Genomic DNA, 97535 nt, shown 5'->3' with positions numbered 1-97535 from the left:
GTCACCGAACCAATGCCCTATATTTTTATCATGAATCGTTTATTCAACAACATTCCTATTGACAAGACGTAGAAAAAAGTCCGGGAAAATTTCCCAGACTTTTTTTACTCTAAATAGTTATCGCTGAAACTCGTGACAAAAATCCGTCATAATTGAATTGAGTCATAATCACGTTGTTTCTTCGGTAAAACGCGGCTACTCAAGAGCACTAACAACAACTCACCCAAAAGCATTGAGAATATGGCGCGATTGCTAGTGACGTTCACCGGCGCATGCAGTAAGTTAAGTGAATGTTGCAAATACGAGCGGCGTTCACTAGTGATGGTCCCATCCAACTGTGAAAAGTTTGCCAGCGCTGCATAATACGAAACCGATGTTCTCCCACGATTAATAATCGTGAGACGCAGTTTTGAGCCGACGGTCCGCGGATAAGTGAGTGTAACCGCTTGTGCGGGATTTCCTGTTCTGCGAGCTAACTCACGTGTACCATTTTTGAGAATGACCGTCACTTTCCCAGTCGTCGAGGTTGGGTAGATCCGAATCTGATTAGTAGCCATTTCAAAAGGAATTTGATTCGTAACTTTTTCAGCTGGTTTAATCAGTTGCGTGGTGCTGCTAGGTGCGTACGACCCATTTCGTTGAAAGTCCAGAATGTCCATCGTTGACTGCTGGTCTTTGCTGAACTGCAGCGTCACTGTAAGACAAAATAGTGTCCCAGCGACCGCTAATAAACTGACGACATTTCGTTGTCGTGGTTTCAAAGAAAGTCCCGGCCAAGTCGCCCAGCCCGTCACGCCTAAAATCATCAAAATCGGCAGGAGTGGCAATGCATATCTCGCCGCAACCTCCCATAAGCCAACATGGAAAAACGTCAATCCAAGGATCATTAGTGCAAACACCGTCACACTCAGCCGTTGCCCCCTACTGACAATCAACAAATAGATACTCCCAATTAGAAACATCAAATACCAGCATTGCGTGCTGAGCAATTGCCAAAAATGTAAAGATTGCTGGCGTTTTAAAAACCAACTCGGTGCTTTGATCCACTGAGCAACCTGACTAAGCGCATCAAAATCTCCCTTTGCAAAAAAGACGCCCATCTTATTGGTTAAATGTAGTCCGAAATCGATTGCATCCATTTGTTGAAGACGTGATTTAATCAACTTAGTCGCAACCGTTTGCTTGGCGGTCGCAGTCGGCGCTTGCTTAACGCTCATGAAGTCCTTAGTCGTATACTTACCAAAGGATTGTTGATTTAAGCCAAGTGCAATCCAACTCGTCACTGGCGTCGCCTGGTCTGGCGACTTTTGATACCCATTACGGGTTGCAATCCCGGACATTAACGACATCGACAGCATCAAAACCGCCAGACTACCGAATAGCCATTCAACCGCAAGTGACCATTTCACCTGACGCTGCCAGGCAGCGAACAAGGCGACAATTACCATCGCAATCCAAAAGACAATCATGTTGTTTTTCATGACCACTGCGAGTGCAATCAGAATCCAGCTCAGTACCAAGGCACTTCAGCGGCGCCAGCCCTTTGCGGCAGTGGCTGTCCAAGTTAATGCAATCACATTAATCGCAATTGGAAATACCAATGCATCCGTATAGGCTACCAAGCCATAGAAATAGAGTGGCAGACATAATAGCCAATTAACCCCGGTTAATATCCGCCTACTCAAAACATGAATTCTCCTCTCAAAACTATTCAGACACCCTTTTTCATTTTTCCCATGTACATTCAAATTAAGCAAAACAATTGCAATCACCCAGTAGTGGAGTATAACAAAGGTTTCTTCACTTCACACTTGTTTATTATTACAGTATTTATACTGAATATTGCTGAAAATCCGCCTAAGCTTTGAACTACCATCATTGATTCCTAATTTCAATTCATCCAACTGATTAAGAATCTTGCTCCACAGTGTCAGGTTACCTTTCCATTTCCTGACACAGCTCTTCTCATTAGTGACTAACTTGAGTATAATTAACTTGTTGTGTCAAAATAAATCAGATTTCACTTAATATAAATGAATTTCATCACGATGATCAACAATTTCAATCAAAAGATTTCGAGGGGAAGTCACCATGAAACAAACGAATTTAGCCATTGTCGTACCCTGTTATAACGAAGAAGCAGTTCTACCATCTTCTTCAAAAGTCCTACAAAAAATCATGCACGACATGATTGATAATGAACAAGTAAGTTCAGAAAGCAAAATATTATTCGTCAATGATGGTAGTAAAGACAAAACTTGGGAACTAATTAAAGATTTGGAAGCTGAAGATACCGTTTTTACTGGCTTGAAATTTAGTCGTAATTTTGGACACCAAAACGCCTTAATGGCTGGTATGAAAGTTGCAGGAGATTTTGCGGATGCTATCATTACTATTGACGCAGATTTACAAGACGATGAAAATCTTATTCCTAAAATGGTTGAGAGCTTCCAAAATGGACACGAAGTTGTCCTTGGTGTCAGAAATGACCGTTCTAGTGACTCTTCATTTAAACGCTGGACAGCTGAGACTTTCTACAAGATCATGCATCAGATTGGTGTGCAACTTGTTCCTGACCATGCCGACTTCCGTTTATTGGGTCAGCGTGCTGTCGCAACCCTAATGGAATATCAAGAGAGCAATCTGTTTCTACGCGGTATTATTCCTCAATTAGGCTACAGCTCTGAAAAACTCTACTATCAGCGTAAACCTCGTTTAGCTGGAGAAACTAAGTACCCATTAAAAAAGATGATTTCGTTCGCTTTGGACGGGATCACCTCGTTTTCAGTAGCCCCCATTAAAGCCATCATGTCTTTAGGTGTGGTAGTAATCGTGATTAGTTTAATTATGATGATTTATGCACTAGTTCGTTTCTTTACCGGAAACGTGACAAACGGGTGGGCCTCACTGATGACAAGCCTTTGGTTCTTGGGTGGTGTGCAGTTAGTTGGAATCAGTATTATCGGTGAATATATCGGTAAGATATATTCAGAAGTTAAACATCGTCCACGTTATATAATTGAAACCGAAGATTACAGTACTACACAATCTCATAAGGACAATAGTCAAAATTAATAATGAACTTAAAGGAGCATATCATGGATTCAAAGCACAATGCCGTTTTAAAAAACATATTTATTGGCACATTTATATTGGGATCATTTTTAATTTTAAGTTATTTTTTTGTTTGCCCTCTACTAGTTAAGGGATTTGTCTCATATGGTGATGACATTACATACCAGGTACAGCGAATTCTTGAGCTTAGTCATAATTTAAAACAGGGTATTTTCTTGCCATTTGTTTATACCTATTCATTCGGACAGGTAGCTTTTCCCTTGGGGATTTTTTATCCTGAAATAACATTAATCCCCTCGGCCCTACTTTTTAATATTTTCAATCATCAAGTTACTGGAATTTACGCAGGTATTGCTTTTTACGCATTGCTCACCATGATTTTTACTTATATTATCTTCAGAAAACTAAATCATTCTTGGGTTGTTTCATATATCGCAGCAATTTTATACACTTTTTCGGTCTATCACACGATTGATGCTTTTACCAGATTTGCAATGGGTGAATACATTGCCATGACATTCTTGCCAGTTGCTTTCTACGGCTTCTACGCGATTCTAAAAGGCAAAGTCAAAGAATGGCCGTATCTGGCATTTGGCTTGTCCTTCATCCTACTTTCACATGTTTTAAGCACCTTTATTGTGGTCTTAACCATGGCCGTTATCTGGCTACTAAGTTTTCTCTGGAAATCAAATCATTTTCAAAGTATTCGTTATTTGGCGATTGCAGGTATTGCTACCTTATTTAGTTCAGCAATATTTTGGGTGCCCTTCGTGGAACAACAATTATTTCAAAAATACAATCAACCTTCACCGATAAGCATGGAGAACTCATCAACTAACTTATCTGAATTATTGATTTCAGCAATCAATAATTCCATGTTACGTCCATACAGTATTGGATTGACAATGTTACTGACAATGATTTTTGGCGGTATCTTTTTTAGAAGACTAAACCAATTAGAAAAGTACAGTTACCTAATTGCCACATTCATTTTCGTTGGTTCCTCAGCTGTCTTTCCGTGGGTTGTCTTTCAAAAAACACCGATTTCAGTTATTCAGTATTCATTCAGATTGTTCATGATTTCTACATTATTTTTTACAGTAGTTGCAGCAGGACTTCTTAAACTCTTTATACAAAACAATACTATGACGTCTATAATGAAACAGCTATCACTCGTCTTTTTAGTACTCCTAATTCTCGGCAGTTGGTCTCAAAGCATGCAAAAGTTACGAATTAATCCTTTGCAAAACGTCGCAACAAAAATATTTACAAACAGTGGTCCACAATCAAAGAATCCAAATAATTCAACTTTTGTGGAACAATATACTCCGAGAAAAACCATGCCTCATTTCAAAGAACTAATTGATCATATCGCAATAATCAATCACAAAAAGGTCACCTTGACTAGAATTGTTGCCAAGCCAAGCAAACAAATCTATACTGAAAAATCAGTTATATACGCAAAAAAAGTTGATTTACCGGTTTCTTATTATAAAAATTTTGTTGCTTATCGAAATGGCAAACAAGTTTCTACAATTCGTAGTTCTCGTAATACTTTGCTAGTCAATTCCAAAACAACTGGTCCAATCACTGTCGCATATAAATACTCAGCCATTGATAAATTTAGTGTTCTTGTAAGTATCGCGTCTTGGATTGTTTTTCTTGTCTTTTTCTGCTCTCAGGGTTTCCAATACATGAAAAAGCGTTGGTCAAGTCAAACACCATCTTCAAAATGACAAATTGACATCGTAAACTGATAATTAAAATTAACGCAGCTAAATAGACACGAAATTACCGATATCGGCGATTTCGTGTCTATTTAGCTGCGTTGTACTATCGCTTTAAACAATTAGGTTATAGACTTAAATATCCCTAATAAAATTCATCATATAATAAAAAGACACCAATATTATTAACAGATTCTTATATATCTTTGTTTTCTTACAAGAGTCAAGTGCACTCATTCGGACACAATACAAAAACATTTGATTATACAATTAGTGTCAACAATCATGCATTCAAAGTGATTTGACTTTCTTTTTACAATTTAGCTTCTACTCTGCGTATCAAGCGATGCTGATTGAAACTTTGTAGTCCCAACAACAATAATACAATTATCCATACGATCAAAGCCAACATTCCAAAAACAGTGAACGTTTTACCTTGTCGGTATTTAATTATAAGTGTATTTTTCCCTTTTCTCTGTGAGACGATCAACGCACCAATATTACTATGCTGATAATGACTATCCCACTTTTTATTTCCGTTAAGAGTAATCTGTGACTTAGAATAGCTCACTATTGGAATCTGCTTTTTCCCATTTTTTTGTGCATTCCACGTAACCAACAAGCTACCATCGCTCAAGACTTTCTTTTGATAAGCATCTTTCTTCTGGACAACTTGGGCAATATAATCAAGGTATGCGTCACGCTTTTTGTTATATGTGAGATATTTTGCAGGTTGGTTTAAATAGTCTGTCGTTCCCTTACCCACTATTGCGAACCCCGCGCTCAAGTCAGGACCCTTAAATGCATTTCTAATATCTGTTGCAGATGTTCCTTTGGAAATGTAGATGTGTTCCATCCGTTGAATTGGCTGATTAGTATACCACTGTCTAATTTGAACATTCATACTCTTCAGATTTTGAATCATCAATATCGCTGCTCCAAGTACAAATAAAATAGTCGGCCAATTAAAGTGTCGATGCCAATCACTCTGAATATGATCGAACTGTTTTACAGCTTGTGTCAAATACCCAGCCATACCAGCTATCAATAATATTCCAACTATCGAGCCCAAACGTGCCGGAAATTGAAGCCAGCTTCGAATTGCTGGAATTCTAACAGCTAATTGTTCCCAAGGAAATAATTGTGACCCAATTATTAGAAAAGCAGCACCAACAAAGGTGTTAATATACACTGTCAACGGAAGTCCTTTGACAGTGAGCGCTACAAAAATCTGAATAATAAACAAGACTGAACAAACCACACCCAATGTAAACATATAACTATTGCCTAATGAAAGATTAAGTGAGCTTCCAGTCATATTAGGAAAACCAAAAGGTTGAATAATATGATTGCCAGTTGTGACGTTCAACATTGCAGCCCAAATATTTGCGGACATCAAAAATGCTAAAATAGCTGCAACTACCGTCTTAACAAGCATTGATAAACGATTCTTCGCGTTAATCATTCCAATAACAAAATAAGGAATTAATGCCAGAATGACAAGAAGTGCACTCAACATATGAACCTGTATAATTGCAGCCACACTGATCGCTAATAGCAACACATTAACAGGATGTTCATGGTCTGTAATCATTTGTATTCCCATCATTAAAACAAACGGCATGACCATCATACCCCATGCTGTAAATTCTTGACCAGTTAGCCATGCCGGAAGCCAACCGACATTCAAGTACATAATTGTGCCAATCGTAGCAAATAACTCGTTTGCACCACTTTTACGGGAAAACAAATACATCCCAGCACCGCTAATAATCAGCAATAATAGATCAGCTGCTAATTGAAACTTGAAAACGCTACCTGCAATCAACATCAGGAAGCCAAGTGCATAACTCCAAATTGGCCCATACACAGCATTGATAATTCTTCCAGACTGTGAAAAACCATAGTTAGATTGAAAATAGCTGAAATTCCAATGTTTGATTTGCATCGCATCTTCGTATATTCGATTGAAATGAAAGCTGGAGTCAACTCCTAAAATTGGCACTCTGGTAATAATTTGTGGCAGAATCATTAGAATTGAAATAGCAACAATAATCAAATACGGTCTGGTAATACGTAACCCCTTTTTTAACAATACCGAATACCCCCTCTACACCAAATTCTTTTTTATTTCTTCAAACCAAATAACTAAAAATCAAAATGCATTTCTAATTACATTTAGGTTTCACCTTCACTCCTTAACATTACTGCTACTACATTCTCACTTAATAAACGCTAAAACATGAAGACTAGAGATGCTCTCCAGTTTCCATGCCTTTTAGGACAATACTGAGCACGTTTAATATTATCAAACTACTATTAAACTATCAACATTGCATATACCAAAGCACCTAGTTTTAGCACACTTTACCGTTAAAAATCTCCGCGTTCTTTTAATCTTCCATATGGGCTGTTTTGTATTATGCCTTGGTATCCAGATGTAACAATACTGCTTTACGAATCGTGTCAACGACACCCGTAACACCATCAAGCGTTGCCTTATCATGACTAATGACCCATTCAATCAAGGTCATCTGGACACTCGTCCCCATTGACGCAATTAAATCGGTGGGTGCATCAGTCTGAAGCACTTGTTCTGCGATGAAATTTTGCCATTTTTTCAGTAACATTGTTCGAAAATTGGCCTGCAGATCGGCTTCCGGTTCATGAACCCCAAATAAGACTTGAACCGCCCATCGATTTTCGGCCATATCAGCCGAGAGTCCCGCAACTAAGTCGTCAATATCGCCAGCAATAATTTGGTCAAAGCGCATGTCAACGCGATTGGCAAAGATTGCGCTGTAGTGGGCAACCATTTGATCCAACAAATCGTACTTGTCCAAATAATGTGCATAAAAAGTTGATCGGCTGGTCAACGATGCCTCACAAATATCTGCGACCGTAATTTGCCGAAACCCCTTCATGGCAAGCAACTGGATGAAGGCAACCTGTAGGTCACGTTCTGTTTTAATTTTGCGCACATCTTGTGTCATGAATTTACTCCCCAAAAATTTAAGTTAGTTTCATCGTATCACAATCATTTTAAAAACCAATGTTGGATTTCGAACACTATAACCCCCAGATGTTCGAAAACGTACTTCTACCAGCATTTTGACGGTGTTCAAAGCAGCTAAAAAGCCTTAGTCTATAACTGTTGAAAGGAACAAAAGCTTTTCTTTCAAAACTTAATTGATTAGAGGTAGTTGATATGTTCACTTGGAGTTTTTGGATTTTAGCAATTTGGTTCGTCGTTAATGTGATTTGGATGTGGTTTGATTTGGATAACCAATCCTTGCAAAGAACATTTGCGTATATTAATGTTGTCGCAGTTATTTGGGGTTTCTGGGCCTTTTATGGCGCAACGCCAGTAGATTCATTGAGTGTTTGGTTCCAAGTTCTCAACTGGGTCAATGTTGTGCTAGCAGCCTTACAATTTTACTTTGGCTACCGTCAATCTTCACATCGTACCGCTTAAACTAAGTCAATGAACCACCTTTCCTAGTAAGTCGTAATAAGCCACCTGAGATTTCTCAAGATCTCAGATGGCTTTTTGCGTTGACAAACTAAAATTGCACGACGAACAGTCAAAAAAGTCAATGATCATCATTCACTTGATCTCTCACAGTAAGCTGCATAAACCAAGCTGGCTTCACCAGTATTTTTCCAGTCAATTGATTATAATTTGACTTAACCGCCGCGTATTTGATCAACGACTTGCCTTTGTTCGTCAAACTAATCGTGAGTGGCTTTGCTGTAGTGGGATAAGTTACGTACTGTAGCTGCCTTGGCGACCCACGTCCAACCACCAAAGTCCTTGTCCCAGCAGCCAATCGAAGTTGAACACGTCCAGATTCTGTCACTGGGCTGAGTCGCAGCTGATTACTCGGCTGATTGAGTGGCAACCGAATAATCACACGTTGCTTCGGCAAAATCGTCTGAGCCTCAAACTGATAGTACGACCCGTTACCTTGGCGCATGATCATCGTCGTTTGCAGTGCCTTGTTCATATTTACATGCCAAAGGTCCCAACCGCTGATTAAGATCCCGAAAACCAACGTCCACTTTAGCCGAAGTCGTGAATGCCTAGTAAGCCCAATTGGCAGTGATTCTGCCCATTGAACACATGCTAAAATCAACAAAACAGGTAACAGAGGTAACGCATATCGCGCCTCGACTTCCCACAAGCCAACGTGAAAAATAGTGAAGCCTAAAATAGTCAGCGCTAGCAAACCAAAATCGAGTTGCTGATTATTATGCTGACGCAGACTTCCAATACTGCCAATTAATAAACAGAGGTACCAAGATTGCATCACTATCCCCAGCCAAAACTGAATGACTTGCGTATTCGCGCGAAACCAACGTGGTGCCTTCAACCACTGTGTCGTTAATTTGAAGCTGTCAAAAGCGCCGTCGGCATAAAACACCCGCATCTTTTTACCCAAATGACTCAACAAACCGCCGATTTTTAATTGATCAAGGCGAGTGCTAATTAAACGACTTGCCCGCCGCTGCTTGGCGGTCGCAGTCGGTTGTTTTCGAATCACTTCAAAATCATGGTAATTATAACGGCCACTCGTTTGGGGATTCAGACTCATTGCGATCCAACTCGTTGCTGGCAGGGCTTGGTTGCTATTTCGATGATAACCCTGCCGGCTCGCGAGCTGCTGCATCCCGCCAAACACTAGGCCCAGTGTCACAATATTTCCCACCAACCAATACCAGCCCGTATGCGGACACAGTTGATACTGAAACATCGCCACTAGTGTGATCAATCCCGTTGCCACCCATAAGACGATTAGATTACTTTTAAGCGCTACCCCCAAGGCGAGTATGCTCCAAGTCAACATAGCAAGTTCCCAGCGGCGCCAACCAGTGTACGTTTTAAACTTGAGTCCCAAAGCTAACACATCAACGACCAGCGGCAAGACCCACGCATCAGTATAGTCAAACAAAGCGTACGCATAGAATGGCACACTTACCAACCAGCCTAACAACCAACCCAACGCACCGGGACGAAAACGTTGCCAGTGCCGTAAAATGACCAATCCCGCCAACAGACCAGTATCAATCCAAAGAAAACGCCCAATATTAAAGAACACCCACGGATTAGTTACACCCAATTGCAGTGCACCTTTGATGGCGACGGCAATCAACAACGTCAGATTCACATTATTCGGGTAGGTCTGAAAATAGTCTGCCCAGTGTTTCTGCCCTTGTGCGAGTGCGATTGCCTGATTTCGCACCCAAAATGCATCTGCTCGCCCGACATCCACAAATGAAAATGCCACAATTAATTGCGTCAGAACAATCAGTAGGCCAATCCCCCATAAACAACGGCGATAGGTTTTGACTGACCAGTGCGCCTGCCAACGTTTCAACCCAATCAAGCCGAAAAAAATAATTGGCGTGAGACTAATCACCAAAAACAGGGTCACCCACGATTGACCTGCCTGCACAGATTCCGGCCAAAATAGTGCCAGCACAGCTGCACCACTTAAAATAATGACTACTAGCCCATTTAAGGCCCCCAATACTCCTTTACCCATCAGACTGCTCATCCCCAAATAAGTTGTCGATATGCCATTCATTTCAAACACAACTATTGCCTAGCCGCTGGTTGAATTGTTTAATCATCATATTATAGTAATACCATTTCCAGCTTTAACAGCTGTTGCGCTCTAATCCATTTGCATATAAATAAAACTAACATTCGTCCTCACATCTTATTGTGATTCAAATTTTCGAACATCAACTGGACAAAAAAAGAAGTTGCTATTCACAACTTCATCTTTTCGGTCCCAGCAAAAATAGCTGAGTAAAAAATCGTTCTCTAGTTTACATAATTTTAATTTAAAGAAGTAAGTTCCCGCTATTGGTCCTCAGGACGATAACAGTGTTCGAATGTAAACTCGCCCGCTTCGTAACTAAACTTTAACACTGCACAATTGGTAAATTTGATTTCTTGCCGCTTGATCTCATCAATCGATAACCACCGACGAAGAAACATGAAATCGGCACCACCATGACTGACTGCCAAAACTTCCTGATGATCAGGCTGGTCCATGATCGTGCGCAGTGTCTTTACCATCCGTGCCTGAACCTGCAAATCTGATTCACCACCATAAGCTAAGAAGTAGTCACCATACGACTTTCTAATTGGATCTTGCTGTGGATTGAGACGCTCACTCTCACCCTCAAACAAGCCAAAGTCCCATTCCTTAAGTCCCTTTAAGCGCTCATAGGGTTGATCCGTGACTAACTCGAGGGTATCACTGGCACGTTCTTGGGTTGAACTATAGACGTGGTCAAATGTGACACCGTGTGCCTTAAAGTTTCGGCCGACCTGTTGCGCATCCGCAATTCCTTGAGCAGTCAAGGGTGAATCACATGCGCCTTGTATCTTATGCAATTGATTAAACAGCGTTTGACCATGCCGCATCAAATAAAGTGTCTTTGTCATTTCACTCACTCCAATTTAAAAAGTAACGTTCCAGCTAAATTATAGCGAAGATTGTAACCGCTGTCACCCAACGGGCAAAAACAGTCCACACAACCAACCGTCGTCGTGGACTGTTTTCAAATTTAAAAATCGGTACTCTCATTACCCGCATTTAAGGCAGTTAGGGCCTCTTTTAACGTTTCACCATGTGCAATTACGGTACCCGTAGCATGTCCAGGTTCACCAGTTACTTCGTCTTCATCATAAACTTGTAATTGATTATAAGGAAAAGTATTAGCTTGTACAAAAATCGTCTTTAACTTTGCCAAGTCTGGGTAATCGTACATTACCTTTTCCAACGGCTCACCGAGCTTAACGTGCAGCAAAAGCCGCGTCACACTAGACCCGCTGGCCTTACTGATCAACGCCATCGTTGCCAAACTCATGGGCTCAATTGTCGCCAAATGTAGCTCCTCATCGACGATTGTCAGTCGAACCGTATATAATCCCGGAACCCCAAAGGTTAAGACCCGTTGCTTAATTTCGGTACTTAAAGCATCGATCGCTTGATTCTCTGCTTTATCCTGAATTGGGAAAACTGATACCGAACCATGCACGCCCGGACGTAAATTATTTCCCGCGATAATCTCACTGATTCCAAAAATTGAGACTTCACTGCCGTCGGTAATCACTTCGACTGCCGGCGAATCATTCGTCTTAATTTGTTCACGTGGCAAACCATTATTAATTTGACTGACCTGATACCCCAGCTTGGTCAGTTGTTGTCCCAAGCGATAATCATGGTAAGTGGTGAAGATAATTGCGGGTTTTTCAATCGCCAAAATATTCAAGATATCGGAAACCTGTTTAGGCTCAATATACCGTTTAACCGCTAATTGTGGCGTCATGGCGACACTATTTGGATTCGCGTTAATTAAGATCGTCTGATAATCAGCCTTTTTTAAGTAAAACAAGAGTTGCGAAACCAAGTAGTCATTAGCATGATTCGTCCCAATTCGATTAGCGCCAGTACCAATCACAACCGCACGACGATCGGGCAATTTTGTACTTTCATTGTCAAACTCATAAGTTGAATAATAAGTATTGGTTTGCTCCGTAAATTCACCAGCCGTTGGCTCAACTTCCTTGAAAGTTGCCTGGATTTCATTCTCAATCGCAAAATGAGCGACTTTTTCAGGCGTAGACTGCCATGCAGCCGCGGCGTCTTCGTCCGTAAAACCAAAGTATTTTGCCCGACCAAGCGCGTGGACATCAAACGGATGATCACGTAAGGCTTTTTCGATCGCAATAATATGACTTAGTTTATAAAAGTAAAACGCATCAATTTTTGTCAGTTCTGCAAGTTCATCGATTTGATAACCCCGATTTAAAGCTTCCAACAATACCAGCATTCGACCGGCTTGGGGATGGATCAACCGTTGAATCAATTCACCTTCCGAATAACGTTGCGGCTGATTAGCAATCACATGATAACGAGATTCATCGGTTGCACGCAGCCCTTTCAACAATGCCTCTTCGGTTGAACGACCAATCCCAATCACAGAACCAGTTGATTCCATCACCGTATCCAATTGATGACTAACCTTTTTCAAAACATTGAATGGCCAAATCGGAATTCGACAGACAATATGATCTAGGACCGGCTCAATCAGGGCCGTTTGCTTACGATACGCCGCTGGCAACTTGATCTCTGCCAAGCTGAGATTAGCTAACAAATTCGCCACAATTGTTGCCAGCGGATAGCCAGTTGATCGAGCAGCTAACGCCATTGCCCGGTCAAAGTAAGGCGTCACCTTGATTACATAATAACTCTGCGTGGTCGGATCTAAGGCAAATTGCACATGGCAAGCACCGACAATGTGCAAAGCCTGCATAATTTTTAATGTCGCAGAACGAAATTGTTGATACTCCTGATCGGTAATGGTTTGCGTTGGTGCAAAAATGATTGAGTCAGCAGAGTGAATCCCCACCGGATCGAAGTTTTCCATGCCAGCAACTAATAAGGCCGTCCCTTTGTGATCACGAACACCGACAAATTCAATCTCTTTGTACCCGACAATACTTTGTTCAACGATGCATTGTTTCGTCGCCGACAACTTAAACCCTTGGGCCAATGCCCGTTGAAAATCTTCTTCATCTTCACATAATTGTCGACTGGCTTCGATTCGAGGGGCAACCGACTTCACAATGACTGGGAAACCAACTGAGTGAACCACTTGATCGGCTTCGGCTTGGTTGGCAACTACTTGTGAGGCAATTACCGGTTGCGACAGATCCTTCAATTGGTTGCTCATTAATGCGGGATTCACGACCAAATCGATCATTTCAGCATCCCATTGCAATAATTGTAATTGATTATTTTTCAAAACATTATTTCGAATTAACCCTTGAATCAAGTTCACGGCTTGAATACCACCCAATGATGGAATCAAGCCATCTGGTTGCTCCGTTTGAATAATTTTCGTTAACGACCCTACCGTCAAAGGTTCAATGTAAACTTTATCGGCAAAATTATTCTCGGCAGCAACCGAAAATGGGTTATTGTCGACGAGAATCACGGCGATACCCAACTTACGAATGGCACTACCAATTTGCGTCACCGCAGCATCGTGTTGGCCCTCACGACCAATATCATTGTGGCCCGCACCAATAATTAAAACTTTTGAAATTTGATTATTCACCAAACGGGCCCCCTTGCTTGTTGCATGGATTCTACAAATTCATCAAAAATATCACGTGTCTCAGTTGGACCCGGTGCACCATCTGGGAAAAACTGGACTGAAAAGGCCGGAAAATCACGATAACGTAACCCTTGGATCGTGCCATCGATAAGATCAACAAAGGTGGTAATCAACTTATTTCGATCGATGGTCTCGGGGTTGACAGCGTAACCTTGCCCTTGTGAAGCATAGACGATTTGATTCGTGATTACTTCACGAATTGGATGATTAGCGCCATGATGTTCCGGTGACAACTTCATAATTTGCGCCCCATTGGCCATTGCAAATAGTTCATGTCCCAGCCCAATCGCAAACAATGGAATCCGGTTCTGAATCTTTTGGATCATCGTTAACACGCTCTCTGGTAAATCTTGTGGTTTACCGGGGCCCGTAGATAGGACCACACCATCGGGATCCAAATTGATGATCTCTTCAGTCGTGGCCGTATATGGCAAAACCGTCACGTTGCAAGATCTTTTACTGAGTTCACGTAGAATTCCGTGTTTGAGCCCAAAATCAATCACAATCACATTTAGTCCAGTATCCGGGTTTGGATACGGTTTGGGAGTAGCAACGGCAGCCACTTGACGATTCGTCAAAACTGTCGCGCCTAACTGATCAAACGCATGCGCATCCGCGACATCCACAATACTGGCCTTCATCGGACCACTGGCTCGCAATTGTTTGGCGAGGTGTCTAGTATCAATATGACTGATTCCGGGGATATTTTGTTGTTTTAAATATTGATCTAGTGACCAACGGCGCTGACGATTCGTTGAAATACTGGCAACATCGCGTACTACCACGCCTTTAACTGTTGGTAAAATCGATTCATAACTATCATGATTAATACCGTAGCTACCAATGGTTGGCTGTGTAAATGCCACAATTTGATTATGATAGATTTGATTTGTAATAATTTCTTGATAACCTGTCATGCTCGTATTGAACACGATTTCGCCGGTAGAAACCGCTGGTGAGCCGAAGCCTTCACCTAGGTAGGCACTGCCGTCTTCAAGAATTAAGTAGCGGTCTGCCATGTCGATCCCTTCTCACTTTTGAATTAAGCTGCTAATTTATAATTTCAATACCATCATGGCCGTCAACCTCAGTGACAGAAACCTTTATGCGTTCCTGCAAAGCGGTTGGAATATTCTTACCAATGAAGTCGGCCCGAATCGGTAATTCCCGATGTCCGCGATCAACTAACACGGCCAATGAAATACTTTGTGGCCGCCCACCGCCCATTAAGGCATCCAAAGCGGCGCGAATCGTCCGCCCAGTGAACAACACATCATCAACGAGAATGACTCGTTTACCGGCAACTTCAAAATCCAATTGATAGTCCACGGGTGCCATAGCAATATTTAATGGCTGATCATCACGAAAGGCTGTGATGTCTAATTCACCCACTGGAATCGTCGCCGCTTCTAATTGTTGCAACCGTTCCGCAATCCGTTGGGCAATATAGACGCCACGGGTCTTAATGCCAACTAAAGCCACATCACGAATTCCTTTGTTCTGTTCAATAATCTCATAGGTAATTCGCGTCAATGCACGTTTCATAGCCATTGAATCAACAACTTCTTTTTGCATGATTGCCTCCCAAATTTTAGTCTTGCTTTTTGAGTTACTTGCCATTACAAAGAAAAAGACGGTCGGACATAGGCTGTCACGACCGTCGACGAAAGTTTATTGTTAACAGTAGTTTGCCTTTCAGTCTCTCTGGGCCGGATTAAAGGACTCTTATTACTGTTAGATTAATGATTCAGATCTGTTTTGTCAAGCTTTGCCAAGGTCGCCTTGAAAATTTCAGGCAGCGGTGCTTCGAAGGTCAATTGTTCGCCCGTAACGGGATGCTTAAAACCTAACAATCGCGCATGCAAAAATTGGCCATGACCCTTGATCGTCTTTTTTGGTCCATATAAAGGATCACCGACCAGTGGATGACCAATCGATTGTAAATGGACGCGAATTTGGTGGGTCCGACCGGTTTCTAAACGACAACTGATCAAGGTGTAATGCTGATATCGTTTTAACACCATGAAATGTGTGACCGCATGACGACCATTCTGAACGATAGCCTGTTTTTTACGATCCTTCGGTGAGCGGCCCAGCGGCGCATTAATTGTCCCGCTGGCCTCTTTGATGACGCCATGTACCAACGCAACGTATTCACGTCGATTGGTCTTAGCTTTTAGTTGCGCCGCCAGTGACTGATGGGCATGATCATTTTTGGCAACCATCAACAATCCAGACGTGTCTTTATCAATCCGGTGCACGATTCCAGGTCGAAATTCACCATTGATCGTCGACAGTGGGCTATGATACAGCAACGCATTTACTAGCGTTTGGTCAGGATGCCCCGGAGCCGGATGCACGACCATGCCCTGTGGCTTATTGACAACAATCACATCCGCATCTTCGTAAACAATATCCAATGGAATGTCTTCTGGCACTAATTCAGTTGTTTGAACCGTTTGTGCGGCCACGACAATCACGTCACCGGGCTTCACCTTGGTCTTACTTGCCACAATTTGACCATTCAGCGTAACTTGGTCGGTCTTAATTAGTTTATCCAATTGTGACCGTGTCCAAATCGTCTGAATACCAGCCAAAACCTTATCCAAGCGTCCGGTCTCATCAGTGATCGTAAATTGTTGTTCCGTTGTTGCTCCAGCCAAACCATCGACTCCTTTATAACTTACTTATCAAAACTATCATCACGTAAAACGGCAATCAAAATTAAAATCACGCCAACCGTTAAACAAGAATCCGCAAAATTAAAAATTGGAAAATTAATAAAATCTAATTGGAACATATCGACAACGTAGCCGATACGCAGGCGATCAATAAAATTGCCTAAAGTCCCAGCAATCATTAACACGATTCCAAATTCATACAAGCGATGGGTTCGTAGCCGCCATAATAAATAACCCATTACGGCTAAGGCGACAATTGAGATTAAATAGAAAAACCACAGCTTACCTTGTAAAATGCTCCAAGCTGCTCCATTATTATGTAAATTTGTTAATGACAACAAACCTGGTACCACTGTTTTTGTCGCCCCGAGTGCAATTTGGCGGACAACCACAGATTTAATTAGTTGATCGATCACGACCAAAATAAACATTAATGCCCAATAAATCCACATATTTTACCCTCACAATTCACTAAACTTGTTTAATTATACCAGACATCAGTAGCTTAGTAATCCAAGTGCCATAATTTGGTCAGTTAAAAAGGCCAACGTACAAGCAACCTCAGTCCCGGTTGCAAAAAATGGCCGGCACACAAATGTGTCGACCATTAAGACACTATTTAAAATAAGCCAGAGATTTTACCATCATCGGTAATATCCATATTTAATGCCGCTGGATGCTTAGGTAAGCCCGGCATGGTCAGCACATTACCCGTGAGCGCCACAATAAATCCGGCTCCTAACTTAGGAACGAATTCCCGAACCTTAATCGTAAAACCAGTTGGTGCACCCAATAATTTAGGATTGTCACTCAAAGAATATTGCGTTTTCGCCATACAAATTGGTAACTTGTCCCAACCATATTTTACGAATGATCGTAATTGCCGTTTTGCCTTACCAGAATACTCCACATTAGCGCCGCCGTATATTTTAGTGACAACTGCATTAACTTTGGCTTCAATTGAGTCACTTGCAGCATACAACGGCTTAAATTCACTCGCTTGATCTGCTAATTTCACGACCGTTTCAGCTAAATCAGTCGCACCATCACCACCTTGACCCCAAACATCCGCCAAGACAGCTTCAACGCCTAGATTGGCACAGTAAGCTTTGACAGCTTGAATCTCTGCGTCAGTATCTGCGGTGAATTCATTGATTGCCACAACAACTGGCACACCGTATTGCTGCATAGCACGAATGTGGTGACCTAAGTTGGCAGCTCCTTGGTTCAGCGCTTCTACGTTTTCAGTCCCCAAGTCAGCTAAAGCAACGCCACCGTGCATCTTCAAAGCGCGAATTGTGGCAACAATGACCACTGCATCTGGGGCTTGACCCACTGCTGGCACATTAATATCCATGAACTTTTCACCACCAAGATCGGCACCAAAACCGGCTTCAGTCACCGTATAGTCGGCCAAGTTCAACCCAGCTTGCGTTGCCAAAACACTATTACACCCGTGGGCAATATTAGCAAACGGCCCACCGTGTACCATCGCGGGGGTATGAGCCAACGTTTGAACCAAATTAGGCCGTAGTGCTTCTTTCAACAGTAAAGCAATGGCACCACCAACTTGTAAATCAGCAACGGTGACAGGTTCACGGTCATGAGTATAGCCAATCACAATCCGATTAATCCGTTTTTTCAAGTCAGCAATGTTTTCGGACAAACACAGAATTGCCATGAGTTCGCTGGCAACCGTAATATCAAAGCCATCTTCACGCGGTACACCAGAAGTTGGACCACCTAGTCCAATAACAATACGGCGTAGCGCGCGATCATTAATATCTAGGGTCCGTTTCCATTGAATCCGACGTTGATCAATTCCTAAGGCATTACCTTGTTGGATATGATTATCAATGAGCGCCGCGAGTGTATTATTTGCGGCCGTTAACGCATGCATGTCACCGGTAAAGTGCAAGTTAATATCTTCCATTGGAATCACTTGCGAATAACCGCCACCAGTGGCGCCACCCTTCATTCCCATTACTGGTCCAAGCGAAGGTTCGCGGAGCGCAATCATGGTTGATTTGCCAATTTTAGTCAACGCATCGCCCAAACCAATGGTCACGGTCGATTTTCCTTCACCAGCTGGTGTTGGGTTAATTGACGTCACCAAAATCAATTTCCGTTTAGTTGCTTTGCGTGGTAATGGCAATTTGACTTTGGCCTTGGCACTCCCATATTGGTCAATTTCAGCCGCTGATAAACCAGCTTTTGCTGCGATTTCCGTGATTGGTGCCGGTGTCACTTTTTGTGCGATTTCGATATCTTTCATTCAAAAATCCGCCCCTCTAATCAAGATAAGTTAATTATACCGGTTTTAGCGTCAAAAAACGACCAAATCAAAACATTAGTTTTGATTTGGTCGTAAAAGTTCGGTTATTCATTGTTTTGTGCTAAATTAATTAACTGATTCCGACTCTTCTTCGCCATCAGGAACCGATAGTCATTACCATCAATACGAACCTCGATACCACCTCTAACTGCGGTAATCGCTTCTAATTGATCACGTGGAATGACGAGCCACGACCGATTTAACACGGTACTAAAAATCATTAAGTTGCGATCCACCGTCACTCGTCGTAGGACAATCTGAATCCCGCTGACAAAAATGAACAGTGCCACAATCAGTAGCAACGGCCACTGAAACTTGAGTATTTCCAACCACCAAATCAAGCCGACCATCAAAATCAGGCAAGTCCATGACCAGACAATCAGACTCGAAGCTAGATTTGGTTGATATTTAAAGGTATGCTTAGAATTATTCACCAATCAAAATTCCTTTCACAATGGAGTGTACTTAAATGCAATTATATACCGATGCCGCTACCGAACCAAACACTGAACACAGTGCGGCCGGAATCCTCATTATCGATAACGGCCAACAACACCAACTCAAACAATCCTTACCAACTTGTGACAATCACACGGCAGAATTTTTGGCTGCGATTGCTGGCTTCAAACAACTACTCGATCAATACGGCCCCGCCCACACTATCTTCTTTTTCACGGATAGTAAAATTGTTGCCGAAAGTGTTAGCAAAGGCTACAGCAAGAGTTTCAATGTCGAACTACACACTTTATTACACTTACAAGATCAATTTCAAATCGTCGTCACGCAATGGCTGCCTGAAAGCCAGAACCACGGTGCCCATCAGTTGGCACAACAAGGCTTACATTTGACTGACTAGTCGGCATCTTCCAAATACGTTTCAATCGATAATTGATAACGATCCCAATCGGTCTGTTGGCCAGTTTGCACATAATCAGCCAATAGTTTGCCGATCATTGGCCCGGTGGTGAGCCCCGACGAACCTAGACCACTCGCAACCAGAATGTGTGGATTATCCGGTAATGGGCCAAAGAATGGTGCAAAGTCACGCGTGTAGGCACGCGTGCCGACCTTCACTTGACTAATCTGATCCGTGGTCAACCTGCTATCCAATTTGACACCACTGGCAAACAGATCTTGTTCAACCAGTTCAGAAGTTTGCAAATCATAACCCATCTCATCTTCATGAGTCGCTCCAACCACCAGTTTACTGCGTGTAAATGGGATAAAGTCTCGTTCGCCTTCTGGCATCAAGACTGGAACATCATCCCCCCACGATTCGGGCAACTGTAATTCAATCAGCTGCCCCTTCTGTGGCCGCACATCCGCCACGATTCCCATCGGTAGCAGCAGTGGTTTCAGCCACGCTCCCACTGCTAAAATCAACGTGTCATAGGCTTGCTGGCCATGTGGTGTCAGTAACTGACCTTGATCGCCTAGCGTAACTTTGCCCTTATGCCGGACCAAATTGCGTTGTTCCGCGTACTTCAGTAAATTATGGGCAAACTTATCACCATCGACACGGGCGCCGCCACTAATGAAAATTCCCGGTTCTGGATTAGTGAGTAAAGGAATCCGGTCCTGGACTTCAGCGGCCGTTAACTTTTCAACCGTTCCGATTTGTGGCGCTTGCTGGCGTCGTTCCAGCGCTAAGTCATATAGAGCGTCCAAATCCGCTGGTGCCTGCCGCGTCACAATTGTGCCCGCTTGTTGGTACACGGAATAACCCATCTGTGTGGCTTGCACGATTTCAGGATATAGTGCCGCACCAGCCTTAGCCAGCTCATACCAGCGCTTATTTCGCCGTTTAGATAACCACGGTGAGATGATTCCTGCTGAGTTCTTGGTTGCCTGACCAATTCCCTCATCATAAATCGTCACATTGAGCGTGGGGTCCGCACTTAGATAATAAGCGGTGACCGCGCCAACAATTCCACTACCAATAATCGTTACTTGTTTTTGCATCCTGACACCCTCCACAACCATTCTGAATTCTATTCTAGCATACGCCCATTTGATTGCGTTGGCGAACAATATCGGTTTGAGAGATTCTTTAGACTCTTGTTAAATAAGACCAACGCGACGCACAAAAAAAGCCAACCACCGCAGTCGTTGACTTTCCAATCTTAATAACGATTATTCAAAAATTTTAAACCGATCGGCATCTGCCATAAAGTCTTTATCACCAGCAGCGGCTTCAATCGATCCAAATGGCATTTCTCCACGGAGTCGCCAGTTGACTGGAATACCATAAGCTTTGGCAACCTGGTCATCAATTAAAGGATTGTAATGTTGCAAGTTCGCCCCAATGCCATTTTCAGCTAAAGCGGTCCAAACACTGTATTGTGCATTACCTTGTGCCTGTTCTGACCAGTCAGCAAAGTTTGCAGCATATAATGGAAAATCGGCTTCATGTTGCTTCACAACATCAGTATCCGTAAAATACAGGATCGTGCCATAAGCGGCTTTAAAGCCATTCAACTTTTCAACCGTTTTTTGAAAAGCAGCTTCGGTTGGCACCTCGGACTTTAAGCGATCCGCAGTCATATCCCACAGTTGGTCATGGTATTGATTGAATAAAATCACGGCCCGGGTCGTTTGATTATTGAACGCTGAAGGGGCATTTTTGATGGCAGTCTCAATTAATGTGGTCAAATCTGCATTTGATTGTTTGAGTGTCTTACCTAAGGCGTAAATTGTCCGCCGTTTTGCTTGTAGTTGAACGAATTGGTTTTCCATGAATGATTATCTTCCTCACTTGATTTAATAAGCTTAGTATATCACTTACTTTTAGTTAGTAAAGTATTTTAACTTCATGAATTAAAAAAACTACCGTCAATTCGTCGACGGTAGCTATTTGTTGCTCTATATTAAATTGTCCAGTGAAGTTCAGTCACCCTAAATCAAGTTGGCATTTAACAGTTATTGTCATAATCATCCCAACCAAACGCTGGAATACACATTATTATGAGCACTTTTTCATCATCAAACTAGGTTGATTCAACAGCATTTAAGACCACAGTCGTGCACTATTTCTGCGGCTGGAACTCTGTCACTACTGCTTTAATTAGCTTAATACTCTTCGAAAAATAACGTTGGGTCTTCAATTTCTGAATTTTGTTGTAAAATTGCTTTTCTAAAAACAACTTCATCTTGCTGGACGGCAACCCGATTTAATAAATCATCCGGCAAATTGTCCAAAAAATTTCTCAATTCTAGTGCAGTCAATTGCTTGTTTTTATCACTATCTAACTCGACAAACATCGTACGCTAATCCTCCATCCTCCAAAAATGCACGTCACCTAACTACGCTGATAAGTTTAACGCTACCACAAACATTGGACCTACAAATGTGACTTCCTAAAATGTCTTCACAATCAATGTCACTCCCCAAATTCAATCCAATGTGTTCCGGTGGTCAATTAGATAGTATACAGATAAAAAGACAAATTCGCGACCAGTCACACCAAAAAACATCAATACCGTTAACTGTAATTATCAGACCGATTATTCCGATTAAAACCCACTCGTATTCTTTGAGAATTGCCATGCTCACAGTGCTTAAGAAAATATCAAGGTTTACAAAACGTCTTAGTTTGGGCGATAATTAGTTTTACACTGAAATAGACGTGACACTATAACTTATTTTAAAGGACTTATGACTATGTCAATTATTTTCACCATCGCAACACTTGTTTTACTGATTGTTGGCTGTGGCCTCTTCTATCTAAATTGGCGACGACCGTATTTGCAACCCACCACCGCACCAAAAAATCTCACGGCTCAGTTCAAGTTGCAACGCCGTGCCCGTCAAACTGCCACCGCTGCCCATCCTGGCCTGAAAGGCTTATTCTTAACGAGCCAAATCAGTCTCTGGTTAGGAATCGTCCTCTGGTTGATTAGTAGCTACTTAGTAGAAACTAAACTAGATTTACTTGTTATCTCAACCGCCATTTCCTGGACCAGTGCCATTTTAATGGTCGCCGGCGCCGCACTATTGACGGTTTACCCACTGATTTGGTCAAGCGCCAGCTATCATTACTGGACAAATCAATCACTCACCAAACAGCCTTTCGTACTCAGCGATAAAAAAGCATTCCACAACTTCCAACGCCGTCAAATCTGGGGTACGGTTGCCATTGCCATTGCCGGGCTGCTCTTCTGGACCATCCGAATTCTAGCAATTGGCACTAATCCAACCATCTCCATTCAGGACTTAGTAATGGCACTAATTGCTGGCATTCCAGTTATTGCGCTAGTCGTTGGTTTAGTACAGTTACCCTATTTACATCAAAATCGCTATTTACAGATCACTAGTCCAGAAGTCCGGTTTGGACAACAACATTACCAAGCCACTAAAGCCTTGCTCCAACACCAACCAGCTTTGAAGACCAAAGTGATTACAGTCCACGTGATTCGAGGCATTGGTTACCTTCTCGGACTAATCTCAATTTGGATTCTGTTCCGAAATATTATTGCACCAGCCTTCGCAACTGATTTGACAGCCGTTTTCCCAGCTGCGATTGTGGCTTTGATCGGCTTATGCTGTGTTGAAAGCGTTGGCTTCTTCTGGCCACAACGAAATTATGACTACTTACGAGCATTAGATACGACCAACTTACCATTCAAAATTGCCGAGCCTGAAACGTTCCATCGCTTTAAAATGCATTTACGGACTTATCATGTGGCAGCGATTATTATTTGGCTTTCGATCTGGTTGGTCATTCTAGGTAGTTACTATTACCTCACTTTAATGGCTGTTTATAGCAGTTACGCTTACTAAACACGGAAGGGACAACGGCAAAATGCCGTTGTCCCTTTTATTTTCTGTTAAATAAGGTCTCAACAGTGGTCATTGTCAACCGCCTTTTTTAATCATCTGTTGCTGATAAACTTACGCCAACCGTCCTAACTCAGTGCATTTTATTGAAGTCCTCTTTCCGGCAATGTACAATTAGATAGCGTGATGAACACGGCCATGTAATTTCGGTCTAAACATCCCTGAACAATGATTGAGCCTTCAAATAATCACGGCGCCTTGAAAATAGCCCAATGACACTCAACATCAGTAGTGTGACTGGCAGCGCAACCTGATAAGGCTTGATGAATGCCCATGTGAGTTGTTTTTTAGTCTCAGACTTAATTGACTGAACAACCGGTTCAAGTTGTTGGTTGGTGTCAGCGACTTGCGCACGTACCGTTCGACTCACTTTTTCATGCAACTGGCTTTTCACAGTATTCGGCGCTTGTATCAGGTGTCGCTGTTTGAGTACCGCCTGATAATTATTCTCAATCAGCCGCTGCTCCTTGGCTGCGGTAATCGGTGGTTGCTCCGTCGTCACTGGTGTCTTTTCGGTAGCCAATTGGGTCTTAACTTGCAGCAGCGTATCGCGCTTGGCGGCGGTTGAGACTGATAGCACGGCCACATCACGTTGCGCTGTTTGCCAGATTTGTTTTTTAGCTGTAACTAGGTTTGCTGACAATGCAGAAACAAAAATTGCCACCGCCAGTGACGTGCCAATTTGGCGAAAGACTCCAATCACACTTTGTGAAGCTGTGAGAAGCTCCCCCGTAAAATCAGCAGCCGCTAACACCGTAATTGGACCAATGATGATGCCATAACCACCACCAATTAAAAGCGTAGCTATCATGACTTCCCAGTACCGGTTCGGATCCATGGAACTTAACTGCCAGTACCCACCAATCATTGCTAAAACACCCAAACCAATCACGAAACGTGGCCCAACCTTCGCTAATAAAAAACCACTGATAGGTGAACAACAGAAAATCATGACTGATGCGGGCGTGATCATCAACGCCGCCATTAACTCGGACTGATTTTGAATTTTAGTAAAAAAGCTAGGCATCAGCACTAGTAGCGCGACCAAAAATACCCCCGAAACAACCGTCATAATTGCCGCGCCATTGAATTGACGGTCTTTAAATAAGGCTAACGGTATCATTGGTTGTGCAACCGTCCGTTCAACGATGATAAATCCCAGCAAGGCTAGACCGCTCCCTAGAGACAGCCCAATAATTCTTGGACTTGTCCAGCCCCAGTCACTGCCTTTAACTAGCGCCAAGGTTAAACTCGCTAACGACAGCATGGCTAGACCGCTCCCAAAAATATCGAGCTTAGCATTGGCTGTGATAGGCTGATGCCAAGCTAATAAACGCCAACAGCCAATCAATGCCAGAATCACTAATGGGACATTAATCAAGAAAATCCCTCGCCAACCGAAAACCTGTGTCACCGCACCACCAATGGTTGGCCCCAACGCCGAAGCCAGGCCTTGCGTCACCCCAAGAATCGCAATCGCACTAGTCCGCCGAGCAATCGGCACTGCTTGAATGCCAATCGTCATGCTTGCTGGAAAAACAATCGCAGCCCCGATACTCTGAACACTACGACCAATAATGAGCCAAATCACACTGCTCGCAAATCCCGAACTAAATGAACCTAATAAGAAGAGTCCTAATCCTATAACATAAATTTTTGTTCGACCAAATAAATCGGCAATGCGACCAAGTGGAATCGTCAAGCTTGCAAATAAAATTGTATAACTATTCAACGCCCACGATAAGTGCGTCAAATCGGTTTTTAATCCAGTTTGTATCGCTGGTAACGCAATGTTCATGACGGTCGTATCAAGCATGCATAAAAAAATTCCTATTCCCATTGTTAGAATGATTTTTGTTGATTTTGCCATTTACCAAGACCTCCTTAATTAATACACGAAGTATAAGGGGGCATCACCTGGCCGTAAATAATTAGATTACAAAAGGAGCCTTTTTGTTAACTATGAGCCCACAAGAACGCAAACAACACCATCTAGCTGCCATCTATCGGGCGCTATTAAACTTAATGTCACGCAAACCACTTAGTTTAATTTCAATCACAGAGCTATGTCAGCAGGCCCAGGTCTCAAGAACCTACTTTTATCAAAATTTTGGTAACTTTGATAAAATCATTGTCGCCTTTCAGGAGCAATATATGTTGCGATACTTGCGCGGTCTTCCGAATACTTCGAAAGTCACTCTCGAACAATTAATGACCCATTACTTTGAGATTATTCAGCAAGACGCCACTAATAATCGCCTGCTCATACAAAATGGCAAAAGTTTGATTCTGGCAACCACTTTTCAAACGGTCTTCGCGACCTTGATTCATCAAAATCGTATCGCCACTCATAGTCAAATTCTGACCGCACCTTATTATTTAGAATTTTTCTCCGGCGCCGTGGTGAATCTAGCAATCTCCTGGCTACAGCGGGGCTTCCCCGAACCGCCAAGTTATTTAGCCCAACAAGTCACTCGCTTTGTTTAAAAAATGGCACACAGGCCGAAGTCTGTGTGCCATTTAAAGCAAATTCGTGGCGTGGCATCCTGAATTGCGCGCTACAATTAGCTGCTGTCTCATCATAGTTGTAGAAATTGTGGCATACAATAACCATTAAAATCAGTAATCTAGCTTAATCTTTTTCAAAGCTAAATCGTTGTTTCAATTTTGTTTCACTGGTTTGCAATAATTGTTCTGGATTAATTTCAAACTGACCACTGAGGATCAACACCTGGTCTAAAACGTCGGCCAATTCTTCTTCTAAATTCGCAGTCAAGGCTCGCTTAGCTGGAACTTGTTCTCCAGGATGATCTCGTCCAAGTTCAAGTGCCCGGATTGCTCGCGAAAGTTCACCTACTTCTTCGGTCAAAAAGTTCAATCGGATCAACGGTGAATATTGATCCCAATGCCGGCGGTGATAAAAGGCAACCAACCATGCCTGATGCGTGCTTAAATCCACAATAACGTCCCCCAAAAGTTTTTAATTACTGTAGGTAAAAGTATAGCACATTAAACGTAGGCAACTGTCTCAAAATTAACACATTTCATCGAAACGCTAAACTTTCATCCGACCAGCAATTTCAACATCATTTGTTCTAATCCGTTAATAAAGTCGCAAAGGAACCGTTCCAGATACTTTCATGATGTTGACGAATTTGTCCTGCAGTTAAGCCATTGGCATCATACGTCGTACTGTGCCCAGCCAAGGTTACCATTTTAAACCCCCGTGAATGTCCCACTCGAATCGCGGTGTCCACACAATACTCGGTCTGTAAACCGCAAACTTCCACCGTCTTAGCATCCAAGTGCTGTAAAACTTCGGTCAAACCGGTCTCATAAAAAGAATCCGAATGATATTTCAAAATGACACGATCCGACGGTTGCCGTTGTAACCCTGTTGCCAACTGCCAATCCCAACTGCCATAAGCTAGTTCGTCATCCGTGTGTTGCATAAAAATCACCGGTTGCTGTGCTTGGTGATAGGCAATCAGACGGTTGTTAATTCGTCTCAGAACTTCGGCAAAAGCCACCGTATCGCTTAGACCATTCTGCATATCAATCACCAATAATACTTCACTTAGTGTCATTAAAAAAATACCTCCTACCGTGTAATTGGGTGTAACAAGCAGTCCAAGAATTCAGTCGATTTTTATAATTGTATTATACAACAGATAGTTAAAACGCTTACATTAACTCAATTTGTGCCAATAACCTAGCAGCAAAATCACTCAATTCCTCATCGGTGTATCGAGCCAGTTTCACGCTTGACGCCTCACAATACGCCTCTAAAGCCGCTTCGATCAACGGATAAAATTGGCTTGGCAAATGTCGCAACCCCCATTGACCACCCTCAGCCTTTGATAAGATCAATCGATCACGTCGATAAGCAAGTACCTGGCAGAGATTTAAAATGGTGTACATCGGTTGTTTAACGATCTCCTGAGGGGCATTCGCCACATCAGCACAGATGCTCTGCCAATAATCTGCCGCAGGAACCGGTCCAAATACCACTGCAATTGGTGGCCCCGTTGCAATTGGTAGCCCCGTCAAGACTTGACCGGCTTTGGTTAAAATCATCAAATGTGCAGCGAGATCAGGATCTGTGCCGGTCATCGCCTTAATGTACCCCTGTGGATCTTGCAAATATTCTGAATAATGCATTTTTGAAAAATGAAAGTCAAACGGTAACGGTTAGCTAAACTGTTGGCAATCAGCCAATAATAAGACATGGAATTCCAACCCTTTCGCGGGTGCCAACGGCCACAAATCAGTAAGTGTCTTGGTCATTAGGGCTAGTTTCTCCGTCGGGCTCAGCGGCTGTATGACGACCACAATATAATCCAAATCACTCACTTGTTCGTTGTATGATCCTAACACATAGGAGCCATGGAGATAGATGCCAACCAAATTATCCGCCAAAATTCCGGTCAATTCGCTTTTTAACTTTTCAAGTAATACACTAGTTTTTTTAGGCACTTAGCTCATTCTTTCCAGCAAACCGCAGCTGGCGTTGCGAGAAGTTTTCACTACAAAAATACTACAAAGATTATGGCATACTTACGTAATGGTTAACAATGGACTCTAGGAGAAAAATTCGCACACCAAGTTCAATTACGACCGTCACATAAGCATTTCAGTTGTCATTTGTCATAATTTCTGGCACAGTTAACTTATAAAATAATAAAGCGAGATTATAATTATGGTTGAAATTTTGCAGCGAAAAATACAAGACGTGCCTATTCTAGAAGTTGTCAATGACGAGCTTAGGAACCAAGCTACTCCGCTGGTTGTTTTTTATCATGGCTGGCGTTCAGAAAAAGAACTGGTCCTAACCCAAGCGCGCAAGCTTGCGCAAAAAAAGGTTCGCGTGATTCTGCCGGATGCGATGAATCATGGGCTACGGCAACAACCAGTTAGTTCGTTACCTTCATTTACATTTTGGAACAGTATTCAGGGAAACTTGGCTGAATTTGACTTAATTCTGGATTTTTATCAACAACGACAACTGATTTTAAACCACCAAATCGGCGTTGGCGGCTATTCGATGGGTGGCATGACAACCGGAGCATTACTGACTCAGCATCCCGAAATTAAGGCGGCCACGATCATTATGGGGACACCTAATCTGAATGCGTATGCAAAACTAGTTCGAGAATCTGCAGCCAAATGGCACCGGTATTTACCGGCAGATATGGCAAACTTAACCAGCTGGATTGATCACTATGATTTAAACCTGCAACCACAGACGATTGCCCACCGACCGGTCTTATTCTGGCATGGCACTGAAGATGAACGAATTCCATATGCACAGTCACGCGATTTCTTTGACCGTATTCACGGCGAACCTTATGCGGATCAAGTCGCATTTATTACCGGTTACCAAGCTAAACACTTAGTTAAAGTGCCACTAATGATAAAAATCGCTAACTTTTTCGACTACTATCTGACGGACTAGCCCAGCATAAAAAAAGCTGTCACACGCCATCAAGCCTAAACTTGATTTCTGTGTGACAGCTTTTTTGAGTTATTGATTAATTAAGCTTCAGTCCGTGCCGGGCGAATGCGTTTGCCCCAATACTGGAAGTAATCCGTCCGTAACGCCCCGTTATAGAGCTTACGACGTTTGGTGGCTTTCTTACCGAAATAATCTTCAAACTCAAGATCACTGGTCAAAATGTACTTACTCCAACTAGGTAACTTGGCATAAACTTGACCCATCTGACGATACAAAATTCGAACCGTATCGCGATCACTCAACCGCTCCCCATAAGGTGGGTTGGCAATGATCACACCGTTGACCTTGTCCGTCGTAAAGTCTTTAACGGCAAGCTGTTTAAAGTTAATGTCATGTAAGACGCCGGCTTCTTGAGCATTCAAGCGCGCAATATCAATCATCTTACCATCAATATCATAACCGCTAATATCGAGTTCAATATCATTGTTGATCTTTGACTTAGCATCATCACGTAATTCTTGACTTAAACCAGCTGGCACCCAATCCCATTTTTCACAGGCAAAGGCGCGCTTGATCCCGGGAGCAATGTTACGCGCTAATAACGCGGCTTCAATTGGAATCGTCCCAGAACCACACACTGGATCAACAAATGGATTATCGGAATACCATTTAGCTAACATGACCAAAGCAGCCGCCATATTTTCCTTCAACGGTGCGCCACCTTTTTCAAGCCGGTAACCTCGTTTGAACAAACTACTCCCAGTCGTATCTAATGTCAACATGACCTTATCCTTGTTGATTGCGACTTCTAATGGGAACAAGGCCCCAGTTTCGGGTAAATGCCCATTACGATGATAAGTTGCGGCTAACTGGTTAACAATCGCTTTTTTGACGATTGACTGGACATCCGGCACACTATGCAACTTCGAATTGCGAGATTTTCCTTCTACCGGAAATTCTGCGTCCATCGGTAACAATTGATCCCAAGGTAAAGCCAAGGTCTTTTCAAACAGTTCATCGAAAGTATAGGCGTTGAATTCACCGACAATAATTTTAATTCGATCAGCGGTTCGTAACCAAATATTGGCGCGTAAAATATCTTCAATTGTGCCATTAAAACGGACCCGACCGTTTTCAACTTGCGTTTGGTAGCCTAAATCACGTAATTCGCGACCCACTAACGCTTCCATCCCACTGGCACATGTTGCGATTAATCTAAATTCTTGCATAGGTTCCTCCTGAATTGTTGTTCTTAATTAAAGTTTATCGTATTTTTTACTGGCCGGCAGTCGTTTTTCTTTTGACTGGTTGTCCTGGCTGCTTCCGAAACGTGCTCAGCCCAGCTGGGGACTCCGCTTGCTACGCTAAATGCCAACTGCGAACACCGCAGTTAACCTTTAGCTAGGCAATGCTCGAACCCAACCCGCTGGCCTTCACACTCTAGTTTAGCATATTTCCTGGTTCGGAAACTTTCCGTATAAAAAAACTAGGGCAAAAGCAAGCTTTTGTCCTAGTCTCCTGTCTAAATGTAAATTCCTGTAGGCCATGTTTTGTACCTAACTAAAGTACAGGTGTCTGTTAGTTAGGCGGCAATCATCTATCTCGAGATCACAAGGATCTCCCCCCACATTTAGTTCATTTACTTATGTGAAGCGCCCCTACCGTAGTTTGGGTTGCCCGCTCGAGGGGTTTACCGCGTTCCAACTTAGTCGTTTCCAACTTAGTATCGTCACTGTGGCACTTTTCAGGAATACTCGGGCATAGCTTGCACCTTAGCCGTTTTTTCCGCCGTAACCGATAAAATCGGTTCCCCAGCTTATTTTTTCACCGAGCACGAACACTACAAGCATCGCAGCTTGTGCGGGCATGGACCTTCCTCAGCCGACATAAGCCGACCGCGATTACCCAGAATTTACATTGAATCACTTTTATAGACGATGTGATTCGTTTTGATTATTATCTAATTGGGCACCAAAGACGTGGCGTTCCAAGTTAGATAACCGTTTCAGAATATCCATGTTCGTCACCGTACTAGTTGGTTGTGAAGATGGACTGGTTGCACCAACAGCGACTTGCTTCGTGAGTTCGTCGACTTTGGCCCGCAACCGTTCGTTTTCATCTGAAAGTTGTTGGTTATCTTTAGTAAATGACTCATAGTCCTTAATGACATTGTCCAAGAAACCATCCACATCAGCAGGATCATAACCCCGCATCTTTGGTTTGAATTCTTTTTGCAGGATGTCTTTGGGAGTAAAATTACGTTTAGCCATATTTAAAAACACCTCATTGTTATTCGCGCGACACCAAGATGGCATCCGCATTACTTAAAACATTGTAGCAGACTTTATTCAAAATTAAAACCATTATTCTGTTTTTCTGCATACTCATTGGCACTTTCTTGTAACCAATCAAAATCAATGACGGTCAATGGGTACGGATGTTCCTCATTAAACGACCGGATAATGTCGTAATCATACGACGGTTTTCCGAGGTTATCTGGATCATACACCAAAGCGGCCCCATCCGTATGCGTTAGCATGAATTCTTGATAATTTTTTAATTGTTGTGGATTTTCATAAGTTTGTTTACTAACTGCCGCGTGAAAGTCAACTTGTGCTAATAACGTTTGCAATTTAGCCTGATTGTTTTCATTCCAACGGCCGCCAAATTCAGCATATGGGAGCATCATGGCAACTTTTAATTCGGGATAAGTCTTTTTTAAGTCCAAGCCAACCTCAGCGCACCACTGTTCCACCCCAAGCTGACCGCCCGTAATTAGCCAGTCCATCCCGTCTTCAATTTGTTCAGTCAAATAACGGGTTAGTGCATATTTAATCACTTTTAATTTGTCATCTTGGTCACTAAAAACACTTAACTCATAACTTCGATAACCACTCATCCATAATCGACTCACAAAAATTTCTCCTTTTTCCCATCTATTAGGTCTTCAAACCGTCACAGTTATTTCACATTACGCTAGTTAATGGTAGAATATGAAATTATTAGGAGGTTGATAATGTGACGATTCGTTATCCAAACGGCAAAGCATATCGCCAACCCTCTCATTCTAAATCAAAGTCCACTAAGTTTGCCAACGTTAACTTCGGTGATCGGGGAATGAGCTTAGAAGCAGAGCTCAATAGCAGCAATACCTATTATTTGGAAAATGATATCGCAGTTATTCATAAAAAGCCAATCCCGATTCAAATTGTTAAGGTTGATTATCCAAACCGTAGTGCCGCAGTCATTCGTGAAGCCTATTTTCAACAAGCTTCAACAACCGACTACAACGGGGTTTATCGTGGGAGATATTTAGATTTTGAGGCCAAGGAAACTAAGAGTAAAACTGCCTTTCCCCTCAAAAACTTTCATGAGCATCAGATTGAACACATGCGTAAGTGTCTGGCTCAAGATGGCATTTGTTTTGTGATCATTCGTTTTGCGGTCTTAAATCGCTTATTTTTATTGACGGCGACCGACCTCTTCCACTATTGGGATCACCAAGCTGACGGTGGCCGAAAATCAATTCCACTCACGGATATTGAAAAATTAGCCACCGAGCTACACTATCACATCAATCCCCTCATTCCATACTTGGATGCAATTGATCCACTGATTGAGGGATAATTATCACCTAGTTAAAGGAGAACATCATGGCAGGTAACAATGATCAACATTCACGGGTCGCACGTAATCGAACCCAACCGAAACCACCGAAAAAACATTGGTTTCGCCGTATCATTCTAACCATCATTGCATTAATCGTTATCGGCGGCTTAGCTGGCGTTGGGTTGTTTTTTTACTACGCTCAAAGCTCGCCAAAAATTACTGAGAGTAATTTAAAGAGTGAAAATGCCACTCGAATTTACGATGCAAATGACAAATTAGTCGCCAATTTGGGGGCTAGCAATCGGGACTATGTTAGTTCAAACCATATTCCCACTGCGCTTAAAAGTGCGGTCGTTTCAATTGAAGACCGTCGCTTCTATCAACACAAAGGGGTCGATTATTACCGGATCCTAGGTGCGGCCTTAGGCAACTTAAAAGGCAGTTCGCTGGGAATGCAAGGTGGGAGTACCTTAACCATGCAACTCGTCAAGCTTTCCGTCTTCTCAACCAAAGACTCAGATCGAAACTTGAAGGTCAAAGCACAGGAAGCTTGGCTCGCCTTAAATGTCGAAAAACATTTTAGTAAATCACAAATCCTAGAATACTATATCAACAAAGTTTACATGGGTAATGGGATTTACGGCATGGGTACCGCGTCACACTACTACTATGGTAAGTCACTCGACAAATTGAGTCTCAGTCAAGTGGCTCTGCTAGCCGGTATGCCACAATCGCCAACCTACTATGATCCAATCCAATATCCAAAGTACGCGACTAGCCGCCGAAACTTGGTCTTACAAGCGATGTATGATAACAAAGTCATTACAAAGCAACAAGAAACTGATGCGATTAACGAAGATGTTAAAACGGATCTAGCATCGACCTCTGAACGGACCAGCATTATCGCCCAACAGAAACATACGGTGATTGATGCTTATTTGAAAGAAGTCATCACAGATTTGAAATCTAAGGGTTATGACCCCTACAAAGATGGCTTGAAAGTTTACACCAATTTGAATTCGAACGCTCAACAACGTTTGTATGACATCGCCAATACTGACAAGTACGTTTCCTATCCGAACGACACTGCCGAGAATCGCTTTCAATTAGGCGTTTCCGTTGTCGATTCGTACACGGGTAAAGTTTCTGCCATGGTTGGCGCGCGTAAAAATGACAACGTCACCTTTGGGACCAACCACGCGGTTCAACAAGATCGCTCAAATGCTTCCACAATGAAACCAATCTTAGATTACGGTCCAGCAATTGAGTACAAGAGTTGGCCAACTTATAAGACCGTCGCCGATACAAAGTATAAATATCCTGGTTCGAATACAGAAGTTCATGACTTTGATAACAATACGCTTGGCAACATGACTATGCGTCAAGCACTGGTCCAATCGCGGAATATTCCGGCGGTTAAAACCTTACAACAAGTCGGTCGGGCAAAAGCAGCCGCCTTTGCCAACGACCTCGGAATGGGCTTCACCGGCACAATTCCTTATGCATATGCAATTGGTGCCAACGTTTCTTCATTGCAAGTAGCTGGCGCTTATGCCGCGTTTGCGAATGGTGGGACATACCACAAGCCGTACTATATTAACAAGATAGTCACTCAGGATAACCGGACCACTAACTATAGCAGTAATGGCAAACGGGTCATGAAGAAATCAACTGCTTATATGGTTACCGACATGTTAAAAGACGTCATTAACAGTTCGACTGGGACCGCTCAGACCGCCAAAATCAGTGGTGTCTATCAAGCTGGTAAAACTGGGACAGATAATTATCCCAAGGATGCCAACAAACCAGCGAATGCAGAAATTGATTCCTGGATGGCTGGTTATACTAAGAATTACTCAGTCGCAGTTTGGACTGGTTATGACAAGCCTGGTGAAGCCGATGGGTATATCGACTCCTCGACTTCTAAGATTTCGCAAGTTATTTACCGTGAAATGATGACTTATCTGCAAGAACATTCACCAAATTCTGATTGGACTAAACCAAGTTCAGTTGGGACTGTTAAGAAAAACGGGATCGAAGAGTTGTATGTTGTCGGTCACATCTTCTCAGCATCAGAAGCAAACTCTGGGACTTCAGCCGCTTCTAGTTCATCATCTAGTGATTCCGCTAGTTCTTCAAGTTCATCATCTAGTGACTCGTCGAGTTCATCGTCAGACTCATCCAGTTCTGACTCATCTTCGTCGAGTTCTAGTTCGGAATCATCTTCAAGTAGCTCAGAATCTAGCAGTTCGAGTGAATCTTCAGCCCCAGCCGCTTCTAGTTCAACTGAGCAGCCCGCTGACAACAATCAAAATCAGTAGTCTTAGGCTAACAAAAATCGCTCAAATCGCAGTTATTTGCGATTTGAGCGATTTTTAATTTTCACAGCTAAAGATTGAAAGTATCAGTAACCGTCACATCTAAAGTAGGCTTGTCTAAATTCAGCGGGCCGTCAGTCAAAATCGGTGTGCCGTGGGCGACGGTCCCAGTCAAAGTACGACCTGACGCCTCAATTCCAAGCCGACAGAACACGTCTTTGAATTGCGCCGCTAAGCGTCAATAACTTCAAAGCCACTAATTAATTGGAGGTTGTTGCTGATAGCATCGGACGTGCAGGTGGCGTTTGACCGGCGCTTTTTGCCGGCCTTACACCACGTACAGTTCGGGAGATTTGCGTTTTTTGCAAAGCTTCCGGGCGAGGTTCAAGGCGTTCCTAAGGCTTGAGCCGGTCCCTCGTCCGCATGTTATCAGCAACAACCGGAAACGGCAGTATTCAACTAGTTTTCATCACCTAATGGTTGACAATAGTAGCGCAGCCAGGCAATTTTTACCTGTAGCCTTTAGTTTTAAAGCTAAATACCATCCAATCAATCTATTTAGACTGATCTTCACCAAGTTTAAATAATGGAATCTTAGGCCCGGCATTCGCGCCAGTTTGCCGTTGGGGTTTAGGAGCCGAATTCAGACGATTTTCAATTCCGCGCTGTTTATCCGCCTCGACTTGCGCCGCCGTGGTTAAATTGCGTTTATGCCAGTTCAGCAGAATACGATCCATATACGTCAGATTGTAGACCTGACGTAAGACTGCTTCACGTAACGCTAAGGCAATGATTTCTGGGGCATAATGATCTTCGTCAAACCATTTGCTGATACTTTCCATTTCCATCGGTGATAATGCCCGCCCAAATTCAGTCTCAATTGATTTAAATACCTTTTGCCGCGAGTTTTCCTGATCAGCAACTGCAGGCTCAACTTCTTTGTGCGCGGACTTTTTTATTGCTAACGCTAATTTTTCATAGAGCCCATCAAAATTATAGCGATCATGAATTTTTTGATCGGCAGCGGTTACTGATTCAATCGTCAGTAACTTTTTTGCTAACATTTCATGCAGGTGTTGAAAGACAGTATTGCTCGTCTCACCTAGACTCTGTGCGACCTGATTGGCATCTGGAAAGACTTCGCCCTGATCCATGAGTCGTTTAAATTGTAAATAAACGAGTAGTTCTGCGTTAGTCAGTCCAACTTCTCGATAATGTTGTAACAAAACGTTCGCAATGGTCGTTTGACCACCATTGATTAATGCTGCTGTTAATTGGTCCATGTGATCCTCCAATGCTAAACCAAGGGAGTGCACCGCTTGGGCGCACTCCCTTTCTAGTCACTCATATTTTACAATTTTGGTGCTGGTTGCTGCGCCATTTTGTGTTCAATAAACTGCTGAAGCCGTTGATAAGCTTTCCGCAATGAAACCATATCCGTGGCATAACTAATCCGAATGTGGCCTGGTAACCCGAATGCTTCACCGGGAACTAATCCCACGTGAGCTTCATTCAAGACTGCAGTGACGAACGCTGGTGCATCCGCGTAGCCAGTTAACCGTAACGTTTCAGTCACGTCTGGGAAGAGATAGAACGCCCCAGCTGGTTTGCCACCAGGCAATTTAAAACCAGGTAAGTTGGCAATCAACGGATATAGTTCGTTCAAACGTTGTTCAAAGCCTTGTCGCATGGTTTCAACAGAACTTTGGTCACCACTAAAGGCTTCAATCGCCGCATACTGTGAGACCGCCGCAGGGTTACTGGCCGCATGACCTAGTACAACTCCCATCTCAGCCATAATTTCCTTAGGACCAGCCGCATAACCAATTCGCCAACCAGTCATTGAATAGGCCTTCGAAACCCCATTAATCAGAACGACATGTGACATGTTATCATCGCCAAGTTCCAAAACTGACGTGAAATGATTACCGTTGTACAACAGCTTCTCGTAAATTTCATCCGCCACAATCAAAATATCATGTTGGACTGCCCAATTAACGATCGCGGTCAATTCTGCGCGGCTAAATACCAAGCCTGAAGGATTCTGTGGTGAATTTAAGACCAGCGCTTTCGTCTTTGGTGTTCGTTGTGCTTCCAAATCAGCCACGGTAAAACGTAACTGACGGTCAGTCCCGACTTCAACCGGCACACCACTCGCCAATTTAACTTGTTCAGAGTAGCTTACCCAATAAGGTACCGGTAAGAGCACCTCATCTTCTGGATTTAAAATGACTTGGAATAAGGTAAATAACGCCATTTTGGCCCCATCGGTAACCACAATTTGACTAGGATCAAAATGATAACCATGATCCACTTCAATTCGTTGGCTAATGGCCTTTTTTAATGCTGGTAAGCCGGTTGCTGGTGTATAAAAACTAGATTTCCCGTTATTAATGCTCTCAATCGCCGCTTGTTTGATGTTTTCGGGGGTTTGAAAATCTGGTTCACCGATGCCTAGATTAATCACATCAACGCCATCAGCAATCATTTGTTTGGCCTGCGCGCTAATCTTTAACGTCGCGGATGGCTGAATCTGCATAACTTTACGCGATAATTCCATGTACAACCGAGCTCCTTTTTATAGCTTAAATATTAATAATTGATTTTAACTGGCTGCCGTTCGAGTATTGTAAAACTTCATAACAGAGCGCTTTTTTCTGATTTAAATAAGTGATTTCCCAAACAACCTCGCCATCATATTTGCCTAACGTGGCTTTGATAACTTTCCGAGGATTCCGTTTGGCCCAGACCGTCTTCAAGGCCTTCGTCCGCGTGATCCCAGCGGATTGTTTGACTACCGTCGTTTGATGCGATTTGTTCGTATTGATTAAAGCATAGACGGGAACATTTTTGCTTGAGGTTCCAGTTACCACGTAGTAACTCTCGGTCCCGTTATACTGAGAAAAAGCTGTGGTTGTCTTCAACTTGGCTTTGCTCGTGGCGAGACTATAAGCATTCTTCTGTGCGGTATGCATTGGTCGCTGCGCAACCCATAAGGTTCCATAGGCTGCAACAATGACCGCTAAAATAACGATTAAAATAATCATAATCAAGCGTTCTGGTCGCCGTCTGCGTTGCACTCTCATATTTTTTTACCGATCCTTTCAAAAAAACAATAGCCCCATTATAGCAAATTCCATTCAGTCCGGAACGCTTTCATTCAGACTTTTGGAAAAACTTTTGTAATTCCGTCGCAATTTCTGCCACGGAACCATTCACTGGTGGCATCGACTTAGGCAAGGCCTTCAAAATTGTCTGACCGTAACGTTTCGTGACAAGCCGATCATCCAAAATAACCGCCGCGCCCGTATCCTGATCCGTTCGAATTAGTCGGCCAAGTCCCTGACGTAGTTTTAAGGCCGCCTTTGGCAAAGCTTCATTATAAAACGGATTGAGCTTGGCCTGCCGCAACTGTTGATAGCGCGCTTTCGTCGTCGTTTGGTCCGGAGAGTCAAATGGCAACTGAGTCACGATCAAAAGTTCCAATTGTTCCTGTGGTAAGTCAATCCCTTCCCAGAAACTGGCCGCCCCCAGCAAAATGGCTTGATTGCCCTGGACAAATCGCCGTAGCAACTTCTCTCGACTCCCATTTACACCTTGCGCGAGCAATTCACGGTCAGCACTGAGGCCCGTTTGGTGCAAGCTATAAAAGACAGCCTCAATCAGGTTTAAGGAATTAAACAAGATCAACGTCTGTTTAGGTGCTGCCGTGACGATGTCGTGAATGGCACGGGTCAAATAAGCCACTCGTTGCTTGCCACTCGGCTCTTCGGCAGCAGTTGCATCCGTCGCAATCAGCAAACGAGACTGCTTGGCCAGATCAAATGGTGTTGATAAGCGATGATGCACCGTCATCTGTGGATCCAAATCCAATTGACTGTAAACATACTGAGACTTTCCAGTGGCAAACAGCGTAGCCCCGGTGAATAATGGGGCTGCAAAGTAAGGATACAATTGTGACGCAAAGTACCCCTTCGTCTCAATCAAGCTACCGGATAGTGTCAAACTACCACGATCGTGCCACTGATTGAGACTGAGCCAGAACACCCGTTGTTCCCGAGTAGCTGGAATCAACCAGGTCTGGAGTAAGTCGTAGGCTTGACGCAACTGTTGCATTCGATTGAAAAAGTCATCCAACACATGTTGTTCTGGTGGTAAGACTTCGGCCTGATCATGTTGATATTGCTCATTCAATTGTTTAAATTGTAAAAAGCAATTTTCAATGGCAGTCTGCAATTGGCGCACCAGGCCGTTATTTTCAGCAAAAAAGCTCGTGATCTCTTCCGTGGTAATCGCAATTTCAATAGGTTGACTGCCGCCCTTTTGGTGTGGCACAAAGGTCCGCGCCAGAGCTGCTTGCAGCTGCTGAAAATGTAAATCAGTATCATTTAATGAATTATCTAATAATTTTAAGCGATAATCGGCTTGCGGTTGTTCCGCAAAAAGTGCCCGCAAGTTCAAACCGTGATCTTGATCGATTCGGCTGGTCAAACTGTGGCACGCCGCCATGTAATGATTAAAGTCAAAACGTTGCCGTGACTCATGTAAGACACCATCAGCTAAATGCTGTGCTTCGTCAAGAACAAGCAATGGCTGCTGTTGGCGACTGCCTAATTGGGCCACATGTTGAATCAAGTAGGCGTGATTAGTAATGATAAACGTTGCTTGCGCCGTCAACTGATCGCGAAAGCGCAGAAAGTCATCTTTAAAGAATGGGTCGTCGGCTTTCAATGACGCCACACCATGATGCGCGATTTCACTAAAGTAAGGTGCTTGATAAGTCGTGAGGTGCAACTCATCCAAGTCTCCCGTCGTCGTGGTGGTCAACCAAACTAACACCCGTAATTTTAAGAGCTGGGTTTGCTTGGAATGTTCATGCAAGGCCAACCCGCGCGCAAACCGATCCAAGTCAACGTAATGTTGATTACCTTTAATGACCACGGCCGTTACTGGCTCTGGTAATAAGGTATTCAGTAACTGGACCCCCTGATCCAGCAACTGTGTTTGCAAGACAGTGGTAGCAGTACTGACAATGACTTGGCGATCTTCCTGTGCTAAATAAGCTAACGGTAATAAATAGCCAAGCGTTTTCCCGGTCCCAGTGGGGGCTTCAATCATCAACGGCTCAATTGCAGTTGTGGCTTGCGTATAATGCCTATAAATTTGGTTCATCATCCGGGCCTGTTGTGGCCGATATGTCAGATCTTCCCCAAATAACTGCATCTTTTGGGCTTTGGTCAGTGGATAACGTTGCTTTTGTCGACCAACTGCCTGCTGCGGGATAGACTTCTTCCGCAAAGCTAAACCATTGCGAATCATCAACTCTTTTGGTAACCGTCCTGGCTGTTTCCTACCTTGTTGCAAGGCATAGGCAAACAGTTCCGCCGTTTCACGTGGTAGTTCTGGTGTTAATTGCACCATCTGCTGCAACGTAATCAATGGTAAGTGTGCCAAACGTTTTTGCAGGAAAATGAACAAATGCGCTGTCGCAACCGCGTCACTATCCGCAGCATGCGGATGATCGTGTTCAATGTTCAGAAGACTGCTCAAGTCACGAAGTCGAAAACTTGGCGCCGTTGGTAGTAAAATCTGACTCAACGAGACCGTATCCACCGCTTGAATCGGCAGTTCTGGATAGCCCACACGTTGGAGTTCCGCATTGATGAACGGTAAGTCAAAATTAACATTATGTGCCACAAAAACAGTGCCTTGTAAGAGACTGTAGATCGTCCCTGCTAAGTCATCAAATGGTGGTGCTTTACGAACTCGTGCATTACTAATCCCCGTCAAATTTTCAATGACGGGTGGCACGATCGTCAACGGATTCACATCCGCGGCGAATCGATTAATTATTTTATTGTTTTTAACGAACGCACAGCCAATCTGGATGATACGATCGCCATCCTTAACACTAGTACCGGTGGTTTCAATGTCCACAACGGCGTAGGTCGTGTTTGGTTTCATGGTTATTGCCCCAAATCAGTGATTAAGATTTAAAACAGCAGTTCAAAATAGGACCACTACCGTTTTTTAGATTCGACTTAAATTATAGCATAGCGCTCCCAACAATTACGCACACAAGGCCAATCGAATGGGCCAACAAAATTCGGCGCCTAAATCAACCTAGCAATAACCGTGAGAACCGGTTGTAACCATTGAGGTACCGCCAGAAAAGTCGCCCAATTTCGTTCTCAATGGCAACGAGTCAGTAAATTTCAGCAAATTACCACTAATCTTTTATTATTTTTTAATTTTATCACAGGAAAGCAGGCTTGCCTACCAGCCTCAACTCAAAAATAGCCCCGTTTCTGTTCCTCTGACTCATCACTAAATTCACCCAGTTTGACATAAAGTGACTTGAATCGTGAGTCAGCCACGTAGAAACATGGCAAAAGCCGCAATTATACGGTATTATTATCCTATTATTATTCCATTTAGAAAGGCAGCGACACGATTGAAAAATCTAGCTACCGGCACTAGTCATGCCAAAATTATTCTAATTGGCGAGCACGGCGTGGTTTATGGTCAACCCGCAATTGCGCTCCCAATTTCAACGATCCAAATGCAAGCCGTCATTCATCGCCAAAGCGATGGTGACCAAACCGTCAAAAGCCGTTACTTTAATGGTGATTTCAATACGATGAGCGCTAACTTAGGCGGTATCCAAGCCTTAATCAAGACACTACTCACTCGTTTTGACGCACCAGATCAAGGCTTTGACATTCACATTACCAGTGACATTCCCTCTGAACGTGGGATGGGCTCTTCTGCCGCAGCGGCGGTGGCCGTCACGCGGGCTTTTTATGATTTCTTTGAACAACCATTGCCCCATCAAGTCTTACTTAAGACCGCCAATATCGCAGAAAGTTACACCCATGGTCAGCCCAGTGGCCTAGATGTCGCAACCACTAGTGCCAAGGCGCCTGTCTGGTTCATTAAAGGTCGCGAAAATTATACGATCCCAGTTAAGTTGCCAGGTTACCTCGTTATCGCGGATACCGGTATCAAGAGTCAAACCAAGGTCGCTGTCGCAACCGTCCGTAATTTATTGATGGTTGAAGGTGAAACGATTCAAACACGCATCGATGATCTGGGTCGCCTGACTCGGCAGACCCGAGCTGCGTTAGCCGATGGACAGCTGACCGCGCTGGCAACCGCTTTAAATGGCGCTCAAGATGATTTACGTTCACTCGGTGTCAGTCACCCAGCCTTAGAACAACTACTCGCAGTCGCCCGCCAAAATGGCGCGATTGCGGCGAAGCTGACCGGCAGTGGTCAAGGCGGTTGTATGATTGCCGTTGCGCCAGAAGAAACCATTGCCAACACACTATCGCAAAAGCTTTCGGCTGCAGGAGCGACCGCGACCTGGGTCGAGCCACTCAGCCCTACGGATTAACTTTGGAGGAACCATGTCAAAAACGATTATCGCTAAAGCACATACAAATATTGCCCTCGTTAAATACTGGGGTAAAAAAGACGCACAATTGATGTTGCCACAAAATGGGAGCATCTCGTTAACCTTAGACCATTTCTATACTAAAACGAGTGTCACCTTTGATGCTAGTCTCAATGAAGATCAGGTCGACTTCAATGGTCAACACTTGACGCCCAAGCAGGCTACCCGAATCAGTCACTTTTTAGATCTTGTTCGGACTAAAAGTGGTGAAACTGCGCGTGCCAGTGTCAAAACTAGCAATCATGTGCCAACTTCAGCTGGTCTGGCCTCCTCGGCTTCCGGTTTTGCGGCTTTGGCCGCTGCCGGTAGTCGGGCAGCCGGGCTAGACCTATCTTTGACTGACTTAAGTCGCCTTGCACGCCGCGGGTCTGGTTCGGCGACGCGTTCGATTTTTGGTGGCTTCGTTGAATGGCATGCTGGACATGATGACATTAGTTCTTATGCTGAACCCATCCAAGATCCCGTAGATTGGGACATTCAAATGATTGCGGTCGTACTTCAAGCCAGCAAAAAGCCCATCAGTTCCACAGCTGGTATGCAGCGTGTCGTGGATACGTCACCCTACTACCCGGCTTGGGTCAAAACGGCTAATGCTGATTTAGTCGCGATGCGCACAGCTATTGCCAATCATGATCTAACAAGTGTGGGCCAAATCGCTGAAACGAATGCGATGCGCATGCATGCGCTTAATTTAAGTGCTCAACCAGCCTTCAATTATTTTACCGCGGACACCCTAACCGCAATTAATGCGGTGCAGGACTTGCGTGCCCATGGGATTAACTGTTATTATACTTTGGATGCGGGTCCTAACGTGAAAATTATTTGCGCAAGTGCTGACACTGCTGCCATTACTGGGGCATTGTCCCAACACTTTGCGGCGGATCAATTAATCGTGGCACAGCCCGGACCCGGTATTTCGATTTCTGAAGCTTAACTTTAAATGATTATATCGACTGGTAAGTGGTTTGCCGCTTTACCATGAAAGGACATGATGGCATGATTACGGTGAAAGCACCTGGAAAACTTTACATTGCGGGGGAATACGCAGTCGTTGAGTATGGCTTTCCAGCCATTATCGTGGCGTTGAACCAATTTGTAACGGCGACGATTTCACCAAGCGATACTTACGGTAGTATCGTTTCAAAACAGTATCAAGAAAATTCAATCTTCTGGCGTCGTCAGGGAGATGAGATGGTGTTTGACAATCGAGACAACCCATTTCATTACATCCTTTCCGCCATTAGCTTAACTGAAAATTATGCGCATGAACTCGGCCGCAACTTAGGTGTATACCATCTTGGTATTAACAGTGAACTTGATAGCGCCGACGGCAAAAAGTACGGTCTGGGGTCTTCTGCAGCCGTCACCGTCGCAACGGTCAAGGCACTCTGTCAATTTTACAAACTACCAATGGATAAGCCTAAATTATTCAAACTAGCCGCCATCGCCCACCTGTCCGTGCAAGGTAACGGTTCACTAGGTGACATTGCGGCCAGCGTTTATGGAGGTTGGATCGCTTATCATTCATTTGACCGCGACTGGCTCCAGACACGGCTCCAGACGTCACGACTCACCGATTTACTAGCAATGGATTGGCCAGATTTAAAAATCGACTTGTTAACGCCGCCTCACGATTTACGTTTGATGATCGGTTGGACCGGTTCACCCGCCTCCACTTCACACTTAGTGGACAAAGTTGCGCTAGTCAAGGCGAAACAACGTGGTGAATACCAGACTTTTTTACAAGCAAGTAAAGCTTGTTTAAAACGGATGATTGCTGGCTTTGAAGCTGGTAACTTATCAACCATTCAAACTGAATTGCGACAAAATCGAACCTTATTGCAGACACTTGGCGACTTTAGTCACGTGACGATTGAGACCCCAATTTTGAAAAAAATGATTACCATCGCTGAAAATGCTGGCGCCGCTGCGAAAACTTCCGGTGCTGGCGGTGGCGATTGTGGCATCGTGTTAATCGATCGTAGCGTCAATCCACAACAACTCTTAAAAGACTGGGCCAGTGAAGGCATTGAGCGCTTGAATCTTAGCGTTCATACTGTTGCTGATAACCCCGTTGCGTAATATCAAATAAACGCGTGTGACAGCCTAAGTTGTCGCACGCGTTTTACCAAAATCAAGGCTATTGGAGGTGGCAGCATGCCACAAAATAAACAATCTCATCGGAAAGACGAACACGTTTCACTTGCAGAGAAGTACTTCCATGCGACTGATTCCAGTGACTTTGACCAAGTTCGGATTCGTCATGATGCCTTGCCTGAGACCACAGTCGCTGAAATTTCCACCGCTACCACGATTGGGCCTTGGCACTGGTCATCACCGCTATATATTGAGGCCATGACTGGTGGCTCGAGCCAAACTGGCAAGTTGAATACCCGGCTCGGAAAGATAGCAGCAGCCTGCAAATTGCCCATAGCAACTGGTTCTCAAAGTGTCGCCCTGAAGGATGAAAAACTGGCTGAAACCTTTAGTACTGTGCGGACTCATAATCCCGATGGCCTCGTTTTTGGCAATTTGAGCGCGAGCCATTCGTTAAAGGATGCTCAGGCCGCAATTGACATGCTAGCGGCTGACGCGCTGGAAGTGCATCTGAATGCCGTACAAGAAATCGTCATGCCAGAGGGTGATCGAGATTTTCACTGGCGCGATAATATTCAACAACTAGTTGCAAAATTAGACCGCCCTGTCATTGTTAAGGAAGTTGGTTTTGGGATTTCCAGACCAACCATGCAACAACTATACGCTGCGGGTGTCCGCTATTTGGATCTAGGTGGCCATGGTGGTACCAATTTCGCCGACATTGAAAATCGGCGGCGTCCGCTACAGGAAATGAGTTACCTGAGTTCATTTGGCCTATCCACCGTTGAATCACTGCTTGCCGTTCAAAACCATCCAGCTGACTTAACAATCTTCGCTGCCGGTGGTATTCGCCAACCGTTGGACGTTCTCAAAGCCTTAATGCTAGGTGCAGATGCTGTGGGTGTGGCTGGCGTGATTTTGCACGCCCTCTTACACCACAGTGACGAAGAAGTCATCGCCATGCTAAATAGTTGGCAATACCAATTACGGTTACTAATGGCGTTAGTCGGTGCCAGGAAGATTTCAGATTTGGCTAAAATGACCGATAAATTAATCTACTCACCACAATTAATCGCCTATCAACAAACACTTGTCTAATACAAAAAGTGCTAACTCAATTGATCATTGGGTCGGCACTTTATTTTTTACTAACTACGATTGGCGACAGACACAACAACCTATTTTGAACAAATTGCTGCTAATCTGGGTTCAACTGTAATCTCAAATTCATTGCTAACTGACTAAATGTCATTTGTCCACGCTAGCAGTCTCCCATCAGCTGCCATTATTATTGATGGTCGTCATGATGTTGACGCTGTTTTTGATTGAGCCAAACAATCACTGCAGTCAATCCAATTGTATACAAAATCGTTAAAACTAGCGACCAACGCCCAAAGAGCAATATTATTTCAATCAAACCGGCAATGCCCAGTGCAAGCCGTCCATTTCTGTTCAACATTCACCCTTGCTCGCTTTCTCTTGATAAATAAACCTAACGAAATTTAGCATACCAGTAATGACATCATTCAGAACAATTTTTACCAACTTATAACCAAATTTTAGAAAATTAGCTTGCACCTATCCAATTTGGTCATTATCCTAACCAAGCGCAAGCTGATCCCAATTGCACAGCCGACGTTCATAATAATCATAAACGATTGGGAGGTATCGCTAATGTTAATCTGCCAAAACTGTGGTAAAGTACTCCAAAAATGGGATAAGGCTTACTTCTTGTTGGAAATTCCACCACATGGTCTGACCGAAATCAACGCATTCTTAAACCATAACGCCGTACCATATTGTGTTGATTGTATTGAGGTCCAACGGGCTAAGACAACCACAAATAAGCGTGTTTAGGCTTGAAGGCTGGCTTAAACATGCTTATTTTTACTACTTACAATTGTGTATTTTCGTCAGTTGCTAAGAAACGCAACCCTTTTGGAAAGAAATTTTTCACAGTCCGACCAACGACCTTGCCAAAGCCAACTGGTAATCCGGCACAAGTCAGCACCGTAAAACCAGACTTTCCAGTAGTTGCCAACTGGAAAGTCTCCCCGTGCACGTAATGCTCCCATTGCTGATGATCGATTGCCAAAGATGGCAAAGCTAAATCGGCACTGGCTAGTGCCAAGGCGTAACTTGGTTCAAAACGATTCTTTTTAAATGTGCCCAATTGAATCCCAGCGCGGAAAATTTTAAGGTGCCGCGTGACTGGCATCATTGCTGGCACACCATATAGTTGGTCGCCATGCGCCTGCAACGCCCAAGCAGGTAAATCGGTTAAATTTGCCTGCTTGGCATACCGCTCCCATAATTGGCGTTGTTCCGGCTTCAACTCATCACGAACGAGTCGCGGTTCCTTCGGCTCAACTGAACCACGATAGACTAATTTGGCAATGAAGTGACCTTCACCGCGCATTAAATGTGGAAATAGTCGTGCCGCCTTTGCTAACTCTGGATTGCCGTCGGCCCATTCTGGCTTTGCGTCAACCATGCCAGCCACCTTTTCAATGGGCTCAAGCTCAAATTCAGGATAAGTTTGTAGTAACCAAGCAATTATCTGCTCGTCTTCTTCGGGTGCAAAGGTACAAGTTGAGTAGATCAAATGTCCGCCCGGCCGTAACATTTTGACTGTTTCCATCAAAATTTCACGTTGCCGAGTCGCACATTCAGCTGGGTACGCCGGTGTCCAATATTGCATGGCATCAGGGTCCTTACGAAACATCCCTTCACCAGAACAGGGGGCGTCAACTAAAATGCGGTCAAAAAAACCTGGTAGTGCTTTGGACAAGTGGGCCGGCGTTTCATTCGTAATGACCGTATTCCGGGCACCATACCGCTCAACGTTATCACCGAGCGCAGTGACTCGCTTGGGATTAATTTCATTCGTGACTAATAGGCCAGTCTGTTGCAAATAGCTCAACAAATGCGTCGTTTTCCCACCAGGGGCTGCACACAAGTCTAGCACGCGCTCGTTAAGTGCTGGCTTGGCCACTTCACCCACAGTCATGGCGCTTGGTTCCTGACTGTAGACCGCCCCGGCCAGATGCTCGAGGGCGTTACCATTAACTTTGCCATAGTAGCCAATTGGACTATAAGAAATTGGCATCGTCATCTTGGCTTTCATGGCGGGGGTGACTGGTTTCATCGGATTGACCCGGAACCCTTTTTCCACTGGCTCATCAAATGCGGCAAAAAAAGCCGGTGCGGTGTCACCCAATAATTTTTGATATTTAGTGATAAATTCTGCTGGTAGGTTCAACCCAAATTCCTCCTATAACGAAATTCTTCCTCAACTAGATTAACACATTTTAGTAACACGGCCAGCATCAGAATTCGCTTTCTTTCAGAAAATATGCTAAATTAAATGCACTTAAGCTAATTCTGAAAACTGAGGTGACTTTTTGCAATGACGCGTAAATTAATTGCTTTAGATTTAGACGGTACCACTTTGAATGCCGATTCTAAGTTAAATGACCCAACCATCCAAACTATGCAACGTCTGCAAGCTGCTGGGCACATTGTTAGTATCATCACCGGTCGCTCTTATCAGGGCTCTCAGGCGATCTATGATGATTTGCAGTTACAGAGTCCCATGATTAATTTCAATGGCTCACTGGGGCATTTACCCCATCAAAACTGGTCATCGGAATACCAGTTCACCCTCAATAAAGCCATCGTATTGGCACTTGTCAAATACCGCGAGCAATTGGGAATCAATGAGATTATTGCCGAAAATAAAAATAGTACCATGACTGCTGGTCAGGACTTAATTGCTGGGAAATTCTTTCCGCAAATCGCCAACAGTCCCCGACTAACGCCAGAAACACTAACCCGTAACCCAAACTCATTAGTGTTATTAGTGCAATTAGATAAGCGTTCTGCCATTATCAATTGGATCAATGACCACTTTGGCGATTCAGTGGACGTTGGCGTCTGGGGCGGACCAAACGCTATTTTAGAAGTCACCTCAAAAGGTGTCCATAAAGCCAAGGGGATGGCCTACTTAGCAGATTATTTTCACATCTCGCGTAACAATATCATTGCCTTTGGTGACGAACATAACGACTTAGAAATGCTTCAATATGCCGGTTTGGGAGTTGCCATGGCCAATGGTACCGCCGCAATTAAAGCGGCGGCGGACGACATCACACCTTACGACAACGACCAAAACGGCGTTGCTAGGTATCTTAATCAATATTTTGACCTTGCAGAATAACTCTAATACCAATTAAGGCGGCTGGGAAACTAATCCCAACCGCCTTTTTTTATTTTTGTAAATGTTTAGCACGGTACCAGCAGTAGCTGCCAATAACCCCACTTGAAACCAGTAACACTAAGCTCAACTGATTAATCTGATTGGCATGACCATCATGAGTGGTTGCTAGTGACAACATGGCGCCAGTCCGGCTATCAAATAGTTCCGCTTTAACCGAATGTGGCTGGGTCATAACCGGCGTCGTACTGGCCTGTACCTGCCAGCCAAACTGACCAAAGCTGAACAATACGCTCATTGTCAAAACAATCAGCCAACGCCACTTGCGACCATTCGCCCTTAACCCGGTTAACCAGACCAAAACTTGTTGATGACTTTTCATATCCCTCGCCCCTTAGTGACTGCTTTTAAGCCTAACTTTAGCGTAATTGACTGAAAATACATACAACCAAGTTTTATTTGGAAGACTGACAAACACCGACATTATTTTGATGAATGCCTGCTGTCATTTTGCCGTTTAACCTCTGCTTGCAACTGATCCACTTGCTTCGTTAAACGATCAATTTTGGTCAGCAGCAACGTCAGATCCGGCTGTTCTTTCTGCGTTTCATGACTTATTGCTTGGCTAGTTTGGGTCGTAAAGAAGTCCGTAATCGTACTCGTCAGCAACCCAATAAAGCCAATGCCGCCAAACATCAGTGCTGCGGCGATAATTTTACCAACTGGCGTGTGCGGCGTTTCATCGCCATACCCGACCGTTGTCGCGGTGGTCACCGCCCACCATAATGAATTCGATAAACTTTGATGTTCAAACACTGAGAATAACAAGGCGCTCAAAACAATGATGGCAATGCTGATTGAAAACAAATAAATAAATCCCGTACTATAAACAAAGCGGTGAAAATCATGCGTCCATTTGCCATCAATCCCGAACCGCCAAAAAAGATGGTGGTATTGAATCATCCGTGCCAACCGTCCCAAACGGAAAAGCGCGAAAACCGGATGCATTGGGATGATTCCCATTAAATCAAACGCCGCGTGAATCAAGAAAGCCTTACGATCTTTCGCCATTGCTAAACGGATAAAATAATCGACGGCAAATAACGCTAGCAAAACATTTGCGATTCGCATCTCGGTCTGCCAGTCACCGATGTGAAATATCATCAACAAGACATTTACCACCGACCACAGTGTCAAACCAGTGACTACCAGGTGGTAGGTCATCATGACTGATTTTTGTTGCTTCCCCATGCAATCAGACTCCTAAATCATAAGTTAGTTAATAATATAGGCTACTCTGGTAAATTTAACTAGTCACAGCAATTGAAGCTTAGGACTTTGTTAAGAAAACAGCCTATGCTAGATCAATACCGTGCGCATACAAATGTTGGTACAAGGCAATTTCCGCCGGTGTGTCTCGACTACTTAAAAAGGTGACCGTTTGTTGGTGGCGATCTGGTCGTAACAGATCAGCCTGTTGTAGCGTCTGTTTCAAATTTGCAGCAATCCCACGATAACCGTCATAAAAAGTCGTTGCCGGGGCAAATTTTTCACGAATTAGACCTTCAATGAACGGATAGTGCGTACATCCCAGCACAACCCCATCAATCGGCTGATCACTTACCGGTGTAAGCAAAGTCGTTAAAAGCTTACGAATAGCTGGTAGTTGGGCTTCACCGCCCTCGATTAAATCGGCTAGTCCTGGACAAGGCAAGGACTGAATCATGGCTCGGTCACTAAAACGATTGCGTTGTGCCAAATACTTTGGCCGGCTAAGCGTTAGCGGCGTCGCCATGACCAAAATGTGCTTTTTACCAGCATCGACGGCTTCTTTTAAGGCTGGTTCAATCCCCAAAATTGGCAATTCTGGATAAGCAACCACCAGCGCCGGTTTCGCTGCCGAAGTAGCCGTATTACAGGCAATCACAATTGCTTTAACAGCGTGGGCCCGTAACTGTTCAACAACCTGCGTTGACAAGCTGGTAACAGTTGCAGCCGATTTTTCACCATAAGGCGCATTCTTAGAATCACCATAAAAAATAAAATCTTCTTGCGGTAAAGCCTTGGTTAGGGTTCGTAACGTACTAATCCCACCAACACCTGAATCAAAAACACCAATGGGTGCGTCATACTTTTCCATCAAAATCCCTCTCAATCACAACTGGTCTCAATAAAAAGACGAGAAATTTGCATTCTCGTCAAAAAAACTGCTAATTCACTTCAGTTTTGGTCACCAATGGCACATCTAAACGTGTGAGATCCGCATAGGTTTCGCGTTGCACGACCATTTGACTATGGCCGTCTTCGCAAAAGATTACGGCCGGTCGTGGATTACGATTATAGTTGCTGGCCATGGAATAACCGTACGCGCCAGTGTCCAACACGGCTAGTACATCACCAGGCTTGGTCGCTGGTAACTTTTGATCCCAGATCAACATGTCACCAGACTCACAATATTTTCCGGCAATCGAAGCCACCTGTTCACTCGGCAAGGTGGGATCCTTAGCCAATACCGCTTCATACTTGGCTTCATACAAGGCTGGCCGAATATTATCGCCCATGCCGCCATCGACGGCCAAATACTTGCGAATCCCCGGAATCTCTTTGGAAGCGCCTAACGTATATAACGTCATCCCAGCAGTTGCGACCAGTGAGCGCCCCGGTTCAATCCAAATCTCGAGCATCGGCACCTGCTTAGCCTGTGTTTGAGCAATCGTTTCTTTAATAATTGCGTCCACAAATTCAGTTGGCAATAAGGGTTGGTCTTCCGAGGTATACTTCACACCGAATCCCCCGCCAACATTGATGATCTGTGGGTAAAAGCCCAAATCCTTTTGCCAACGGGCAAATAAGGTCACTAATTTATCCACAATCATCTTAAAGCCGTCAAGTTCAAAAATCTGCGACCCGATGTGACAGTGAACACCGACTAAATCTAAGTACGGCGCTGCTTGAGCTTGTTTGACTGCGTCATCAGCTTGCCCACTATTCAAGTCAAAACCAAACTTTGAATCTTCTTGGCCCGTTGAAATATACTCATGCGTATGTGCTGAGATTCCTGGCGCTACTCGGAGCATAATCGTCGTTAATTGTTCCCGTTCGGCAGCCAAATCTGCTAATAATTTTAACTCATAAAAATTATCAACAATAATACAGCCAACACCATAATCCAATGCCATCGTCAGTTCTGCCAACGACTTATTGTTGCCGTGGAAAGAAACCTGCTGCATTGGAAAACCGGCTTGCTTCGCAGTATATAACTCACCACCAGAAACGACATCGCAATGAATGCCTTCTTCTGCAATGACTTGATACATTGCAACTGCCGCAAAGGCTTTGCTGGCATAACTTATTTGATATTTGACCTGATTTGCTTCAAATACTTGCTTAAAAGCATTAATTTCGGCGCGGATTTCACCCGTGTCATAAACATATAAAGGTGTTTGATATTTTTTAGCTAACGCCAAAGTATCGACCCCGCCGACCATTAAATGCTGTTCCGCATTCAAGTCTGCGGCTGTAATTTGTTCGTTCACGATCTAACCTCACTTTTCAGACAACTTGCCAACTTTCAAAAAAACCGGCCGTGAATTCCGGGCCGGTTCAGACGAGGGCACTTATTTAGCTTCCTCGTCGCTCTTTAAAATACCGCCAACACTATAGCGATCTTTTTGCATTTCACTTAAGATAACGTGGATATGTTCGGCCGGTGCGCCAGTATTTTTGCTGACGGCATCGGTAACATCCTTCACCAAACCTTTAAGTTGTGCTTGTGAACGACCGGCAATTAAATCAATGTGTACGATTGGCATCGTTGTCACGCTCCTCTGATAGTCTTTGATTGAATCTAATCATATCTTAACTTTCTAATTTTGTAAACTCTTGCGTTGTTCAGCCTGTTGCCGCTCATTCATAAATAACCCGGACGTATCGACCGTGTTTAAAATATTGATGAAGGCATGCTGATCAGTCTGTTGGACTGCCGCCTGCAAAGCATACAATTCATAACGGCTTAAAACCACCATTAAAGTGGCATTTGGTTTACCGGAATAGCCACCATGGGAATCAGTAATCGTTACCCCGCGAAGAATCGCTGTTTGAATCGCTTTCGATACGGCCTCTGCCTGGGTCGTCACAATCATCGCGGTAAGTTTCTGATGTCGCGTATGAATCAGGTCAACTAACCGTGTCGACGCGTAAATTGAGATAATCGTGAACAGCGCGTTTTCCCAACTAAATAGCAGTCCAGAAATGATAATAATGGCAAAATTGGTTAGAAACATCAAACTGCCGACCGTTCGACCAGTAGCCCGTTCTAGTACCAGCACGATGATGTCAAACCCACCCGTGGAAAAGCCATAACGCATCGTGATTCCAATCCCAACGCCGGTTAAGACACCGCCAAACAACGCGCCTAATAATGGATTGTGGGCAACGTTTATCACTGGCATAACCACCGCCGCCGCGGAAGTCAAAAAGGCCGTGGCAAAGCTCATAATCGTGAAACGGTGCCCTAATTTAAACCAGCCGAGCAATGCAATGGGTGTATTAAATAACAGAATGTAATACCCGGTATTGATATGTAGCCCCAACGGTTTCCCAGCCGAATATAAAATCTGGGCAATCCCATTGACCCCACCGCTAAAGGTGTTCGCCGGAATCAAAAATTCATTTAACGCAAATGCTGAAACGACCGCGGAAGCAAGCATGATCACTAATTGCCAAAGAAAAGCTAGTCGCGGATTTGTAATATGTGACATTCTCAAACCTTCTTTACAGTTTTCTCGCTGCACTTATTATAGCGAAAAAGCCCCATTTATACAGTTAAATGATAGAATAAGTTTAGTGAAATTTTGAGAAATACGATAGAAAGAAGGTTTTTTATGCTGACGCATCAGTTTAATCCATACTCAGCTTGTACCAGTATCTTAATCGGTAAAAACGCGACCGCCGATGGCTCAACCATGATTGGCCGTAATGAAGATTCTAAGGCCGCTTGGGCCAAGAAATTCGTCGTGCATCCGCACACGGAATTCGATGCCCCACAAACTTTTAAATCCAACGACCAAGATCATCCATTTACAATGACGTTACCCAAGAGCCGTGCCAAATACACCGCGACCCCGGAATGGACGCCCAAATATGGCTTATTTGAAGAAGATGGGATCAACGAACATGGTGTTGCCATGAGTGCTACTGAAAGTGCTTATTGCAATGTCCGTGTCTTAGCCGCTGATCCTTACGTGCAAGACGGGATTGGTGAAGAAGCCATGGTTACCGTCACCTTGCCTTATATTGCTTCTGCACGTGAAGGCGTAGAACGGTTGGGCAAAATTATCGAAACCCACGGTACTTATGAAACCAACGGGATTCTATTCAGTGATGCTGATGAAGTTTGGTACATGGAGACCGGCGCTGGGCATTATTGGGTGGCCCAACGAATTCCAGATGACGCCTATGCCGTTGTTGCCAATCAGCTGGCCATTCAGGAAGTCGACTATTCCGACCACGAAAACTTTTTATACGCTAAGGGAATTCGCGATTTTGTCGTTGACAATCAATTGGCTTCCATGGCAAATGGACTCAACTTCCGTGACGTTTTTGGCACAGCCGATTTGTCCGACCAACATTACAACACACCTCGCGTTTGGTATGGCCAAAAATACTTCACGCCGGAAATCGAACAAGATCCAGAATCATTCAACTTGCCATTCGTGCAACGAGCTAACCGCTTAATTCATATTGATGAAGCCCAACATTACTTGGCCTCACACTATGAAGGCACGCCGTTTGATCCTGTCGGCAGTGGGACTGACGCCGAAAAACACACGTATCGACCAATCAGTTTGGCTAAAACGCAAGAATCACACGTCCTACAAATTCGGCCCGACCTGCCTGCCGGATCGCGTGGGATTCATTGGTTAGCAATGGGAGTCGCCGCCGAAAGTGTATACGTGCCATTTTACGCCAACGTCGACACCACCCCCGCCGCCTATCAACTGGCCACTGAAAAATACGATGACCAGTCAGCCTATTGGATTTTTAAACTTGCTGGCGTCTTAGTCGATGCTCACTACCATGACCTGCACGTGTTGCTCAATGACGTTCAGAAAGAGACCATGATCAAACTCGGTCACCATCTGATTAAGACGGATCAGACAATAGCAAACACGCCGACAGCTCAATTATCGGCAGTGCTAACAAAGGCTAACGAAGCCGCGGCTAAAATCGCATTGACAGCAATGCAAGATTTGTCAGCTGACTTAATCACCAAAAGCACTGATTTTTCACCATTAAATTATGACACCGATTTAAACCTATAAGTTAACAAAAGCCACTAACCAAATTGTCTCGGTTAGTGGCTTTTGTATTTAAATCGTCCACGGAAATTCTAAACTAATCTGTTGGTTGAAATGTTCTTGCCGCTTAAGTTTCGCCATCCGTTCAGCCTGACGTGTCGCATAGCCTTCGCAAACAAAGCGATACTCTGCACTATCTGGAACAATTGTTGGCAGTTGAATATCACGTTCCATCACGACAAAAGATGAAAAACACGTTAGACCTAAGAAGCGTTCACCTGTTTTCAAGTGTTCACCGATAATTTTCGTAAAGACTTCAATTGACCGATGACCAACACCCGAAACATACGACTCCGTGCACATCGAATCTTGCAATCGAAACGGCAGAATAAAGTTGACTTGATCAACTGACGCCGTAACGGTTTCAATCCGCGCCACACGGGACGCGGGAATCGAAGAATTGTCATCAATAGCTGCAAGAATTTTACCGCCAAATACCGTATCATGTTCGTTTAAATCTGATGAAAAGACACGGTGATTGCTGACGGATAATGTTTGTGAAACTTTAATGGTTTCCATAAGGCACCTCGACACTTGTCATTAATAACTTTATTATACTAGAGAATTAATCACTTGAGCATCTAAGAACTTATTTTTCTATACCAACTAGGCCTAGTTAAATCATTTTAAGCTTGTAAATAGGGAAAATTTCCATCCAGTAATTGTCCATTTACAACCCAATTTTTAGCAATAACATCGCCATTCTCTGAAAGGGTCAACGCAAAAATGCCGCCATTTTGAGCTCCTGAACGGCTCCCAGCATCAATAAGGTAACGTGGCACATCTTGTTCATCAGCTTGCATTTTAATCAAGCCATAACCATCATCTTGAATGGTCTGAACAGGTGTATGGCCTGTAATCATGACTTTCTTCGTTAAATTGTGATGCCACTGTGTAGCTTGATCAAAATAGTAGTCATCACGAATCCACAGCAAATCATCACGCACTTGCTGATCAAGTGGATAGGTCCAGTCAATCCCTGCATGCATCGCCATCATTGCCTGATTCTCCCAAGTCAACGGTAACTGAGTGAGAAATTTGGTATACCGAGACAGCGGTTCCTGATTTAAGGCGTCCGCAATAACCGTCAAATTGCTCGAATGAATCCCTAATTGATGCCAAGTCCGAGCACCACCATTCAGGCGCCAATTCTGGTAGATCAGATCATCACCATAAGCCGTTTGTAACCAAAAATCATCATGATTTCCTAATAAGGCAATATCACCATACTTGTTTACACGAGTCATGATTATGTCAAGCACCGCTAAAGGTTCCAGCGTATCAGAGTGGTTGCTGCCATTTCGCGACCCGCGGCCATCAATATAGTCACCTAAAAAGACTAATCGACTATTTTGAATCGATTTGGCCTGTAATAAAACCTTTAAATCATCCGCCGCTGAATGGATATCACCGATAAATGTGTATTGCATCTAGTGCCCCCTGCTGTTCACATTTTTTAATTCACTGCCACTATTTTAAAATGCATTGTTTGATATATCACAACATAGTTGGCTCCTCATTTAAAATAAATTCACCAAAAGCTGCTACTGTGCCATGAAATCGGTGAACGTAGTCCATGAGATAAAAAGTACTGGTCTCTTCTGGATTGTTGACCTGATTCGTTGTATCCAAAAGATAGATTGGCTTTTTCAAAGCAGCGGCAATACCGAATTCAATATTTGCACCTTTACCACCTGGAAAAACAAACACCAGAAAGTCACATGCCACGACTGCTTGAAACTCCTGAATGGCAATGTCGTGTAAAAATTGTAGGTTAGTTGTCGCTTGAAGCGTGGTCCAATCAAAAGTTCTTTCATATCCCTTTGCCATCAAATCTTCTGAAAGGCTATTAATTAGCGTTATTTTTCTGAAAGAGCCGGCAATGTAAAACCGTTTGGCTTTAGGCATCATTTAACCTCCTATGTTAATCGTTTCTATCCCATTTTTTGATTCCAAAACATTCCTACGAGAATCAACTTAACACCGATAACAATTGCTCCAATACAAAATCTGGATTTGACCACTGCAAATAATGATTGCCTGGTGCAGCCGTAATATTCCCCAGTCTTACAAATGGTGACGTTAAATATTCTGAATAACGCTTATCGGTTACTAACGTCAAAATTAATTGTGAGTAAGTAGCCTGTTCTAAAGTTTTCATACGTTCAATCAAAGTCGAAACTTGTTGTGCTTCAGTTAAAACACTTTGACTAGCATAGGCTTTTTGTAACACACTGGCATTCCATTGACGCACGGCTAATGAATTGTTGGGATTAACATCGGCCATCATCATTGTGGTCGTTAATTTTCCCTGAACTTGTTGGCGTTTTAAATTGGGGTACTGATCGATCAATGGCTGTACCTCATCAAATAACTTCTTTCCAATTTCAGCATAGGTTGGTTCCAACAGGACTAGCGCTTTGACTAATTCTGGATAGCTATTCGCTAATAACAATGCGTAAGCACCGCTTAAACTATGTGCTAACACAATCACGTGATCAATCTTTTCAGCCTGCAAAACTGAAACTAAATTAGCTAAAATATGGTCTGCCGTTCGTGTCATTTGGTCTTGAATGCTCAAACCAGTGCCAATCGTATCAATTGCTAAAAATCCAATTTCTCGTGGTAACTGATCCAGAATGTTTTTGAAAATACCATAACAACTATCCCAACCAAATCCGGGGAGACATAAAATCGTCGATGCTTTCCCACTGGCCGGATGGCTCTCATAAGTAATCATACCTAGCTCAGTCTTAATTGATTTTTGCATATGAGCCTCCTACTTATTAGCTATACAACGCCCAACATACTTAAACTCCTTTCAACGATAAGTTAAAGAATCGCGGATACAAAACCACAATCAGCACGAATAGGATGCCGCTCACTAAAAAGACACTGCCGGCCGCCACGTGGTCAAACGACCAACTGGCAATGATGATCCCAATTGGCATCAAAACTTGCACTGTCGTTCTCATAATATTGAAAACTCGTCCTGTAGCTCATTTGGAATTCGTTCCGTCATCCATACTAGTACAGGCGTATCGAACACTGCCAACACCATTCCCATAATCAGATTAAAACTAATGATAGAAAAGATCAGTTTTTAGGGTGAATTGTTTTATAATCGTAGTCTCATAATCTGTCATTATAGTTCGGTTGTCAACCTCAGAATGTTGGTCACCTCACTTAACAACCGTTGTTGGATACAAGTTTCCAATAAAGTAATTCATATTGAAGATGACTATGATATGATACATTATATTAAGATTAAAATAAAATGATAAAAGGCCTTTTAAATGATTACTTACTCCAATCGAAAACAATTAACTGCAGCGCAATTAGCCGTACTCTTTACTAATTCTGGCATCCATCGGCCAACGACCGATTTACCCCGCTTACAGCGGATGTTGGACCAGGCAGATTGTCTCTGGACTGCCTGGGACGGCCAACACTTGGTGGGCGTCGCAAGGGCGTTAACGGATTTCAGCTATGCCTGTTACCTATCTGACTTGGCTGTCGCTCAAGACTATCAGCATCAAGGAATTGGTCGCGAATTGGTTCGACAACTTAAAGTGGAAATTGGCCCAGATGTTTCTTTAGTTTTGTTAGCAGCCCCCGCTGCTATGACATATTATCCCAAGCTAGAATTTGAGCACATTGATAATGCTTTCTTGCAACGACGACGGCCATTCTAAAATACCCATTTAACAGCAGTCTCAATAAAATAAGCACAATCAGAAATCTACCGTTTTCTGATTGTGCTTATTTTACATAATTTTTAGCAATTAATTTCAATAGTCATTTTAAGTTGTGTAAACAATTTAAACACCAAATTTAGTCTTTAATGCGTCCGTTAATACCTTCGAAACATTTAATTTCTGCTTTTTTGCCATATCATTTAGATACTCTGGGATCGTGACATTTTTTCGAACAGTACGTGAAAATTCTTGGCGAAAAGCACTTAAATCAGTCGTGATATAAACCAACTTTTCATCACTGCCTAGGGACGACGGATCAACCTCTGTAGCTTGGGGATACTCCGTTTGATCTTCCAATAAGTTTCCAATCAAGTCTCCACTCATCTGTACAGCATCAACGGTATCATTTCCCTGAGTAAACCCACCCTTTAGGTCTGGAATACGCGCAAAAATGTAATCACCATCTTGACTAAAAATAGCCGGATAAATAACAATATCTTTTTTCACAGTTTGCCCCTTTGAACTTAAATGATTGTCAGGAAAAGCATTCTCGATGCCAAATAAACAATCAATTTTCTAAATTTGCTGCTCGTAAAATCGCCGTTTCTAATCCTTTGCCAATTCCTTCGCATGAATGGGAACCATAACTGTCACTTTAGTGCTCGGGTTAAACATTTTAAGATGTGAAGATCCGTTTTGTGATTTTTCAATAAAGCCATTCTCTTTGAGCAATTTTACGATTTGCCGGGGCTTCATCGGCATCTAAATCACCTCTATAGTCGTCTTGTTTTAAAGATACATATTTAGTGTGTATAAATCAAGTGTAATGTTCTAGTTATTAGCGTTTGCATTTATTGACTCATTTGACGTTTTAAAAGGTTAGTATCCAAATCCAGAATCGTCTTCACAACACTAGCTCAGCCACTTATTATGTTTAGCCCCAAGTCAATTATGGACGCCAAGCTTGCTAAATATTGCCGATAAATAATTACGCACCGTACCGGCAGATAAATAGAATTCACTCACGATTGCCTTTGTTGGCAGGCCTTGATCAGCCACTTTCAACGCGGATAGTTCACGTTCCGTTAGTGGAAAGCTTTAAAAGTACCAGCAAATCAAGTGACCACCTCACTTAATTTACTGGCACTTTTAATAATATTAGAAAATATAGTCCTTCATACGCAACATCATTTGTTAGGAAACCTGTCAAAACAAGAATGAATGATTCATTCTAAAACTGAACGATGCTATACTCGCCTCATTCCATGGAGGCGATTGAATGGATTTACACGAAAAGTTAATACGCGTTATCACAAGCGCTAAGATTTTATTTATTGTGCCGGGCTATGCTGAAACTAAGATGACCGACATCGCCACACACGCTAATCTAGCTGTTGGAACGCTATACAGTTTGTTTCGCAGTAAAGACGATCTACTACAGTTTGTGTTTGCCACCACCCTGGACTCAACAGTCATCGATCATGTACAAGCTTTACCCGTGGCACCACTTTCCGATGATGAGCTAGTCACACACACTGCTGAAATTTACCAACAGGCTAATGACAAGTTACACACGCTGATAAAAGATTATCCAACCGATGCACGATTTTCGGCCATGTTAGACTATCTGTTTACTAATTTTCATGAATACGGTGCCTACTTTTTAATTCTCGAACGTAACCCACAAATGAGTCCAGCCCTATTACAATTATATAAACGCTATCGACAACAACTATACACGGACATTGCCCAATTATTAGCTGCTTTAGTCAGTTCCGGTGAAGTCCGTTATCTCAGCCACCCAGAAAATGACGCACTGCTGATTATTGATCAAGTTTTCTGGTGGTCTGCCCACAAACAATACGACTCCTTTGACCATCAGACTAATCATTATGATCAGCAAGAAATGGAAAAGTGCGTCATTCAGCAACTAACGACTAGTTATACCTGAAACGGCTAGTTAAACCTTTGAAAATACGGTCAACGTGCCGTTTTTTCTTTAAGTCGGCTGACAAATGAATCGTTCATTATAAAAGTATGGGGGCATCAATGATGTTTTTAGATGAATGGAAATACATTTTTCGTACCAAAGGACTGTTACGAATTATTCTCGGAATTTTACTGATTCCAACCTTTTACGCAGTCATCTTTCTCGCCTCGTTATGGAATCCTTATAGTAATGTGAAACATCTACCCGTCGGTATCATTAACGACGACGTAACGGTTGTCAAGCACCAGACTAGCTATTCACTCGGTCAAAAACTAACGACTCGCCTAACTCAAACTAATACTGCCGATTTCCAAGCACTCAGTCAGCCCCGCGCTAATCACGACCTAAAAAATGGAAAACTTTATATGGTCATTACAATTCCAAAAAGTTTTTCCAAACAAGCGACCGAATTAGGGCAACATCATTTTAAAAATATTGACTTAAATTATCACACTAATGCAGGCCTCAGTTTTATTGCAATGAAAATGTCGACAACAATTGCTGAAAGTGTCCAAAAATCCGTCAACCAGCAGCTCACCACCGCTTACTTGCAAGTCATGAACAAGACACTCGCAACTACCGGGCGGAAATTAACCACTGCCAACCAAGCCCTAACGCAAACCAATACCGGCTTAGCCCAAACAGCCACAAGTGAAACACAACTTGCAACCGCAGATCAAACGCTAAGTAACCGTGAAACCAAGCTTCAAAATGGCCTCACACAATTATCCAGTGGAACGTCGAAATTAATTACTGGACTCGAACAAATCGCACAAAACAATCAGCAGCTTGCACAAATACTAACAACATTAACTCAAAAGTCTGCAAACACGGACACCACACAATCTGATTTGACACAAAAAGCTGAAAGACTACTGACTGCCAACACAGTAATTGCCAAACAAGCAATCACTGGTAACAATCAAGATCTGACGGCCATTCAGTCTCTTAATCAAGACATGTCAAAGTTAAGTATGGGGGCTGCAAGTCTGACTGGAGATACGACTAAATTAGCTCAAAGTACCGGATTGATCCACCAAGCCAATGTTAAAATTGCCACCGGGCTTAAAACTGGTGGCCATCAACTAATCGCCACTAGTCAAAACACGCCTCACCAGATAAATAGTATCGTCACACCAGTCAAGCTTACTCACACGGACACCACGCACGTTAAAAATAATGGGACCGGGATGACACCATACCTGATGTCCGTGGCCTTATTTGTCGGTTGTATTACCTTTAATATTATTTATGACATGTTTACACCCCATCGCCGCCCCAAAAATGCTTTTGATTGGTGGGGTGAAAAGATTCCTTTCTTCTTCACGTTTACGTTAGCGGCCGCGACTATCATGTTCTTAATGTTACTGTTCATTAACCAGCTCACACCGTTACAACCCATTAAAACGTGGCTATTCACTATCCTCACTATGTGGGCTTTTGGGAGCATCGTAACATTCTTCAATTTGATTATGGGAAAAACCGGTGCTTGGTTCATGCTTATCTTTATGATCATCCAATTAGGCGGTTCAGCCGGGACTTATCCTATTCAATTGTCCAATCACTTTTTCCAAGTCATTCACCCTTACTTGCCAATGAGTATTTCAATCAATGCTTTTAGAAGTACCCTTTCGATTGGCAACAGTATCCTATCCGAGACAATTATTTTCGGTACCGTGATTCTCATTTTTAACCTGCTAATGTTGATCACTTTTTCGTTAAATATGAAAAAAGTAGCGTCTTTCTCGTATGAGAACTAAAAGCTTATCATCGTATTTCGGGCCTAATTCAAAAAAACTGGTATTGATGGTTTTCACATTAACACCAGTTTTTTTATGACAGTATGTCGAAAAAATCAGCTTAAATATTTGGTGTCGCTCACCAATTATTATTGTGATAGCGTTACAATTACTTTGACAAAAAGGAAGCGTTATCTATGAAAATTGCAGTTATTCAGGCAACCACACAGCTCAACAAAAACGACTTGTTGTTCCAAGCTACCCAACAAGCTGCTGGAGCTGAGAATGAGGTGATTAACTTTGGTGTTTTTGAACACAATCCAAAGTTATCCTACGTTCAAGTCTCACTATTAGTTGGCCTATTACTCAATACTAAAACCGTTGACTATGTCATTACTGGTTGTAGTTCCGGCAATGGAATGGCAATTGCCTGCAATAGTTTGCCCAATGTCATTTGTGGTTATTTGCCCACACCTAGTGATGCCTACTTATTTGGCCGCATCAATCACGGCAACTGTGTCTCACTACCGCTTGGGTTAAACTTCGGTTGGGCGGGTGAATTAAATCTCAAATTTACGTTGGAAAAGCTCTTTGATGGTCCAATGAATACTGGCTATCCGCGGGCAGCTTCTGAACGTAAAGAACATGACGCACTGATGTTGCAAAATATTACGCGGTTGACTCACACTAATCTAATCGACACAATTAACCAAATTGATTCTGACTTTATGGCGCCAATTTATCAAAAATATGATGTCTTCGACTATATCTTCAAAAATGGCAAAGATAGACAACTAGTGATACAACTAAAAACAATCATGACAACTTGTAATTAACGAGACTTTTCCATTAAAAAAGCATCGACTCGGAATTTAAAAAATTCAAGTCGATGCTTTTGTATCAGTAGCTAGTAAAAATGACATTCCCTAGCTCAGCCATTTATTATGCTTAGCCACACTAATTGCCTCAAGTCGATTATGCACGCCAAGTTTGCTAAATATTGCCGATAAATAATTACGCACCGTACCGGCAGATAAATAGAGTTCACTCGCGATTGCCTTCGTTGGCATGCCTTGATCAGCCACTTTCAACACGGCCAATTCACGTTCCGTTAAGGGATTTTGGTCGGCAGATAACATATTGACTACTAATTCCGGCGCATAAAGCGTCTGTCCAAGCATCACTTTTCGAATCGCCGCAATTAGATCATCACTTGGACTATCCTTCAACAAATACCCCGCGACCTGGGCCTTAACTGCTCGATCAAAGTAAGCCTTTTGCGCGAATGTCGTCAAAATAATGACCTTGGTCGTGAGGTAACCATTTTGAATCCGGTCGGCGACGTCCAAACCAGATAAACCGGGCATTTCAATATCCAAAATTGCGACTTGGGGTTGTAATTGTTGCAACTCGTCCCATGCAGTTTGCCCATCACCTGCCGAACCGACGACATGCAAATCGTCTTCTAGCTTTAATAACTGTGTCAAAGCAGAGTTCAGCATACTCTGATCTTCCGCCAAATAAGTTGTGATCATTGCTACGCCTCCTCTTTAGGTAATGTTAAAACTAATCTGGTTCCCCGACCTGCTTGTTTAATTTCAAACGTACCATGTGCCTCTAATAAACGGGCTCGCATGCCTGTGATGCCATTCGCACCAGCACGTTCTAATGAACCGCCTCGGCCATTATCTTGAACCACAACTTGATACTGTGCGCTCGTTTCACTAAAGTCCAACTGGACCTGATGGGCATGCGCATGCCGAATCACATTGGTCAGTGCCTCGACCAGTGTCGCTGCGAACACCCCTTGAACCGTTGTCGGCCACTGAATCGCTTGCTTTTCACCAGTAGTCACCAACCAAACATTGGCCGCCAAAAGATTCCGATTTTGCTCAAGTAAAACCTCACTAATCGACTTCTGGTGCAAGTCATTCACAATCGAGCGGACTAATTGTAAATTTTCCCGACTGGTCCGTGCAATATCGTCAAGTTCAGGGCCAACCTTCTCTGGTACTTTGATCAGCAACTTCTTGGCCAGCTCTGTTTTCAACGTAATCATCGAAAAGCTTTGACCAAGTGTATCGTGCAAGTCACGCGCAATCCGTTCACGTTCATCACGTTGGACAACCGACTGCAACCGCCGATTGGTTTGACGAAGTTGCCGCTGTCGAATAATCGACCGAGAAAACGTGTAGGCCATTAATGGTGATAAGAGTGGGAACACTAATCCCATAATTTCAACGTTATGCCAACTAGGATTCGATTGATAGACTTCAATCACACTAGTTAAAATAAACCCATAGTAAGCTGTCAAGAACCAATAAAAATACTTTTTAGGATGTTGCGCCAAAATAAATGAAACTTGCCAACCTGGAAAAATAATCAAGTAATTATTTCCCCCAAAAACTGAGAACGCCCCAGTGATGAGTAACTCCAGCGGAATTGTCACCGGTCGCCAAGTCTCTTTTTCGACAACTAAAATATACAGGATTAAGAAAACGACCAATAAACTCAGCCAAAACCAGGCTTGGATCGTTTTGGCCGGTAAATAAATAGCGACTGAATAGGGCAAATAACCAAGCCAAATATAACTATTCCATTCAAGATTCTTAACGCGAACCAGCCACCTAGGCTTTGACAACCCCATCACCCCGTTTAAGTAATTGGCGGGTTTCCAAAATCACGAGCACTAACAAGACCCCGATCCAAGCGCTCACGCCAATTATGTTAGTTGTTTTAAGTGTAGCATGAGTCGCCACCGCACCCAACCAATTGTTTACAAAATAAGTTGGCATTAACTTACCGATTGGTTGTAGCCAACTTGGTAGCATTGACATCGGCCACCATAGCCCGCTAACAATCGCCATCGGAAATGTAATGAGGTTACTAACGATACTTAACGTTTCTGGCCGGTTGAGAAATGAAATTGCGACACCCATCAACAACGTTGGAATTTGACCAATTAACGCTACCCCTGCCACCGCTAACCATTGTCCAAGCGTTAAGCTGACATGGTTGACAACGACTGCGAGCATTCCTAACACCACGATTGCAATACCATTCATCACCATGCTCCAGAATCCCACCGACAAATAGTACGGTTGCACTCCCAATGGCGTCAGTTGATACCATTGGAGTAGCCCTTTTTCACGATCATGCATTAAGATTAAGGCAATCCCGAATAACGCGTTAATCGTGCCACTATAAACAATCATGCTTGCCATATACTGCAAACTAAAACTCACTGGGACCGTGCCTGACACCATCACTTTGGTAAATAGTAAGTAGAAACCGGCGGGCATTAAGATTGAGAAAAATTGAAATGAAAAATTCCGTAAAATCAGCCGCCGACCATCGAACTTTAATTGTGCTAAAAATGGTTTCATAACTAGGCCTCCTTGGTTAAGTGGACAAAAATAGTGGCTAATGATTCTCGATTGATCGTCACTTGCCGCAATTGTGATAAATACGGGACTAGTGCTTGCAAGGTTCGATCACCATCTGTGCTAGTAATTTGGACAACTTGATTGACTTGCGACACTGCCGTCACCCCGCCCAATGCCTCAAAAGTTGTCAAAGCGAGTGACGTTTGAAAACTAATCTCGACCTGTTGATATTGTTGCTGCAACTCGGCCAACGTTCCTTGAAAAATAAAGCGACCATCTTGAAGTAACAAGATCCGATCAGCGACTTGTTCAATTTCGGGTAAATAGTGGCTCGTAATAATCACCGTTTTGCCTAGTTCTTTTAGCGCCTTGACGCGTGCCCAAAAGGCTTGCTGGGCATTGGTGTCCATTCCCACTGTTGGTTCGTCCAAAAATAATAGCTTCGGATTGCCAATTAGTGCCAACGCAAAGGTGACGCGCCGTAACTGACCACCTGATAAAGTTGTTAATTGTCGTTGTGCTAGCTCAGTCAATGCTAAATCGGCCATCAATTGCTTCGGTTGTAATGCTGTCGGGTAATGCGTTGCTGCCATGGTTAACAGTTCCACTACCGTGATCCCGCGAATCGGCAAATCGCCTTGTAACATTGAGCCAATATTTCGCTTGGCTAACGGTCCCCCGGGTACCTGATCAAACAAGGTTAAATGACCACTTTTCTTCGCCCGTACCCCCAGCAACAAGTTCAAAAGTGTCGTTTTTCCAGCCCCATTTTTCCCAATTAGGCCAATAATTTCACCAGGATTAATGGTTAAATTAATATCTTTTAAAATGGCCTGCTCGCCATAACTAAAACTCACATGTTCTGCCTGAATAATTGGTTGCATCTCTTCATCCCCCTTTGAATAGTATTAGCATAGCAGGAGGGCTAGGTTGGCGGTAGGTCACTTTGTCATGAGTTTTAGATGACAAATGTCATGTTTTAATTACTGTGGCTATTCTTTGAAGTTGGTTGACGGTTTGATGGTAAATAACCCAATGACTTATTTATGAGTAGTCGAAAAAAGATGGCCCGGTTACCTAGTCATAGGCACTGAATCATCCATCATCTGTATATGAACTTACAGGTTTCAGAATTAGCTGGCATGATTGAGCCACCTAAACAACTTCAATAGTGCTTATCTGTGATTCGCCATAATATTGGAAACCAATAGAAATTTCATCTTCCCCAACATCTTCTGAATCGTTCCAGTCCAATGCCAATCCTTCAACAACTTGTCCATCTTTAAGAACCAGCCTGACGTTTTTCCCAACGTATAACCATAACTTCATTTCATCAATCTTCTTTCGTTGAAGCATAATTTTAAAAACATTTTATCTAAAAGAAAGTTAATAATATACAGTAAAGTCCCAGCCAGCTGAGGCCTTACTTTACAAAAATAGACATGAATTACTTCACCCTTGGATAATTAAAGTTCCTAAACTCAAACATGCAGAAATTTGTCATGTCCATATTTACTATACAATAATAATACTACCGACAGTCATCATTTTTTTCATTACTTTTCAAAATCACACAGTTTTGGATTAGTTGTTAAAAACAGTAACTGGTCTGAACGAGCGATTCAAAATAATGAAAAAAGTGCTTGATACCATTTTTGAAAAATCAAAAAAAGTATTACCAAGCAACCTGACTCCAGTTTCTTGGTAATACTCAATAAATCTGAAAACACTAATATTTGATTCTGCAGGCCTTTTGTATCTAAAAATGTGGTCTATTTGGGTACTTGTAATTTTTATTTTGGATCTTTTAAATTTGCTGGATTATCAGCAAAATCTTCAGTTTCAGGATTTAACATTGGTAAACCAAGTTCCTTTGCACGTCTGTACATACCGATACGATTTGACATTGTCATAGCCTTATCAGCGCCTTGAATCAACTGTTCTTTAGTCCAATGACTAAAATCGATTGGGTTGTTTTCTTCTTGCTCAATCATCCGCTCAATAAAGTTTTTTTTCACTTCTCGGCCTCCATGAATTCAAGCGTTAGTTCCACTTGTTTTTTTTCGTTTTGCCGTGCAGATATAATTCTGTAATTCTGACCACGAGGCAGAATCATTTCACTTTCCGCAAAGTTATCCGTAATGAGAACATGCGACCCTTTCTGGACTTTTATGACTACTTTTACAGCGTAATTCTTAAAAATATCCTTTGAGCTCATGCTTGTGGACACAAAACCATTATCATAATGTAGCGTCTATAAACGCTGACACATAAACGTTTCTACTCCACCTTAGAAGTATTAACAATCGGTTGTGTCCCACGCTCGGATATGATGGTCACCATCATATTATTTATCAGTTGGAGCTTTTTATCATCTGACAGCTGCATCCCAGTGTCTTTCTCAAGTCGTTTAATCGTCTCTTCGGTAATAGAAACCGCCCCTTCAACAATCACCTTCCGTGCAGATAAGATTGCAGAAGATTGTTGCCGTTGTAACATTGCACTGGCAATTTCAGTCGCATACGCCAAATGAGTCAAACGGGTCTCCACAATTTCGACCCCAGCAACATTCAAACGGTCCTGTAACTCTTCGGTCAAACGATCCGAGACTTCGGTTGGATTACTTCGCAGCGTCACCTTTTCATCATCTTCAGCCGTATCGTAAGGATATTCTGATGCCACATGACGAACCGCCGATTCACTTTGAATTTCAACAAATTGTTCGTAATCATCAACGGCAAATAGCGCCATACTAGTATCGACAACTTTAAAAACAATTACCGCCGCAATTTCAACGGGATTCCCACGCAGGTCATTTACCTTTAAAATTGCACTGTTAAAGTTTCGTACTCGCAATGAGATCGCAGACTTATTTGTCAGTGGCACCGTCATAAATAAGCCAGAATCGCGAATCGTGCCGATGTATTTCCCAAAAAAGGTCAGCACACGGGCTTCATTTGGCCCCACAATGGTCAGTGAACTGGCGGCAAAACCAGCCACAATAATCAATACGCCACCCAATAACACGCTGACAATATGATCTCCAACACTACCTTGCCAAATCAGCCAACCACCAAAAATCACAAATAGAATGGCTAAAACAAGCCCCAGATAACCATTAATATGAAATACTTCTTTTTCCTTCATAATTGAATCCCTCCGTTACTGCTAGTATACCCGTCAAACTAGTGAAGAGCTATTCACGATTAGTATTATAGTCTCCGTACCTCTCACATCGTACTTGAATGCCAGCTTGCACTGCTAGTTTAACTAACCAAATTGATTATTGATCAAAAAAAGTCGCGAATTTAGAAAGTAGCTTCCTAATCCGCGACATCATTATTTTAATTTAACTCACCAGTTGATTTTTAACCGGCACCGGTAAGTGCTTAACGTTTTTAACCGGTTCATAATTTGTGACACCATAACGGGCATTGACCGTCACTTTCACAATCTTACTACGTGTAAATGGTGCCGGCGCCACAGCATCCGTTTTAAACTTAATCTGCCGCTTCGCACCATGTCGATTAATTCCCATCCCTAAATAAGTATGCCCAGTACTCGTCACCCCAGTTGGTAAGCTCACGTTAAACGAATTCAGTGCTTTCCCGTTTTGCACATAATAGGTTTCACCGCCGTAGCGATAGACCATCCACCAGATATTCAACCCTAGGACTACAATCAACAACATGATTTCCACTGCGCCAATCAACCACTCACGCCTCTGTTTGGTCACTTTCCGCCACTCCATCTCTCTGTTTAATTACTTTGAGTATAGATAATGCGTTACCGGGAAACAAGTGATAAAACGAAACAAATATATTCATAAACAGCTCCGACTGCGCAACACCTATTTTCGACGATGACCAAGCCAAACGACTAGATAACCAATTGCGGTTAATCCAATGCTCACCGCCAACCAGATCATCATTGACGCTGCCAGATCTGGATCAAGATTTAACAAGATTTTCAATTATGCCCGGCCTCCTGCAATGAGTATTATCGTCTCATACAAAATAAATTTAACCTTGATTGTATCATAGCATTATTTGATTGAATGTTAACCAAAGTGAACAAAAAAATCGATCACTGAAATTAATCAGTAACCGATTCTTGGACTTAATCCGTGACCTAAGCCACCTGATCAAGTTTAAATTGCTTGGATTTAGCCGCGACGACGTTCTGGGATCCGAGCAGCCTTACCATGTAAGTCGCGTAAGTAGTACAACTTAGCACGACGGACACGACCTTGACGTACAACATCAATAGCTGCAACACGAGGTGTGTGTAATGGGAAAGTCCGTTCAACACCGACACCATTACTGATCTTACGAACAGTATAGGTTTCGCTGATACCTGAACCGTGGCGTTTGATAACGACACCTTCAAATAATTGGATCCGTTCACGCGTGCCTTCAACAACACGGGCGTGAATACGAACAGTATCTCCAGGGCGGAAATCAGGGATATCCGTACGGAGTTGGTCATTGGTGATCTTTTCGATCAATTGGTTTTGACGCATAGTTTTGTTTCTTCCTTTCGCCGATATTCGTGACAACTTTGGTCAGCGGAATGTCGTTAATGGGCATGATAGCCAATAAATAGATTAACATAATCCCTGCGTTCGTGCAAGGTTTCTTTACAACTCACTGGCATCGGCTTGAATATCTGCCAACATCTGGCGGGCTTTGCCACTGAGCTTCAGCTGCTTCAACATATCTGGCCGTCGTTCATAGGTCCGTTTTAAAGCCTGTTCTAAGCGCCAGTCATCGATTTTACCATGATCGCCGCTCAGTAAGATGTCGGGCACTTTCATCCCGCGAAAGTCAGCTGGACGCGTATATTGTGGATATTCTAACAGGCCACTGGAGAATGAATCTCCCGGCGCCGACTCGGAATTACCCAAAACACCCGGAATCAGCCGCACTGTTGCATCAATCATAACCATCGCGCCTAATTCACCACCGGTTAAGACATAATCCCCTAAGGAGACCTCATCCGTCACCAGCGAACGAATTCGCTCGTCATAGCCTTCATAATGGCCACAGATAAACGTTAAATGGTCTTCCTTGGCAAAGTCCTCGGCGACCGTTTGATTGAACTGATAGCCAGCAGGGTCAAGCAAGATGACCCGTCCCTTTGATGGATGCTTGGTCTGCACATCTGCGAGGGCGTCAAAAATCGGTTGTGGTTGCAATAACATCCCCGCGCCGCCCCCATAAGGGTAATCATCAACATGATTATGCTTATCGGTCGTGTAGTCCCGAAAGTCTGTGACACCAACCTCAATCAAATCATTTTCGACAGCATTACCGATCATCGATTCATGGAGTGGCCCATCAAACATGTGCGGAAATAAGCTTAAAATATCGATCCGCATTAGTCGATCAACCCCTCCATCAATTCAACGGTAACTGTTCCGGCATCCAGGTCCACTTTTTTGATGACTTGTGGAATTTTTGGCAACAGCACATCAGCTTGCCCATGATCGCGTTGAACGACCCAAACATCATTGGCACCGGGTGACAAGATTTCTTTAACCTTACCAACCGTTTCGCCATCAATAGTCACAACTTTTAGCCCAATGATTTGATGATAATAATATTCACCAGCTGGTAAGTCCTGTAACGCTTCTGCCGCGACCTTTAACGTCCAGCCTTTATACTTTTCAACATCATTAATGTTGTCGAACCCTTTAAATGTCAGGAAAAAGAGCCCTTTTTGTTCACGTGCCTTATCAATCGTCACGGTAATACCACCGGTCGTGTCCGCCACGTCCTTAAACAGCACCAACTTAGCGCCTTTAACAAAACGTTTTTCAGGGAAATCAGTGATAACGACGACTTTGACTTCACCACGAATCCCGTGGGTATTAACTAAGGTCCCTACTCGAAAATAATCCATATGACCCTCCTTAAAATTGAGTATTATTTTTGTAATAAAAAAGCTCTCGAACAAAACATTACTGCTTCGCTCAAGAGTTTTTTTTCTGTCCATCTTCGATCGTAAGACGAACTCGTTTAGGTCCTGAAACTCGGACACTATACACAATCGTCCGAATTGCCGAGGCAACGCGTCCTTGTCGACCAATAATCCGACCGATATCCTCAGGATTAACGGTTAAGTTATATTCTAAGTAACGATTAGTTTCTTTGAAATCAATCGCAATATCTGCTGGATATTGAACCAACGGTGTGACGACCGTTTTGATTAAAGCTTTAATATCTGCCATGATCTATTACCGCTTTATTATTTAGTGAACTTAGCTTCATGATACTTCTTCATGATACCGGCTTTTGATAAGATATTCTTAACCGTATCTGAAGGTTGTGCACCATTGTTCAACCAACCGAGGATATCTTCCTCTTCAAGTTTAACTTGGGCTGGTTCTGTAAGTGGGTTGTATGTGCCGACTTGGGCGATAAAACGACCATCACGTGGTGAACGTGAATCAGCGACAACAATCCGGTAAAATGGATTTTTCTTTGAACCCATCCGCTTTAGACGAATCTTGACTGACATTTAAACACCTCCCGAATTCTTTAACAGGTAATAATATACCAGTAAATCAATAGCTTGTAAAGGTTTTTTTCTTGACAGGCTAAAAATAGTTTCAAATTAACGTTTACGACGCCGCATTGCCTTGGCTAAACGCTTCTTTTTATTTTTCTGTGTGGTGCGAACCATGCGCTTCATGGCCATTTGTTGCATCTTGCCACCAAAACCGCCACCACCACCGGCGCCGCCCATCAACCCTTCCATACCGGAAAAATTACCTTTGGACATTTGGTTCATCATCTTTTTAGTTTGATTGAACTGTTTGATCATCCGATTAACTTCATGAATCGGCCGACCAGAACCAGCAGCAATTCGTCGACGACGAGAAGGATTCAAAACATCTGGATCTTGTTTTTCCTGTGGCGTCATTGAATAAACGATCGCACGAATATGGGCAATATCTTTGGGATCCATATTGAAGTTCTTCATCGCAGGATTGTTCGCCATCCCAGGAATCATCTTCATAATATCTTCCATGTTACCCATTTTGTCGACTTGGTCGAGTTGATCGATGAAATCGTTGAAGTCGAAAGAGTTTTCCTGAATCTTACGGTTCATCTGTTCGGCTTCTTTTTCGTCATACTGTTGTTGCGCCTTTTCAATCAACGTCAACATGTCACCCATGCCTAAGATCCGATCGGCCATACGATCAGGATGGAAGACATCCAGGTCAGTCATCTTTTCACCTTGACCAACAAACTTGATTGGTTTACCTGTGACGGCCCGAATTGATAACGCGGCCCCACCACGGGTATCCCCATCTAATTTGGTTAAAACAACTCCGGTGACATCCAATTTCTGGTCGAAACCTTCCGCAGTATTCACGGCATTTTGACCAGTCATGGCATCGATAACTAACAAGATTTCGTCAGGATGGACTAAATCTTTAATATTAGCCAATTCTGTCATTAATTGTTCATCGATTTGTAAACGACCGGCCGTATCAATAAAGACATAATCATTATGATTAGCTTCGGCTTCGACCATCCCTTGACGAACGATTTCGACAGGATCAACATCCGTGCCCATTTCAAAAACGGGTACATCAATCTGTTGTCCGACCTGTTGCAATTGTTGAATTGCGGCTGGCCGGTAAACATCGGCCGCAATCATTAATGGTCGGGCGTTCTGTTCATTTTTAAGCTTTAAAGCTAATTTCCCAACCGTGGTCGTTTTCCCGGCCCCTTGAAGCCCAGCCATCATGATGACTGTTGGAATCTTGGCTGACTTATTTAATGGAACCGCGGTTTCACCCATCGTCTTCGTTAATTCTTCGTTAACGATCTTGACAATTTGTTGTGCTGGGTTCAATCCTTCAAGAACTTTCGCCCCCAAAGCACGATCCCGTACTGTTTTGACGAAATCTTTGACGACGGTAAAGTTAACGTCGGCTTCGAGTAATGCCAAGCGAATTTCACGCATGGTGTCTCGTAAGTCACTTTCGGAAACTTTTCCTTTCCGTCGGAGATTGGTCATTGCTTTTTGTAAACGTTCTGTTAGGCCTTCAAATGCCATCAGTGTTCACCTAACCTTCATTTTTATTCTGAGTCAGCTTCTAAGTTGACTAGTTGTTGAATCATCTTAATTAACGTTGCATCACCATGATAGTGTTGCTTAATATACGCAGAAATTGCGTCAACCTCGTGATTACGTTCAACAAATGCTTGATACAAATGCAATTTAGTCTCGTAACCTTCGAGAATCTTTTCTGTGCGCTTGATATTATCGTATACCGCTTGGCGCGAGACCGAAAATTCTTCGGCAATCTCCCCTAAAGAATAATCATCACCGTAATACAGCTGAATATAAGATTTTTGCTTATTCGTCAGCAGTGGTTCGTAGAATTCAAATAAAGAGTTAATGCGGTAATTTTTTTCAATTTCCATGGGACGCTCCTTTGAGTACAAAATAACTAATTGCACACTAACTTAGATTACCGATTTTTCCTTGAAACGTCAACTCTCAGCCGCTAGTTTCAGACAAAAAATGAGAACGCTCTTTCGTTACCCGAAAAACCGTTCTCAAGTTGATTAACCGGCAATCACATCTTTGAATAGCCCATAAACAAAGTCATTCGCGTTAAATGGCCGTAAATCAGTCACTTTTTCGCCAAGACCAACATACTTTACGGCTAAATGGAGCTCGTTACGGATTGCCAACACAATCCCCCCACGCGCTGTCCCATCTAGCTTCGTTAAGACGATGCCAGTCACTGCCGTCGATTGTTTAAATAATTTAGCTTGATTCAAAGCGTTTTGACCAGTTGTCGCATCTAGGACCAACAAGACCTCTTGTGGCGCACTTGGAATCTCGCGGGTGATGATCCGTTTGATTTTTTCCAGTTCGTTCATCAAGTTGACCTTATTTTGTAAACGGCCAGCCGTATCAACGAATAAAATATCATAATCCTCTGCTTTAGCCTTCTTAACGGCGTCAAAACAAACCGAAGCGGGATCACTCTTTTCGGGACCCGCAACGACATCAACACCGTCACGTTCACCCCAAACTTGGAGTTGTTGAATCGCGCCAGCACGGAACGTATCACATGCCGCTAATAAGACCTTCTTGCCTTGTTGCTTATACATATTCGCCATTTTACCAATGGTCGTTGTTTTACCAGCCCCATTGACGCCGACAAAGAGAATGACGGTTGGACCAGATTTGGCTAAATGAATACTGTTATCTTCACCACGACCGGCTTCACCGTACATATCAACAAGTTTTTCGACGATGACACTAGAGATTTCTTTTTTACTCTTCGCATTTTTGAGTTTAACTTCATCACGCAACTCATCACTAATGCGCATTGCAGTTTCGTAACCAACGTCAGATTCAATCAAGGTGTCTTCCAATTCATCAAAGAAACCTTCATCCACGTGACGGAAATTAGCTAGGAAGGCATTGATACGATCACCAAAGGTCTTCCGTGACTTCTTCAACCCTTCATCATAACGTTCCGCTTCTGTCGGTTCAGCCGTATCCGTTGTCTCTTCGGCTTCAGTGGCTTCACTCTCAACTGTCGCATCAGCATCAGCTGATTCAGCGGGCGTGCTTTCTGGAGCCTGACTGCTAACTACTTCTGCCACGGGCGCAACCGAAGTCGCTTCGGACTCAGCAGACTGCGCCACAGACACCGGTGCACTTGACTCAGCTACGGTGCTAGTTGGTGCCGTGCTAGCCGTCATGACTGGGGCTTCGGAAGTGACTGGGGCTTCACTGGTCACTGCTGCAACTTTGCTGTCAGTCGACACGGTCGACGGCGTGGACTCAGCAGCACTCGTCCCCACTTCCGCCTGACTGGCAGTGCTGTCACTAGCGGCACTAGCAGCTGAGTTTGCTTGTGAGTCGTCAGATTCTGGTAAACTAAATGCCTGTTTTAGGCGACTAAATAATCCCATATTATGATTGCTCCTTTAGCTTATTTTTCGGTATCGGCACTGGCTTTTAAATCATCCAATGAAACCGAGACCATCTTTGAGACCCCGGATTCTTCCATCGTCACGCCATACAATACATTCGCATGCATCATCGTCCCTTTACGGTGAGTGATAATGACAAATTGGGTTCCGGTCTGAAAGTCTTGTAAATATTGGCTAAAACGATCCACATTCGCATCATCTAAGGCAGCCTCAGCTTCATCCAAAATACTAAATGGTACCGGCCGTACCGCTAAGATGGCAAATAACAGTGTAATTGCAGTTAATGCGCGTTCACCGCCGGACAACAAACTTAACCGTTGGAACTTTTTGCCAGGTGGCTGGGCCATAATATCGACCCCACTGGTCAACAGGTGTTCCGGATCGGTCAAAATCAATTCAGCTTTCCCGCCACCAAACATCTGCCCGAAGATGGCACTAAATTCCTTGGCCACTTGATCAAAGGCGTTCTTGAAACGGGTCACGACGGTCTCATCTAAATCGGCCATCGTTTGCAGCAAATCAGCCTTGGACTGCGTTAAATCAGCCACTTGCTCGCTCAAAAAATCGTAACGTTTGGATAACTCATCAAAGGCGTCGATTGCACCTAAGTTGACGGTTCCAATCTCATCAAGACCACGTTTCAATAATTTGAGTTGCTCAGTAATTTCTGGCAACGTTAAGTCACTCAGATCGGCTTGCGCCGCTTCAATCGTTAGACTGTACTTTTCGCCTAAATCAGCGGTGGCATGGTCCACTTCGCCGGTTAACTTCGTTTGACTCAACTCAAGTCGCCGGAAATCATCCGTTGCAGCGGCCAACAATTGCTGCGTCCGGGTCTGTTGCGTCGTTAAGTCGTCTAAAGCATCATTCGCGGTCGCCAGTTTTGACTGGACCTCAGCCTGCTTTGCGACCACGTCGGCTTGCGCGGCCTGAGCCTTGGCCAAAATGGCCGTCCGCTCTTGACCCGACAGTTGTTCATTTGTCAGTGCCTGTTGAACTGTCTCTAGCTCTTCAGCAGCCTGCTGTTGAGTAGCTTGTTGCGTACTTAACTGTTGGTCACACTGTTCAAGTTGTTGCTTAACTTGTTTGCAACGTTCCTGCAATGTCACCAAGGTTTCGCGTTGCGTCTGCAACTGACCGGCTTGTGTTTGCTGGTAGACCGTATAATCCTGCTGCTGTTGCTTAATTATCTCAATTTGTTCTAAATAATCTGCAAGTTTGGCTTGATTCTCAGCCGTTGCCTGTTGATTATGGGCAACCTGATCATCATAACTACTATCTTCATCGGCTCGCTGTGAACGTTCATAATCTAACGCCTTTACCTGCCGCGTTAGTTGCGTTAATTCCCGCTGTGCAGCTTGCAAATTAGCTTGAACTTGGTTGGCTTGATCTTTTAACTCACTCAACTTTTGCTGACTAGCTTCACCAGCCGTGGTTAAGGTCGCATTTTCAAGTTTAGTCGCTTGCAGTTGTTTCTCACTGGCGGTCAGCGCAAGCGTCATCTTTTCTAAATCAGCGGCCAATTGGTCGGTTCGTTGACGCTGTTGCAGCACACCGCGATCGCCGTGCATCGTGGCACCACCTGTGATCGCACCGCTTGCAGCAATCGTTTCACCATCGACGGTCACCAGCTTACAGTGAAAACGACGGGTCCGCGAAATTGCCATCGCGTGTTCAAGCGTGTCGACGATTACCGTTGTGCCTAACAAATAGCGTTTAATGGCAACATAGGGCTGTGCACAGGTCACTAACTCACTCGCGACACCCAGAACACCCGTTTGTTGCTGAATCGCTTGAGCCGTCGCTACCGGCAATTGGCGACCGTCAATTCGTTCAACCGGTAAAAAAGTCGCGCGACCCGCATGATTTTTCGTCAGGAAGCCCACAACGGCCTTGGCCGTCTGTTGCGTGTCACACACAATGTTCTGAACCTGCCCACCAAGGGCCACTTCAACGGCTTTCGTATAGTTAGCAGGAATTGTTAACAACTCAGAAACCGCCCCAGCAACACCTGGAAACTGTTGTCGATGCTCTAACGCTGCTCGGACACCAGCAAAAAAGCTAGTATAACGTTCTTGTGCGGATTGTAAGGTTTCTAATTGCGACTTGGCCTTTTCCCGCATCCCTAACGCCGCATAGTAATTTTGTTGTTGCGTTTCATACTGTTCGGCACCTGCGCGATACGCTGCCCGCTGTTGAGCTAAGTCTTGCGTTTGCGCATGGACCTGATTTTCAATCATACTCAACCGATGATTTTGCTCATCAACCGCTGTTTTAGCAGCAGCGAGTTGTGATTGTGCCGTCGTCAAGTTACGAGTCGTTGCATCGGTACGAGAGTCCGCCTGTTGATGCTGTTTGACCAGATTTTTGGCTTCATTATTTAGTGAGGCTTCCGTCTGTTTTTCACTCACATAAGCAGCCCGAACTTTTTCCAATTGATCGGCCAATTGTTTTCGACCAGCCTCACTAGTTGCGGTGGTTAATTTCGACACACTGGTTTGCAGTTCTTTGACCTGACTTTGTTGGCTCGCTAACTGTTTCGTTAACTGCGCCTTCTGTGAAGTCAAGTCACCAACTGCTACCTTGGCAGCAGTTAACGCTGCGGTCAAACGGTCTTGCGTTGCTTGTTGGTTTTGCCGCCGCTCCGCATCAATGCCTTGACGTCCCTGAGTGTTTTCAATGGTTTTCGTTAACTCAAGATTTTGAGCCGCAAGTTCATCTTTAGCTTTTAACTGCGCTGCCTGGTCACTTTTCAGTTGATTGACCTGCGTCGCAACAGCATCCGCCTGAACCTGATACTTTTGGACGAGCGCTTTAGCTTGGCTCAATTGTTGATTAACCTTGACCAATTGATCGTGCGCAATCGTTACTTTTTTAACCAAGCGAGACCGATCTAAATAATCATACTTCTGTTTCTGATCTTGATAATCGTGTGCTAAGCTGGCTTGCTGTTCCAACGGGCCACGTTGTTGGTCTAATTCAGCGATAATATCGGTTATCCGATTTAAATTATCCGTCGTATCCGCCAACCGTGTTTCGGTCGTCTGCTTATCTTTTTTGTACTTCAAAACGCCGGCAACATCTTCAATGATGCTCCGTCGTTCCTCCGGTTTTGCGTTAAAAACGGCTTCGACCCGACCTTGAGAAATCACTGAAAACGAGTCCTTACCCAGACCCGTATCAATCGTTAAAGTCGTGATATCCTTCAAACGGCAAGCTTGATTATTGATCAAATACTCGCTGTCACCATTGCGGAATAGCTTCCGCGTAATGCTGACTTCCGCATAGTCTAGGGGCAAAAAGTGATCACTGTTATCAAACGTGATCGTCACTTTTGCCATGTTCAGTCGCTTACGATGAGCCGAGCCAGCAAAGATCACATCTGTCATCTTCGTGCCCCGCAAACTCTTCACGGCTTGTTCACCTAAGACCCAGCGAATCGCTTCAATGATATTACTCTTACCGCTCCCATTTGGGCCGACAATGCCAGTCATTCCGGCTTGAAAATCAATTTTTGTTTTATCGGCAAAGGACTTAAAGCCGCTGATTTCTAATGATTTAAGTTGCATTCGACACAAACTTCCTGTAATTATTAATTGTTACTTGTTCTAAAACGAGCTTTGATCAGTGGCAACCAGAAGTGGGCAACTAATTTTTTACCCTTCGGATTTTGGTTACTTTCTAAAGGTTGAAAGTCTCAAAAACATCTGTCGCAGTATCAGTAACTGTTACGTTTAAAGTAGACTCGTCCAAATTCAACGCTCCGTCAGTCAGAATCGGTGTGCCGTGGGGGACGGTGCCAGCCAAGGTACGGTCTGACACCTCAATTCAAAGCCGACAAAACACGTCTTTGAATTGCCCCGCAAGACTAGTCAGCCAAAAACGCCGACTCATCTTGCCGACACCGCACACTGATTCTGACTGACTCCGCTAAGCAATAAATAACTGATTAGCTGGAGGCTGTTGCTGATTGCATCGGACGTGTAAGTGGCGTTTGACCGGCGCTTTTTGCCGGCCTTACACCACGGACGGTCTGGGAGATTTGCGATTTTGGCAAAGCTTCCAGACGAGGTTCAAGACGTTTTTTAGGCTTGAACCGGTCCCTCGTCCGTATGTTATCAGTAACAACCGGAATGTCTGATTATTGACGTAGTGGCACAGACCGGCAACTTTCAACTCTCAACCTTTAGTTACTTTGTTGTAATTTCGTGTAAGCCTGACGGGCTGCACTTTGTTCGGCTTCCTTTTTAGAATGCCCACGGCCTTCACCAATTTGACGACCATTGGCCGAAACGGCAATTTCATAGGACCGTTCATTGGCTGGACCATCTTGTTCAACTAACTCGTAGTCAATCTCAACATCGCCAGCTTGTTGTAAATATTCTTGTAAGGTTGTCTTATAATCGAAAACCCCGTCAAAGCGCCCTTCATCCAGTTTTGGAAAGATCACTTTGTGGACGAATGCCAGGACTGGTTCACGGCCTTGGTCCAAATACAAAGCGCCGACAAAGGATTCAAAAATGTCACATAATAATGAGTCCCGTTCCCAAGCTTTAGCTTTCTGTTCACCTTTACCTAAACGAATATACTGGGGAAAATCACACTCACGCGCGAAACTGGCAAAGCTATCTTCACAAACCATTGCCGCTCGCAGGCGAGTCAACTTGCCTTGGGGCATGTCTTTATAACGCTTGTATAAATACTCAGAAACCGCTAATTCTAAGACGGCATCCCCCAAAAATTCGACTCGTTCATAATACTTTAACTTTTGATCTTGGTGTTCATTAACATATGACGCTTGCGTGAACGCTTCAGCCAATAAATCTGGATTCTTAAACACAATCCCAAAACGTTCCTGTAACATTGCTGCTAATTCAGTTATCATTGCTTACATCCTTTCTATTCGTTAAACCCGATACGTGGAACTATTATACTATGATTGGTCATTTAATAACAATTTTTTGTTAATAGCGGTCATGATTCCGTCAACCAGTCACACTGACTGTAACTAAAAAGCAGGCCCGAATTGGCCTGCTTTTTAGTATAATGCCTCAGATCGGCATCCTATTTGGCTTGACGCGCTGCGATATAATCAACAACTTCGCCAACCGTATTTAATTTTTCAGCATCTTCATCAGAAATTTCGCTGCCAAAGGTGTCTTCAAGTTCCAAGACAAATTCAACGAAATCGATTGAATCAGCATCTAAATCTTGTTCCAAATTTATTTCATTGGTTACGGTACTTTGATCAACTTCAAAACGGTCGGCAATAATGGCCGCAATTTTGTTGAAAATTTCTTCTTTTGTCATGCAAATATCCCTCACTAACTTGAATTCACTAAAGTATTTTAATCGTTTTCGACGGACTTGTCTACACTTGCCTGTTGATTTGCTTGCTGATTCGCATAGTAAGCCGCGACACCGGGCACAATATCCGTTGCCACCATCTGACGGATCTGGCGAATTGTGTTCACGATTGTCGTGGCTTTACTAGATCCGTGGGCCTTGACGACTGGCGCTTTCAAGCCAAGCAAAACAGCCCCACCATACTGTGAATAGTCCATTTGTGAACGAATTTGATTAAACCCATTTTTGAGCAATAAGCCACCCAATTTACCGCTAACACCCGTATTGTAAACCGCATCTTTAACCAAGCCCAACATCGAGCGGGCGGTACCTTCAATACTCTTTAAAACCGCATTCCCGGTAAACCCATCAGTCACGACAACATCCGCGACACCGTTTAATAAGTCCCGTGATTCAACGTTCCCAATAAAATTAATATCAGCGGTCTGCTGCAACAACTCAAAGGCAGCTTTGTGTACCTTATTACCCTTGTCATCTTCCGTCCCATTATTCAATAAAGCCACTCGAGGCGATTGGGCTTTCATCATCCGCTCAGCATAATAGGTCCCTAACACGGCATATTGTTGCAAATTAACTGGTTTGCTATCAGCATTGGCCCCAATATCCATCATGACAAAATTTGACTGCTTAGCATTACGAACAACTGGTAGTGCTGTCACTAAGCCAGGACGATCAATCCCCTTGATCCGTCCAACAATAAATAAACCGGCCGCTAAAACTGCGCCAGAATTCCCAGCTGAAAAAAAGGCATCTGCTTGACCTTCTTTGACTGCGGTTGCCGCCATCACGATTGATGAATTTTTCTTACGCCGGACCGCGCGAACGGGTTCATCTTCCATTGTAATCACTTCATCCGCATTAATTACTTGAATACGATCCCGATTTTTAAGGTGTTGATTGATGACCTCACGTTTGCCGTAAAGTAAGAATACTGTATCTTCAAATAAATCACGAGCTTGTTCGACCCCTTCAATCACTGCTTCCGGGGCATAATCGCCGCCCATCGCATCAATCGCAATTTTGACCATGTTTATCACCATTTCCTCTCGAGTTCAGCTAGTCTAACGTGCCGACTGCTGCTAATTTTCCTTTTAAATAACGTGCTAATGCTTGATTTTCCGGTTGTTGTTCCCAAGCCGGCGTCGCCACAATTGCATGCGCATCTTGCTGTGCGACTTGTAAAACGTTCAAATCCGCAATTGGATCTCCCACCTTGAAAGATGGCATCCCTGATTGTTTCACACCCAGAACTTCCCCAGAGCCACGCAGCTCCAGATCTTTTTGCGCCAACACAAAACCGTTAGTCGTTTCAGTCATGATCTGCATGCGTTCAATCCCCTGCTGATTTTTAGGATCGGCCACTAAAATACAGTATGAGGCCTTTTTACCCCGACCGACTCGGCCACGTAATTGATGCAACTGTGCCAATCCAAAACGATCCGCATCATAAATCATCATGACGGTCGCATTTTTAACATCGACACCCACTTCAATCACAGTGGTTGAAACTAACAGTTGCGTCTTGCCAGCCTTAAAATCAGCCATGACCGCTTCTTTTTCATCAGGCTTCATACGACCATGCAACAAGCCAACCGTATAATCTGGCGCAAAGTAGTCCTGTAAGTTCTCCGACAACGCTTCGGCATTCTTAACGTCAAGCGTTTCCGACTCCTCAATCAGCGGCGTCACCACATAAACTTGTGACCCAGCAGCCAATTGTTTGCGGACAAAATCCAAGGCATTGTTAGCTTGATTACTTCGAACCCATGTCGTCTGAATTGGCTGACGACCAGCCGGCAGTTCGTCAATCTCAGAGACGTCCATTTCACCGTACGCTGTGATTGCCAATGTTCTTGGAATTGGCGTGGCAGTCATCGCTAATGCGTCGGGTTGACCACCTTTTTGACGAAAAGCGGCTCGTTGATTGACCCCAAAGCGATGTTGCTCATCTGTAATAACCAAGCCCAAGTTAGCATAGTTGACGCCATCTTGAATCAAGGCATGTGTCCCAATCAGCAAATTAATTTCACCAGCCGCCAGTGCAGCCAAAAGCGTCTTACGAGCAGCGGGTTTGGTGGAACCGGTCAACAAGGCGACATTCACGGGTGTCTTCGCAAAGACTTTCGCCAGATTGTTCGCATGTTGCTCGGCTAAAATTTCTGTGGGCGCCATTAATGCCGCTTGGTAGCCAGCTGTAATCGCAGCGTACATCACAATTGCCGCCACGATAGTCTTCCCAGAGCCAACATCCCCTTGCAACAACCGATTCATATGCTTCGATGATTTTAAATCTAAACAGATTTCATTGACGACCCGTTTTTGCGCCTGCGTCAATTCAAACGGTAATGTTTTGATAAAGGCTTTCAGCAATTCATTGTCATAGTGAATGGCAATGCCATCCGTGTCATGGTCAGAACGCTTCAAAACTTGCATCTGCATCTGAAACACTAAAAATTCCTCATAGGTTGCTGAGCGGCGAGCAGCCGCCGAAGCTTCCTGACTGATAGGAAAATGCATGTCGTGAATCATTTGTTGCCGCGGCAACAGTCGATATTTAGCACTTAGAGGTGCTGGAACGACATCCACGATCACGTCCTCATACGCTTCATAGGCTTGTTTAACCAGCTTCTGAATGGTTCCCTGTTTAATTGCCTTGCTGGCCGGATAAATCGAGCCAAACGCTTCTTCAGCGTTGTTAGGATTGATAATCTTCATCCCGGTAATGCTGCTACGCTTAGCATCCCATTTGCCATAAACGGCCATTGGCTGTCCTGTTTCAATCTGTTTCATCAGATAAGGCTGATTGAAAAAGGTCACCATATACACATCGTGATCGATCAACAACCGGAAATTAAGTCGATTCTTTTTACGGCCAAAGCGGGCTAACACTGGCTCGGACGCGACCGTCCCTTTCAATGTCACCTTTTCTTGATCCGCAATTTCATTAATATCTTTGACCTGGAGATCGTCATAACGAAAGGGGTAATAAGTTAACAGGTCCGCCACTGTATTAATACCGAGTTCAGCCAGCGCTTTTTGCCGCGCCGGTCCAACGCCGGCTAACAACCCCACCGGATCCGTTAATGCTTTGGTCATCCTAAAAATCCCCTTTCAACTGAATTTCTCTTAATTATACCAAACTATTAGTCGAAAAATCTAAAAACGGGCCGTAGACTTTGACGTCTGGACCCGTTTAAACAGCTTTAATTATTATTCAACTGACACTAAGAATGGATAAACTGGTTGGTCACCTTCGTGAATTTCGATTTCAAGTTCATCATCGAGTTCCTGAATAGCAGTCGATAACTTATCAGCGTCTGCCTTGGTGGCATCGGCACCATAAATAATCGTGACCAATTCACTATCTTCATCCAACATGTGTTTGACCATATCGATCGTCGCGGTTTCCCGACTAGGGTCAGTAACCACGATATCGCCATCAACTAAGCCCATGTAGTCATCTTTACGGATTGCCATGCCGTTAATGGTTGTATCACGCACCGCATGCGTGACTTGACCACTAACGACCGTATCCAAAGTGTCTTCCATTTCAGCTTGGTTATCGGCAAGTTCAGCTTCTGGATTAAAGGCTAACATTGCTGTCATCCCTTGTGAAACCGTTTTGCTGTGCACAATTTCAACCGGAATATCAGCCACATCAGCAGCTTGTTCAGCGGCCAAGAAAATATTCTTGTTGTTCGGTAAAACCAAAGCCTTGTCCGCACCACTAGCATTAACCGCTTTAACAATGTCGGCCGTGCTTGGATTCATCGTTTGACCACCGGCAATAATATCCGTCACCCCTAAGCCCTTAAACAACTTGCCAATTCCGTCACCAGAAGCAACTGAAATGATGGCATAGCCATGCATGTCAGGTTTAGGTTGCCCAACTGGTTCAGCAACCGGCGCAGCAGCTTCGGCTTCATGATCATGTTCCATAATGGTTTCTTGTTGTAGCCGCATGTTATCGACTTTAACCTTAATTAAAGCCCCAAAACGTTGGCCCCAAGTCATGACATCGCCGGGATGTTCCGTATGGACATGTACTTTGACAATTTCGTCATCATTGATGACCAATAAAGAATCACCTAATTTTGCCAAATAATCATAGAAGGTATCGTAATCGAAGTCATGATCAACTAACTTACCATCACCGATCCGCACCATAATTTCAGTACAGTAACCATACTTAATATCGTTAGGATCCAATTGACCTTGGACACTCTGATGATGCGCAGCGTCGATCATGGAGTCCATTTCCGCATCATCGGGTATATAGTCTTGTGATTCGTCAATCTTGCCACTCAGAGAGTCGCTGAATGCTTCTAAGACAAAAGTCAACCCTTGACCACCAGAATCAACCACGCCAACTTGCTTCAAGACTGGCAAGAGGTCTGGCGTTGACTTCAAAGCGGCTTCGGCAGCATCCACGATGGCCACCATGACCTCACAAATATCATCGGTCGTTTTGACAGCTTCTTTACCAGCACCAGCAGCTTTGCGGATAACGGTCAGAATCGTTCCTTCAGTCGGCTTCATAACTGCCTTATAGGCCGTCTGAGCCCCTGCAGCGAAAGCTTGTGCTAAATCATCCGCAGTTAAAACATCTTTACCAGCAACATTTTTCGAAAAGCCCCGAAAAATTTGCGATAAAATAACGCCGGAATTACCACGAGCACCCATTAATAGCCCCTTGGCTAAAGCAGACGCTAAATCGCCAACTTGTGTGCTGGTCTCATCCCGTTCATACTTGGCCCCACTGGCCATGGATAAACTCATATTAGTCCCAGTATCCCCATCGGGAACCGGAAAAACGTTCAAAGAATTAATGAATTCGGCACGTTGGTTCAACTTTTGTGAAGCAGCTTGCACCATTTTGCCAAACTCAAGATTAGTTATCTTGGTGATTTTCAATTTCAAAATTCCTCCTTGGCTCACACCAATATCGATTAGTCGTTCATTACCCGAACACCTTGGACAATGACGTTGACCGAATTGGCCGCAACGCCAAGCATATTTTGTAAGTTATATTTGACCTTGGCTTGGACATTTCGTGAGACTTCTGAGATTTTAGTCCCATAGCTCACGATAATATTAACTTCGATGGCCACGCCATTATCTTCCTGCCGTACCACGACGCCACGTGCAAAGTTTTCGCGGCGTAAAATTTCATTTAAATTATCACGAATTTGATTACGACTAGCCATGCCGACAACCCCGTAGTTATCCGTAGCGGCACCGCCAACTACTGTCGCAATCACATCATTATCGATGTCGATTGTTCCAAATTGCGTTTTGATTTTGACAGCCATGAAAATAGCCTCCTTGTTTTAACGCGCTCATTTACGATAGTTTATCATAGCACAACCCTTCATGAAAGAAAAATTACACGACTGTCTTTCAGGAAGCCCGAATTAACGGAATTTAGCAGTAAAGTAAAATTACTTGATAGAAATGTATTGCAACCTTTATTAATCTATGATAAATTATTCTAGTGAATGATAAAGCATCGACCTTTTATCAATGATTACCGAAGGAGGCAGATCAACATGGCAAAAGACTTCGTTACAGGCAAGCGGACGCACTTTGGTAACTCGCGTTCTCACGCTTTGAACCACAGCCGCCGCAGCTGGAAAGCTAACTTGCAAAAAGTTCGCATTTTAGTTGATGGTAAACCAAAGAAGGTTTGGGTTTCAGCTCGGACTTTGAAATCAGGTAAAGTAACGCGCGTTTAGCGCAGCAAACCGTCACCGCATTTTTTTGCGAGTGGCGTTTTTTGTTGCCCTTTTCGGCAACTTTCGAGTGGTGAATTTTATAAAGTTTATAATCTGGCAAGCCTTTTTCGAAGTGCTTGTCATTTTTCTGATTTTAAACTAAGGGTTGAAAGTTATAAGTTAAAAGTTGCCGCTTCCGGTTGTTGCCGATAACATGCGGACGAGGGACCGGTTCAAGCCTCAGGAACGTCTTGAGCCTCGCTCGAAAGCTTTGCCAAAACCGCAAATCTCCCGGACCGTCCGTGGTGTAAGGCCGGCACAAGAAACGCCGGTCTAACGCCACCTGCACGTCCGATGCTATCAGCAACAACCTCCAGCTAATCAGTAGTTCTTTTTTGGATAAAAACGTTACTTACGCTAAGCGGAGTCAATCAAAATCGATGTGCAGTGTCGGCAAGATGAGTCAGCGTTCTTGGCTGACCAATCTCGCGGGGCAATTCAAAGACGTGTTTTATCGGCTTGGAATTGAGGCGTCAGACCGCACCTTGGCTGGCGCCGTTCCCCACAGCACACCGGTTTTGACTGACGGAGCGCTAAATTTAGACAAGGCTACTTTAGACGTAAATGTTACTAGTACTGTGACGTTTTTTGAGTCTTTCAATCTTTAGTCAATTATCAAAAGGTCGAGACCCTTGGATGTTCCAAGTTGTCTCGACCTTTTAATTTAACAATACTTAGTCTGCATCACAGCTCTGAATCACGGCTAATACGCCGGTATCGAAACTGAAATGTCCCTTTTCACCAACAAACTCATTGCTTGCCCAAGAAATTGGATACTCATTTGTCGCACCAGTCAACGGATACTTTTCATCCGCCAAGGTTAACTTCATGGGCATTAACGGGACAAACGCCAAATAAGTTTTATCTGGTTCTTTAGAAATTGTATAGTCGCCCGGTAAAAAATAACGAATCGTATTCTGACGGTCAATTAAGGTAATTTTGGGTGCCCATGCTCGAAAGAATGGCTCGAGTACTAGCCAAAGATTCGCTAATAAATGATCAATCCGACCGCCAGTTGCCCCATAAATGTGTAGTTCATCAGGCTGTAACTGTTCAAAAATTGATTTGACTGCTAGTTGGGTATCCGTATGATCTTGGTCCGGTTTAACAATCACCGACCCGTCAATCGCTGCCTTCACCGTTTGTAATTCTGTACGGTTGATGGAATCAAAATCCCCAACGACCATCACTGGCTGTATCCCCAATTTGACCAAACGGAGCGCACCCCGATCAGCGCCGACCCACGGCCCAGGAATCTGAGCTAGGTTTGCGGGCCAATTCGCCGTCGGTCCCCCGACCAACAAATTCACAATGGTCATTAGTTCGTCGCCACCTTCAAGTCCTGAATCCGTTGTGCCGGATCAGCACTCCCATAAACATAAGAGCCGGCCACTGCAACAGTTGCGCCGGCATCATAGACCAACTTAACCGTCTGGCCATTAATCCCACCGTCAACCTCGATATCGAACTGATAGCCATGTTGCTGTTTTAATTGTGCCAACGCTTGAATTTTTTCAATCATCGGTGCTAGGAAATGTTGACCACCAAAACCGGGGTTAACCGTCATAATCAATACCTGGTCAACGAGTGGCAACACCGATTCAATCATGCTTAAGGGTGTCCCAGGGTTAACCACGACTTCGGCTTTTGCCCCAGCCTGCTTAATCAGTTGTAAGACATGATAAATATGCCGCGTACTTTCAACATGTACGCCAATTAAGTCTGCCCCAGCTTGGGCAAACTGTTCGACAAACCGCTCTGGTTCCACAATCATCAAATGGCAGTCCAAGGTCAACGAGGTGATTGGCCGGATTGCGGCCACCGTGCTCATCCCAAACGATAAATTGGGGACAAATTGACCGTCCATGACGTCGATATGCAACGCATCCGCACCGGCTTTTTCCACTAGTTCAACGTCTGGTTGTAGATTTGCAAAATTCGCACTTAAAATTGAAGGCGCAACTTTAATCATCAGCTTCACTCACTTTTTCTTATTATAAATAACTTTTTTATTCTTAATCGTTTCATAGAATTGCAAATAATTGTCATAACGACTTTGCAGGATTGTCCCAGCAGCTAATGCAGCCTTAACCGCACACTTGGGTTCATTGATATGCACGCAACCACGATACTTACAATCCGCACTTAACTGCACAAATTCTGGAAAATAATGAGTTAAATCTGTTGCCGGAATATCAAACACTTCATAGGACGAAAAACCTGGGGTATCCGCAACTAACCCATCCGCAATTTCAATCAAGCTTACTTTACGCGTCGTATGTTTCCCACGATTTAACGCTTGTGAGATCTCACCAGTCGCCAAATCTAAGCCAGGTTGCAAGTGATTCAACAACGTCGACTTGCCAGCCCCGGTTTGACCCATCACGACAGCAACATGGCCAGCCAACGCCGATTTAACCGCTGTCAACGCAGCTGGATCAAAGGCGGCCCGTTCGATAATGACTTGATAACCAATGGCCTGGTATGCCTCAGCTAACTTTTGACGCTCGGCAAATTCGGTCTCGCTTAACAAGTCAGTCTTGGCCATATAAATAACCGATTGAATCCCAGCGACTTCCAGCGCAACCAACTGCCGGTCCAACAGATTCGTTGAAAATTCCTGCGTCGTTGTTGCCGTAACCACGATTGCCAAATCAACATTTGCAACGGGTGGTCGGACAAGTTCTGTCTGCCGTGCTAAGAGTTTTAAGATATAGCCCTCCTGCTGCGTTGGTGCATCAAAGGCCACCTGATCGCCGACTAATGGCGTCAAGCCGCGTTTGCGAAAATTACCCCGTGCACGGGTTCGATAGAGTTGCCCATCCGCGTAGACATCGTAAAAACCACTCAAAGATTGCCGAATTTGTCCTGTTTTCAAACTTGCACCACCTTATTTTTTGTTTTGGGTCGATCCACTTTAACTCTCACTGGGTCTATTGTACCAAAAAAAGAGTTCAGGTTTGGACCTAAACTCTTTATTTTTAATTGGACGCATCTTTATTCGTAATTTTGTTTTTCTCTGCGATGGTGACACCATTGCGCACGATCCGATATTTACCCGTTTGCGATCCTGTCAATTGGAAAGGCAAGCTGACCCGAGTGTTATCGGTAATCGTAATCTCACGGTATAAGCTCCCAATCACATGACTGTCGTCTTCCAAGTAAATTTTCACATCATTGGCCGTGGCTGTCGCCGTATTCAGCGATTGATAAGGAATTTTCACCTTAACTTTAAAGCTTTCTGCCAAATCGGCATTGGCAGGTTGCGACCCTTTAGACATATTGACCGTCACCGTTGAACCAGCCCGAACCGACGCGCCGCCTTCTGGATCTTGGTCATACGAATACCCCGCTTTCTGATCATCAGAGTATCCTTGCTTAAACGTCACGTTAATACGATTAGCCGTGGCATAATTCACAATATCTGATTGACTTTCGCCCGTCAGATCTCGCAAGGCCACGTAGCGGCTACCAGCACTCACGGTAAACGTCACCGTGGTATTGGTTGGCAAGACCGAACTCCCTGCAACAACATCTTGGCTAACAATCTGGCCTGCCGCGACATCAGAAGTACTGAACCGTTGTTTGACCTTAAAACCAACCGACGAAAGTGTAGATTTAACATCTGCATAATTTTCGTTCACATAGTTGCCAAAGTTAACCTTTTTTTCGCCATTACTAATGGTGAGACTAATGCGCGACCGTTGTTGAACCGACTGCTTACTACCAGGCGTGCTTTTAATAATTTCATTTTTAGCGACTTCATTACTCTTCGCATGCTTGATCGTGCCAACTGACAATTGCCGTTTCGCCAACACTTTGGTTGCTTGAGCTTGCGTCATTCCTGTTAATTTCGGTACCGTAGTCATCTGAGGTCGACTCAATTCAAGCCCGACAACAATCGCGACAATTAGCAAAATCGCAATCGACCCATATAAGATGATGCGCCGACGAATCGGATGACGTTTAGACCAGGACCGCTTTGGCAGCGGTGCCTCGTTTTTCACCTCATCGGTCGGTTTTGATTGCTGATGGGGCGTTTTCGGCGTTGGCTGCCGGTCTTTCTTAGCAGCGTCAGCACGCCGGTTGGCTGCAATGGCGGCTGCAATATCAGCACTCGGCATGATTTTAGTTTCATCATTGCCTAAGTCTGCTGGTTCAAACCGTTTTTCACCAACCCGGGATTCCGACAGGGTCGTCAACAGATCACTCGCCATATCCGCAACCGTGGCATAACGGTCCCGTGGATCCTTAGCCGTTGCCCGGAGCACAACATTTTCTAAGGCTTGAGGAATCGCCGCATCAAACTCGCGAACCGAAGGAATTTCATTTTGAAAGTGTTTTAGCGCAATCGAAACCGCAGTTTCACCCTTGAAGGGAACCGAACCAGTCAGCATTTCATATAAGATGATTCCTAATGAATAAATATCTGACTGCTTCGTTGCCATACTACCACGTGCCTGTTCAGGTGACAGATAATGCACGGAGCCTAGAATTGTATTGGTCTGCGTCATCGTATGTTCCGATAACGCGACCGCAATGCCAAAGTCCGTAATTTTGGCATTACCCTGTTCATCGATTAAAATGTTTTGCGGTTTGAGATCCCGATGAATAATGTTGTGCGCATGCGCGGTTGCCACCGCACTTAATATCTGTTCCATGATGTCAATCACTTGCTGGAGTGGTAACGGGAAATGTGCCTTAATATAGTTCTTAAGGTCCATTCCTTTCACGTACTCCATGACCAAGTACTGCATCCCATTTTCTTCGCCGACATCATATAGACTCACAATGTGTGGGTGGACCAATTCTGTGGTTGCCAACGCCTCACGCTGGAATCGTTTGATGGTCTTAGGATCATCACGTAAATCCAAGCGTAGCAATTTGACCGCCACATCACGATCCAATATTAAGTCATGCGCCAAGTAAACATTCGCCATCCCACCTTCACCTAAGGACCGGATAATTCGATACCGTCCGCTAAGTGTGTAGTTAGGTGTCATTTACTGGCCACCTCACCGTCAACGACCACGATCAAGGCGGTAATATTATCCGCCCCACCAGCCGTATTTGCTAGTTTAATCAAGGTCTCACATTTTTCAGTGGCCGTTTGATCGTCACTTTGTAAAACAGTGGTCAGTTGTTCATCCGTCACCATATTGGTCAAGCCGTCCGAACACAATAGAAGTTGATCATCAGGCTGCATTTGGTAGAGATTCGTATCAATATCGGCATCCGGTGAAATTCCTAACGTCCGCGTAATAATGTTTTTTTGTGGATGTTGACGCGCTTGTTCCGCGGAAATTTCACCCCGCTTGACTAGTTCATTCACCAAGGAATGATCTTCAGTCAATTGTTGTAACTCACCGTTGCGGAACAGGTAGCCCCGACTATCGCCGATATTAGCCATCAAAAATTCATCATTAAAAATCAAGGCAGCCACCATTGTGGTCCCCATGCCATTTAAATCTGAAAATTCGCGCGCTTTTTCAATAATATGTTGATTTTCATCTTGAACTTCAGCAGCTAGCCATTTAACGGCAGCAGTTGGTTGATCAAAAGTCGTATTCTCGAATCGGTAGCCCATGTGAGACACTGCCATCTCTGAAGCCACGTCGCCACCTTGGTGACCACCAATCCCATCTGCAACAATGGCAAACTGAACGCCTGCTTTATTTTTAAAAACCCCGACATAATCTTCATTTTCTTCGCGTTGTTGGCCGATATCAGACCGATATGCAAAATTCACGGTTCACCACTCCACTGTTATTTTTTTCGTAAACAAGCAATGAAAAAGCCATCTGAAAGGTAATCGTCTGGATAGATCGACAAAGTGTCACTCTCCCGGTCCGCTTTTAAGCCCAGCTCAGTTGGTGTCTTGATCAAGTCAAAATCAGGATGAGCCGCTAAAAATTGCGCAATCACGTCCTGATTTTCTTGTTTTAGAATCGTACAAGTGCTATACGTCATGATACCACCTTTTTTTAAGGTTGGTGCGACGGCGTCTAAAATCTCAAGTTGGATTCGTTGCAAGTTTAAACTATCTGAAAGTTGTTTTTCGTAACGGATTTCAGGCTTCCGGCGAATGAGTCCTAAACCGGAACAAGGGGCATCTACTAAGATCCGGTCAAAGTGCTCATCCTTAAATTCTGTGCCGACTTTACGGGCATCCAATTCGGTTGCTGCCACTCGATCGGCCACGTGCATCCGCGCGGCATTTTCGCCAATCAACTTCACTTTGTTCGCATGAATATCTAAGGCAATGACTTCCCCACCAACATCTGAGTCTAAAGCCGCAGCAATCTGCGTGGTCTTACCGCCAGGCGCTGCACAGGCATCCAAGACGCGATCACCCGGTTGTGGATCTAAGGCTGGGACGACCAATTGCGCACTTTCATCTTGAATCGTAAACATCCCATACTTCATGGCATCCGTCGTGATGGCTTGCCCGTCCGTAATGATCAAACCAATCGGTGAAATTTCGCTAAAGTCAACGGTCAGATCCTCATTAGTCAATGCCGCCGTCACGTCCTCGACATCAGAAACGGCCGTATTAACTCGTAAGGATTGCTTAGCTGGCTGATTTAAAGAAGCAATAATTTGTTGCATCTTGTCGGCACCCAACTGATCACGCAATTCATTAATCAACCAAACTGGCATGCTATATGTGATACTCAAGCGTTCATCAGGATCAGTAATGGCGTCAAAGTCTGGCAAACCACTGCGATCCATTTCATGTAAGACCCCCGTCACAAAGCGGCGAATCCCAGGATGACCTTTAACTTTAGCAATTTCAATCGTTTCGTTAAAGACGGCCCGTTTAGGAATTTTATCCAAGTATTGCCATTGATATAACGCCGTCAACAGTAATTCGTTCACCCAGGGATCTAATTGATGCGGATGACGAACGAATGGTTTCAGCCAATATTCCAATGTCAAACGATGTTGAATCACACCGTAGACGATATTCGTCAACAAATTAATATCACGCCGATCCAGTATGTGTTGATTGATCAACTGATTTAATTGTAGATTTGAATAGGCACCATTTTTAATTTTGGCTAAGGCCGAGACGGCTAACCAACGGGGACTGTTTCCAACTTCGCTCATTTTGTAATGACCTGCTCTCCAGTATTGAATTTATCAGCTGCACCATTCAGAAAATCTGTAATGGTCATCTTAGGCTTACCAGCTGGTTGAATCGTATTGACTGCTAACGCGGTTTGCTGACCAGCTGCCAGCACTAATTCATGTTTCGTTTTACGAACAACTTGTCCCGGCGCCTGAGTAACCGTTTCGTCCAACGGCGTCACATCCCAGAACTTCGTCCGCTTGCCATCTAAAATCGCATAGGCAATTGGTGCTGGGCGGAGTCCACGGACTTTGTCATCAATTTGCGTCGCAGTTTGGTCAAAGTCCAGTTGTTCTTCTTCTGGTTTAATCGTTGGTGAAAAAGTCACTTGGTCTTCCGGCTGTGGTGTTGCTTGGATTTCGCCGGCAATCAACTTAGGCAGCGTCTCAAGCAACAAATCCCGTCCAAGGACACTCAACTTTTCAAACATCGTACCGGTGTCATCTTGGCCAGTAATTGGAATTGCGCGTTGTGCCAGCATATCGCCGGCATCCATCTTTTTGACCATATAAATGATCGTAATCCCGGTTTCCTTTTCGCCATTAATGATCGAATATTGAACCGGTGCACCACCACGATACTTCGGTAAGAGTGACCCATGCACGTTCACGGCGCCAATCTTGGCCGCCTTTAATAATTTGGTTGGTAAAAATTGACCAAATGCTGCGGTCACGATTAAATCGGGCTGTAAATCGATCACTTGCTGCATTTCCGGACTGCCACCAATTTTTTCTGGCTGCAAGACCAAAATATCGTGAGCGACAGCGACTTGTTTGACTGGCGAGGCCGTCAAAATATGCTTACGACCCACTTTGCGATCCGGTTGTGTCACGACGGCTAACACGTCATAGTTGTGTTCAATTAAACTGCTTAAAATGGGCGCCGAAAATTGGGGCGTCCCCATAAAAACGATCGATGTCATTCCTAAATTCCTCCAATAAGTTACATAAAATGCAACGGTTCCACGTCAATACCAATTTGTAAGCCTTGGCGTTGCTGGACCTGTGTCTCTTGTAATAAGGTCGTTAACGTGTTTTCTAGATTTGGTTCTTGTTTATATTTAATGACAATTTGATAATAATACCGCCGGTTCACGCGGGCAATTGGCTTGGGTGTTGGTCCTAAAATAATCGTGTTTGGCGTCAAACGTGGCTTTAACCATTGTAACAGTTGATACATCCGTTTGGCAGCCACCGCTTCATCTAAATCACTGGCCGTAATTTGCACTGTAAAGTAATACGGCGGATAGCCACCTTGATGACGCATCTGCATTTCATACTTGAAAAAACCTTCATAATCATGATGCTTGGCAAAACGAATCGCATAATGGTCCGGATTAAAGGTCTGAATATACACGTGACCAGTCTTCTCGGCCCGACCTGCGCGACCACTGACTTGCGTGAGCAGTTGGAAAGTCCGCTCACTCGCTCGAAAATCGGGTAATCCTAACGCCGTGTCGGCATTCAACACGCCGACCAGTGTGACATTTGGAAAATCGAGCCCCTTGGCAATCATTTGCGTGCCAATCAAAATATCTGCTTCACCACTACCGAATTGCGTTAATAGCTTGGCATGGGCACCCTTTTTACGGGTCGTATCATTATCCATCCGAATAATACGCGCATCCGGCATCAAATTTTGCAATTCTTCTTCAACTTTTTCTGTCCCAGTGCCGTAGTAGCGAATTTGACGGCTATGACAGTTCGGGCAGACCCGTGGAATGGCTTCTTCATGACCACAGTAGTGACACTTCATCGTATGCGTATCCATATGTAACGTCAATGAGATATCACAATTTGGACATTTCAGCACGAAACCACAGTCTCGACAGAGCACGAAGGATGAATAACCACGCCGATTTAACATTAACACACTTTGTTCATGACGATCTAACCGGTCTTGTAACGCAACCAATAACGCCCGTGAAAAATTACTCTCGGCGTGTTGCTGCATTTCCTGCTTCATGTCAATAATCGAAACTGCTGGTAACGGCCGATGATTAACCCGATCCGCCAAGACTAACCGCTGATAGACGCCTTTTTCCGCTCGTGCGCGTGTCTCTAACGACGGCGTTGCCGAGCCGAGGACGACCGGACACTGATGATATTGACTGCGCCACAGCGCCACTTGGCGGGCATGATAACGTGGGGCATCGTCTTGTTTATAGCTACTTTCATGTTCTTCATCCATGATAATCAGACCAAGATTATCCAGTGGTGCAAATACCGCCGAACGCGCCCCAACAACCACTTGGGCTTCATGCCGCCGAATTCGGCGCCATTCATCATACTTTTCACCACTGGATAAACCACTGTGTAATACCGCGACGGCTTTGCCGAAACGCCCCTTCACGCGCTGAACCATTTGTGGGGTCAGCGAAATTTCAGGGACAAGCATCAACGCAGTCTTACCTTGTGCTAGGGCTGCCGCAATGGATTGCAAATAAACTTCCGTCTTACCGCTACCAGTCACTCCTTCGAGTAAAAAAGTGGTCGTGGCTGGTTGATCCACGGCTGCCACAATCTGATCGACCGCCACTTGTTGTTCTGCATTTAAAGTCAAAGGGGTCGTCGGCTGAATATCTGCGGCGGCATAGGGATCACGATAAACTTCTACCGCGGTCTTCTCGAGCCAGCCTTTCTGTTCACCCGTACGAATCACCGCGTCACTGACGTCAAAACGTTGACTAAAGTCACGTTGAGTCATTGTTTCCCCATTAAGTGTCTGCAAACCATGCAACAAGGCTAACTGTTTAGCCGCTCCGGCACGCACGGTCGTTTCAGCTGTCACCAGCTCGGCAGAACTCAGTGCCGCTTTGATGGCAACTTGCGTTTTATGATGGGCTTGGTTTTTTACTTGATAATAAACCTCTACCTCACCGGCCGCCTGTAGTTGTAAAAGCTGACTGACAATTGCCGCAGTAGTCGCCACACTATCAAAATCGACACTGGTTTGACCATGAAAAATTTTTGCGGCAATCGCTGGGGTTGTCTGAGACGTTGGTCGCAATAACTTTTCATATTTCGCTCGCATCACTGCTGGTAACATGGTTTGAGCACAAGTTATTTGGAATGAAAAAGTACTAGCTGCCAACCAGGAAGTTAAT

Annotated in this window: 94 protein-coding genes, 1 other RNA gene and 3 pseudogenes (1 of these 98 cut by a window edge); 21 read left to right on the top strand and 77 right to left on the bottom strand. The window is 43.9% G+C overall.

Annotation, left to right across the window (positions count from 1 at the left end):
* Positions 1-146: 146 nt before the first annotated feature.
* Entirely contained in the window at positions 147-1481 is a 1335-nt protein-coding gene (locus tag FFM64_RS08530; RefSeq protein ID WP_137607579.1) for a hypothetical protein, read from the bottom strand.
* Between the two features lie 45 nt (positions 1482-1526).
* Positions 1527-1685 (bottom strand): hypothetical protein, encoded by a 159-nt coding sequence (locus FFM64_RS12330; RefSeq protein WP_171000344.1) that lies wholly within the window; start codon positions 1683-1685, stop codon positions 1527-1529.
* A 406-nt stretch (positions 1686-2091) separates the two neighbouring features.
* On the opposite strand from FFM64_RS12330, the gene FFM64_RS08525 reads away from it, so the two are divergent.
* Together FFM64_RS08525 and FFM64_RS08520 are read left to right on the top strand one after the other, a co-directional pair.
* Positions 2092-3075 (top strand): glycosyltransferase family 2 protein, encoded by a 984-nt coding sequence (locus FFM64_RS08525; RefSeq protein WP_137607578.1) that lies wholly within the window; start codon positions 2092-2094, stop codon positions 3073-3075.
* Positions 3076-3098: 23 nt separating this feature from the next.
* Complete coding sequence (locus FFM64_RS08520) at positions 3099-4811, top strand: hypothetical protein (RefSeq protein WP_137607577.1); 1713 nt, start codon at positions 3099-3101, stop codon at positions 4809-4811.
* Positions 4812-5115: 304 nt separating this feature from the next.
* On the opposite strand, the gene FFM64_RS08515 is transcribed toward FFM64_RS08520, so the two are convergent.
* Complete coding sequence (locus tag FFM64_RS08515; RefSeq protein WP_137607576.1) at positions 5116-6897, bottom strand: hypothetical protein; 1782 nt, start codon at positions 6895-6897, stop codon at positions 5116-5118.
* 325 nt (positions 6898-7222) lie between these two features.
* Positions 7223-7795, bottom strand: coding sequence for a TetR/AcrR family transcriptional regulator (locus tag FFM64_RS08510; protein ID WP_137607575.1), 573 nt, complete (start codon positions 7793-7795; stop codon positions 7223-7225).
* Between the two features lie 215 nt (positions 7796-8010).
* Between FFM64_RS08510 and FFM64_RS08505 the strand changes: the two genes are divergently transcribed.
* Entirely contained in the window at positions 8011-8277 is a 267-nt protein-coding gene (locus FFM64_RS08505) for a hypothetical protein (protein ID WP_137607574.1), read from the top strand.
* 118 nt (positions 8278-8395) lie between these two features.
* On the opposite strand, the gene FFM64_RS08500 is transcribed toward FFM64_RS08505, so the two are convergent.
* From FFM64_RS08500 to FFM64_RS08460, 9 genes are all read right to left on the bottom strand, one after another.
* Positions 8396-10348, bottom strand: coding sequence for a hypothetical protein (locus FFM64_RS08500; RefSeq protein WP_137607573.1), 1953 nt, complete (start codon positions 10346-10348; stop codon positions 8396-8398).
* Positions 10349-10671: 323 nt separating this feature from the next.
* Positions 10672-11262: a histidine phosphatase family protein gene (locus tag FFM64_RS08495; RefSeq protein WP_137607572.1), complete on the bottom strand. Its 591-nt coding sequence runs from the start codon at positions 11260-11262 to the stop codon at positions 10672-10674.
* Positions 11263-11384: 122 nt separating this feature from the next.
* Entirely contained in the window at positions 11385-13943 is a 2559-nt protein-coding gene (locus FFM64_RS08490) for a carbamoyl phosphate synthase preATP-grasp domain-containing protein (RefSeq protein ID WP_137607571.1), read from the bottom strand.
* Entirely contained in the window at positions 13940-15022 is a 1083-nt protein-coding gene (locus FFM64_RS08485) for a carbamoyl phosphate synthase small subunit (RefSeq protein ID WP_137607570.1), read from the bottom strand. The genes FFM64_RS08490 and FFM64_RS08485 overlap by 4 nt, the downstream gene beginning before the upstream one ends.
* A gap of 31 nt (positions 15023-15053) precedes the next feature.
* On the bottom strand, positions 15054-15578 hold the full coding sequence (gene pyrR / locus FFM64_RS08480; protein ID WP_137607569.1) for a bifunctional pyr operon transcriptional regulator/uracil phosphoribosyltransferase PyrR: 525 nt from the start codon (positions 15576-15578) through the stop codon (positions 15054-15056).
* A 164-nt stretch (positions 15579-15742) separates the two neighbouring features.
* Complete coding sequence (locus FFM64_RS08475; RefSeq protein WP_137607568.1) at positions 15743-16666, bottom strand: RluA family pseudouridine synthase; 924 nt, start codon at positions 16664-16666, stop codon at positions 15743-15745.
* A 20-nt stretch (positions 16667-16686) separates the two neighbouring features.
* The gene (gene lspA, locus FFM64_RS08470; RefSeq protein ID WP_137607567.1) at positions 16687-17136 is read right to left on the bottom strand and encodes a signal peptidase II; all 450 of its coding nucleotides are present in this window, start codon (positions 17134-17136) and stop codon (positions 16687-16689) included.
* A gap of 167 nt (positions 17137-17303) precedes the next feature.
* The gene (locus tag FFM64_RS08465) at positions 17304-18959 is read right to left on the bottom strand and encodes a formate--tetrahydrofolate ligase (RefSeq protein WP_137607566.1); all 1656 of its coding nucleotides are present in this window, start codon (positions 18957-18959) and stop codon (positions 17304-17306) included.
* Between the two features lie 104 nt (positions 18960-19063).
* Positions 19064-19453 (bottom strand): EbsA family protein, encoded by a 390-nt coding sequence (locus FFM64_RS08460; RefSeq protein WP_137607565.1) that lies wholly within the window; start codon positions 19451-19453, stop codon positions 19064-19066.
* Between the two features lie 35 nt (positions 19454-19488).
* On the opposite strand from FFM64_RS08460, the gene FFM64_RS08455 reads away from it, so the two are divergent.
* The gene (locus FFM64_RS08455) at positions 19489-19875 is read left to right on the top strand and encodes a ribonuclease HI family protein (protein WP_137607564.1); all 387 of its coding nucleotides are present in this window, start codon (positions 19489-19491) and stop codon (positions 19873-19875) included.
* On the opposite strand, the gene FFM64_RS08450 is transcribed toward FFM64_RS08455, so the two are convergent.
* The 3 genes from FFM64_RS08450 to FFM64_RS08440 form a co-directional block, all read right to left on the bottom strand.
* Complete coding sequence (locus FFM64_RS08450) at positions 19872-20981, bottom strand: NAD(P)/FAD-dependent oxidoreductase (RefSeq protein ID WP_137607563.1); 1110 nt, start codon at positions 20979-20981, stop codon at positions 19872-19874. The genes FFM64_RS08455 and FFM64_RS08450 overlap by 4 nt on opposite strands.
* A 171-nt stretch (positions 20982-21152) precedes the next feature.
* Entirely contained in the window at positions 21153-21755 is a 603-nt protein-coding gene (locus tag FFM64_RS08445) for a nitroreductase family protein (RefSeq protein WP_137607562.1), read from the bottom strand.
* 333 nt (positions 21756-22088) lie between these two features.
* A complete protein-coding gene (locus FFM64_RS08440; RefSeq protein WP_137607561.1) occupies positions 22089-22280 on the bottom strand; it encodes a hypothetical protein in 192 nt (63 codons plus the stop codon).
* Between the two features lie 400 nt (positions 22281-22680).
* Between FFM64_RS08440 and FFM64_RS08435 the strand changes: the two genes are divergently transcribed.
* The gene (locus tag FFM64_RS08435) at positions 22681-23799 is read left to right on the top strand and encodes a hypothetical protein (RefSeq protein WP_137607560.1); all 1119 of its coding nucleotides are present in this window, start codon (positions 22681-22683) and stop codon (positions 23797-23799) included.
* Between the two features lie 208 nt (positions 23800-24007).
* On the opposite strand, the gene FFM64_RS08430 is transcribed toward FFM64_RS08435, so the two are convergent.
* Entirely contained in the window at positions 24008-25726 is a 1719-nt protein-coding gene (locus tag FFM64_RS08430) for an MFS transporter (protein WP_137607559.1), read from the bottom strand.
* Between the two features lie 92 nt (positions 25727-25818).
* On the opposite strand from FFM64_RS08430, the gene FFM64_RS08425 reads away from it, so the two are divergent.
* Positions 25819-26343: a TetR/AcrR family transcriptional regulator gene (locus FFM64_RS08425; protein ID WP_137607558.1), complete on the top strand. Its 525-nt coding sequence runs from the start codon at positions 25819-25821 to the stop codon at positions 26341-26343.
* Positions 26344-26488: 145 nt separating this feature from the next.
* Here FFM64_RS08425 and FFM64_RS08420 read toward each other — a convergent pair whose 3' ends face one another.
* From FFM64_RS08420 to FFM64_RS08410, 3 genes and pseudogenes are all read right to left on the bottom strand, one after another.
* Positions 26489-26815: a MazG nucleotide pyrophosphohydrolase domain-containing protein gene (locus FFM64_RS08420; protein ID WP_137607557.1), complete on the bottom strand. Its 327-nt coding sequence runs from the start codon at positions 26813-26815 to the stop codon at positions 26489-26491.
* Between the two features lie 136 nt (positions 26816-26951).
* On the bottom strand, positions 26952-27443 hold the full coding sequence (locus tag FFM64_RS08415) for an isochorismatase family protein (RefSeq protein WP_137607556.1): 492 nt from the start codon (positions 27441-27443) through the stop codon (positions 26952-26954).
* 97 nt (positions 27444-27540) lie between these two features.
* Positions 27541-28332: pseudogene (locus FFM64_RS08410) on the bottom strand (aminoglycoside adenylyltransferase domain-containing protein).
* A gap of 223 nt (positions 28333-28555) precedes the next feature.
* On the opposite strand from FFM64_RS08410, the gene FFM64_RS08405 reads away from it, so the two are divergent.
* Positions 28556-29311 (top strand): alpha/beta fold hydrolase, encoded by a 756-nt coding sequence (locus FFM64_RS08405; protein WP_137607555.1) that lies wholly within the window; start codon positions 28556-28558, stop codon positions 29309-29311.
* A gap of 80 nt (positions 29312-29391) precedes the next feature.
* Here the strand turns inward: FFM64_RS08405 and FFM64_RS08400 are convergent, their stop codons facing one another.
* From FFM64_RS08400 to FFM64_RS08385, 4 genes are all read right to left on the bottom strand, one after another.
* Entirely contained in the window at positions 29392-30540 is a 1149-nt protein-coding gene (locus FFM64_RS08400) for a THUMP domain-containing class I SAM-dependent RNA methyltransferase (RefSeq protein ID WP_137607554.1), read from the bottom strand.
* Positions 30541-30845: 305 nt separating this feature from the next.
* An RNA gene (gene rnpB, locus FFM64_RS08395) (RNase P RNA component class B) lies at positions 30846-31224 on the bottom strand.
* A gap of 15 nt (positions 31225-31239) precedes the next feature.
* Positions 31240-31581 (bottom strand): cell division regulator GpsB, encoded by a 342-nt coding sequence (gpsB, locus tag FFM64_RS08390; RefSeq protein WP_003638751.1) that lies wholly within the window; start codon positions 31579-31581, stop codon positions 31240-31242.
* 74 nt (positions 31582-31655) lie between these two features.
* Positions 31656-32225, bottom strand: a complete 570-nt coding sequence (locus FFM64_RS08385) for an SLOG family protein (RefSeq protein ID WP_137607553.1) — start codon at positions 32223-32225, stop codon at positions 31656-31658.
* A gap of 104 nt (positions 32226-32329) precedes the next feature.
* Between FFM64_RS08385 and recU the strand changes: the two genes are divergently transcribed.
* Together recU and FFM64_RS08375 are read left to right on the top strand one after the other, a co-directional pair.
* Positions 32330-32938: a Holliday junction resolvase RecU gene (recU, locus tag FFM64_RS08380; protein WP_137607552.1), complete on the top strand. Its 609-nt coding sequence runs from the start codon at positions 32330-32332 to the stop codon at positions 32936-32938.
* Positions 32939-32964: 26 nt separating this feature from the next.
* Positions 32965-35241: a transglycosylase domain-containing protein gene (locus FFM64_RS08375; protein WP_137607551.1), complete on the top strand. Its 2277-nt coding sequence runs from the start codon at positions 32965-32967 to the stop codon at positions 35239-35241.
* 551 nt (positions 35242-35792) lie between these two features.
* On the opposite strand, the gene FFM64_RS08370 is transcribed toward FFM64_RS08375, so the two are convergent.
* From FFM64_RS08370 to FFM64_RS08355, 4 genes are all read right to left on the bottom strand, one after another.
* Complete coding sequence (locus FFM64_RS08370; RefSeq protein ID WP_137607550.1) at positions 35793-36521, bottom strand: DnaD domain-containing protein; 729 nt, start codon at positions 36519-36521, stop codon at positions 35793-35795.
* A gap of 68 nt (positions 36522-36589) precedes the next feature.
* Complete coding sequence (locus tag FFM64_RS08365) at positions 36590-37798, bottom strand: pyridoxal phosphate-dependent aminotransferase (RefSeq protein ID WP_171000343.1); 1209 nt, start codon at positions 37796-37798, stop codon at positions 36590-36592.
* Positions 37799-37823: 25 nt separating this feature from the next.
* Entirely contained in the window at positions 37824-38324 is a 501-nt protein-coding gene (locus FFM64_RS08360; protein WP_137607548.1) for a cell wall elongation regulator TseB-like domain-containing protein, read from the bottom strand.
* 70 nt (positions 38325-38394) lie between these two features.
* Positions 38395-41202 (bottom strand): helicase C-terminal domain-containing protein, encoded by a 2808-nt coding sequence (locus FFM64_RS08355; RefSeq protein WP_137607547.1) that lies wholly within the window; start codon positions 41200-41202, stop codon positions 38395-38397.
* 490 nt (positions 41203-41692) lie between these two features.
* Here FFM64_RS08355 and mvk point away from each other — a divergent pair, with 490 nt between their 5' ends.
* The 4 genes from mvk (at position 41693) to fni (ending at position 45889) form a co-directional block, all read left to right on the top strand.
* Entirely contained in the window at positions 41693-42634 is a 942-nt protein-coding gene (mvk, locus tag FFM64_RS08350) for a mevalonate kinase (protein WP_137607592.1), read from the top strand.
* A 13-nt stretch (positions 42635-42647) separates the two neighbouring features.
* Positions 42648-43628, top strand: coding sequence for a diphosphomevalonate decarboxylase (gene mvaD / locus FFM64_RS08345; RefSeq protein WP_137607546.1), 981 nt, complete (start codon positions 42648-42650; stop codon positions 43626-43628).
* A gap of 62 nt (positions 43629-43690) precedes the next feature.
* Entirely contained in the window at positions 43691-44776 is a 1086-nt protein-coding gene (locus FFM64_RS08340; protein ID WP_137607591.1) for a phosphomevalonate kinase, read from the top strand.
* A 75-nt stretch (positions 44777-44851) separates the two neighbouring features.
* Positions 44852-45889 (top strand): type 2 isopentenyl-diphosphate Delta-isomerase, encoded by a 1038-nt coding sequence (fni, locus tag FFM64_RS08335; RefSeq protein WP_137607545.1) that lies wholly within the window; start codon positions 44852-44854, stop codon positions 45887-45889.
* Between the two features lie 190 nt (positions 45890-46079).
* Here fni and FFM64_RS12325 read toward each other — a convergent pair whose 3' ends face one another.
* Positions 46080-46250, bottom strand: coding sequence for a hypothetical protein (locus FFM64_RS12325; RefSeq protein WP_171000341.1), 171 nt, complete (start codon positions 46248-46250; stop codon positions 46080-46082).
* A 215-nt stretch (positions 46251-46465) separates the two neighbouring features.
* On the opposite strand from FFM64_RS12325, the gene FFM64_RS08330 reads away from it, so the two are divergent.
* Positions 46466-46648 carry a hypothetical protein gene (locus FFM64_RS08330; RefSeq protein WP_137607544.1) on the top strand — a complete coding sequence of 61 codons (183 nt, stop codon included), beginning with the start codon at positions 46466-46468 and terminating at the stop codon, positions 46646-46648.
* A gap of 37 nt (positions 46649-46685) precedes the next feature.
* Here the strand turns inward: FFM64_RS08330 and FFM64_RS08325 are convergent, their stop codons facing one another.
* On the bottom strand, positions 46686-48053 hold the full coding sequence (locus FFM64_RS08325) for an RsmB/NOP family class I SAM-dependent RNA methyltransferase (RefSeq protein ID WP_137607543.1): 1368 nt from the start codon (positions 48051-48053) through the stop codon (positions 46686-46688).
* 147 nt (positions 48054-48200) lie between these two features.
* On the opposite strand from FFM64_RS08325, the gene FFM64_RS08320 reads away from it, so the two are divergent.
* A complete protein-coding gene (locus FFM64_RS08320; protein ID WP_137607542.1) occupies positions 48201-49010 on the top strand; it encodes a Cof-type HAD-IIB family hydrolase in 810 nt (269 codons plus the stop codon).
* A 49-nt stretch (positions 49011-49059) separates the two neighbouring features.
* On the opposite strand, the gene FFM64_RS08315 is transcribed toward FFM64_RS08320, so the two are convergent.
* From FFM64_RS08315 to FFM64_RS08290, 6 genes are all read right to left on the bottom strand, one after another.
* Positions 49060-49389 carry a hypothetical protein gene (locus FFM64_RS08315; protein WP_137607541.1) on the bottom strand — a complete coding sequence of 110 codons (330 nt, stop codon included), beginning with the start codon at positions 49387-49389 and terminating at the stop codon, positions 49060-49062.
* A gap of 101 nt (positions 49390-49490) precedes the next feature.
* A complete protein-coding gene (locus tag FFM64_RS08310; protein ID WP_137607540.1) occupies positions 49491-50258 on the bottom strand; it encodes a potassium channel family protein in 768 nt (255 codons plus the stop codon).
* A 103-nt stretch (positions 50259-50361) separates the two neighbouring features.
* On the bottom strand, positions 50362-51147 hold the full coding sequence (gene murI, locus FFM64_RS08305) for a glutamate racemase (RefSeq protein WP_137607539.1): 786 nt from the start codon (positions 51145-51147) through the stop codon (positions 50362-50364).
* A gap of 70 nt (positions 51148-51217) precedes the next feature.
* The gene (gene lysA / locus FFM64_RS08300; RefSeq protein ID WP_137607538.1) at positions 51218-52543 is read right to left on the bottom strand and encodes a diaminopimelate decarboxylase; all 1326 of its coding nucleotides are present in this window, start codon (positions 52541-52543) and stop codon (positions 51218-51220) included.
* An 81-nt stretch (positions 52544-52624) separates the two neighbouring features.
* Positions 52625-52819 carry a 2-hydroxymuconate tautomerase gene (locus FFM64_RS08295; RefSeq protein WP_137607537.1) on the bottom strand — a complete coding sequence of 65 codons (195 nt, stop codon included), beginning with the start codon at positions 52817-52819 and terminating at the stop codon, positions 52625-52627.
* Between the two features lie 54 nt (positions 52820-52873).
* Complete coding sequence (locus tag FFM64_RS08290; RefSeq protein WP_137607536.1) at positions 52874-53767, bottom strand: YitT family protein; 894 nt, start codon at positions 53765-53767, stop codon at positions 52874-52876.
* 123 nt (positions 53768-53890) lie between these two features.
* On the opposite strand from FFM64_RS08290, the gene FFM64_RS08285 reads away from it, so the two are divergent.
* Positions 53891-55330 (top strand): C69 family dipeptidase, encoded by a 1440-nt coding sequence (locus FFM64_RS08285; RefSeq protein ID WP_137607535.1) that lies wholly within the window; start codon positions 53891-53893, stop codon positions 55328-55330.
* A 48-nt stretch (positions 55331-55378) separates the two neighbouring features.
* Here FFM64_RS08285 and FFM64_RS08280 read toward each other — a convergent pair whose 3' ends face one another.
* The 5 genes from FFM64_RS08280 to FFM64_RS12320 form a co-directional block, all read right to left on the bottom strand.
* Positions 55379-55885 (bottom strand): acyl-CoA thioesterase, encoded by a 507-nt coding sequence (locus FFM64_RS08280; protein WP_137607534.1) that lies wholly within the window; start codon positions 55883-55885, stop codon positions 55379-55381.
* 107 nt (positions 55886-55992) lie between these two features.
* Positions 55993-56796 (bottom strand): metallophosphoesterase, encoded by an 804-nt coding sequence (locus tag FFM64_RS08275; RefSeq protein WP_137607533.1) that lies wholly within the window; start codon positions 56794-56796, stop codon positions 55993-55995.
* Between the two features lie 67 nt (positions 56797-56863).
* Positions 56864-57274: a nucleoside 2-deoxyribosyltransferase domain-containing protein gene (locus FFM64_RS08270; RefSeq protein ID WP_223876932.1), complete on the bottom strand. Its 411-nt coding sequence runs from the start codon at positions 57272-57274 to the stop codon at positions 56864-56866.
* Between the two features lie 64 nt (positions 57275-57338).
* Positions 57339-58136 (bottom strand): alpha/beta fold hydrolase, encoded by a 798-nt coding sequence (locus tag FFM64_RS08265; protein ID WP_137607531.1) that lies wholly within the window; start codon positions 58134-58136, stop codon positions 57339-57341.
* A gap of 40 nt (positions 58137-58176) precedes the next feature.
* Positions 58177-58341: a hypothetical protein gene (locus FFM64_RS12320; RefSeq protein WP_171000339.1), complete on the bottom strand. Its 165-nt coding sequence runs from the start codon at positions 58339-58341 to the stop codon at positions 58177-58179.
* Between the two features lie 321 nt (positions 58342-58662).
* On the opposite strand from FFM64_RS12320, the gene FFM64_RS08260 reads away from it, so the two are divergent.
* A complete protein-coding gene (locus tag FFM64_RS08260) occupies positions 58663-59061 on the top strand; it encodes a GNAT family N-acetyltransferase (RefSeq protein WP_137607530.1) in 399 nt (132 codons plus the stop codon).
* A gap of 126 nt (positions 59062-59187) precedes the next feature.
* Here the strand turns inward: FFM64_RS08260 and FFM64_RS08255 are convergent, their stop codons facing one another.
* The 3 genes and pseudogenes from FFM64_RS08255 to FFM64_RS08245 form a co-directional block, all read right to left on the bottom strand.
* A complete protein-coding gene (locus FFM64_RS08255) occupies positions 59188-59571 on the bottom strand; it encodes a type II toxin-antitoxin system HicB family antitoxin (RefSeq protein ID WP_137607529.1) in 384 nt (127 codons plus the stop codon).
* 99 nt (positions 59572-59670) lie between these two features.
* A complete protein-coding gene (locus tag FFM64_RS08250) occupies positions 59671-59820 on the bottom strand; it encodes a type II toxin-antitoxin system HicA family toxin (RefSeq protein ID WP_223876935.1) in 150 nt (49 codons plus the stop codon).
* 189 nt (positions 59821-60009) lie between these two features.
* Positions 60010-60162: pseudogene (locus tag FFM64_RS08245) on the bottom strand (response regulator transcription factor); the annotation flags it as partial.
* Between the two features lie 181 nt (positions 60163-60343).
* On the opposite strand from FFM64_RS08245, the gene FFM64_RS08240 reads away from it, so the two are divergent.
* The 3 genes from FFM64_RS08240 to FFM64_RS08230 all read left to right on the top strand — a co-directional run bounded on the left by FFM64_RS08240 (position 60344) and on the right by FFM64_RS08230 (position 63629).
* On the top strand, positions 60344-61015 hold the full coding sequence (locus tag FFM64_RS08240; RefSeq protein ID WP_137607527.1) for a TetR/AcrR family transcriptional regulator: 672 nt from the start codon (positions 60344-60346) through the stop codon (positions 61013-61015).
* A gap of 101 nt (positions 61016-61116) precedes the next feature.
* The gene (locus tag FFM64_RS08235; protein ID WP_171000337.1) at positions 61117-62814 is read left to right on the top strand and encodes a YhgE/Pip domain-containing protein; all 1698 of its coding nucleotides are present in this window, start codon (positions 61117-61119) and stop codon (positions 62812-62814) included.
* A 176-nt stretch (positions 62815-62990) separates the two neighbouring features.
* Positions 62991-63629 carry an RpiB/LacA/LacB family sugar-phosphate isomerase gene (locus FFM64_RS08230; RefSeq protein ID WP_137607525.1) on the top strand — a complete coding sequence of 213 codons (639 nt, stop codon included), beginning with the start codon at positions 62991-62993 and terminating at the stop codon, positions 63627-63629.
* Positions 63630-63719: 90 nt separating this feature from the next.
* On the opposite strand, the gene FFM64_RS08225 is transcribed toward FFM64_RS08230, so the two are convergent.
* The 25 genes and pseudogenes from FFM64_RS08225 to FFM64_RS08110 all read right to left on the bottom strand — a co-directional run bounded on the left by FFM64_RS08225 (position 63720) and on the right by FFM64_RS08110 (position 86835).
* Positions 63720-64328 (bottom strand): response regulator transcription factor, encoded by a 609-nt coding sequence (locus tag FFM64_RS08225; RefSeq protein ID WP_137607524.1) that lies wholly within the window; start codon positions 64326-64328, stop codon positions 63720-63722.
* Positions 64329-64330: 2 nt separating this feature from the next.
* The gene (locus FFM64_RS08220; protein WP_223876931.1) at positions 64331-65434 is read right to left on the bottom strand and encodes a sensor histidine kinase; all 1104 of its coding nucleotides are present in this window, start codon (positions 65432-65434) and stop codon (positions 64331-64333) included.
* Positions 65421-66179 (bottom strand): ABC transporter permease, encoded by a 759-nt coding sequence (locus FFM64_RS08215; protein WP_137607522.1) that lies wholly within the window; start codon positions 66177-66179, stop codon positions 65421-65423. The genes FFM64_RS08220 and FFM64_RS08215 overlap by 14 nt, the downstream gene beginning before the upstream one ends.
* 2 nt (positions 66180-66181) lie before the next feature.
* Positions 66182-67063: an ABC transporter ATP-binding protein gene (locus FFM64_RS08210; RefSeq protein ID WP_137607521.1), complete on the bottom strand. Its 882-nt coding sequence runs from the start codon at positions 67061-67063 to the stop codon at positions 66182-66184.
* Between the two features lie 271 nt (positions 67064-67334).
* Positions 67335-67508, bottom strand: a complete 174-nt coding sequence (locus tag FFM64_RS08205; RefSeq protein ID WP_137607590.1) for a 4-hydroxy-3-methylbut-2-enyl diphosphate reductase — start codon at positions 67506-67508, stop codon at positions 67335-67337.
* Positions 67509-67972: 464 nt separating this feature from the next.
* On the bottom strand, positions 67973-68197 hold the full coding sequence (locus FFM64_RS08200) for a hypothetical protein (RefSeq protein ID WP_137607520.1): 225 nt from the start codon (positions 68195-68197) through the stop codon (positions 67973-67975).
* A pseudogene (locus tag FFM64_RS12510) lies at positions 68194-68412 on the bottom strand (ADP-ribosyltransferase); the annotation flags it as partial. The gene FFM64_RS08200 and the pseudogene FFM64_RS12510, both read right to left, overlap by 4 nt.
* 47 nt (positions 68413-68459) lie before the next feature.
* Positions 68460-69326 carry an SPFH domain-containing protein gene (locus FFM64_RS08190; protein WP_137607518.1) on the bottom strand — a complete coding sequence of 289 codons (867 nt, stop codon included), beginning with the start codon at positions 69324-69326 and terminating at the stop codon, positions 68460-68462.
* 202 nt (positions 69327-69528) lie between these two features.
* Positions 69529-69915: a YxeA family protein gene (locus FFM64_RS08185; RefSeq protein WP_171000335.1), complete on the bottom strand. Its 387-nt coding sequence runs from the start codon at positions 69913-69915 to the stop codon at positions 69529-69531.
* A gap of 114 nt (positions 69916-70029) precedes the next feature.
* On the bottom strand, positions 70030-70152 hold the full coding sequence (locus tag FFM64_RS12470) for a hypothetical protein (RefSeq protein ID WP_263389842.1): 123 nt from the start codon (positions 70150-70152) through the stop codon (positions 70030-70032).
* A 192-nt stretch (positions 70153-70344) separates the two neighbouring features.
* A complete protein-coding gene (gene rplS / locus FFM64_RS08180; RefSeq protein WP_137607516.1) occupies positions 70345-70701 on the bottom strand; it encodes a 50S ribosomal protein L19 in 357 nt (118 codons plus the stop codon).
* A gap of 117 nt (positions 70702-70818) precedes the next feature.
* Positions 70819-71559 carry a tRNA (guanosine(37)-N1)-methyltransferase TrmD gene (gene trmD, locus FFM64_RS08175; protein WP_137607515.1) on the bottom strand — a complete coding sequence of 247 codons (741 nt, stop codon included), beginning with the start codon at positions 71557-71559 and terminating at the stop codon, positions 70819-70821.
* Positions 71559-72083 (bottom strand): ribosome maturation factor RimM, encoded by a 525-nt coding sequence (rimM, locus tag FFM64_RS08170; RefSeq protein ID WP_137607514.1) that lies wholly within the window; start codon positions 72081-72083, stop codon positions 71559-71561. The genes trmD and rimM overlap by 1 nt, the downstream gene beginning before the upstream one ends.
* Positions 72084-72153: 70 nt before the next feature.
* Positions 72154-72411, bottom strand: coding sequence for an RNA-binding protein KhpA (gene khpA / locus FFM64_RS08165; protein ID WP_137607513.1), 258 nt, complete (start codon positions 72409-72411; stop codon positions 72154-72156).
* 17 nt (positions 72412-72428) lie between these two features.
* Complete coding sequence (gene rpsP / locus FFM64_RS08160) at positions 72429-72701, bottom strand: 30S ribosomal protein S16 (protein WP_003638633.1); 273 nt, start codon at positions 72699-72701, stop codon at positions 72429-72431.
* Positions 72702-72797: 96 nt separating this feature from the next.
* Positions 72798-74252, bottom strand: a complete 1455-nt coding sequence (gene ffh, locus FFM64_RS08155) for a signal recognition particle protein (protein ID WP_137607512.1) — start codon at positions 74250-74252, stop codon at positions 72798-72800.
* A 23-nt stretch (positions 74253-74275) separates the two neighbouring features.
* On the bottom strand, positions 74276-74623 hold the full coding sequence (locus FFM64_RS08150) for a putative DNA-binding protein (protein ID WP_137607511.1): 348 nt from the start codon (positions 74621-74623) through the stop codon (positions 74276-74278).
* Positions 74624-74767: 144 nt separating this feature from the next.
* Positions 74768-76135: a signal recognition particle-docking protein FtsY gene (gene ftsY, locus FFM64_RS08145; RefSeq protein WP_137607510.1), complete on the bottom strand. Its 1368-nt coding sequence runs from the start codon at positions 76133-76135 to the stop codon at positions 74768-74770.
* 20 nt (positions 76136-76155) lie between these two features.
* Positions 76156-79725 (bottom strand): chromosome segregation protein SMC, encoded by a 3570-nt coding sequence (smc, locus tag FFM64_RS08140; protein ID WP_137607509.1) that lies wholly within the window; start codon positions 79723-79725, stop codon positions 76156-76158.
* A 617-nt stretch (positions 79726-80342) separates the two neighbouring features.
* Positions 80343-81041 (bottom strand): ribonuclease III, encoded by a 699-nt coding sequence (rnc, locus tag FFM64_RS08135; RefSeq protein WP_137607508.1) that lies wholly within the window; start codon positions 81039-81041, stop codon positions 80343-80345.
* Positions 81042-81220: 179 nt separating this feature from the next.
* Entirely contained in the window at positions 81221-81466 is a 246-nt protein-coding gene (acpP, locus tag FFM64_RS08130; protein WP_137607507.1) for an acyl carrier protein, read from the bottom strand.
* A gap of 38 nt (positions 81467-81504) precedes the next feature.
* Positions 81505-82551, bottom strand: coding sequence for a phosphate acyltransferase PlsX (gene plsX, locus FFM64_RS08125; RefSeq protein WP_137607506.1), 1047 nt, complete (start codon positions 82549-82551; stop codon positions 81505-81507).
* A 28-nt stretch (positions 82552-82579) separates the two neighbouring features.
* Positions 82580-84619, bottom strand: a complete 2040-nt coding sequence (gene recG, locus FFM64_RS08120) for an ATP-dependent DNA helicase RecG (protein WP_137607505.1) — start codon at positions 84617-84619, stop codon at positions 82580-82582.
* A gap of 114 nt (positions 84620-84733) precedes the next feature.
* A complete protein-coding gene (locus FFM64_RS08115; protein WP_137607504.1) occupies positions 84734-86437 on the bottom strand; it encodes a DAK2 domain-containing protein in 1704 nt (567 codons plus the stop codon).
* 35 nt (positions 86438-86472) lie between these two features.
* On the bottom strand, positions 86473-86835 hold the full coding sequence (locus FFM64_RS08110; protein WP_105448342.1) for an Asp23/Gls24 family envelope stress response protein: 363 nt from the start codon (positions 86833-86835) through the stop codon (positions 86473-86475).
* A 237-nt stretch (positions 86836-87072) separates the two neighbouring features.
* Here FFM64_RS08110 and rpmB point away from each other — a divergent pair, with 237 nt between their 5' ends.
* Positions 87073-87258: a 50S ribosomal protein L28 gene (gene rpmB, locus FFM64_RS08105; protein WP_137607503.1), complete on the top strand. Its 186-nt coding sequence runs from the start codon at positions 87073-87075 to the stop codon at positions 87256-87258.
* Positions 87259-87971: 713 nt separating this feature from the next.
* Here the strand turns inward: rpmB and FFM64_RS08100 are convergent.
* The 8 genes from FFM64_RS08100 to priA form a co-directional block, all read right to left on the bottom strand.
* On the bottom strand, positions 87972-88616 hold the full coding sequence (locus FFM64_RS08100; protein ID WP_137607502.1) for a thiamine diphosphokinase: 645 nt from the start codon (positions 88614-88616) through the stop codon (positions 87972-87974).
* Positions 88616-89269, bottom strand: coding sequence for a ribulose-phosphate 3-epimerase (rpe, locus tag FFM64_RS08095; RefSeq protein ID WP_137607501.1), 654 nt, complete (start codon positions 89267-89269; stop codon positions 88616-88618). Before rpe ends, FFM64_RS08100 begins: the two co-directional genes overlap by 1 nt.
* A gap of 9 nt (positions 89270-89278) precedes the next feature.
* Complete coding sequence (gene rsgA, locus FFM64_RS08090) at positions 89279-90175, bottom strand: ribosome small subunit-dependent GTPase A (protein ID WP_137607500.1); 897 nt, start codon at positions 90173-90175, stop codon at positions 89279-89281.
* Positions 90176-90278: 103 nt separating this feature from the next.
* Positions 90279-92300, bottom strand: coding sequence for a Stk1 family PASTA domain-containing Ser/Thr kinase (gene pknB / locus FFM64_RS08085; RefSeq protein WP_137607499.1), 2022 nt, complete (start codon positions 92298-92300; stop codon positions 90279-90281).
* Entirely contained in the window at positions 92297-93046 is a 750-nt protein-coding gene (locus FFM64_RS08080) for a Stp1/IreP family PP2C-type Ser/Thr phosphatase (protein WP_137607498.1), read from the bottom strand. Before FFM64_RS08080 ends, pknB begins: the two co-directional genes overlap by 4 nt.
* Before the next feature lie 17 nt (positions 93047-93063).
* Positions 93064-94407, bottom strand: a complete 1344-nt coding sequence (gene rsmB, locus FFM64_RS08075) for a 16S rRNA (cytosine(967)-C(5))-methyltransferase RsmB (RefSeq protein WP_137607497.1) — start codon at positions 94405-94407, stop codon at positions 93064-93066.
* Positions 94404-95351: a methionyl-tRNA formyltransferase gene (gene fmt, locus FFM64_RS08070; RefSeq protein ID WP_137607496.1), complete on the bottom strand. Its 948-nt coding sequence runs from the start codon at positions 95349-95351 to the stop codon at positions 94404-94406. The genes rsmB and fmt overlap by 4 nt, the downstream gene beginning before the upstream one ends.
* Before the next feature lie 20 nt (positions 95352-95371).
* On the bottom strand, positions 95372-97535 hold the 3' portion of the coding sequence (gene priA / locus FFM64_RS08065; protein ID WP_137607495.1) for a primosomal protein N'. It continues 254 nt past the right edge of the window; only the last 2164 of its 2418 coding nucleotides appear in the window; the start codon falls outside the window, past its right edge; it ends in the stop codon at positions 95372-95374.

Source organism: Lactiplantibacillus daoliensis (genome assembly GCF_005405005.1).
GTDB lineage: Bacteria > Bacillota > Bacilli > Lactobacillales > Lactobacillaceae > Lactiplantibacillus > Lactiplantibacillus daoliensis.
This window is presented reverse-complemented; position numbering and strand designations above follow the sequence as displayed.

Bases quoted from the DNA above. Each gene is read 5' to 3' on its own strand.
- FFM64_RS08530 (WP_137607579.1), bottom strand. From the start codon at position 1,481: ATGAAAAACAACATGATTGTCTTTTGGATTGCGATGGTAATTGTCGCC.
- FFM64_RS08525 (WP_137607578.1), top strand. From the start codon at position 2,092: ATGAAACAAACGAATTTAGCCATTGTCGTACCCTGTTATAACGAAGAA.
- FFM64_RS08520 (WP_137607577.1), top strand. From the start codon at position 3,099: ATGGATTCAAAGCACAATGCCGTTTTAAAAAACATATTTATTGGCACA.
- FFM64_RS08510 (WP_137607575.1), bottom strand. From the start codon at position 7,795: ATGACACAAGATGTGCGCAAAATTAAAACAGAACGTGACCTACAGGTT.
- FFM64_RS08505 (WP_137607574.1), top strand. From the start codon at position 8,011: ATGTTCACTTGGAGTTTTTGGATTTTAGCAATTTGGTTCGTCGTTAAT.
- FFM64_RS08500 (WP_137607573.1), bottom strand. From the start codon at position 10,348: ATGGGTAAAGGAGTATTGGGGGCCTTAAATGGGCTAGTAGTCATTATT.
- FFM64_RS08495 (WP_137607572.1), bottom strand. From the start codon at position 11,262: ATGACAAAGACACTTTATTTGATGCGGCATGGTCAAACGCTGTTTAAT.
- FFM64_RS08485 (WP_137607570.1), bottom strand. From the start codon at position 15,022: ATGGCAGACCGCTACTTAATTCTTGAAGACGGCAGTGCCTACCTAGGT.
- pyrR (WP_137607569.1), bottom strand. From the start codon at position 15,578: ATGCAAAAAGAAGTTGTTGATTCAATGGCTATGAAACGTGCATTGACG.
- lspA (WP_137607567.1), bottom strand. From the start codon at position 17,136: ATGTGGATTTATTGGGCATTAATGTTTATTTTGGTCGTGATCGATCAA.
- FFM64_RS08465 (WP_137607566.1), bottom strand. From the start codon at position 18,959: ATGAAAGATATCGAAATCGCACAAAAAGTGACACCGGCACCAATCACG.
- FFM64_RS08455 (WP_137607564.1), top strand. From the start codon at position 19,489: ATGCAATTATATACCGATGCCGCTACCGAACCAAACACTGAACACAGT.
- FFM64_RS08450 (WP_137607563.1), bottom strand. From the start codon at position 20,981: ATGCAAAAACAAGTAACGATTATTGGTAGTGGAATTGTTGGCGCGGTC.
- FFM64_RS08445 (WP_137607562.1), bottom strand. From the start codon at position 21,755: ATGGAAAACCAATTCGTTCAACTACAAGCAAAACGGCGGACAATTTAC.
- FFM64_RS08440 (WP_137607561.1), bottom strand. From the start codon at position 22,280: ATGTTTGTCGAGTTAGATAGTGATAAAAACAAGCAATTGACTGCACTA.
- FFM64_RS08435 (WP_137607560.1), top strand. From the start codon at position 22,681: ATGTCAATTATTTTCACCATCGCAACACTTGTTTTACTGATTGTTGGC.
- FFM64_RS08430 (WP_137607559.1), bottom strand. From the start codon at position 25,726: ATGGCAAAATCAACAAAAATCATTCTAACAATGGGAATAGGAATTTTT.
- FFM64_RS08425 (WP_137607558.1), top strand. From the start codon at position 25,819: ATGAGCCCACAAGAACGCAAACAACACCATCTAGCTGCCATCTATCGG.
- FFM64_RS08415 (WP_137607556.1), bottom strand. From the start codon at position 27,443: ATGACACTAAGTGAAGTATTATTGGTGATTGATATGCAGAATGGTCTA.
- FFM64_RS08405 (WP_137607555.1), top strand. From the start codon at position 28,556: ATGGTTGAAATTTTGCAGCGAAAAATACAAGACGTGCCTATTCTAGAA.
- FFM64_RS08400 (WP_137607554.1), bottom strand. From the start codon at position 30,540: ATGCAAGAATTTAGATTAATCGCAACATGTGCCAGTGGGATGGAAGCG.
- gpsB (WP_003638751.1), bottom strand. From the start codon at position 31,581: ATGGCTAAACGTAATTTTACTCCCAAAGACATCCTGCAAAAAGAATTC.
- FFM64_RS08375 (WP_137607551.1), top strand. From the start codon at position 32,965: ATGGCAGGTAACAATGATCAACATTCACGGGTCGCACGTAATCGAACC.
- FFM64_RS08370 (WP_137607550.1), bottom strand. From the start codon at position 36,521: ATGGACCAATTAACAGCAGCATTAATCAATGGTGGTCAAACGACCATT.
- FFM64_RS08365 (WP_171000343.1), bottom strand. From the start codon at position 37,798: ATGGAATTATCGCGTAAAGTTATGCAGATTCAGCCATCCGCGACGTTA.
- FFM64_RS08360 (WP_137607548.1), bottom strand. From the start codon at position 38,324: ATGAGAGTGCAACGCAGACGGCGACCAGAACGCTTGATTATGATTATT.
- FFM64_RS08355 (WP_137607547.1), bottom strand. From the start codon at position 41,202: ATGAAACCAAACACGACCTACGCCGTTGTGGACATTGAAACCACCGGT.
- mvaD (WP_137607546.1), top strand. From the start codon at position 42,648: ATGTCAAAAACGATTATCGCTAAAGCACATACAAATATTGCCCTCGTT.
- FFM64_RS08340 (WP_137607591.1), top strand. From the start codon at position 43,691: ATGATTACGGTGAAAGCACCTGGAAAACTTTACATTGCGGGGGAATAC.
- fni (WP_137607545.1), top strand. From the start codon at position 44,852: ATGCCACAAAATAAACAATCTCATCGGAAAGACGAACACGTTTCACTT.
- FFM64_RS12325 (WP_171000341.1), bottom strand. From the start codon at position 46,250: ATGTTGAACAGAAATGGACGGCTTGCACTGGGCATTGCCGGTTTGATT.
- FFM64_RS08330 (WP_137607544.1), top strand. From the start codon at position 46,466: ATGTTAATCTGCCAAAACTGTGGTAAAGTACTCCAAAAATGGGATAAG.
- FFM64_RS08320 (WP_137607542.1), top strand. From the start codon at position 48,201: ATGACGCGTAAATTAATTGCTTTAGATTTAGACGGTACCACTTTGAAT.
- FFM64_RS08315 (WP_137607541.1), bottom strand. From the start codon at position 49,389: ATGAAAAGTCATCAACAAGTTTTGGTCTGGTTAACCGGGTTAAGGGCG.
- FFM64_RS08310 (WP_137607540.1), bottom strand. From the start codon at position 50,258: ATGGGGAAGCAACAAAAATCAGTCATGATGACCTACCACCTGGTAGTC.
- murI (WP_137607539.1), bottom strand. From the start codon at position 51,147: ATGGAAAAGTATGACGCACCCATTGGTGTTTTTGATTCAGGTGTTGGT.
- FFM64_RS08295 (WP_137607537.1), bottom strand. From the start codon at position 52,819: ATGCCAATCGTACACATTGATTTAATTGCCGGTCGTTCACAAGCACAA.
- FFM64_RS08290 (WP_137607536.1), bottom strand. From the start codon at position 53,767: ATGTCACATATTACAAATCCGCGACTAGCTTTTCTTTGGCAATTAGTG.
- FFM64_RS08285 (WP_137607535.1), top strand. From the start codon at position 53,891: ATGCTGACGCATCAGTTTAATCCATACTCAGCTTGTACCAGTATCTTA.
- FFM64_RS08280 (WP_137607534.1), bottom strand. From the start codon at position 55,885: ATGGAAACCATTAAAGTTTCACAAACATTATCCGTCAGCAATCACCGT.
- FFM64_RS08275 (WP_137607533.1), bottom strand. From the start codon at position 56,796: ATGCAATACACATTTATCGGTGATATCCATTCAGCGGCGGATGATTTA.
- FFM64_RS08270 (WP_223876932.1), bottom strand. From the start codon at position 57,274: ATGCCTAAAGCCAAACGGTTTTACATTGCCGGCTCTTTCAGAAAAATA.
- FFM64_RS08265 (WP_137607531.1), bottom strand. From the start codon at position 58,136: ATGCAAAAATCAATTAAGACTGAGCTAGGTATGATTACTTATGAGAGC.
- FFM64_RS12320 (WP_171000339.1), bottom strand. From the start codon at position 58,341: ATGAGAACGACAGTGCAAGTTTTGATGCCAATTGGGATCATCATTGCC.
- FFM64_RS08260 (WP_137607530.1), top strand. From the start codon at position 58,663: ATGATTACTTACTCCAATCGAAAACAATTAACTGCAGCGCAATTAGCC.
- FFM64_RS08250 (WP_223876935.1), bottom strand. From the start codon at position 59,820: ATGAAGCCCCGGCAAATCGTAAAATTGCTCAAAGAGAATGGCTTTATT.
- FFM64_RS08240 (WP_137607527.1), top strand. From the start codon at position 60,344: ATGGATTTACACGAAAAGTTAATACGCGTTATCACAAGCGCTAAGATT.
- FFM64_RS08235 (WP_171000337.1), top strand. From the start codon at position 61,117: ATGTTTTTAGATGAATGGAAATACATTTTTCGTACCAAAGGACTGTTA.
- FFM64_RS08230 (WP_137607525.1), top strand. From the start codon at position 62,991: ATGAAAATTGCAGTTATTCAGGCAACCACACAGCTCAACAAAAACGAC.
- FFM64_RS08225 (WP_137607524.1), bottom strand. From the start codon at position 64,328: ATGATCACAACTTATTTGGCGGAAGATCAGAGTATGCTGAACTCTGCT.
- FFM64_RS08215 (WP_137607522.1), bottom strand. From the start codon at position 66,179: ATGAAACCATTTTTAGCACAATTAAAGTTCGATGGTCGGCGGCTGATT.
- FFM64_RS08210 (WP_137607521.1), bottom strand. From the start codon at position 67,063: ATGCAACCAATTATTCAGGCAGAACATGTGAGTTTTAGTTATGGCGAG.
- FFM64_RS08205 (WP_137607590.1), bottom strand. From the start codon at position 67,508: ATGAAGTTATGGTTATACGTTGGGAAAAACGTCAGGCTGGTTCTTAAA.
- FFM64_RS08190 (WP_137607518.1), bottom strand. From the start codon at position 69,326: ATGAAGGAAAAAGAAGTATTTCATATTAATGGTTATCTGGGGCTTGTT.
- rplS (WP_137607516.1), bottom strand. From the start codon at position 70,701: ATGCGTCAAAACCAATTGATCGAAAAGATCACCAATGACCAACTCCGT.
- trmD (WP_137607515.1), bottom strand. From the start codon at position 71,559: ATGCGGATCGATATTTTAAGCTTATTTCCGCACATGTTTGATGGGCCA.
- rimM (WP_137607514.1), bottom strand. From the start codon at position 72,083: ATGGATTATTTTCGAGTAGGGACCTTAGTTAATACCCACGGGATTCGT.
- khpA (WP_137607513.1), bottom strand. From the start codon at position 72,411: ATGGCAGATATTAAAGCTTTAATCAAAACGGTCGTCACACCGTTGGTT.
- rpsP (WP_003638633.1), bottom strand. From the start codon at position 72,701: ATGTCAGTCAAGATTCGTCTAAAGCGGATGGGTTCAAAGAAAAATCCA.
- ffh (WP_137607512.1), bottom strand. From the start codon at position 74,252: ATGGCATTTGAAGGCCTAACAGAACGTTTACAAAAAGCAATGACCAAT.
- FFM64_RS08150 (WP_137607511.1), bottom strand. From the start codon at position 74,623: ATGGAAATTGAAAAAAATTACCGCATTAACTCTTTATTTGAATTCTAC.
- ftsY (WP_137607510.1), bottom strand. From the start codon at position 76,135: ATGGGATTATTTAGTCGCCTAAAACAGGCATTTAGTTTACCAGAATCT.
- smc (WP_137607509.1), bottom strand. From the start codon at position 79,725: ATGCAACTTAAATCATTAGAAATCAGCGGCTTTAAGTCCTTTGCCGAT.
- rnc (WP_137607508.1), bottom strand. From the start codon at position 81,041: ATGATAACTGAATTAGCAGCAATGTTACAGGAACGTTTTGGGATTGTG.
- acpP (WP_137607507.1), bottom strand. From the start codon at position 81,466: ATGACAAAAGAAGAAATTTTCAACAAAATTGCGGCCATTATTGCCGAC.
- plsX (WP_137607506.1), bottom strand. From the start codon at position 82,551: ATGGTCAAAATTGCGATTGATGCGATGGGCGGCGATTATGCCCCGGAA.
- recG (WP_137607505.1), bottom strand. From the start codon at position 84,619: ATGACCAAAGCATTAACGGATCCGGTGGGGTTGTTAGCCGGCGTTGGA.
- FFM64_RS08110 (WP_105448342.1), bottom strand. From the start codon at position 86,835: ATGGCTGTCAAAATCAAAACGCAATTTGGAACAATCGACATCGATAAT.
- rpmB (WP_137607503.1), top strand. From the start codon at position 87,073: ATGGCAAAAGACTTCGTTACAGGCAAGCGGACGCACTTTGGTAACTCG.
- FFM64_RS08100 (WP_137607502.1), bottom strand. From the start codon at position 88,616: ATGACCATTGTGAATTTGTTGGTCGGGGGACCGACGGCGAATTGGCCC.
- rpe (WP_137607501.1), bottom strand. From the start codon at position 89,269: ATGATTAAAGTTGCGCCTTCAATTTTAAGTGCGAATTTTGCAAATCTA.
- pknB (WP_137607499.1), bottom strand. From the start codon at position 92,300: ATGACACCTAACTACACACTTAGCGGACGGTATCGAATTATCCGGTCC.
- rsmB (WP_137607497.1), bottom strand. From the start codon at position 94,407: ATGAGCGAAGTTGGAAACAGTCCCCGTTGGTTAGCCGTCTCGGCCTTA.
- fmt (WP_137607496.1), bottom strand. From the start codon at position 95,351: ATGACATCGATCGTTTTTATGGGGACGCCCCAATTTTCGGCGCCCATT.